Here is a 113,675-nt window from a genome sequence, read left to right on the forward strand (position 1 = left end):
ACATCGTGGGTCGAGCCGTCCCCGCGGTGCCGCGTCGCACGCGGAAAACACCCGCGCTGGCGCTCAAGCTCCGCAAAAACACGGTAGTTGCCTCCATCGTGCAAACCGGAGAGCGCCCTTTCAAAATGCTGCTCGAAATTGTCCATGACGGTTCCCCTTTCAACCCGTGGCCGGCGCTGCGCTTTTGGCAACGCGGCCGTCTTCTTGTGATGATTGCAATTGCTTGGCGGCGCCCTGGCCGCGGCGGATGAAGCCCGATCCGGTGCGCCCCGTCGCCCAGCTCCAGAGCGCGGCGTCGCGCACCGGAAGGACCAGGAACAGATGTTCGACCAGACCCAGAAACGCGAACGCCGCCATCAGCGACCATCCTGTGATCGCCGCCGGATCGGCGGAAGTGGCGGCCATATAGACGCTCGCCGTCAGCAGCCCCGTGACGATGACGACCGATACGATGAAGAATGCGTGCACCCGGTCGGTGCGGAAATAGCTGGTCAGATAGGNCCATGCGCGCCGGCAGGATCTCGCTGACCGCGTTCGGCGCGCCCAGAAAGACGTTCAGCTTGGTCAGAAGACGCATGACCCACATCAGCGCGAAGACCATCCAGCAAAACGGATTGGCAGCGCCCCACAGCACCGCCAAGAGCACCGCGCCGGTGGCGAACAGCGCCAGTTCGTGATCGCGCACCGCCGCCCAGGCCAGGCGGAAGCGATGTCGGCCACGCGTTCCGACGGGCAATCGCGTCTTGCGTGGCCCCGTCACATGGCCCGTCAGGAAACTGATTTCGTGAAACGCCCAGATCAACAGCGCGGCGAAAAAGGCGCCATAGACCGCCGCGACCGAAAGGCTGGATGCGGTCGCAAGCGCAATCGCGATCCCGGCAACGCCAAGCGCCGACGCCGGGATCAGCATGTAGAGCGGGTCGGGCACCGGCCGGCGCGCCGCCACGATGACCGCGCCGGTGGCGAGCCACCAGGCGGTCACGGCAACGGCGAATGCGGCAAGTGCCAGACCCATCGTCGCCCCCTACCAGACCGGCTGCAGCCGGCTGGTTGCCGGGATCTCGTTGGACAGCGTCGGGATCATGTAGAGCCGGGCGAAATTGACCCCGGCGCGCAGCCCGTGCCAGCCCTTCTTGATCCGGCCGGCCACCCCGCCCTGCGCATGCGCCCTTGCCATCGCATCGTTGATGGCAACCATGCGCTTGAAGCCGGCGACCAGAGCGGGATTGTCCAGATCGAGCATGACCGGGAAGACCTGCTTTGAAATCTCCGTCGTCAGGCGGAAGACCTTCCAGTCGTAATCGTCGATATCGACACCGAGCGCCTCGTGGAACGCCGGGCGCTGATAGTCGCGCACATGCATGGTCACGAAGACCGCCAGCAGGAAGAACTTGATCCACAGCTTGTTGCGGCCTTCCAGCAGCTTCGGATCGGCCCGCATCAGAAGCGAGAACGCCTCGCCATGGCGGAACTCGTCGTTGCACCATTCCTCGAACCATTTGAAGATCGGATGGAAGCGCTTGTCGGGGTGCTTTTCCAGATGCCGGAAGATGGTGATGTAACGCGCATAGCCGATCTTCTCGGACAGGTATGTCGCGTAATAGATGAACTTCGGCCGGAAATAGGTGTACTTCTTGGCCTTGGCCAGAAAGCCCATATTGACCCCGATATTGAACTCCTTGAGCGCGTCGTTGATGAAGCCGGCATGGCGGCTTTCGTCACGGCTCATATGGCCGAACAACTCGCAGATTTCCTTGTTCGTGCCGCGCCGCTTCATCTCCTTGTAGAGCACGCAGCCGGAAAACTCGGCGGTCAGCGAGGAGACGAGGAAGTCGATGAACTCCTTGCGCAGTTCATCGGGCAGCGCATCGATGTCGATGTCGTCCCAGTCCTCATTGCGCTTGAAATGGCCCTTGTTGGGGTCCGAGCGCAACTCGTCCATCAGCGCGTCCCATTCGGCGCGCACCGGCGTGACGTCGATCCTGTCCATCTCGTCGAAATCGGTGGTGTAGAAGCGCGGATTGAGCATGGTCGTCTCGTGCGCCATGCGGGTGGTCTCGTTCTGCGCCTCGAGCGGCGCGGCGGCCTTCTTGCCGGCGATCGGCGTATCGACATGGGTGTTCATAGCGCAGCCTCCTCGGAGAAGCTGAACTCGCACAGCTCCATGAATTCGAAATCGCCCGTCGCGCGGGTCCATGCCCGTTCAAGGGCGCTGGCGCGGGTAATGGTGGCGGTGCGTTCGAACGTGGCGGTCTCGCCATAGGGCACCGAGACCGGCGCGCCATGCACGAGCACCTCGTCGCCGGGTTCGACGCCCACGCCATTGTCGAAACGCAGATGCGCGCCCAACTGCTCGAACGTGTTGTTGATTTCGACCGTACACGGCACATCTTCCCGCGTCCGGGCGATCAGACCGATCAAACTCATTTCTGTCCTCCATTGTGCGCGGCGACACGCTCGGCCAAGGCCAGCGATTCCGCGCGGTTGAACGCATTCAGGCTGATGCGGTCGCCGGTCTTTGTGTCCTCCAGGAAGACCGAGCCGCTGCCGATGCGCAGCACCGCAAAGGTGCGGGTGCTTTCTTCACTCGCCGGGCCGCGCATCCGCTGAAGGGAGCGCAGCGCGCCGGCAAGAAACTGGTCGCGTGCCTTCGGGTAGGACGCGATGGTCGTGTCCGTCGCCGGGTCGACGACATGGATGGTGCCGGACACATCGCGCCGGACCATGACATGGCCCGTGTCGACGATCGCATTGGCGCCCGTGTGAACGACGCCATGCCCGGTCAGATTGGCGAAGGTGACCGAGATGAGCGTGAACGCAACCAGACCGGCACCCATCAACAGGGGAACCCACTTGACTGCCGTTCCGTGCTGGTGCCGATGGTCGCTGGCCGGGATACCGCTCATCTCAGTCTCCTATTCCGCCGCCTGCGGGAAGGCGGAAAGACCGCCCTCGACCGTTGCGACCGGAGCCTCGTCGACCGCATGCGTGCGCGCCAGATGGGCGTGGAGCTGCGTCGACAGCAGGTCCGTCACCTCGGACACATCGTCGAGGCCGATCATCTGCGGCTCGGGGCGGCCCATGCGCAGGCCGCGCACATGCGGCCAGAAGACAAGCCATGCCAGCCGCACATCGGGCTTGAAGCGCAGCGCGATGTCCCCGCTGCCGCCGGCCCGCTTGCGCACGTCGACGGCCTCGATCTCCGAGAAAGGCAGGTTGAACGCCGTCGGCAGGGCCACGCCGAACTTCATAACGATGCGCCGGGTCGTGATCGTGTAGATCGTCGTCCTGTGGACGCCCCAGGCGTACCATTCGAATAGCCCGACAACGATCGCGCCGGCCGCCGCCATGATCACGAGCGAGACGACGATATCGTCCGCGGCACGGCCGAAATAGAAGCCGGTGATCAGCAGCCATGCCAGCATCACGCCGAAATAGGCGGCGATCCAGCGCGTCTTCATCACATGGCGGCCCACTGCACGGGCGTTCGGACGGCCCTGCCAGATGATATGCTCGCCGGCGGGCAGCGGCCCCGGAAGGCCGTTATTGGCGCCTTCGTCGAACTCTGGAGCGATGAAGCCTGTCATATGTAGGCCTCCTGACGCTCCGGCGTCGCATAGAGCAGACCGGCGCCGAAATAGGCCATGATCTTCTCTTCCTCGAGCAGCGTGATCTCTTTCTTCTTTTTGGTGCCCGGCACCATGGCGAACTGTTCGCCGGTGATCGCATGCACGTAAAAGACCTTCTCGCGGTCGCGCGGGGTTTTGACGACGACGAAGTTCATCGGCACCAGCACGCGCCGCGGCGCGTCGCCGACTTCCGTCTCGATCTCAAGGAACCGGATCATGTGCTCCATCCGGTCGACCCAGACATCGGTGACCCGGCCGGCGACGATGCTGTCGCAGCCGACGACGCGCAGGCCGCGCGGATCCATGTCGCCCTCAGCGATGGTGATCGTCGCGTCCTCGCGCATCGGCACGATCTTCGGAGCGCCATTGTGCAGCATGTCGGGCACGTTCGCCCGCGCGGTCCAGGCGCCGGGGCCGATGCCGTCGAGCATCGGCATGTCGTTTTCAGGCTGCCACGGCGCGCCGGAGAACTGGCCGACCTGCGCGCCTTTCAGATTGGCCGGGTCCGCATTGGCATCGCCCCGGCCGTTGGGCGCGTGCACGACGCCATGGCCATGGGCAAGATGGAATGCCTTGGGCGCCGGGGTGAACAGCCAGGAATCGCCGTCCTTTTTGCCNCGCATCGTCTTCCAGCGGGAAGCCCTCGCGGCGGCTCTCACGCTGCAGGTAGAAGATGAGGCCGGCAAAGAACACCCAGAACACGTAGAGCGTCACTTGCGCGACATCGATGTACCCTGTGATTTCAACCATGGTTGTTCTCCTGGTTCATGGTTCATCCGGGCAGTTCGGCGATGCCGAACCGGCGGATTGGTTGATGGTCCGTGCTGCGGCGGCGTGCACGCCCGACCAGCGGGCCGAGCGCCACGAGGCTCGCAAACAACAGACCGATTTCGATGTGATAGACGACGCCGTAACCGGCGGCCGGTGCCGAAAGCGCCGATCCGGTCATGCCCGCCTCGACGGCGAAATTGACCGCGTCGCGGATGAAACCGCCAAGCGCCAGGCCGACCCCGATCGCGGTCGCCTGCACCGCGCCCCAGGCGCCGATGGCAATCCCGCTGTCGGTGGTGTCGGAAACCTCCATCGCCGCCAGCATGGTGCAGACGGCGAACAGGCCACCGCCCAGCCCGATCAGCGCGGTGCCGATGCGGAACAGCGTCGGCGATTGCAGCGGCTCGGCGAAAACGACGGCGGAAAAGGCGACGACCCCGATCATCGCGCCAAGCCCGGCCAGACGGTACATGTCGCGGCCCATGGCCAGCCAGCGGCCTGCCAACGCGAAGCCGACGAGTGTGCCGGCAGCCCATATCGCGGTCAAAAGCGTGGTCGCCGAGACCGAAAGGCCCAGCACCTCGCCGCCATAGGGCTCGAGCAGAACGTCCTGCATGGCAAAGCCGGCGGCGCCCAGCGCCACGGCCACCAGAAGGCGCACGGTGCGGTCGTCCTTGCAATAGCCGGTGAAGGCTTCGCGGAAGGTGGGAACGGCACGGTCGGCGCGGGTCAGCTCGGCGTTGCGCGGCTCCTGCTTCCACAGCGCGATGCCGTTGATGACAAGCGTTGCGACCGCCGCGCCCTGCACCACGCGGATCAGCGTGATCGCGTCGAAGTCGGCCAGCATCCAGCCGAACGCAACCGCGCTGACCATCATGCCGACCAGCAGCATCACATAGGCCAGCGCGACGACGCGCGGCCGGTTGTCGGGCGCGGCAAGATCGGTGGCGAGCGCAAGCCCCGCGGTCTGCGTCATGTGCATGCCGATGCCTGTCAGAAGGAAGGCGAGCGCGGCACCGGCGGGCCCGGCCCATTCGGGGCCGGTGGTCTGCGATTGCAGCAACAGCAGCGCGAACGGCATGATGGCGAGGCCGCCGAACTGCAGCATCGAACCCAGCCAGATATAGGGAACCCGGCGCCAGCCCAGCACCGACTTGAACGTGTCCGACCGGTAGCCGATCAGGACGCGGAACGGTGCGGCAAGGACCGGAATGGCGATCATCGCCGCCACAAGGCTGGTGGCGACGCCCAGTTCGACGATCATCACCCGGTTCAGAGTGCCTGTCAGCAGCACCGTGGCCATGCCGACGGAGATCTGGAACATGCAAAGACGCAGCAGCCGGCCGAGCGGCAGATCCTCGGTGGCGGCATCGGCGAACGGCAGCCATCGCGGGCCGACATTCTGCCACATCGACCAGGCCGAACGCTTCCTGCGCGGATAATGGATGCCGCCAAACGCCATCAGCGCCGCACCTCCATTGCCTGCGAAATGTAAAAGCCGCTTGAAATGCGCGTGGTGCGCCCCATGCGCCAGCCTGCCATGTCGTCGCGCGCCTCGAGCATGCCCGACAGCCGGTCGGGCCGCACCGGCTCGATGCCCGGCGAGCGGTCGCTGCGCGGAAACATCTGCCCGATGGCGTGCATGGCGGCCAGCATCGGCGTGCGCGGCGCGATCGTGAACACCATGGCCCGCTCTGTGCGCTGGCCGAGCGCGGCGATGGCCGCGACCGCGTCGTCGGTGCGGTAATGAATCAGCGAATCCATCGCGAACACCGCATCGAAGCGGCCATGGTCGGCCGACAGCATGTCGCCGGCCACAAATCGCGCTGTCCCGGCCACAGGCTCCTTGCGCTCGATCTCGGCAAGACGGTCGCGCGCAAATCCGACCATCTGTTCGGACAGATCGATGCCGAGCACATCGGCGCCGCGCCGCGCCAGTTCGAACGAGGCGACGCCCGAGCCGCATCCCGCATCGAGCACGCGCCAGCCGGAAAGATCGTCCGGCAGACAGGACAGAAGCGTTGCGCGCATCCGGTCCCGGCCCTCGCGCACCGTCTGGCGGATGCGGCTGACCTTTTCGTCGGTCACCAGCTTCTTCCAGCCATCGACCGCCGTCCGGTCGAAATAGACCTCCAGCTCGCCACGCCGCTTGGCGTATGTTCCGCTATGGACGTCCGCGGTCGTCATCTCAGTCGAACCCCAGAAAATCGAAAATGTCGCGGTCCTTCATCGGCTCGGCCTTCAATTCGTCCGTGCCGGCCCAGAGCTGTTCGGCCAGTTGCAGATATTCGTCCTGGATCGCCTTGATCTCCGGATGATCGCCCATCTCGAACAGGGTCGACTTCTTCAGGCGCGATTTGCGCACCTCGTCGCTGTCGGGGATGTGCGCCAGGCGCTTGAGGCCGATCGCGTCGTTGTAACGGTCGATCTGGTCGGTCTCGCGCGACCGGTTGGCGATCACGCCGCCGAGCCGGACATCGTAATTCTTCGACTTGGCCTTGATGGCGGCGACGATCCGGTTCATCGCGAAGATGGAATCGAAGTCGTTGGCGGCGACGACCAGCGCCCGCTCGGCATGCTGGAGCGGCGAGGCGAAGCCGCCGCAGACCACATCGCCAAGAACGTCGAAGATGACGACGTCGGTGTCTTCGAGCAGATGATGCTCCTTCAACAGCTTGACCGTCTGGCCGACCACATAGCCGCCGCAGCCGGTGCCGGCCGGCGGTCCGCCCGCCTCGACGCATTGCACGCCATTATAGCCCTCAAAGACGAAATCCTCCGGCCGCAGCTCCTCGGGGTGGAAGTCGACTTCTTCGAGAATGTCGATCACCGTCGGGATCAGGCTCTTGGTCAGCGTGAAGGTGGAATCGTGCTTGGGATCGCAGCCGATCTGAAGGACGCGCTTGCCGATCTTGGAGAACGCAACCGAAAGGTTCGACGATGTCGTCGACTTGCCGATGCCGCCCTTGCCGTAAATGGCGAACACCTTGGCGCCGTCGATCTCCATGGTCGGGTCCAGATGCACCTGGACGCTGCCCTCGCCGTCCTCGCCCTTTTCCGCCCTGCCGGCGGCCTTGGCCAGCGCGCGGGCATCCCGCTCGGCGGTCTTTGGATGGGTAAACACGTTCATGCGGCCACTCCCACGGTGTTGATTCCCTCGACGCGGTCTTCCAGCTCTTCGCTGGCCGCGCACAGGGCTTGCCAGGTTTCTTCGTCCGGCTGCCAATAGTCGCGCTCCGACGCCTCGATCAGCCGCCCGGCCAGCTTGGCGCTGGCCTTCGGGTTCAAATCGGCGAGCCGCTTGCGCATTTCCGCGTCGAGCACGAAGGTTTCGGCGATGTTCTTGTAGACCCAGGGTGCGACCTTGCCGGTCGTCGCCGACCACCCCAGCGTGTTGGTCACCTGGCTTTCGATCTGCCGGACGCCCTCATAGCCATGGTCGAGCAGCGCCTCGTAGAATTTCGGGTTCAGCGTGCGCGTGCGCGTTTCCAGCGAAACCTGTTCGTCGAGCGTGCGCACCTTGCCCTTGCCCGAGGTCTGGTCGCCCACATAGACCTGCGCGTCGCCGCCGCCGGCCTTCCTGATCGCCCGCGAAATGCCGCCGAGCGTATCGAAATAATGGTCGATCGAGGTGATGCCGAGCTCCACGGACTCGATGTTCTGGTAGGCCGCGTCGACATCCTTGAGGATCGTGCCCAGCATCTCGGCGCGCTGCACCGGCTTGCCGTCCTTGCCATATGCGAAGCTCTTGCGGCGCGTATAAGTGTCGGCGATCTCGTCCTCCTCATCCCAGGCACCCGAATCGATCAGCATGTTGACGTTCGAGCCATAGGCGCCGGCCGCATTGGAGAAGACCCGCAGCGCCGCGGTTTCCATGTCGCAGTCGTGCTGCTCGGCATAGGTCAGCGCATGCGCCCGGATCGGGTTGAGATCGAGCGGTTCGTCGGCCATCGCCGCCTGCAGGCTGGCATCGGCCAGAAGGCGCGTCTGCAGCGGCATCAGATCGCGGAAGATGCCCGAAAGCGTCATCACAACGTCGATGCGGGCGCGGCCCAATTCGTCGAGCGGCATCAGATCGGCGCCGGCCAGCCGGCCGAACCCGTCGAACCGCGGCACCGCGCCGATCAGCGCCAGCGCCTGTGCGATCGGTGCCCCCTCCGACTTGAGGTTGTCCGTGCCCCAAAGCACCATGGCGACCGATTTCGGCAGGTCGCCGCCATTGTCGGCGGCAAAGCGCGCGACCAGCAATTCGGCCTGCTTGCGCCCGTCCTGCACCGCATAGGCGCTCGGCAGGCGGAACGGGTCGAACCCGTGCACGTTGCGGCCCGTCGGCACGATCGCCGGCGAGCGGACGATATCGCCGCCTGACACGGGGTGGACGTAGCCGCCATCGAGCGCATGGACCAGCGCCGGCAGTTCATGGTCCGACCGCAGATCGTGATCGAGCCGCGCCAGGGTCTGCACCGCTTCGGATGCCCGTCCGCCCTGCTGCTGATAGGCTTCCAGCGCCCCGTCGATGCCCAGATCGCCGACGCCGTTTTCGCCCATCGCGACATTGACCGCTTCGAGCAGGTCGCGGCGTTCATCGTCGGAAACCGGCTCGCCGACGACATGAAGACCATGCGGAATCAAAGTCTCTTCGAACTCGGCCAAATCCTTTATCAGGCTTGGGATTTCGGCATGGCCTCCCTCGCCCCATTCGGCGTCTTCGGCCACCAGATCGAGCGCGGTGGCCTGCGCCTTGATGGCGATCGCAAGCTCGTTGCGCTCGGTGACCGCCTGCGGTTCGAGCCCGCGCCACCGATCGATGGTGGATTTGAGATCCGCCAGACCCTTGTAGAGCCCGGCATGGGCGACCGGCGGCGTCAGATGGCTGATCAGCGTCGCCGCCGACCGGCGCCGCGCGATCGCGCCCTCGGACGGGTTGTTGGCCGCATAAAGATAGAGATTGGGCAGATCGCCGATCAGCCGGTCCGGCCAGCAATCGCCGGACAGGCCCGCATGCTTGCCCGGCATGAATTCGAGCGCGCCATGGGTGCCGAAATGCAGCACCGCATCGGCGCAGAAATCATCTTTCAGATAGCGGTAGAAGGCGGCGAACGCGTGGGTCGGCGCAAAGCCCTTCTCGAACAGAAGGCGCATCGGGTCGCCCTCATAGCCAAAGGCCGGCTGGACCCCGACGAAGACATTGCCGAAATGGTGGCCCATCACGAAGATGTCGCGGCCATCGGTCTGCTGCCGGCCCGGCGCCGGGCCCCACTGCGCCTCGATCTCGGCGAGGAACGGCTCGCGCCGCACATGGGTGTCCGCATCGATCCGCGCGGCGACATTGGCCGGCGTGCCGTGGCTGTCGGCATTTCCGCCCAGGATCATGTCACGTAGCGCGTCGGCGCTTTCAGGCACCTCGACGCTGTAGCCCTCGGCCTTCAGCGTCTTGAGCGTGTTGTGCAGCGAGCGGAAGACCGACAGATAGGCAGCCGTGCCCGTCGCTCCGCCATTGGGCGGGAAATTGTAGATGATCGCGGCGATCTTGCGGTCGGCCCGCGCGCGCCGGCGCAGCGCGACGATCTTTGCGACCCGGTCGGCCAGCATCTCGGCCCGGTCGGGGCAGCACTGCATGTCGCGGCCATTGATCCGGTTGTCGAAGGTGCAGCGCCGCGAACAGCCGGCGCACGGGCCCGACCCGTCATTGCGCCCGCCATAAAGGATCGGTCCGGTGGCGCCGTCGATCTCGGGCAGCGAGACCATGATGGTCGCCTCGATCGGCGTCAGCCCCTGTTCGCCGCCGCCCCATTGCTGCAGGCTCTGGAACTCGCTGGCAAAGGCCGAGATGTAGGGCACGTCGAGCCTGCCCAGCAGCTCCTCGGCGGCCACCGCGTCATTGTAGGCCGGACCGCCGACCAACGAGAATCCGGTCAGGGAGATCACGCTGTCGACGGCGGCCCGGCCATCTCTCATGAAGTATTTTTCGATTGCCGGCCGCGCATCGAGCCCGGAGGCGAACGCGGTGACGACCTTCAGGCCCTTGGCCTGCAAGGCGTCGATGACGCCTTCATAATGCGCGGTGTTGTCGGCCAGGACATAGGAGCGCATCACCAGAAGGCCGACAGTGCCGGCCTTGCCCTTGCGGCCCGCGGCGCGCTCATAGGCGGCCAGATCGTCGGTCACGCGGCCTTTCAGCTTGGGGTGGTAGAGCCCGACATCGGGATAGATCGCCGGATCGGCGGGCTTGACGATCGTGCGCAGCACCTCGCGCGGACCCTTGGCGTAGCGCGATATCAGGAACCGGACCAAGTTTGCGATGTTGTCGTCGGAGCCGGCCAGCATGTACTGCATGGTCAGGAAGTAGGCCCGTACATCCTGCGCCTTGCCCGGAATGAAGCGCAGCAGCTTGGGGATCTGCCGCAGCATCTTCATCTGCCCGGCGCCGGCCGAACCGGATTTCGTCTTCTTGCCGCGCAGGCGCTTGAGCAGGCCCAGCATGCCGCCGGTCGGGTTGGCCATGTTGAACTCGCCGAGCCTGGTCAGCTTGACGATCTCGGCCGCCGACAGCGTGCCGACCATGACGTCGTTGGTCTCGCGGGCCTCTTCCAGCCATGGCTGGATCATCTTGATGTGGTCTTCGAGGAAAACCATGTTGGCGATGACGATGTCGGCGGCCGCGATGTCCTCGCGGGCTCGCGCCATCGCGTCCTCGTCGCCCGCCCATTCGGTCACCGCATGAAGGCTCAGCGAAAGCCCCGGCAGCTCGCGGCGCAGGATCGCCCGCGCGCGCTCGACGGTCGACGCCATGTGGCTGTCGAGGGTGACGATGGTGATCCGGATCGGTGTCGCCGCAGGTGATGCGGCGGCCCGACCGACCTCATCGGCCGAAATGGGCTTTTGCATCATAGAGCGTCTCGATCGTGATCGGGTTCACGCCTTTTTCGGTCGCGAACAGTTCGGTGTTCCTACGCGCTTTTCCGCGCACGAAGAACGGGATTTTCCTCAGCTCTTGTTCGGCATCGCTTGTCCAGGACAGGGACCCGAAGCTCGCCGCCATGCCTTCATTCGCCACAAGATCCTGCGTTTTATCATCAGGCGCGGTCCGGGCTTCGGGTATCTCGATGGTCTCATGGTTCGCCCCGGCATGCAATGCCGCCAGATGCGAGGCCTGCGCACCGTCGTTGAATTCGAAGTCCTCGCGGAACATGCCCAGCAGATGCTCTTCCAGCCCCATGACCAGCGGGTGCACGAAACTGTCGAACATCACGTTCGCACCCTCGAACCCCATGAAGGGCGAATAGCGCGCCGGGAAATCCTGGACATGGACGGGCGCCGAGATCACTGCGCAGCCGATCCTCAGGCGCTTGGCGATGTGCCGTTCCATCTGCGTGCCGAGCACCAGCTCGGGCTGGGCGGCAACGATCGCGTCCTCGACCTCCAGATGATCGTCGGTGATGAGCGCTTCGACACCGTACTGCTGAGCCGCAGCGCGAACGTCGCGCGCGAACTCGCGGCTGTAGGTGCCAAGGCCGCAGACCTTGAAGCCCAGCTCGTGTTCGGCAACCCGGGCGGCGGCAATCGCATGGGTGGCATCGCCGAAGATGAAGACCCGCTTGCCCGTCAGATAGTTGGAATCGATCGACCGCGAGTACCAGGAAAACCGTTCGTCCGCCTCGGCGATCACCGGCTCGGGATCGGTGTCGGTGAGCGCGGCCACCTCGCGGACGAATTCGCGAGTCGCGTTGACGCCCATCGGCACCGTCTCGACGACGGGCTGCCGATAGGTCCGCTTGAGCCATTGCGCCGCTGTTCCGGCGATTTCGGGATAGAGCACGACGTTGAAGTCGGCGTTCGGCAGCCGGGTCAGATCGTGCGGCGTCGCGCCCATCGGCGCGACCACATTGACCGCAACGCCCAGCGCACCCAAAAGCCGCGTGATCTCGGTGACATCGTCGCGATGGCGGAAGCCGAGCGCGGTCGGCCCCAAAATGTTGCACGACTTCGGCGCGCCTTCGGGCTTTGGTTCGGGCGTACGCCCGCCGGCCAGCCCGCGCACGAGCTGGAAGAAGGTTTCCGCCGCGCCCCAGTTTTCCTTCTTCTGGTAGGACGGCAGTTCGAGCGGGATCACCGGGACGTTCAGGTCGAGCGTCTTGGCGAGCCCGCCCGGATCGTCCTGGATCAGTTCGGCCGTGCACGATGCGCCGACGATGATCGCCTGCGGGTCGAACCGCTCGACGGCCTCCCTGCAGGCGGTCTTGAAAATCTCGGCGGTGTCGGCGCCCAGATCGCGCGCCTGGAAGGTCGTGTAGGTGACCGGCGGGCGTTCCTTGCGCCGCTCGATCATCGTGAACAGAAGATCGGCATAGGTGTCGCCCTGCGGCGCGTGCAGAACGTAATGCAGCCCCTTCATGCCGGTGGCGACGCGCATCGCCCCCACATGCGGCGGTCCCTCATAGGTCCAGACGGTCAGCTGCATGTCAGACCTCCACCTGAAGGAGATCGCGGCGGCGGATCGGCCGGGCAAACAGTTCGGCCAGATCGCCCGCCTGCTCGTAGCCCTGGATCGGCGTGAAGGCGAATTCGATCGACCATTTGGTGGTGCGGCCCTCGGCCTCGAACGGATTGCCAAGACCCATGCCGCAAATGATCAAATCGGGATCGTCGGCGCGGCAGCGGTCGATCTGCTTGTCGACATCCTGCCCCTCGGCAAGCCGCACCGTATCGGGCAGCAGCGCCAGATCGGGCGCCATGTGGCCCTTGTTCAGATAGGGCGTGCCCACTTCGAGGATGTCGGCGCCGGCCTCGCGCGACAGGAAACGCGCCAGCGACGGCTCCATCTGGCTGTCGGGGAAGAAGAAGACGCGCTTGCCTTCGAGCCGTTCACGATAGAGCGAGACCGCCTTGGCGGCGCGCTCACGGCCGGCACCGGTGATCGCATCGAACCGGTCGCCCGGCACGTCGAACGCGTCCGCCGCCGCCCTGAGCCAGGCGGTCGTGCCCTCTTCGCCCAGCGGAAACGGCGCGATCAAGACGTCGGCGCCCCTGCGGGCTAGCAGCTTGGCGGTCTCGGTCAGATAGGGCTGTGCCATCAGCACGGTCGTATTGGCGCCGATCGGCGGAACCTCGCCAGCCGCACGCGCCGGCAGGAAATGCACATTGTCGATGCCAAGACCGTTGAAGATGCGCGTGAACTGGTCCTCGACGACATCGGCGAGGCACCCGGCAACCAGCAACTGGCGCGGAGCGTCCGGCGCGGCCTTCGGCGTCGCCTCGACCAGAGCATGCAGGAAATTGTCCTCGCCCTGGGTGAAGGTCGTTTCGATGCCCGAACCCGAATAGGACAGGACCCGCACATGGGGCGCCATGCGCGCATTGAGCTTTTGCGCGGCGCGGCCCAGATCGAGCTTGATCACCTCGGACGGGCACGAGCCCACAAGCACGAGCATGCGGATATCGGGCCGCCGCGCGATCAGCCGATCGACGACCTTGTCGAGTTCCTCATACATGTCGGCCATGCCGGACAGGTCGCGATCGTCGATGATCGCGGTGCCGAATCGCGGCTCGGCGAAGATCATGACGCCCGCCGCCGACTGCATCAGATGGGCGCAGGTGCGCGAGCCGACGATCAGGAAGAAAGCGTCCTGCACCTTGCGGTGCAGCCAGATGATCGAGGTCAGCCCACAGAAGACTTCATGCTGGCCGCGCTGCTTGATCGGCGCAACGTCGGTGCAGCCGGCGGCGCCTTCCCCGTTCGCACGAGCTTCGGCGGCGGCGATGTGCGGGGGAACGTGCCGGTTCATGACGCCGCCCCCATCGGCAGGCCGCCGGTCTTGCCCGCCTGAATTCTCGGGTCGCCGAGCCGAGCCTGGCGCAGTTTCCACACAAATTGTGCCGCGTTGACCACATAGGCGGCATAGGCCGCCAGCGCGAGCGCCATCAGCGGCACCGGGGCCAGCAGACCGCCCAGCGTGGCAATCAGATAGGCGGTGTGCAGCGCCAGAACCGCCATGGAAAACACATCTTCCCAGAAGAAGGCCGGCGCGAACAGATAGCGGCCGAATACGACCTTCTCCCAGATCGCGCCGGTGATCATGATGGCGTAGAGCACCATCGTCTTGACGATGATCGATACATCGGCGGCCCAAAGCCCCTCGCCCGTCCAAAGATAGCGAAGGATGAGGATCAGGCTGACCGCGAAGACAGCGAACTGAACGGGCGCGAGTATGCCCTGCACCAGCGTCCAGCGCGAATTGTCGCGGCGCACGCGCTGTTCGGGCGTATACAATTGGAATGCAGCGCTGTTTCGGGTTCGGCGCGTCATCGTCGCAACGGCTTCAAGCCATCCTCCCTGACCTGGGAAGAAATCTAGACCGCCATTTTGCAAAGTGTCAACTTTAATTGACGTTTATTTTTGTTTACAATCGCGCATCGCTGTTCCATCCTTGATCCGTTGGGGTTGGTCGCACGAGCGCAAAGCCGGGTGCCGGCCAATAACCGGTCGCCGTCCCTGGCAGGAAAATCGGGGCCCGCGTAGCGTGGCCATCTTCATGCGCGATCGGGAACGCGGCACGCCGCGTAACAAGCCATGACGGAAGAACGAGACGACGTTTCGGGGTTCGACGAACACCCCATGCCCATCGATGCCGACCGGGTCGGCGCCCATGTGCATGCCGGCACGCGAATCGATCTTTACAGCGGTTCGCGCGGCTCGGCGCTGAACGGGACCGACCGGCACCGGTTCCACCGGATCATCGGCACCGCGATATTCGAACGGACCAGCCGCCGGTTCGGCAATCCGCAGCGCGCCGACGGCGCCGACGCGGAGACCGACGCAGCCCTCATCGACAGCATCAAGACCGCCCTCTACGAGCGTGGCGATGTCGCGGCCGATCCCGCCGTCCGGCGTCTTCTGCGCAAGGAAGCCGCGGCGCGGCCCAAGCTGATGCTCTTCGAGCGCGTTGCCCGGTCGCTCGGCGATGACTGGTGCGACGACACGCGCAGCTTTTGGGCGGTAACGATGGCGATGGGCCGTCTCCAGGTACTGCTGCGCACGACCCTGGCGACCGCGCCGCGCCCCACCGACGGCAACGAGACCGGCCATGCCCTTCTGACCTTTCCGGCGGGCGAGGACCACCATTTCGGCCATTGCGTGCTCGACGAGATGTTCCGGTCACGCGGTTGGGTGACCCGCATGCTCCAGCAGGAAACGCCGTCGGACCTGGCCGGCCACCTGACGCGCCATCGCTACGATCTGGTCTGCCTGTCCTGGTCGACCGGCGCACTCGACCGGATGGCCGCCGCGGCCATGTCGGCGATCGATGCCATGCCGGCCGCCGAGCGCCCGGCCGTCATCGCCGGCGGCGTTGCCAGCACCGCAAACCGGCGCTGGATGGTGCGTCTGGGAGTTGATCAAGTGTGCGACACGGCCTATGGCGCGATCGGCATTGCGGAATCCCTGCTGGCCGACCGGCGTGTCCGGACGGCATTACCGGACCGCGAAACGAAAAAAGAGCCTATCGAAAGGGCCGGATGAGCGCTGATGGAAAAGCAGGTCTCCCGTCACAATCATCGCATTTTCGGCCGGTCCGCCCGGCTTTTCGACCAAGCCGGTCCTGAAGCGAGTGCGTTTCTCGCCTCCGTCGGCGCCGACGTGTCATTGCTCCTGTCGGCCGAGGGCGACATTATCGATGTTGCCTATCGCGACCCATCGCTCGAACGTTACGGCATCGACGACTGGATCGGCCGCGCCTGGCGCGACACGGTGACCGTCGAATGCGTCGACAAGATCGACGCGCTGATCGAGGAAAACGCCAAGACCGGCACGACAAGGCGCCGTCAGGTCAACCATCCCGCATCCGGCATGCAGGATCTGCCCGTCGACTACACGCTTCTGACCGTCGAAGGCATGCCGTGGCGGCTGGCGCTGGGCGAGGACATGCGAAAGCTGTCCGAACTGCAGCAGCAGCTCGTGCGGACCCAGGCCGAACTGGAGACCGAGTATCGCAAGATCAGGGACGCCGAGAGCCGCTACCGGACCATCTTCCACAAGACCGCGCAGGCGATCATCGTCATCGACGGCGAAAGCCACGCGGTCATCGACATCAATCTGACCGGCGCCAACCTTCTGCACCAGCCTGCCGAACGCATCATCGACAAGCCGGTGCTGCAGCTGATCGAGCGTGAGGACCGCGCGAAACTGACCGATGCGCTGAATGCGGCGCGCCACGGCGGCACCCGGCAGAACCTGACGCTCCGAGCTGCCGGCCATCCCGAACCGCTGCTCGGCGTCATCGAACCCTATCGCGAAAGCGGCCGCGGCAACCTCATGCTGTCGCTGGTCCCCGCCGCCGCGGCCAGCGCCCATGCAGCCCCCGAGGGCGCCGACACCGCTCTGCTGGACAGCTTCCCGGAGGCGCTGGTGCTGATCGACCGCAAAGGCATGATCAGCATCGCCAACGACCCGTTCCTCGACCTCATCCACGTCCTCAACAAGTCGTTGGTGGTCGACCGCAATCTCAACAACTGGCTCGGCGCCTCCTCGGTCGATCTGCAGGTGCTCCTGTCGCGGGTCCGCGAGGAAGGCCAAGTCCGCCAGTTCTCCACCGTCATCCGCGACGAGCTGGGCACCACCCGAACCGTTGCCGTGTCCGCCGCGCGCATGAGCGGCGATGCCGACGATCAGCGCATCGGCGTCGTCATCACCGAAGCGAGCCGGCGCGACAGCCAGTTCGCCGTGCCCGCGCCCGGCGTCGAGAGCGGATCGTCCGACTTTGCAGAACTGGTCGGCCGCGTGCCGCTCAAGGACCTGATCCGCGAGGCGGTCGATGTCATCGAGAAGATGTGCATCGAGGCGGCCCTGCGCCAGACCGACAACAATCGGGCCTCGGCCGCCGACATGCTCGGCCTGTCGCGCCAGAGCCTTTACATCAAGCTTCGCCGCCACGGTCTCGAGGATTTCGGCAACGCATCCAGCTAGGCATTGCATCCGCGTCAACTGGCGCGCATTTTTGACAGTTCATACTGTCAATTCTGATTGACACTTTCGCCTGTCAGACTTAGCGTTCCGGCATGGACGCGACCACCGCACCCCAGACACGGCCCGCCTTTCCCGCGCCGAGCGCGGTGCTGGCGCTGCTCAAGCCCATCACATGGTTTCCCCCCATGTGGGCCTATGCCTGCGGCACGGTTTCGGTCGGCGCCGTCAGCCCCGAACGCTGGCCCTACATCATTGGCGGCATCATCCTGGCCGGCCCGCTGATCTGCGGCGGCAGCCAGGCGATCAACGACTGGTTCGACCGCCATGTCGACGCGATCAACGAGCCCGACCGGGTGATCCCGTCGGGCCGCATGCCCGGCCGCTGGGGGCTTTACATCGCGCTGATATGGACCGTCCTTTCATTTGCCGTGGCGGCGTTGCTCGGCCCGTGGGTCCTGGTCGCGGCGACGATCGGAATCGCGTTCGCCTGGGCCTATTCCATGCCGCCCTTCCGCCTGAAGCTGAATGGCTGGTGGGGCAACGGCGCGGTCGGCTTTTCCTATGAGAGCCTGCCCTGGATGACGGCAGCCGCCGCCGCGCTCGGAACGCTCCCGCCCGGCCCGGTGCTCGTGGTCGCGCTCCTCTATGGCCTTGGCGCGCACGGCATCATGACGATCAACGATTTCAAGGCGATCGAGGGCGACACGCAGATGGGCGTGCGCAGCCTGCCCGTACAGTTGGGCGCAAAGCGCGCCGCGCTTGTCGCAAGCCTCGTTATGGCGGTTCCACAAGCCATTGTGATCGCCATCCTTTTCGCGCTTGCCATGCCATGGCACGCCGCGGCGATTGCCGTGCTGCTGCTGGTCCAGGCCGGCGCCATGGTCCGCTTCGTGGGCAACCCGCTCAAATTCGATGTCTGGTTCAGCGCCATCGGCGTGGGCCTTTACGTCACCGGCATGATGATCGCCGCGTTCGCCTTGCGGGCGGCGACAGCTCCAACGGTCTGAGGAGGCACGACAAGATGTTCCAGACCCGCGCCCTGTTCCTGACACGCACGCCGGGCCTTTCCTGGGTTGCCATCGTCCGGCTCGGCCTCGTTCAGGCGGCGCTCGGCTCGATCGTCGTCCTGACCACCTCGACGCTCAACCGCGTGATGGTCGTCGAACTCTCGCTCGCCGCGGTCGTTCCCGGCATGCTGGTCGGCCTGCATTATGCGGTGCAGCTCGGACGGCCCCTGTGGGGTCATGCCTCCGACAGGGGCGGCAGCCGCACACGCTGGATTCTCGGCGGCCTCGCGCTGCTGGCGATTGCCGGCACGGGGGCGGCGGCAACGACGCTCCTGTTCGAACAGGGTTTCTGGCTCGGCATGACCGCCGCGCTCGTCGCCTTCACATTCATCGGCTTTGGCATCGGCGCGTCCGGCACGTCGCTTCTGGCGCTTCTGGCAAGCCGCACCGCGCCCGAGCGGCGGCCCGCGGCGGCGACGCTCGTCTGGATGATGATGATCGCCGGCATCGTGATCACCGCGATCGTCTCGTCGGTCTTCCTCGACCCCTATTCGCACATGCGGCTGGTCATCATCACCGCGATATCCGGCACAATCGCCTTGTCCATCGCCGCGCTTGCCGTCCTCGGCATCGAGCGGACCACCGCCGAGATCCGCGATCCCGGCGAAGCGGACCGGCACAGCGCGACCTTCGGCGAGGCGCTGCGCGAGATCTGGCACGATCCGGCCGCTCGGATCTTCACCGTTTTCGTCTTCGTCTCGATGCTCGCCTACCAGACGCAGGACCTCATACTGGAGCCGTTCGCGGGGCTCCTGTTCGGCCACACGCCCGGCGAATCCACCGCGCTTGGCGGCATGCACCACGCCGGCGTGTTCCTCGGCATGGCCTTTGTCGGCATCATCGGCAGCCTGTTTTCCGCGCGCCGGCCGGGTCTTTTGAAACTGTTCACCGTGGCCGGCTGCCTCGGCTCCGGCCTGGCGCTTGGCTTTCTGGCCGTTGCAGCGGGCGCCGCCCCCGCCTGGCCGCTTGAAGCCAACGTCTTCGCGCTCGGTTTTGCCAACGGCATGTTCGCCGTTGCCGCCATCGGCACGATGATGACGCTGGCCGGCCAGGGCCGCAAATCGCGCGAGGGCATCCGCATGGGGGTCTGGGGCGCCGCGCAGGCGATCGCCTTCGGCCTTGGCGGGTTCGTCGGCACCGTCGCCATCGACGTCACGCGCTGGCTGACGGGCGACGTCGCCCTGTCGTTTGCCGTCGTCTTCACCGGCGAGGCGGTGCTGTTCCTGATCTCGGCGATGATCGCCACATCCATCGGCGTCGCCACCGCCAACCGGCGGCAACCGGCCGGCCACGCGCCGCTCGCGCCGGCCGAATAGGAAGGAAAGACCCCATGTCCGACCATATCCACGATGTCATCGTCATTGGCGGCGGCCCCGGCGGGGCGACCGCAGCGCACGATCTTGCTGTTCAGGGTCACGACGTGGTGCTCGTCGACAAGGAAGGCCGCATCAAGCCGTGCGGCGGCGCGATCCCGACCAAGGCGATCAGCGAGTTCGCCATCCCGCAGGAGCAACTCGTCTCCAAGGCTCATGCCGCCCGCATCATCGCGCCCTCGGGCAAGTCTGTGGACATGACGATCGGCAATATCGGCTATGTCGGCATGGTCGATCGCGACAAGTTCGACCCCTGGCTGCGCGAGCGCGCCCGGCAGGCCGGCGCCGACTACATTGTCGGGTCGTTCAAGGGCCTCGACCAGAACGCCGACGGCACGGTCACCGCGCACATTGCCGACAAGGCGGACAAATCGAAGACCCACCGGATCACCGCGCGCATGCTGATCGGCGCCGATGGCGCCAACTCCGCCGTGCGTCGGACCGCGTTCGACAAGGCCAGGCAGCCGCCTTACGTCTTCGCCTACCACGAGATCGTCAAATCCCCGGCGACACCCGATCCGGCGAAGTTCCGCGCCGACCGCTGCGATGTCATTTATGACGGCCGCATCTCGCCGGATTTTTACGGCTGGGTGTTCCCGCATGGCGAACACACCTCGGTCGGCACCGGTTCGGCCGTGAAAGGCCATTCGCTCAAGGAAGCGACGCGCAAGCTGCGCGAGGATGCCGGGCTTGCCGACTGCGAGACGGTGCGCGAGGAAGGCGCGCCGCTGCCGCTCAAGCCGATGCGGTGCTGGGACAATGGCAAGAACATCGTCCTGGCGGGTGATGCGGCCGGTGTCGTCGCCCCCTCTTCCGGCGAAGGCATCTATTACGCGATGCTGACCGGGCGCCTGTGCGCCGACGCCGCCCTGGAGGCGATCGCAACGCAGCGGGCGACCGCGCTGAAGTCGGCCCGCAAGCGCTTCATGAAGGACCATGGCAAGGTCTTCTTCGTGCTCGGGATGATGCAGTATTTCTGGTATTCCTCCGACAAGCGCCGCGAGAAGTTCGTCACCATGTGCGCCGACCCGGACGTTCAGCGCCTGACCTGGGAAGGCTATCTGAACAAGAAGCTGGTGCGCCGCGACCCGCTCGCCCACCTCAAGATCATGGTCAAGGACACCGCCCAGCTTCTCGGCCTCGCCCGCACGACCTGAGCGCTCCGTGACCCTCGTCACCGATTGGCTGGCCGAAATTGCCGCGTCCGGCCGGCTGGCCGAGATCGCCATGGCGGTTCTGCTGTTGGAGCTGGCGGTTTTTCTGTTCGTCTACCGCACGCCCGCCGCGCGGCGCACGCTGATCTTCAACACGCTTTCGGGGCTGGCGCTGATGGCGGCGTTGCGCTCGGCCCTGATCGGCCATGGCGCTCTTGCGATCGCCGGCTTCCTGTCGCTGGGCTTTGTGATGCATCTGGCGGAACTGTGGTTCCGCCACCGCGCCTTCAGACGCGTGTCGGCACAGCGTCCGGATTGAGATCCAGCACCCGTTTGTTGAGCGCGAACGCGACGCTCACCCAGACCAGATACGGCACGAACAAAAGCGCCGCGGTGGTCGAGACCGGCCAAGCCAGAACGATGAAGGCGGCAATTGTCAGCCACATGGCCCCCGAATCGATCAGCGCCCAGTCCATGCGCCTGATGCCGAAGAAAAGGTAGGACCACAGCGCATTGAAGACGAGCTGCGCCAGCCAAAGCACCGTGACGATACCGAAGCCCTCGAGCCGCCACACGATCCAGCCGGCCGCCCCCATCATCAGGTACAGGATCGTCCAGACGACCGGGAACGCCCAGTTCGGCGGCGTCCAGCCGGGCTTGTCGAGCTTCTCGTACCATTCGCCGGGCTTGAAGATGCCGCCCGAGGCCGCGGCCACGGTGACCAGAAGGGCATAGACGATGGCGCTGATCATGGCGTTCTCCGGACGCTTGCTGCGCCGCACATAGTTTGCCACAGCCAGGCCGCAAGAGCGAGGCCGCTTACGCGCCGGTGTCCTTGACCGCCTCCATCGACACATAGGTCGAGGTGTTGGCGACATGCGGCAGCGCCGAGATCTTCTCGCCCAGCACCCGGCGATAGGAGGCAATATCGCGCGTGCGTACCTTCAAAAGATAGTCGAACGGCCCGGCGATCATGTGGCACTGCTCGATCTCGGTCAGCGCCGCCACCGCCTTGTTGAACGCCGTCAGCGCCGCCTCGGTCGTGTCGTTCAGCTTGACCTCGACAAAGGCGACATGCTCGCGCCCGATGCGGCGCGGATCGACCACCGCGCGGAAGCCGCGGATCACGCCGCTGTCGATCAGCCGCTTGAGCCGCGTCTGGCAGGGCGTCTTGGTCAGGCCGACCCGGCCGGCCAGCGTCGTCACCGGCATGCGCCCGTCCCGGCTCAGTTCCTCGACGATCCGGCGATCGAAACGGTCCAGATCGGCTTCAATCGCATGGTTCATCGGCAAAACTCCTGTTTGTCAGGCGATTTTCCATTCATATTGCCTTCCAGTTGCCGATCAAGGGGCAACATGCCTCGCTGCTGTGAGCTAGACTGGCGAAATGAACGACGCACCGCTCCCCCCATCCGATGCGTTGGCGTCCCATCGCCAACGCATCGCCCGCCTGCACCTGGCCGACGAGGCCGAGCCGCTGGCCGACATGGCATCCGCCGCGCCGATCGGTGACGAAGCGCGCAAGAACGCCCATCTCCGGGCCTCGGCGCTGGTGCGCGACATCCGCAAGATGGACACGCCCGGCCTGATGGAGGTGTTTCTGGCTGAATACGGGCTTTCGACCGACGAGGGCATCGCGCTGATGTGCCTTGCCGAGTCCCTGCTCAGGGTTCCCGACGCCGACACGATGGATGCGCTGATCGAGGACAAGATCGCCCCATCGGCCTGGGGCGAGCATCTGGGCCGGTCGGCTTCCTCGCTGGTCAACGCCTCGACCTGGGCGCTGATGCTGACGGGCAATGTGCTGCGCGATCCGCCCAAAGGCGGGTTCGCCTCGGTCATGCACGGCGCAGTGAAGCGGCTGGGCGAGCCGGTGATCCGCACCGCCGTCAAGCAGGCGATGCGCGAACTGGGCCGGCAATTCGTGCTCGGCCAGTCGATCGGCGAGGCCATGGAACGCGCGGCGGGGATGGAAGCCAGGGGCTTCACCTATTCCTACGACATGCTGGGCGAAGCGGCGCTGACCATGCGCGACGCCGACACCTATTACACGGCCTATATGGCGGCGATCAACGCCATCGGAAAGGCCGCAACGCATGGCGCGGTCAAGGACAATCCGGGCATATCCATCAAGCTCTCCGCCCTGCATCCGCGCTATGAGGAGCCGCAGCGCGGGCGTGTCCTCGCCGAACTCGTGCCGCGCGCGGCACAACTCGCGCGCCTTGCCGCCCGGGCCGGCATCGGACTGAACATCGATGCCGAAGAAGCGGCACGGCTCGAGCTGTCCCTCGATGTCATCGAACAGGTGATCGCCGATCCGGACCTTGCCGGCTGGGACGGGTTCGGCGTGGTCGTCCAGGCCTATGGCAAACGGGCGATGGCGGTGATCGACTGGCTTCATGCACTGGCCGAACGCCATGACCGGCGGATCATGGTGCGTCTGGTCAAGGGCGCCTATTGGGACAGCGAGATCAAATGGGCGCAGATGGCCGGGCTCGAAGGCTTTCCCGTCTTCACCCGCAAACCGGCGACCGATGCCGCCTGGCTGCACTGCGCGCGGCATCTGTTGAACCTGACGGACCGCATCTATCCTCAGTTCGCCACACACAACGCCCATTCGGTCGCGTCCGTCCTCGAAATGGGCGCGGACCCGAAGACATACGAGTTCCAGCGTCTGCACGGCATGGGCGAAAGCCTGCACACGCGCGTACTTCAAACTGAAGGAACGCGCTGCCGAATCTATGCGCCGGTCGGCGCGCACAAGGACCTTCTGGCCTATCTGGTTCGCCGGCTTCTGGAGAACGGCGCCAATTCCTCCTTCGTCAACCAGATCGTCGACAAGGCCGTCCCGCCCGAGACGGTTGCCGCCGACCCCTTCGACGCGCTCGCCAACGCCCCGGACCGGCAGGTGCGCCGGCCCGCCGACCTCTTCGCGCCCGAACGCGCCAACTCAAAGGGTTTCGACCTTTACGATCCGGCCGACATCGCCCGCATCGAAGACGCGCGGTCGCCATGGCGCGACCGCCAATGGGCCGCCGCGCCGTTGCTCGCAGAAGACCGCGACGACCCCGACCGCAAACCGGCGTCCGTCGTCAATCCGGCCAATGGCGACGATCATGTCGGCACGGTGCATGAAGCGACGCAAGCCGACATCGAGGCCGCACTTGGCGCGGCCCGACCATGGAATGCCGCGGTCGCCGACCGCGCCGCGGTCCTGAACGCCGCCGCCGGTCTTTACGAAGACAATTTCGGCGAACTGTTCGCCATCCTGACGCGCGAAGCGGGCAAGATCACCGAGGACGCCATCGCCGAACTGCGCGAGGCGGTCGATTTCCTCCGCTATTATGCGGCCGAGGCGCGGAAGGCGCCGGATGCCGAACCGGTCGGCACGTTTGCCTGCATCTCGCCCTGGAACTTCCCGCTTGCCATCTTCACGGGGCAAATTTCGGCGGCGCTGGCCGCAGGCAACGCCGTGATCGCCAAGCCCGCCGAAGCCACCGCGCTGATCGCGCACCGCGCCGTCGGACTTCTGCACCAGGCCGGCGTGCCGCGCACCGCGCTGCAATTGCTGCCGGGAAGGGGCGGCACCGTTGGCGCGGCGATCACCTCGGATCGGCGCGTCGGCGGCGTCTGCTTCACCGGCTCGACCGCGACGGCACAGACGATCAACCGCGCCATGGCCGGCAACCTCGCGCCGTCCGCGCCGCTGATCGCCGAGACCGGCGGCATCAATGCGATGATCGTCGATTCGACCGCCCTGCCCGAACAGGCGGTGCGCGACATCATCGTCTCAAGCTTCCGCTCGGCCGGTCAGCGCTGCTCGGCGCTGCGCGTTCTCTATCTGCAGGAAGATATCGCCGAGCCGTTCCTGAAAATGCTGTTCGGCGCCATGGACGAACTGGCCGTTGCCGACCCCTGGACCCTTTCGACCGACATCGGCCCGGTAATCGACGCCGCCGCACGCGACCAAATCCGCGCCTATATCGATGCCGCAGAAAAGACCGGCAACCTTCTGAAACGACTCGCCATTCCGGACCGCGGCACCTTCGTTTCGCCGTCGGTCATTCGCGTGTCCGGCATCGAGGAGGTCACGCGCGAGGTGTTCGGCCCGGTCCTGCATGTGGCGACCTTCGCCGCCGGCGATATCGACCATGGCGTGGCGGCGATCAATGCGACCGGCTACGGCCTGACCTTCGGCATGCACACGCGCATCGACGACCGCGTCGAGCAGATCGCTTCGGCGATCCATGCTGGCAACATCTACGTCAACCGCAACCAGATCGGCGCCATTGTCGGCTCGCAGCCATTCGGCGGCGAAGGGCTTTCAGGCACCGGCCCGAAGGCCGGCGGCCCGCATTATCTGCCGCGCTTTGGAAAACAGGCGGCCATTGCGGCCGAACCGGCGGCGGGACGGCCGGCAGCCGGATCGACCGTCCAGCAGCGGCTGGACCGCGTGCGCGGCGAGATCGCCACCGGGGCGCGCGAGACGCGCGACCTGCCCGGCCCCACAGGCGAGTCGAATCGCTGGTCGACCCATCCGCGCGGGCTGGTCCTGTGCCTGGGCCCGTCGCTCGACGACGCCCACGAACAGGCTCGCCAGGCGATGGCGGCAGGATGCGGGGCCCTGATGGTAGCGCCGGGCGCCTGCGGCGCCAATGTTGTCGATGGTGTGCTCGACCCCGACGACCTGGCCAGACTGGGCGGTTTCGACGCGGTCGCCTTCTGGGGCGATGAGGCGGCGGCCCGCGCCATGCGCCGGGCGCTGGCGGGCCGCGACGGGCCGATCGTGCCGCTGGCGACCGCGCGCGACATCACGCCCTGGTGCCTGATCGAACGGCATGTGTGCATCGACACCACCGCCGCCGGCGGCAATGCCTCGCTTCTCGCCGAGATGAGTTGAAACCGACGGTCAGCCCGCCGTCCAGCCGCCATCGACCAGAAGCGAGGTGCCGGTGACCAGCGCCGAGGCGTCCGACGCCAGGAACACCACCGCGCCCATAATGTCCTCGACCTCGCCGACCCGGCCGAGCTTGATCTTGTCGGCGATCCAGGCGACCCGGTCGGGATTGTCGAATGTTGCCTGCGTCAGCGGCGTGCGGATGAAGGTCGGACAGACCGTGTTGACGCGAATCCCGTGCGCGCCCCATTCGATCGCCATCGCCTTGGTCATGCCCTCGACCGCGTGCTTTGAAGCGCAATAGACCGCGCGGTCGATGCCGCCGACATGGCCCATCTGCGAGGACACGGTGATGATCGATCCGCCCTTCTCCGCCGCGGCCATGCCCCGCGCCACTTCGGTGGCAAGAAAATAGGCGCCCTTGAGATTGGCATCCATCACCGCGTCATAGTCGTCCTCGGTGGTCTCAAGCGCCGGCGCGTGCCGCGCCAGGCCCGCCGAATTGACCACCACGTCGAACGGTTTCTGTCCGGCAAGCGCCAGCCGCATGCCCCCGATATCGGCGACATCGAACGTCATGGCTTCTGCCGAAAAACCCGCCTCTCGGACCGCTTCGACGGCGGCGTCCAGCTTTTCGCGCCCGCGCGCGGCCATCACCACATGCGCTCCGGCTTCGGCCAGCGCGACCGCGCAGCCCAGCCCGATGCCGCTCGATGCGCCGGCGACCAGCGCGCGCCGTCCCTCCAGCCGGAATGAGGGCGTTTTGGGGAGATCGGTCATGATCGCGGCTCCTGTTGGGCGGCTCCGCGCTTAGCCCGATCCGCCAAGCCGATCAACGCGGCTCCAGACCGCAACAGCAGGTTAGACTTTCGTCTGCGACACTTGGCTTGGCGCGGGCCGATTGCATCGGAGAAAAAACGGGCGCCATATGCGATCGGTCGCTGCTGAACAAGGGCCGCGATACGGTTGAATCGAGGCAATAATTTCGGACCATTCAAACCCATGAAGACCCTTGCAGCTTGCCCGACGCAGAAAAAACACAAAAAAATCAGTTGTTTGCGGCATACACACTGATTTCACAAATAAAAACTAAAGCCGCGCGGTAAGTTTGCGCAATCCCAAGTGTCACGTTATGTTGACACTATTGGGACATCGGGAGAGCGAACGTGCAAAGCAACAAGGACGCAGCGCGCAAGACCCCTCGTCTCGACGTTCACAATTCCGACGTCCCGCTGGTCTGCCGTGCCTGCGAATCGCGGCACAAGGGCGTGTGTGGATCGCTGACGCCCGACCAGCTCGTGCAGCTGTCCAAGCACACGACCAAACATGTCTATCGCAGCCAGTCCGAACTGATCACTGTCGGCGACGATGTGCACACCTACTCCAACATCCTGTCGGGCGTGGTCAAACTGACCAAGCTGATGGCCGACGGCCGCCAGCAGATCGTCGGGCTGCAGTTCGCGCCCGATTTCCTGGGCCGCATCTTCTCGTCGCAATCGAGCTATTCGGCGGAGGCGGCGACCGATGTGCGCGTGTGTTCCTTCCCCAAATCCGTGATCGAGGATCTCGCGCGCTCGGCGCCGAACATGGAACATGCGCTGCACGAGCAGACGCTCAAGGAACTGGACGAAGCGCGCGAATGGATGCTGACGCTCGGCCGCAAGACCGCGACCGAAAAGGTTGCGAGCTTTCTCTACCTGATCGCCTCCAACATCGACCCCGAACTGGACGATGACGAGCACACGATCCGATTCGAACTGCCGCTCAAGCGTCTTGAGATCGCCGACTTCCTCGGCCTGACCATCGAGACGGTCAGCCGGCAGATCACCAAGCTGCGCAAGTCCGGCATTATCGAGCTGGAAAACAACCGCACGGTGATCGTGCCATCGCTGGCCCGCCTGCAGGGCGCTTGCGAGAACGAGCAGTAGCGGCGGCTAGACCGCCTTCGAATAGCGGAAATCTGAGCCCTTGAGATGCGCGTCGAACCGTGCGGCGACCAGCCGCGTGAACGGACGCGCCGTATCGGGCACGAAGAAGCCGTCCGGATCGGCGCCGCAGACAAAGTCGGCATCGGCCTCGGCCAGCGCCACAGCCTCGTTGACATAGGGCTCGGCCGCATCGCCGAACCGGGCCTCCAAATCGTCGAAAGATATCCGGAAGTCGCACATCAGGCGCTCGATCATGTGGGCGCGGATGCGGTCGTCCGCTGTCATGCGGTAGCCCTTGGCCGCAGCGCTCCGGCCCGACCGCACGGCCTCCTGGTACTGGCCCGTGGCGACGATGTTCTGCACATAGCCGCCTTCGAATGCGCCGATCGACGAGGCGCCGAACGGGATCAGCGCATGGCACCGGTCGGTCGTGTAACCCTGGAAGTTGCGCCGCAGATGCCCGCTGCGCGCCGCCACCGCAAGACCGTCGCCGGGTTTGGCGAAATGGTCGATGCCGATCGTGTCATAGCCGGCCTCGGCCAGTGCGGCACCCGCCGCCAGCGCCTGCTGGAAGCGCTCGTGCATGTCCGGCAGATGCTCGTCCTTGATCATCTTCTGGTGCTTCTTGACCCACGGCACATGGGCATAGCCGAACAGCGCAATCCGGTCGGGATCGAGCGAGACGACCTGATCAATCGTCCGCATCAGTCGCGGCCGGGTCTGCAGCGGCAGGCCGTAAAGCGCATCGATGTTGACCGAGCCGACCCCGGCGGCGCGCATCGCCGCGATGACATCGCGCGTCTGCTCGAATGTCTGCGGCCGGTTGATGGCGCGCTGCACCAGCGGATCGAAATCCTGAACGCCGACGCTGGCCCGCGTAACGCCCAGATCGCCCAGCCCGCGCAGTGTCTCTTCGGTGACATCGGACGGATCGATCTCGACGCTGATCTCGGTCTGCGGGCCGACGACAAACGCCTCGCGCAGGGCCGCGCCGATCCGCCCCATATCCCCGGCCGACAGGATCGACGGCGAGCCGCCTCCGAAATGCACCTGCCCCGCGCGCGGCCGGAACCCGAGCGACTTGCCGAAACCGGCAATCTCGTCGAGCAGCGCATCCACATAGGTGCGCACCGGTTCATATTTCAGCGTGTGCTTGGTGTTGCAGCCGCAAAACCAGCACAAACGGTCGCAGAACGGGACGTGCAGATAGACCGAGACCGGATCGGTCTCGTCGAGCGCCGCGCACAGTTCGGCCTGCATCGCCGGTCCCAGACCGGCCTCGAAATGCGGCGCGGTGGGATAGCTCGTATAGCGCGGCACGGCGCCGCCGCGCTGCGACAGAAGCGCCGTGACATCATGCTTGACGGCGAGATTCATCGACCATCCTCCAGCGCTTCGACCATCGGCAGCAAATGCTCGCGCTCGAAGGCCAGGTGGCGACGCAGGCCCACGAAGAAGCCCCGCAGCATGTAGCTGAGCTTTTCGACATTGATTTGGGAGCGGTCGGCGGCGAACGCCACCAGCTCGTGGTGCACCTCCTCGGCGAAGGCTTCGTCCTCCCAGTGCTCGCCATGCAGGCGATCCAGCGTATCGCCGAGATCGGGCACGTCGGCGCACTGTGCCTTCAGGAACGGAAACAGCGTCTGTTCCTCGAACACATGGCTGCGGTGCACGATCGGATAGACGCTGCGGGCCAGCGCCAGACAGTCGTCGTTGCGGACATCGGCGGGCAGCTTGTCGGCCAAGGCCTCCAGCGCGCTGCACAGATTGTGCTGCACATTCATGTGGTGCTTGAGCGTCCCTGCGATCGCGACGACGGAAGCACCATTGCCGTTCGCGGCTTGGTCGATGCCCTTCCGGCGCGCCTCTTCGTCCGCGCCCTTGCCGACGATGCGCAAAGCGGCGCCCCCATTGCCTGCATCGCTCGCGCCCGCACCGTTGTTGGTCGGCAAATTCATCCGGCATGCCCCGAGGTTGCGCTTTCCGATGCAGCCGAAAGTAGACGTGCTACCTCAGTCGGGTCCTTGATCAAGATCAAAGCACGCATACCGGCCCTCGGGCAGAGACGGTCATGACCCGGCATGGCCGGGCCGCAATTGCACGCCGACGTGCGGGGGCACGCCATCGTGTACATGCAAGTGCGAGAGGACAATCAATGAGAAACGCAAGCTGGGTCGTGCTGGTGGGAGCAGGCGCCTTTTTGGCGCTGCTCGGAGCGGCGCTCGGCCAGGATCAACTGTTCAGGGTGCACATGGGCATCCTGACCGTCGTGCTGCTCGGCTCGACCGCCGTGCTGCTGCGCACCGCCAAATTCGCACCCGCCGGCGGCGATGCCGCCAGCGAATCGCAATATTTCGACAGTGTCGTCCGCTACGGCGCCATCGCCACGGTGGCCTGGGGCATTGTCGGCTTCCTGGTCGGTGTCGTCGTCGCCGCCCAGCTTGCCTGGCCGCAGCTCAACATCGAGCCGTGGTTCAACTTCGGCCGCATGCGCCCGCTGCACACATCGGCGGTGATCTTCGCCTTTGGCGGCAACGCGCTGCTGGCAACCTCCTTCTATGTCGTTCAGCGCACCTGCCGCGCCCGCCTGTTCGGCGGCGACCTGGCCTGGTTCGTCTTCTGGGGCTACCAGCTGTTCATCGTCATGGCCGCAACCGGCTATCTGCTGGGCGGCAGCGCCGGCCGCGAATATGCCGAGCCGGAATGGTATGTCGACCTGTGGCTGACGATCGTCTGGGTCGCCTATCTGCTGGTCTTCATGGGCACGCTGATGAAGCGCAAGGAGCCGCACATCTATGTGGCCAACTGGTTCTACCTCGCCTTCATCATCACCATTGCGATGCTGCACGTGGTCAACAATCTGGCCATGCCGGTCTCGTTCCTGGGCGCGAAGAGCTATTCGCTGTTCTCCGGCGTTCAGGACGCGCTGACGCAGTGGTGGTACGGCCACAACGCCGTCGGCTTCTTCCTGACCGCGGGCTTCCTGGGCATGATGTACTATTTCGTTCCCAAGCAGGCCGGCCGGCCGGTCTATTCCTACCGGCTGTCGATCATCCACTTCTGGGCGCTGATCTTCCTGTACATCTGGGCCGGTCCGCACCACCTGCACTACACCGCCCTGCCCGACTGGGCGCAGACGCTGGGAATGGTCTTCTCGATCATGCTGTGGATGCCCTCCTGGGGCGGCATGATCAACGGCCTGATGACGCTCTCGGGCGCCTGGGACAAGCTGCGCACCGACCCGATCCTGCGCATGATGGTGATCGCCGTAGCCTTCTACGGCATGTCGACCTTCGAAGGCCCGATGATGTCGATCAAGGCGGTCAACTCGCTCAGCCACTACACCGACTGGACCATCGGCCACGTGCATTCGGGCGCGCTGGGATGGGTCGGCATGATCTCGTTCGGCGCGGTCTACTTCCTGGTGCCCAAGCTGTGGGGCCGCCAGCGGCTCTACTCGCTGCGCATGGTCAACTGGCACTTCTGGCTCGCAACGCTGGGCATCGTCGTCTACGCCGCCGTCATGTGGGTGGCCGGCATCCAGCAGGGCCTGATGTGGCGCGAGTACAACGATCAGGGCTTCCTGGTGTATTCGTTCGCCGAATCGGTGGCCGCCATGCACCCCTACTACGTGCTGCGCACGCTGGGCGGGCTGCTCTATCTGGTCGGCGGCCTGATCATGGGCTTCAACATCTACATGACGATCCGCGGCAAGCTGCGCGACGAGGTGCCCATGGGCGAAGAAGCCCCGCAACCCGTCGCCCAGCCGGCTGAATAAGGAGGCCCCGGGAAATGGCTCTTATCGACAAACACTCCATTCTGGAAAAGAACGCGACGCTGCTTCTGGTCAGTTCGCTGGTGGTCGTCTCCATCGGCGGCATCGTCGAGATCGCGCCGCTGTTCTATCTGGAAAACACCATCGAGGAAGTGGAAGGGATGCGTCCCTATTCGCCCCTCGAACTGGCCGGACGGAACATCTACATCCGCGAGGGCTGCTATGTCTGCCACTCGCAGATGATCCGCCCGTTCCGCGACGAGGTCGAGCGCTACGGCCATTATTCGCTGGCCGCCGAATCGATGTACGACCATCCGTTCCAGTGGGGATCGAAACGCACCGGGCCCGATCTGGCCCGGGTCGGCGGCCGCTACTCCAACGAGTGGCAGGTTCAGCACCTGATCGACCCGCAGTCGGTCGTGCCCGAATCGATCATGCCGTCCTATGCGTTCCTGGCCACCACGGATCTGACCATCGAGAACGTATCGGGTCATCTGATCGCCAACCGGCGTGTCGGCGTGCCCTACACCGACGAGATGGTCGAGAACGCCGAGGCCGATCTCGCCGCGCAGGCCGATCCCGACGCCGATTGGTCGGGCATCGAGGAACGCTATCCCAAGGCCGTCACCGGCGACTTCGATGGCGATCCCGCTCGGCTGACCGAGATGGATGCGCTCGTCGCCTACCTGCAAATGCTCGGAACCCTGGTCGACTTCACCGTCTACCAGCCCGAAGAGAACTTCCGCTAGGAGTTGGCACGATGGACTTTGACTACCAAGCCATGCGCACCTTCGCCGACAGTTGGGGACTGGTCTACCTGATGGCGATCTTCCTGTTCGTCGTCTTCTGGATCTTCCGGCCCGGCTCCCAGAAGCACGTCGACGACGCCGCACAAATCCCCTTCAAGGAGGACTGAACAAATGGCCGATGACAAGAAAGACATCGATGCAGTCTCGGGCGTCGAAACCACCGGCCATGAGTGGGACGGCATCAAGGAGTTGAACAACCCGCTGCCGCGCTGGTGGCTGTGGACCTTCTACGCCACGATCGTCTGGACGATCGGTTACACCATCGCCTACCCGGCATGGCCCGGCATCACCGGCGCCACCGCCGGCGTTCTGGGCTGGTCCTCGCGCGGCCAGTTGGCCGAGGAGATGGACGCGGCGCGGGCCGAACAGGCGGTCTATCTGAGCCGCATCGAACAGGCCGATGTCAACGCGATCGCGGCCGATCCGGAACTGGTCCAGTTCGCCGTGGCCGGCGGTTCGTCCGCCTTCAAGGTCTACTGCGTGCAGTGTCACGGTTCGGGTGCCGCCGGCGGCGAGGGCTATCCCAACCTCAACGACGATGACTGGATCTGGGGCGGTACGCTCGAGGACATCGCCTGGACCATCCGCCACGGCATCCGCCACGAGCCCGATCTCGACACGCGCTTCAACGACATGCCGGCCTATGGCCGCGACCAGATTCTCGATCGCGACCAGATCTCGGATGTCGCCTGGTATGTGCGCCAGATGTCCGGCCAGGAATATGACGAGGAGGCCGCCGCGCGCGGCGCCGAGACGTTCGAGATCGAATGCTCGGCCTGTCACGGCATCGACGGCGAAGGCGTGCCCGAACTGGGCGGACCGCGCCTCAACGACGCGATCTGGCTCTATGGCGGCAGCCATGCCGAGATCGTCGCCCAGATCAACAATCCGCAGCAGGGCGTCATGCCCGCCTGGGGCGACCGCCTGGGCGAGACGACGGTCAAGCAGCTCGCGGTCTACGTGCACCAACTCGGCGGCGGCCAGTAGGCCACCCATTCTCCCGCGAACTGGTCGACGAACGGCGCCTCCGGGCGCCGTTTTTCGTGGCCCCCGGTTCACCGGCAAAAATCGCCGCCCGCCCCTGACAAGCTGTCGCACCCACGGCACGGGCCCGGTTGACCCAAATCAACGACCGGTTGCGACCTTCCATTTACAGCTTTGGATATTGCCGGGGGACGCATGCGTTCCCCGGTTCCGTACAAGCCCGTTAAAGAGGCATAGTGTGTTGGATCAGACCGCCGTCGAAAAGCTTGACGTTGAAGCCGTCAACAAGGGCGCGAAACAAAACGCGCAACCGCTTTACGCAGCCCGCCAGAAAGTCCACCCCAAGCGCGCCGAAGGCACATATCGCCGCCTGAAATGGATCATCATGGCGGTCACGCTGGGCATCTATTACATCACGCCCTGGCTGCGCTGGGATCGCGGACCGCATGCGCCCGACCAGGCTGTCCTGATCGACATGGCCAACCGGCGCTTCTACTTCTTCTTCGTCGAGATCTGGCCGCAGGAGTTCATCTACATCGCCGGCCTTCTGGTGATGGCGGGCGTTGGCCTGTTCCTGATCACCTCGGTGGTCGGCCGCGCCTGGTGCGGCTACACCTGCCCGCAAACCGTCTGGACCGACCTGTTTCTGGTCATCGAGCGCTTTTTCGAGGGCGACCGCAACGCCCGTATCCGGCTCGACAAGGAACCCTGGACCGGTTCGAAAATCGCCAAGAAGCTGGCCAAGCACGCGACATGGCTGGTCATCGCGGTGGCCACCGGCGGCGCCTGGATCTTCTATTTCGCGGACGCACCCACCCTGGCCTACAATTTCGCCACCGGACAGGCGCCGTTCATCGCCTACGCCACGGTCGCCGTCCTGACGGCCACCACCTATGTTTTTGGTGGCATCATGCGCGAACAGGTCTGCATCTACATGTGCCCCTGGCCGCGCATCCAGGCGGCCATGCTCGACGAGAACTCGCTGGTCGTCACCTACAATGACTGGCGCGGCGAGCCGCGCATGCGCGGCCAGAAGAAGGCAAAGGCGCAAGGGCTGTTGCCCGGCGATTGCGTCGACTGCAACGCCTGCGTCGCCGTCTGCCCCACAGGCATCGACATTCGCGACGGCCAGCAGCTCGAATGCATCACCTGCGCGCTGTGCATCGACGCCTGCGACGCGGTGATGGACAAGGTCGGCCATGAGCGCGGCCTGATCTCCTACGCCACGCTTGCCGACTACAATCATAACATGCGGGTCGCCATGGGCGGCGAGAACTCCGGCGCCATCGATCCGTCCAACGTCCGCGACCAGAACGGCAATTTCGTCGATGCGATCCGCGGCTTCAAATGGCGCGAGATGCTGCGCCTGCGCACGATCATCTACACCGCCGCGTGGGCTGCTATTGGCATCGCGCTTCTCATCGCGCTCGGCACCCGCGACCGGCTCGAAGTCAACGTCCTGCACGACCGCAACCCGGTCTTCACCACCCTGTCGGACGGTTCGATCCGCAACGGTTACACGGTCAAGATCCTCAACATGGTCGCCGAACCGCGCACCATCACGCTGACGCTCGACGGCCTGCCCGGCGCTGTCATGGCCATCAACGGCATTGACGCCGAACCCGGCACGACATTTGACATCCCCGTCGAGCCCGACAAGCTGCGTCCGCTGCGCGTGTTCGTTTCCCAGCCGCGCGACATGGTCGCACCCGGTTCGACACCCTTCTCCTTCATCGTCGAGGAAGGCGAAGCCGGCGAGACCGACATCTACAACGCCAATTTCGAAGCGCCGGAGTGATCGCCATGCTGCAACGCATCTTCGCACCCAACCCGTTCACCGGCTGGCATTTTCTGGCCATCATACTCGCCTTCTTCTGCGTCATCATCTCGGTCAACCTGTTCATGGCATGGAACGCCACCAACAGCTGGACCGGGCTGGTGGTCAAGAACTCCTATGTCGCCAGCCAGCACTTCAACGAGGTGACCGCAGAAAAGCGCCGGCAACTGGCGATGGGCTGGAAGGCGGTGCCCGAATACAGCGAGGGCGTCCTGACGCTGATCATGCACGATGCCGCCCAGGAGCCGATCGAGGATGCGATCATCACCGCCAGGCTTGGCCGGCCCTCCTTTGAGGCACAGGACCACACGGTGCAGTTCGCCGAGGGCGAAGCCGGTACCTACGCGGGATCGACCGATCTGGCCAGCGGGGTCTGGAACGCCGACGTGACCGTGACCGGCGCCGGCGGCGATGTCTGGACGCGCACGCTGCGCTTCACCGTTCAATGACCTGCTGCGGTGGCAACATCGCCGCCGACGGTGCGGTGGGCGTCAGCGCATCGGCCGATTTCTCGCGCGCCGAGGAACTGCTCCACGCCGGGCGCGAGCGCAACGACGGCACGGTCGAGTACGTCTTTTCGGCACCCGACATCCACTGCGGCGCCTGCATCTCCTCGATCGAACGCGCCATCCGGCCGATGCATGGCGTCGCCTATGTGCGGGTCAATCTCTCGCTGCGCCGGGTCACGGTTCATCTCGATCCGGCCGTAACCGGGCCCATCGAGGTGGCCGGCGCTCTTGCCGCGCTCGGCTTTCCCGCCCGGCCGGTCGATCTGGGCGATCTCGACGAACTCGAGCGCAAGCGCCGCGATTCCGAACTGCTCAAATCGCTGGCCGTCGCCGGGTTCGCCTCGGCCAACATCATGCTTCTGTCGGTGTCGGTCTGGTCGGGCGCCGAGGGCGCGACACGCGACCTGTTCCACCTGATCTCGGCGCTGATCGCCATTCCCGCCGTCTTCTACGCCGGCCGGGTCTTCTTCCGTTCGGCCTGGGGCGCGCTCAGGAACGGCCGCGTCAACATGGACGTGCCGATCTCGCTGGCGATTTCGCTGGCCACCGGCATGAGCCTGTTCGAGGCGCTGACCGGCGGAGACAAGACCTACTTCGAAGCGGCGACCATGCTGCTCTTCTTCCTCCTGATCGGCCGCTATCTCGACCAGCGCATGCGCGAGCGCGTGCGCACCGCCGTCGTCCAGCTCAGCCGTCTTTCGGCCAAGGGCGCCAACGTGCTCACGGGCGATGGTGAGATGCGCTATCTGCCGCTCGACGAGATCGAGCCGGGCATGACGGTGCGCGTTTTTGCCGGCGAGCGCCTGCCGGTCGACGGCACGGTCGAGAACGGTCTTTCGGACGTCGACCGCTCGCTGGTCACCGGCGAGAGCCTGCCGGTCACCGCCGAAGCTGGAACCGCGCTCGAAGCGGGCGCCATGAACCTGACCGGCGTCCTTGATATCGAAGTCACAAACACCGCCGACAAATCGTTCCTTGCCGAGGTGCGGGCGATGATGGAAGCGGCCGAGAACGGACGCGGCGCCTATGTCCGCGCCGCCGACCGGGCCGCACGGCTTTACGCGCCCTTCGTCCACTCGCTGGCCGCCATTGCCTTTGTCGCCTGGATGGTCATCACCGGCGGCGACTGGCACACATCGCTCTATATCGCCATCGCGCTTCTGATCATCACCTGCCCCTGCGCGCTGGGCCTGGCCGTGCCCGTCGTCCACGTCATCGGCGCGACACGGCTTTTCGAGAACGGCATCCTTATGAAGGACGGCGCGGCGCTTGAACGGCTGGCCGAAGCCGACGAAGCGGTGTTCGACAAGACCGGCACACTGACAACCGGCACGCCGACGGTCATCGGCTGTGCCATCGAACGCCCGTCCGACATCGCGATTGCGCGCGCGCTCGCCGCCTCCTCCGGCCATCCCGCGTCACGCGCGCTGCTGACCCATCTGGACGCCGGCGCCACGGCGCGCGGCACCGATATCGCCGAGCATCCCGGCCTTGGCGTCGAGGGAGCCTTTTCCGGCGGGCGGGCGCGGCTTGGCCGCAGGGCGTGGGTCGCCGAGATCGCCGAAGACATGTCCGACAGCGATAGATCAGGCGGTCTGGCCTTTGCCGTCGAGGGCGGACCGCTTCTGGCAGTCGAACTGGGCGAACATGTCCGTGACGGCGCGGCGGCAGCCATAGAAGCCCTTCACAATGCGGGGATCGGCACGCGGATCGTTTCCGGCGATGCCGCCGCGCAGGTCGCCCGCCTCGCCGACCGGCTCGGCGTGACCGAATGGCACGCCGACCAGTCGCCGGCCGACAAGATCGCCCGCATCGAGGCGCTCCGCGCCGAAGGCAAGAAAGTGCTGTTCGTCGGCGATGGCATCAACGATGCGCCGGCGCTGGCCGCCGGACATGTCTCGATGGCGCCCGCCTCGGGCTCCGATGTCGGGCGCACCGCGGCCGACTTCGTCTTCACCCGCGACAGCCTCGAAGCGGTCACCGCCGCGCGCGGCATCGCGCTGCGCGCCCAGGCGCTGGTCAAGCAGAATTTCGGGCTCGCCTTCGCCTACAACGTGATCGCCGTGCCGATCGCCATGGCCGGCATGGTCACGCCGCTGGTCGCGGCGATTGCCATGTCCGCCTCCTCGATCGTCGTCGTGCTCAACTCGATGCGCCTGACGCGCGGCGATCCGGCGCCGGCGGCCAACCGCCCGGCGCGGTCCGCACTTGCGGTCGGCACCGGTTCCATGGAAGCTGCCGAATAATGACGCTTTTGACCGTTCTCATACCCATCGCGCTTTTTCTCGGACTTCTGGGCCTAGGCGCCTTCATCTGGAGCCTGAATTCGGGCCAGTACGAGGATCTGGACGGCGCGGCGGCGCGCATCCTCGAGGACGACGAGGACTAGGTCAGCCGGCAATTGCGGGTTGACCGCGCACGGGCGCAGGCATAGCGTCCCGGGCATGGATCAGGCGGCGTTCGTCAGCGCCGCCTTACCTCTTTGCAGGAGTGCCGGCCATGCTCGACAAACCCGTTTCGCGCCCCAACGACCTCTCCGCCTACTGGATGCCGTTCACGGCAAACCGGCAGTTCAAGCGCGCCCCGCGCATGATCACCGGCGCGGACGGCATGCATTATGTCACCGATGACGGCCGGCAGGTGCTCGACGGCATTGCCGGTCTGTGGTGCGTCAATGCGGGCCACAACCGGCCGAAGATCGTCGAGGCGATCCAGACCCAGGCCGCGACGCTCGACTATGCCCCCTCCTTTCAGATGGCGCACCCGCGCGCGTTCGAACTGGCGACGCGCCTTGCCGACCTGTCGCCGGACGGTCTCGACCATGTCTTCTTCACCAATTCCGGCTCGGAATCGGTCGAAACGGCGCTGAAGATGGCACTCGCCTATCACCGGGCGAAGGGCGATGGCGGCCGTTTCCGCCTGATCGGCCGCGAGCGCGGCTATCACGGCGTCAATTTCGGCGGCATCTCGGTCGGCGGCATCGTCGCCAACCGCAAGATGTTCGGCACGCTGCTGACCGGCGTCGATCACATGCGCCACACCCATGACCTGTCGCGCAACGCCTTCGCCCGCGGCGAGCCCGAGCACGGCATCGAACTGGCCGACGACCTGTTGCGCATCGCCCAGTTGCACGACCCGTCGACCATCGCCGCTGTCATCGTCGAACCCGTCGCCGGCTCGGCCGGTGTGCTGCTGCCGCCGAAGGGTTATCTCAAGCGCCTGCGCGAGATTTGCGACGAGCACGGCATCCTTCTGATCTTTGACGAGGTGATCACCGGCTACGGGCGCCTGGGCACGAATTTCGGCGCCGACTATTTTGGCGTCAAACCGGACCTGATGACGACCGCCAAGGGCCTGACCAACGGCACCGTGCCGATGGGCGCGGTCTTCGCGGCCAACCACATCCACGACGCCTTCATGTCCGGCCCCGACCACATGATCGAGTTCTTCCACGGCTACACCTATTCGGCCCATCCGCTCGCCTGCGCGGCGGCGCTCGGCACGCTGGACACCTATGCCGAAGAGGGCCTTCTGAGCCGCGGCGCGGAGATGGCGGACTATTGGGCCGACGCGATCCACTCGCTCAAGGGCCTGCCGCATGTCATCGACACCCGCAATCTGGGCCTGATCGGCGCGGTCGAACTCGAACCGATCGCCGGCGCGCCGACCAAGCGCGCCTTCTCGGCCTTCCTCGACGCCTATCACAATCATGACCTTCTGATCCGCACGACAGGCGACATCATCGCCTTCTCGCCGCCGCTGATCATCGAGAAGGAACATGTCGACCAGATCGTCGACCGTATGACCAAGGTCCTGACCGCGCTCGACTGACCCGCGCAGGCCGGCAGAACCGTCCATCTCGCGGCCGCCCGGGCGTTTGACCGGGCGGCTGATTTTTGACCGAAAGGTCAAAACGGTTTGATTTTTCGCTGGATTTGCATCACGCGCTCTGTCTAGACTTTGGGCTCATGTCCGCGCGTTTTGCGGACACGCTAATCGGGAGAAATTCATGCATATCAAAACCAAGATGATCGGCGCGGCGCTGACGGCTGCACTGCTTGCGGGCACCAGCGTCATGGCCAGCGCCGAAACGCTGCGCTGGGCGCGCGCCGGCGATTCGCTGACGCTCGATCCTCATTCGCAAAACGAAGGCCCGACCCATGCTCTTGCCCAGCAGATCTACGAACCGCTGATCTCGCCGGACATGGAAGCCAAGCCGATCCCCGCGCTGGCCACCGAATGGTCGGTCAAGGAAGGCAACCCCAACGTGTGGGTCTTCAAGCTGCGTGAGGGCGTCACCTTCCACGAGGGCCAGGACTTCACCGCCGAAGATGTCGTCTTCTCGTTCAACCGGGCCAAGCTGGAAAGCTCGGACATGAAGGAGCTGCTGGTCACCATCACGGAAGTTCGTGCGGTCGATGACTACACGGTCGAGATGGAGACCGAAGGCCCCAACCCGATCCTGCCCAACAACCTCACCAACCTGTTCATCATGGACAAGGGCTGGGCCGAGGAAAACAACGTGACCGAGCCGGCCGAGTTCGATGACGGCGAAGAGACCTACGCCGTGCGCAACGCCAACGGAACCGGCGCCTTCAAGCTTGTCAGCCGCGAGCCCGACACCAAGACCGTGCTGGCCCGCAACGACGACTATTGGGGCATCGACGAGTTCCCGATGGAAATCACCGAGATCATCTACACGCCGATCCAGAACGCTGCGACCCGCGTCGCCGCGCTCCTGTCGGGTGAAGTCGACCTGATCCAGGACGTACCGGTTGAGGATCTGCAGCGTGTCGCCGACACCGATGGGCTGAAGGTCGAAAACGCGCCGCAGAACCGGACGATCTTCTTCGGCATCAACTCCGGCGATGACGATCTCGAGAACGACACCGTCGAAGGCGCCAACCCGTTTGCCGACGTCCGTGTCCGGCAGGCCATGAACATGGCGATCAACCGCGAGGCGATCCAGCAGGTCGTCATGCGCGGCCAGTCGGCGCCGACCGGGGTGATCATTCCGCCCTTCGTCAATGGCTGGAACGAGGAACTCGACCGGTATCCGGCGGCAGATGTCGAAGGCGCCAAGGCGCTGATGGCGGAAGCCGGCTATGAGGACGGCTTCGAGGTCACCCTGCACTGCCCGAACGACCGCTACATCAACGACGAGGCAATCTGCCAGGCGGTCGTCGGCATGATGGGCCAGATCGGCATCACGGTGAACCTGGTCGCCCAGACCAAGGCGAACCACTTCCCGTTGATCTCGGGCAAGCAGACCGACTTCTACCTGCTTGGCTGGGGCGTTCCGACATTCGATTCGGAATATGTGTTCAACTTCCTGGTCCATTCGACCACCGAAGATCGCGGTTCGTGGAACGGTTCGCGCTTCTCCGATCCCGAAGTGGACGCGATGATCCAGTCGCTCGGCTCGGAGGTCGATCTGGAGGTCCGCAACCAGACCATCGCGGACATCTGGCAGAAGGTTCAGGACGAGGTCATCTACCTGCCGATCCACAACCAGGTGCTGAACTGGGGCATGAAGGAAAACATCGACTTTGCGGTGCAGCCTGAAGACCAGCCGCACTTCAAGTTCCTTCAGTTCAACTAAGCGTGACCGCGCTTTGACGCGACAGGGGTTGGGGGCATCGCGCCCCCGACCTACCCTGCCCGCCCGGCGGGCATCGTCACCGCCCCGCCACACAGGGGAGACGTCATGAACAAGCACACCATTCTGGTCGCGGCCGCGCTGGCGCTCGGCGCCGGAACGGCCCATGCCGAAACGTTCAAATGGGCGGCACAGACCGACCCGCAGACCATGGACCCGCATGCCGTCAACTCGGCGCCGGTCCTGGGTTTTCTCAACAATGTCTATGAGGGCCTTGTCCGGCGCGGCAAGGACATGAGCGTGGAGCCGGCGCTGGCCGAAAGCTGGGAGCCGCTCGGCGGCAATGGCTGGCGCTTCAACTTGCGCCGCGGCGTCACCTTCCACGATGGCGCGGCCTTCACCGCCGACGACGTCCTGTTCTCCTACGAGCGCGCCTCCTCGGAAGCCGCCGACACTGCATCGTGGTTCGCGCCCGTCTCCGACGTCACGGTCGTCGATGATTTCACCATCGACTTTCTGACCATTGCGCCCAATCCGATCTTCCCGGATTCGATCGCCAACTTCATGATCATGGACAAGGGCTGGGCCGAGGCCAACGGCGTCGAACTGCCCGCCAAGGACGCCGAGAACTTCGCAACGCTCAACGCCAACGGCACCGCCGCCTTCCGCCTTGCCGAGCGCCAGCCGGGCCTGACGACCGTGCTCGAACCGTTCGAGGGCTGGTGGGGCGAGGTCGAACACAACATCACCCGCGCCGAATTCACCCCGGTGCAGAACTCCGCGACCGCCGTTGCCGCGCTCCTGTCCGGCGAAGTGGACATGATCAATCCGGTTCCCGTGCAGGATGCCGGCCGCGTCGCCGAGCGCGACGGGGTTGGCGTGATCACCGGCATCGAGGCGCGCGTCATCATGTTCGGCTTCGCCCACCAGGCCGAAACGATCAAATATTCGGACGATGCCGGCGAACCCAACCCGTTCCGCGACGCCCGCGTGCGCAAGGCCGTCGCCCACGCGATCAATGTCGATGCGATCCTGCAGACCATCATGCGCGGTGCCGCCGAGCCGGCCTCGCAACTGGTCAGCCCGGCCATGCGCGGCTATACGCCGGCGCTCGCCGAACGGCCGGCCTACGATCCCGATGCGGCCCGGGCGCTGCTGGCCGAAGCCGGACATCCGGACGGTTTCTCGTTCGGTCTCAAATGCCCCAACGACCGTTATCTGAACGATGAATCGGTGTGTCAGGCCGCCGTCTCGATGCTGGCGCAGATCGGCCTGCGCGCCGAGCTCGACGCCATGCCGGTGCGCACCTACTGGCCCGAACTGCGCGAAGACAATTTCGACATGTACCTGCTCGGCTGGTCGCCGGGCACGTTCGACGCCGAACACCCGATCCGCTTCCTTGCCGCCACGCCCAACGAGGAAAAACGCCTTGGCAGCTGGAATTTCGGGGACTTTTCCAACGCGCGCGTTGACGAATTGCTGCCGATGATTCAATCGGAGATCGACGATGCCGCGCGGCAGACCATGCTCGATGAGGTGGCCGGGATCCTGCAGGACGAACAGGCCTATGTGCCGCTCTACGTCCAGCCGCTGATCTGGGGCGTGCGCGACGGCATCGAACTGACCCAGAGGCCCGACAATTTCTTCATCCTGCGCTGGGTGACAGTCAACGAATAGAAAGCACCTGAATGCTCGCATTCATCATCAGACGTGTCCTGCAATCGGTGGTCGTGCTGCTGGTTGTCGGGCTCGTCGCCTTCTCGCTGTTCCGCTTCGTCGGCGATCCGGTCGACAATCTGCTCGGCCAGGAACGCACCATCGAGGACATTGACCGGGTCCGCTCGGAACTGGGGCTCGACCAGCCCTTTCCGGTCCAGTATTTCCGCTTCCTGCAGGGCGTAACGCAGGGCAATTTCGGCGTCTCGTTCCGCCAGGGCCGGCCCGTCGCCGACATTCTGGCCGAACGCGCGCCCGCCACGCTGGAACTGGCCGCGGTCTCGGCGCTGTTTGCCATCGTTCTGGGCATCACGCTTGGGGTCTATACGGCGATCCGGCGCGATGGCTGGCTGTCCAACTTCATCATGACGTCATCGCTGATCGGGGTCTCGCTGCCAACCTTCCTCATAGGCATATTGCTGATCTATGTGTTTGCGGTCGAACTGGGCTGGCTGCCCAGTTTCGGCCGCGGCGAGACGGTGCAGATCGGCTGGTGGACCACGGGGCTTCTGACCGAGTCCGGCCTCAAGGCCATCATCCTGCCGGCGATCACGCTCGGCCTCTACCAGATGACGCTGATCATGCGGCTGGTGCGCGCCGAGATGCTCGAAGTGCTGCGCTCGGACTATGTCAAGTTCGCCCGCGCGCGCGGCCTCTCCCAGCGTTCGGTCTATTTCCGCCACGCGCTGAAGAACACGCTGGTGCCGGTCATCACGATCACCGGCCTGCAGCTCGGCTCGATCATCGCCTTCGCGATCATCACCGAGACGGTGTTCCAGTGGCCCGGCGTCGGGCTTTTGTTCATCAACTCGATCCAGTTCGTCGATATCCCGGTCATGGCCTCGTACCTGATGCTGATCTCGGTGATGTTCGTCGTCATCAATCTGATCGTTGATCTTCTGTACTTTGCGATCGATCCGCGCCTGTCGGCATCGCGCGGTGGAGGGCACTGAGATGGAAGCGATTGCCCGCGCCCTCGACTCCGATCTGGCCTACCGGTTCCGCCGCTCGCCCGTTGCGATGTTGGCCGCGCTCGTCGTCGTCCTTTTGATCGGCAGTTCGGTCTTTGCGCCGCTGATCACCTCGCAGAACCCGTTCGATCCCGGTTCGCTCAACCTGATGAACGGCTTCTCCGAGCCGATGCAGCCCAACCAGTTCACCGGCGAGACCTTCGTTCTGGGCACCGACGACCAGGGCCGCGACGTGTTCGCGACCATCCTTTACGGCATGCGGATTTCGCTGTTCGTCGGCTTTTCGGCGGTGATCTTCGCGATGGTCCTGGGCGTCACGCTCGGCCTGCTCTCGGGCTATGTCGGCGGGCGCACCGACACGATCATCATGCGCATTGCCGACATCCAGCTCACCTTCCCCGCCATTCTGGTCGCGCTTTTGATCTTCGGGGTCGCCAAGGGGATCACCCCGCCCGACCGGCGCGACGAGGTGGCGATCTGGGTGCTGATCATCGCCATCGGCCTGTCCGAATGGGTGCAGTTCGCCCGCGTCGTGCGCGGCGCGACATTGGTCGAAAAGAGCAAGGAATATGTGCAGGCCGCCCGGCTGATCGGCCGTTCGCCGGTCGCCATCATGGTGCGCCACATTTTGCCCAACACGCTGTCGCCTGTCCTCGTCATCGCCACCATCTCGCTGGCGCTGGCGATCATCGCCGAAGCGACCCTGTCGTTTCTGGGCGTCGGCGCGCCGCCCACCCAGCCCTCGCTCGGCACGCTGATCCGCATCGGTCAGGAATTCCTGTTCTCGGGCGAATGGTGGATCCTGTTCTTCCCCGCCATGACGCTTCTCGCGCTCGCTTTGTCGGTCAACCTTTTGGGCGACTGGCTGCGCGACGCGCTCAACCCGAAGCTGAGGTGACCGCCATGGATGACGTGCTTCTTTCCGTGCGCGATCTGGTCGTGCAGTTTCCCACCCGCGGCGGCATCCTGACCGCGCTCGACGGCATCTCGTTTGACATCAAGCGCGGCGAGGTGCTCGGCGTCGTCGGCGAATCGGGCGCCGGCAAGTCGATGACGGGCGCCGCCATCATCGGCCTGATCGAGCCGCCGGGACGCATCGCCGGCGGCCAGATCCATCTCGACGGCGAGCGCATCGACAATCTGTCGATGGACGATATGCGCGCCATCCGCGGCCGACGCATCGCCATGGTCTTCCAGGACCCGCTGACTTCGCTCAACCCGCTCTTCACCATCGCCGAGCAGCTCGTTGAGACGATCCAGACCCATATGGCCGTTTCGGCCAGGGAGGCACGCGAGCGGTCGATAGCACTTCTCGACGATGTCGGCATTCCCGCCGCCAGCCGCCGCATCGACGACTATCCGCACCAGTTCTCGGGCGGCATGCGCCAGCGCGTGGTGATCGCTCTCGCCCTTGCCGCCGAACCCGATCTCGTCATCGCGGACGAGCCGACCACCGCGCTCGACGTGTCGGTGCAGGCGCAGATCATCGACGTGCTCAAGCGCCTGTGCTCGGAGCGCGGCGCCTCGGTCATGCTGATCACCCATGACATGGGCGTCATCGCCGAGACGGCCGACCGCGTGGCCGTGCTCTATGCGGGCCGGCTCGCCGAGATCGGCCCGGTGCGCGACGTGATCAAGGACGCGCTGCATCCCTACACGCACGGGCTGATGGGCTCGATCCCGACGCTGGCGCAGGAGGACGACCGGCTGGTGCAGATCCCCGGCTCGATGCCGCGCCTGACCGATATCCCTCAGGGCTGCGCCTTCAACCCGCGCTGCGACCGCGTCTTCGACCGCTGCCGCATCGAGCGCCCCGAACCGATCCCGCACGGCACGCGGCAGGTCGCCTGCTGGCTCTACGACGAACAACAGATCAAGGCCGCCGAATGAGCGATGTCCTCCTCGAGGTAAAGAACCTCACCCGCACCTTCGATGTGTCCCTGCCCTGGCTCAACCGCGTCATCGAGCGACAGGAGCGCCAGTTCCTGCGCGCCGTCGACGATGTGAGCTTCGAGATCCGGCGCGGCGAGACTTTCGCACTCGTCGGCGAAAGCGGCTCGGGAAAATCGACCATCGCCAAGATGGTCGTCGGTCTGCTCAAGGCGTCCGACGGCGAAATACACTTCGATGGCACGCCCATGGACGTCAATTCGAGCGCGGCGATGACGCAACTGCGCTCGCGCTTCCAGATGATCTTCCAGAGCCCGTTTGCCAGCCTCAACCCGCGCTGGCGCGTGCGCGACGTGATCGCCGAGCCGATGAAGGCGTTCGGCACCGTCGACGGCAAGGCCGCCATCGACAAGCGTGTCGACGAACTGCTCGATCTGGTCGGGCTTGGCGCGTCCGATGCCGGCAAGTTTCCGCACGAATTCTCCGGAGGCCAGCGCCAGCGCATCGCCATCGCCCGCGCGCTGTCGTCAAACCCCGAATTCATCGTCTGCGACGAGCCCACTTCGGCGCTCGACGTGTCGGTGCAGGCACAGATCCTCAACCTGATGCGCGACCTTCAGGACGAGTTGGGCCTGACATATCTGTTCATCAGCCATGATCTGTCGGTGGTGCGCCACATGGCCAACCGGATCGGCGTTCTTTATCTCGGTGCGCTGGTCGAAACCGCAGACGGCAAGGAACTGTTCAACGCGCCGCGCCATCCCTATACGCGCATGCTGCTCGAGGCTGTGCCTGATCTCGACATGACCGGCAAGGAGCACACCGTCGTCAAGGGCGAGATTCCGAACCCGATCAGCCCGCCGCCGGGCTGCACCTTTCACCCGCGCTGCCAATATGTCGCCGATCGCTGCCGCAGCGAGATTCCGGTGCCGGTGCCCACGCCGACCGGCGAAGCCAAGTGCTTTGCGGTGGAAGAAGGACGGATCTGATATCTTCCTCGCCCCGCTTGCGGGGAAAGGGAACAGACGCCCTACGCCCTACCCCTTGCCCAGATCGGCCAGGCCCGCCACGCCGCGCTCGCGCGTGAAGCCAAGCCAGCGCCCGTCTGCCGAAAAGCTCAGCGCGTTCACCGCACCGGCCTCATGTTCGGTGGCGATGTCCATGAACTGCTGCGTCTTGCGGTCAAACAGCGCGACCGAACCGTCCACATAGCCGATGGCGATCTGCTGTGAATTGGGCCGTGCCGCGACGGTTCGCGACAGCAGATCCTGCTCGCGCGAAAAAACGCCCGCCTGCTGGCCGATCGGACCGTCGGCGCCGAAGAACGGCCACAGCACCAGCACCTCGGCACCCGCCGTCGCCAGATAGCGCCCGTCGGCGGTCCAGTCGTAAGAGACCGGTTTGGCCGGATAGCCGCCCATCTTGCCGTGCTTTTCCTCGGGCTTGTCGATCCGCCAGACATGCAGCGCATTCTCGAGCATCGACGTCACGCAAAAGCGCCCGTCCGGCGAAAAGCCGATCGCATTGTGTGCGCCCTGCCAAGAAAGCATCGCGGTCTCGGACGGTTTGGAAAGGCGGATGAGGAACGCACCGCCATAGACCGCCGCGCCCAGCCATTTGCCGTCGGGCGAAAAGGAAAGCGCACTGATCGAGGACGCAGCGCTCGCCTCGACGGGGTTATCCGCTCCCTTGGGCAGCAGATAGATCGTCTTGCCGGCCGACCAGGCGACATGCCCGCGCGGCGAAGCGGCCACCGTGTCGACCCATTTGCGCCCGTCATGCAGCGTTTCGGGCTCGCCATCGGGCCGGATGCGGATTGCCTTGCCGTCATCGCCCGCCGTGATGATGGCGCCCGATTTCTCGTCGGTCGCGACGGCAAGAATCGCGCCCTCATGCAGCTTGCGCGCGGCAACCGAACCGTCGAAGCCGCACACATGCACATGGCCGTCGCCATCGGCGACAGCATAGGCCCGGCCGGCAAACCCGCCGCCCGTCAGCGGCGCGCCCGCCTCCAATGTCTTCAGCGTCATGCTCATGCCGGAACGGGTTGCGCCGCCCGGCACTTCATGAAGCCGTCCTCGATGATGTCGCGCGGCAAATTGCGGCCGATGAAAACCATGCGGCTGACGCGTGGCTCGTCGTCGCGCCATTCGCGACTGTGGTCGCCTTCCAGCATCATGTGCACGGCCTGCGCCACATAGCGCTTGGGGTCGTCCTTGAAGGCGAGGATGCCCTTCATGCGCAACAGATCGATGCCGAATTCCTGGCTGATCATCTGCACCCAGGGGAAGAACTTTTCGGGGTCGAGCGGCGCCTCGGTGACCAGCGAGAACGAACCGACATGCGCGTCGTGCCGGCTCGCATCCTCATGGTGGTGGTCGTGGTCGTGATGATGATCGTGGCCATGGTCACGCCCGTGATCGTCATGTCCAAGGAAATCCGGCACGTTTTCGAGGATGCGCTCCAGATCGAAGGCATGCCGGCCCAAAATCGTCTCGAGCGGCACGTCGGCGCGCATCGTGCGCACGATCTGCGCGGTCGGATTGATGCGGCGGATGCGCGCTTCGACGCCGACGAGATCGTCCTCGGTGACGAGATCGGTCTTGTTGAGCAGCACGATGTCGCCGAAGGCGATCTGCTCCTGCGCCTCGGGCGCCCGGTCCAGTTCGCCCGTCAGGTGCATCGCGTCGGCGACGGTGACGATCGCATCGAGCCGTGTGCGGGCCGAAATGTCCTCGTCGACGAAAAATGTCTGCGCCACCGGCGCCGGATCGGCCAGTCCGGTCGTCTCCACCAGAATGCNTACAGCCATTGTTCATCTCGAAGATTTCTTCGTCGGCATCCACGACCAGATCGTTGTCGATGCCCACCTCGCCGAACTCGTTGACGATGACGGCGTATTTCTTGCCGTGATCCTCGGTCAGGATGCGGTTCAGAAGCGTCGTCTTGCCGGCGCCCAGATAGCCGGTCAGCACGGTGACGGGCGTCTTGTCGGTTGCCATGTCCATGGGGAAAGCCTTCCTGCCCTGCGGGCGAAACATCTGGCCGCAGATGTGCGACGAAGCCGGTCACAATTCAAGGGCGCCGCCGAGCCGCCTAAAAGGCCAGCATCTTGTCGCGCACACGCGCCAGAAACGCCGCGCGGCTTTGGGGCGTCGACACATCCATCAGATAGTGCGCCATGAAGACGGTCTTGCAGCGCTTGTGAAACAGCGCCCGCATGCCTCGGCTCAGTGTGCGTCTGCCCGGATGGCCGACCATGTGGGACCACCATTTCGGCGCGCCGCAGGTCGTCACGATGCCGAGTTTTCGGATGTGCGTCATTTTCGGGCTGATCCGGCCTGTATCCTTTGCGATGTCGAAGGTGATCTCCGGCGTCCAGACCCGGTCCAGCCAGCCTTTGAGCATCGCCGGCAGCCCGTACCACCAGGTCGGATAGACGAACACCATCGCATCGGCCCATTTGAGGTGTTCGGCATGGTCGGGCAGCGGATGCGGATTGCCGTCATCATTGTAGGTCCGCCGCTCATCGCACCCCATGACGGGATCGAACCCCATATCGTAGAGATCGAGCAGCCGCGTCTCATGGCCCGCCTCGCCGAGCGCCGCCATCACCGTGTCGCGCAGCGCCGCACAGAAGCTTTCCGGCACCGGGTGGCTGTAGATGACCAGAACGCGCATCAGAACCGGTCCATCGCCTGGCCGACCCGGTGCATGAACCGCCGGCGCGTTTCATCGGTCGAGCGGTTCATGTCGTAATGGGCAAGGTAGGAGAACGGCGCGCCGGGCTTGACGATCACCCGCAGCACCCGGTTGGCCAGCTTGCGCGGCGGATCGCCCATCAGGATGGCACGGGTGCGCGAGCCGCCATAGGTGGTGATCACCGCCACCTTGCCGATATTGTGCAGGCACGGTCGCACCTGGCCCTGATCCATCGTGAACGAGACGCCCGGCAGGAACACGCGGTCGAAATAGCCCTTGAGCATCGCCGGATAGCCGAAATTCCAGACCGGATAGCACAGCACCAATGCGTCGGCGGCGCGCAGCCGGTCGACATGGCCCTGGACCGGCGCCGTGTTTGCCCCGATGTCGTGATAACCGAGCCGCTCTTCACGCGTCAGCCGCGGATCGAAATCCTCGGCATAAAGGTTGCAATCGTCCACATCATGGCCCGCCGCCTCTAGTCGCTCGACGGCCCGCCTGTGCAGCGCGCCGTTGAAGCTCTCGGAGACCGGATGCGCATGCAGCACGAGGACGCGCATTCAACCGGCCTTCTGCAATCCCTTGAACAGCCAGACACCGCCTGAATCGAAATCATAATCCGGATCGTCCCAGGCGATCATCTTGCCCGGATTGAGCAGGCCCTTGGGGTCAGCCTCGCGCTTGAAGGCGAGTTGCACCGCATCGGTCTGCTTCATGCCGCCCTCTTCGAGCGTGTAGCGGTGCGGGTTGAAGATCGGCGCGCCGGTGGCGTTGAAGATGTCCATGATCTCCTCGAGCCGTTCTTCGGTCGAATAGCGCACCATGGGCAGGCCAAAGCAGGTCACATCGCCGTCGAACCGCACGAATTCGAGATGGTCGATCACCTCGCCTTCGAACCGGGTGTGCAACTCCTCGACCAACGCAAGCTGGTTGGGGAACGGATAGAGCACCTGCAGATAGGTGATCGCCGGATCGACTCGAAGTCCGCGCAGCGTGGTGTGGTTCCACGCCAGTTCATAGGCCGGCGGCAGGCCCTTCAGATCGTCGGCGCTCGTCTCCGACTGGTTGAAGGCGATGCGTCCGCCATGATCGCCGGCAAAGGCCAGAAACGCATCCAGCGACTGCGGCGCCACCATGACGAGCACGGTGTTCTCGCCTTGCTTCAGAAACTTCCGGTGCCGCTTGAAATAGTCGTACGGCGCGGGCGCGGCGACCACTGCATTGAGTTTGAGCAGGATGCCGTCCTGCCGGCCCAGTTCGTTGGCGAACCGCGCCGCCTCCATGAAATCGTCGAAGGCGACGATCACGTCGGCCCAATCATAGGCCGTTGTCAACGGCATCTCGACTTCGGTGATGATGCCGTTGGTGCCGTAGGCATGGGTAACCTTGTGCAGATCCGCGCCTGTCAGTTCGAGCACGCGCGGCTCGGCTTCCATCGTCACGACACGCAGCCGGATGACATTGCCCCAGTCGCGCAGGCCACCCCAGCGGATCGAGCCAACCCCGCCCGACCCGCCGGCAATGAAGCCGCCAATGGTCGCTGTGTGGGCGGTTGAAGGGTGCATCCGAAGCTCCTGATTGGATTCGGCTTTTGCCGCCTTGTCGAGGTCCGAGCAGATAACGCCCGGCCCGCACACCACCCGGCCCGGCGCGATCTCCTTGATTTCGTTCATGTCGGCAAGCGAGAGCACCACCCCGCCCGACAGCGGCATGGCCTGGCCGTAATTGCCGGTGCCCGTGCCGCGCGGCGTCACCGGCACGTCATGGGCAAAACAGGCCTTCAGGACGCGGATCAGTTCGTCCTCGTCCTTCGGCGAGACGATCAGATCGCCCGTCACATGGTCGAGCCGCTCCTTGAGCACGGGCGAATACCAGTAGAAGTCCCGGCTCTTCTGCTGGACGATCTTCTCATTGTCCTCGATCCTGATCCCGTCGATCGCAGCGCGCAGCGCATCCAGATTGCCCATGGTCTACTCCATCAGATGGTCGAGTTCGTCGTAGGCCGGAATGGTGCGGTCGATCAACGCGCCATTGCGAATGACCATGCGATTGGCCTCGGGCCGCGACAGGAGTTCGGTCCATGACCGCCCTTCATAGAGGATCAGGTCGGCGGGCTCGCCCACCGCGATCCGGCCATGGGCGGCGTCGAGCCCCATCGCTGCGGCGGGGTTGGCGAAAACCGTCTTCGGCCAGTCGCCGACCGGATGGTCGAAATGGCAGATGCGCGTCGCCATCCGGTAGACTTCGAGCATGTCGAGATCGCCATAGGCGTAGAACGGATCGCGCGTATTGTCCGAGGCGACGGCGACATTGATGCCGCGTGCGGCCATCTCGTGCAGCAGCGTGACCCCGCGCCAGCGCGGCGTCGTGCCGTCCGTGCGGCGGTCCTGCAGATAGAGATTGCACATGGGCAGCGAGACGACCGAGATGTTCTGCGCCGCCACCGCGTCGAGCGTCGCCAGAACCTCGGCGTCCGGCTGGCGCGCCAGCGAACAGCAATGGCCGACAAGGATCTGGCCGTCAAAACGGTGCCGCGCTGCTGCATCGGCAATGTGCCGCAGCGCGCGCGCATCCACATCGCCGGTCTCGTCGGCGTGAAAATCGAGGTCGAGGCCATGCTCTATGGCGGCAGCGAAGATGCGGTCGAGCAGCGCGTCCAGATCGGGCACCATATAGGCAACCGCGCCCAGCATGCCGCCGGCAGCCGCCACCCGGCTGGCGAGCGTTGCGAACCAGTCCGCATCGCGGACCCCCTCGATCCCCAGCAGGCACGCGCCCTGCAGCTCGATCCGCCCGGCCCAGCGCTCCCGCATCGCCTCGAACACCGGCCAGGAAATCGCATCCTGCGGCGAAATCGAATCGAGGTGCGTCCGAACCGCGCGCGTGCCATGGGCGTAAGCGCATCTGAGGCCGAACTCCATGCGCGCTTCGACATCGCCCGCCGACCAGTGGGCGACGCGATCCTCGCCGACGCTTTCAAGCGCGCCCATGAACGTGCCGTCCGGATTGGGACGGCGCGGCCAGATGTGACCCTTGTCCAGATGGGTGTGGCAATCGGTGAAGCACGGCGAAACGATCCGCCCGGCCATGTCGTTTTCGGCCCGGCGCACATCTGCCGCCGCCGGCACGATCGAGCCGATCCGGCCGTCGACGATCTCGATATCGTAAAGGCCGAACCCGTCCGTGTCGTGGCTGGCCGACGGCGCGGCAAGCCACGAAGCGTGCAGGCGCACGCGGCTCAGCGAGAAGCCGAAATTTCGCGTAACCAGTTCCTTGGCCACCTAATGCTCCTGGCTCAGCGCGCTCTCGTGCCAGCGCCGCAGGATGCGGTTGGACAGCCAGCTCAGCGCCAGGAAGATCACGATGCCGGTAAACGAGATCAGGATCAGCGCGGCGAACAGGCGCGGCGCGTTGAGCCGGTAGCCCGCCTCGATGATGCGGCTGGCGAGGCCGGACGACTGGCCGGCCGATCCCGCGACGAATTCGGCGACCACCGCGCCGATCAGGGCCAGCCCGCCGGCGATCTTCAGCCCGCCCAGGAAATAGGGCATCGCGGCAGGCAGCCGCAGATGCCAAAGCGTCTGCCAGCGCGTCGCGCCGTTCAGCTTGAACAGGTCGAGCAGGTTGCGGTCGACGGAATTGAGCCCGAGCGTGGTGTTCGACAGGATCGGGAAGAAGGCGACGATCCATGCGCACAGCAGGAGCTTGGCCGTCTGGTTCTCCACATAGATGTTGATCAGCGGGAAGATGGCGACGATCGGCGTGACCTGAAGGATCACCGCGAACGGAAAAAAGCTCATCTCCACCCATTTCGACTGGGTGAACAGCACCGACAGGCCGACCCCGCCGGCCACCGCCAGCAAGAGCGACAGGAAGGTGATCTTCAGCGTCACCCAGAGCGAGGAGAACAAAAGCCCCGCATCGGCGACCAGCGTTTCCAGCACGACGCCTGGCCGCGGCAGGATGAAATGCGGAATGTCGTTCCACACGCAGATGCGGTCCCAAAGCCAGATCGCGGTGACCATGATCATCAGGGGCAGCGCCCAACGGCCGATCTTCTCGAACCGCCTTTGACGCCGGCGGGCCAACTCCTCCGCATCGGCGCCGGCCAGCGCATCGGCCTGCATCGGCGCGGGCGCCTCAATGGTCGACATGGCCACCCTCCACCGGATCGAGCCCCATCGCCGCGCGCAGCATTGTCGATGCGCTGCGCATCACATGGGCATAGCCTTCGGACGTGCGGAAAGACTCGCTGCGCGGATAAGGCGCGTCGACCGCCATCTGGTCGAACACCCGGCCCGGATTGGCGGCCATCACCACGATCCGGCTCGCCAGATAGACGCTCTCGAACACCGAATGGGTGACGAAGATCACCGTGAAGCGCTCCTTTTCCCACAATGCCAGAAGGTCGTTGTTGAGCTGGTTGCGGGTGATCTCGTCGAGCGCCGCGAACGGTTCGTCCATCAACAGGACGCGCGGCCGCGTCACCAGCGCGCGGGCGATCGAGGTGCGCATCTTCATGCCGCCCGACAGTTCGCGCGGCACCGCCTCCTCAAAGCCCGTCAGATTGACCTGTTCGAGCACCGCCGCGACCCGGTCGCGCGCCGCATCGCGCGACACGCCCTGCAGGCGCAGCGGCAGCCAGACATTGTCGTAAACCGTCGCCCAGGGCATCAGCGTCGGCTCCTGAAAGACAAAGCCGACATCGGTCTTGCCCATGGGCGGGCCGAACCATTCGAGCCGGCCGGCGCTGGGCGCCGAAAGCCCGGCAATCAGCCTCAGGGCCGTCGACTTGCCGCAGCCCGACGGCCCCAGAAGCGACAGGAAATCGCCCTGGTTGATGGTCATGTCGACATCGCGCAGCGCGACGACATCGCCGAATGCCTTGCCGACGCCGCGCAACACCAGTTGCGTGTCGCCGGTTTCGGCCTCGATTGATGGCGCCGCGCTCACCGCGTGCTCGTCCGGTCAGGGCTTGAGATCAAGCCCGAGCCCCTGATTGACATAGTCGAGCGTATAGGCCGCCGAGATATCGATGCCTTCGGCCGCAACGCCCGCCGAAACCATCTTCTCGTAGAAGCTCTGCATGCGTTCGTCGGTCATCGCGCCGATGCCCATCGTTTCGGTGTCGCCCGAATCGACGATGCCATACTCTTTCAGCTTGTTGATCGAAAAGGCGATCTGCTCGTCGCTCATGTCGGGATTGTCGGCCTGGATCAGCGCGTTGGCGGCGGCGTTGTCGCCATAAAGGTAGTTGTACCAGCCCAGGATCGAGCCCTCGACGAAGCATTTGACCGCCTCGGGCTTCTCGTCGATCGACGCCTGCATCACCTCGATCGTCGTCGAATAGGTGTCGAAGCCGAAATCGGCGACCAGGAACAGGTTCGGCACGAACCCGCCTTCCCGCTCGACGGCGAACGGCTCCGATGTGATGTAGCCCTGCTGCACGGAGCGCGGATTGGCGATGAACGGAGCGGGATTGAACGTGTAGGGCACGCGCTTGGACGCATCGAACCCGAATTCGGTGATCATCCATTGATAGTAGCTCTGAAAGCCCTGATCGCCGAGGATGAACTCGTCCGCTTCCTTGAGGTCCTCGAAACTGTCGAAGCCCTGGTCCGGATGGGTCATCAGCACCTGCGGTTCCTTCTGGAACGAGGCCGCGACGACCACCACCGGAATGTCCTGTTCGACCGCCGAGAAGGCTTCGAGCATGTTGCCGCCCATATGCGCGTCGATCCGGCCGGCGAGCAGCAGCGCGCGATTGTTGACCTGCGGTCCGCCCTGCTGGATTTCGACATCGAGGCCGCACGCCTCGTAGGTGCCGTCGGCCACCGATTGGTAGAAGCCGCCATGTTCCGGCTGGGCCAGCCAGTTGGTGCCGAACACGAACTTGTCCGCGGCGTGCGCGCCCGATGCGGCAAAGGCCAGTGCGGTCGTGGCAAGAAGGATGCGTTTCATCGATGACACCTTTTTTGTTGGCATGGCGGCGCGGCGTGAGGCACCGGCCCGGCCATGCTTGTCCGATGCCGATGAGGATGCAAGCCCCGTGCCAGCGCGGCAGCGTTGAAGACCGCCACGCTTTTGCATCCCTGTCGAGGGGCCGGACGCGATGATCACAGGCAATCGGCGATGCTGGCGGCATGTGATGCCTTGTCATCGCGCCGCGCATTTGCATGATCGGCCCGATCCACCGGGGACCAGACCGAATGCTCATTCACCGCACGCCGGACACGATCCGCGCACCCTTCGCCAAATACAGCCATGCGGTCGAAGTCCCGCCGGGCACGCGTCTCCTGTTCTGCTCCGGCCAGCTCGGCATCGCGCCGGACGACGAGGTGCCGGCCGGCACCGAACCGCAGACCCGGCTTTGCTTTTCCAACATCGACGCGATCCTGCGCGATGCGGGCATGAGCCTTGAGAACATCGTGCGCATCAATGCGTTCGTCACGGGCCGCGAGCATCTGGCGCCCTATATGAAGGTGCGCGATGAACTGTTCGGCGACCCCGCGCCGGCTTCGACGCTGATGATCGTGTCGGGCTTTGCGCGGCCCGAATTCACCGTCGAGATCGAGGCGATCGCCGCCGCGCGCGCAGGAGACACTCCATGACCCGCAAGCTCTGGTGGGGCGATTTCACCGCCCGGCAGTTCGAGGGCCTCGACCCCGAGCGGACCATCGCCGTCCTGCCCGTCGCGGCAACCGAACAGCACGGCCCGCACCTGCCGGTCGCCACCGACCATGCGATCATGGAAGGCATGCTGGAGACCGTCTTCCCCCTGGTGCCCGACGATCTCGACGTGCGGTTCCTGCCGATCCAGTGCGCCGGCAAGTCCAACGAGCACATCCGCGTGCCGGGAACGCTGACCATCGGCGCGACGACGCTGATCGGCCATTGGAGCGATCTGGGCGATTCGATCGCCCGCGCCGGCATCAAAAAACTGGTGATCGTCAATTCGCACGGCGGAAACGAGGAGATCATGGGGATCGTCGCCCGCGAGATGCGCGTCCGCCACGACATGCTTGCCGTCAAGACGAGCTGGATGCGCTTTGGCTTTCCCGACGGGCTCTATTCGGACACCGAGCGCCAGTTCGGCATCCATGGCGGCGACGCCGAGACCTCCCTGATGCTGCATTTCCGGCCCGAAACCGTCGACATGGCCAAGGCGCGGGATTTTGCGTCCCGCACCGTCGAGGCCCGCGACACGTTCGACCATATCGCACCGCAGGGCACCCACGCCTGGGCATGGATCGCGTCGGACCTGCACCCCGAGGGCGTCGTCGGCGAAGCGACCCGCGCCACGGCCGAAAAGGGCGCGGCAACCGCAAGGCATCAGGCAGAGGGATTTGTCGGCTTGCTGGCCGATGTGGGCAAGGCGAAGCTGGCCGACTGGCTGCACGGCTGACCAGGGAACGGGCACTCGCCGCCCAAAATTTCAGCAGATTGCGCGGGTCTTGCAGCCTTTCCCGGCGCGCGTCGCCGGTCTAGCATCGGTTCAAAGACGATGCTCCGGGGACATGGCATGCAACTGACACCACGCGAAAAGGATAAGCTGCTCGTCGCCATGGCCGCCGAAGTGGCGCGCAAGCGGCTGGCGCGCGGCGTCAGGCTCAACCACCCCGAAGCGATCGCGCTGATCACCGACTTCGTGGTCGAGGGCGCGCGCGACGGCCGCACCGTCGCCGACCTGATGGCCGCCGGCGCCCATGTGATCACGCGCGACCAGTGCATGGAGGGCGTGCCCGAAATGATCCACGACATCCAGGTCGAGGCGACCTTTCCCGACGGCACCAAGCTGGTGACCGTCCACGAGCCGATCCGATGAACGAGCATGAGTACCCCTACAGCCTGATTATCCTTTGGGTTTCAATGCCACTCGGATTCTGGCTGAGCCGCTGGTTCCGTGACGACTGGCGGTTCTATCCAGTGAGTTTGGCACCGTTGGCCGTCGCCCTCATCAGTCGCTACAGCGGTCTTTTCGATTTCGCGCCGCTCAACCATCCCCTGCCCGATCTTGGCAATATGGGTAACTCGGTTGTTTATGTTGGCGTCGCGGTCGCGCTCTCGGTGTGGCTGGGGATGCGCGTTCGAGACAGCAGACAAAAGGACGAGCAATGATCCCCGGTGAAGTCACCACACCCGACACCGATATCGAGCTCAATGCCGGCGTGGAGACAATCACGCTGACCGTCGCCAACACCGGCGACCGGCCCGTGCAGGTGGGTTCGCACTATCATTTCTTCGAGACCAATCCGGCGCTCGAGTTCGACCGTGAGGCCGCACGCGGCTGCCGGCTGGACATTGCCGCCGGCACCGCCGTCCGCTTCGAGCCCGGCCAGACTCGCGACGTCACGCTGATCCATATCGGCGGCAATCACGAGGTCTATGGCTTCCGCAAGATGATCATGGGGAGCCTGTGATGCGCCTGCCGGTCGCCGTCGCGCTGTGCCTTGCCGCCCTGCCCGCCGCGGCGCAGGACTGGGACTGCGACAAACCGGCCGACCTGCCCCAACAAGGCATGAATTGGTGCGCATATCAGGACTGGCAGCGTGCGGACCGGGCGCTGAACGTCGCCTGGCCGCTGGTGGTCGAAAAGGCCAAGGCGCTGGACGAGATCAACCGCGAATATCATCCCGAACAGGCCAATTTTCACGACAATCTGCTCAAGGCCCAACGCGCATGGATCGACTATCGCGATGGCCATTGCGGCGCCGAGGGCGCGCAATATACCGGCGGCTCCATCCGCCCGCTGATCGAGAATTCCTGCAAGGCGCAGATGACGCGCATGCGGACCGAAGAACTGTTGCTGCTGCTGGAGGAGGGGTGACGGGTGTTCTTGACGCCACGCATCGGGTGCCTTACTTTTTATAAGAAATGTAAGGAGTTTGAATGACCGTATCTGCGAAGATCACATCCAAAGGCCAGGTCACGCTGCCGGTGGAATTGCGCCGGTCGCTGGGCTTGAAGCCCGGCGATCAGGTCGATTTCCGACGGACTTCAGAAGGCAACTACGAACTGGTTGCACGGACGAAGTCGTTCGAGGATCTGCATGGGATCATCGAGGTGGACGGCCGGCCACCAACAGCTGATGATATCGTCGACATCGTTCATCGGGCACGCATCGATCGTGCCGAGCACATTGTCTCGCGCCTGAAAGACGACCAGTGACCGGCCTTGATACGAACGTGCTGCTCGGCTGGCTGCTGAACCGCCGGTCGAAATTGCCAGGCGGCGGTCCCTTTCGGATCAGCCTGATCGTTCTTGTCGAGCTTGTCTGGGTTTTGCAGAGCCAGTTCCGCAACTCTCGTTCCGAGATTGCGTCGATCATTGAAACGCTCCTCCAGATTCCGGACGTTGACGTTGCCGGCCGCGACGCCGTCAAAGCCGCGCTGGACGATTTCCGCGACGGTGGCGCGGATTTTGCCGACTATTTGATCGGCCACGACAACGCACTGTCCGGCTGCGAGACGACGTGGACCTGTGACCGGAAAGCCGGCCGAAACCCTCGCTTCACCCTCCTCCAAATGGAAAACTGACATGCCCGCCCGCATTTCCCGCGCCGCCTATGCCGACATGTTCGGCCCCACCACAGGCGACAAGGTGCGCCTGGCCGACACCGAACTGTTCATCGAGGTGGAAAACGACTTCACCACCTATGGCGAAGAGGTGAAGTTCGGCGGCGGCAAGGTGATCCGCGACGGTATGGGGCAATCGCAGGTGACCCGTCATGACGGTGCGGTCGACACCGTCATCACCAACGCGCTGATCGTCGATGTCACCGGCATCTACAAGGCCGATGTCGGCCTGAAGGACGGGCGCATCGCCGCCATCGGCAAGGCCGGCAATCCCGACACCCAGTCGGGCGTCGACATCATCATCGGCCCGGGCACCGAGGCGATCGCCGGCGAAGGCAGAATATTGACCGCCGGCGGGTTCGACAGCCACATCCATTTCATCTGCCCGCAGCAGATCGACGATGCGCTGATGTCTGGCGTGACGACCATGCTCGGCGGTGGCACCGGCCCCGCGCACGGCTCGCTCGCCACCACCTGCACGCCCGGGCCCTGGCACATCGGCCGGATGATCCAGTCCGCCGATGCTTTCCCGATGAACCTTGCCTTTGCCGGCAAGGGCAACGCCTCCCTGCCAGCGGCCCTTGAGGAACAGGTGCTGGGCGGCGCCTGCGCGCTGAAGCTGCACGAGGATTGGGGCACGACGCCGGCCGCCATCGATTGCTGCCTGAAGGTGGCCGACGCGTTCGACGTGCAGGTCATGATCCACACCGACACGCTGAACGAGAGCGGATTTGTGGAATCCACCATCGAGGCGATCCATGGCCGCACCATCCATGCCTTCCACACCGAGGGCGCCGGCGGCGGGCACGCGCCGGACATCATCAAGATCTGCGGCCTGCCGAACGTGCTGCCGTCCTCGACCAACCCGACGCGGCCCTACACGGTCAACACGATCGATGAGCATCTCGACATGCTCATGGTCTGCCATCACCTCGACAACAACATTCCCGAAGATGTGGCGTTCGCCGAGAGCCGCATCCGCAAGGAGACCATCGCCGCCGAGGACATTCTGCATGATATGGGCGCGTTCTCCATCATCGCGTCCGACAGCCAGGCGATGGGCCGCGTCGGCGAAGTGGTCATCCGCACCTGGCAGACCGCCGACAAGATGAAGCGCCAGCGCGGCGCCCTGCCCGAGGAGCAGGGCGACAACGACAATTTCCGCGTCCGGCGCTACATCGCCAAATACACGATCAACCCGGCCATCGCGCATGGTATCTCGAACGAGATCGGCTCCATCGAAGTCGGCAAGCGCGCCGATCTGGTGCTGTGGGACACGGCATTCTTCGGCGTCAAGCCGGCGATGATCCTGCTCGGCGGCTCGATCGTCGCCGCCCCCATGGGCGATCCGAACGCCTCGATCCCGACGCCTCAGCCGGTCCATTACCGGCCGATGTTCGGCGCCTTCGGCAAGGCGCTGACCAATTCCTCGGTGACCTTCGTTTCCAAGGCGGCGATCGAGGACGGCCTTGCCCACAAGCTGGAAACGGCAAAGGAAATGGTCGCGGTCGATAATGTGCGCGGCGGCATTTCCAAGGCCGATCTCAGGCTCAACGATGCAACGCCGACGGTCGAAGTTGACCCGGAAACCTACGAGGTCCGCGCGGACGGCGAGTTGCTCACCTGCGAGCCGGCGGGCGTTTTGCCCATGGCGCAGCGATATTTCCTGTTCTGAGGGAGCGCGCGCTGACCAATTCCCAACCGACCCCGGTTGCGATAGAATGAGGCATGAACAAGCACGCCCGTCTCGAAAAGCCTCGCGCCTATGATGCGGACTATTACGGCTGGACCCTGGACCAGGCGGCGGCCGTGCGCGCCGGGCGTTTCGACCTGGTGGACCGCGAGAACCTTGCCGAGGAGATCGAAAGCTTGGGCAAGAGCGAAAAACGCGAAATCGAAAACCGGCTGGTATTGGTCCTCCTTCATCTTCTCAAATGGCAGTTCCAACCGGAGAAACGAAAAGGCGGATGGGAAGCGAGCATCCAGATTCAGCGCAAGAGCCTCAGCAAGCTTTTGCAAGAGAATCCGAGCCTCAGGCACTATCCGGGCGAGGAGCTGGATGACAGCTATGTAAAGGCCCGCCTTGCCGCCGAAAAGGAAACCGGAATCGCCTATGAAGCCTTCCCGGACGACTGCCCGTACACGGTCGAACAGGTCCTCGACGACGCGTTCCTGCCCGACGGGGCCTGAATCCTGAGAAAAACTCGGCGCCCACCGCCGCAACCTTCGCATCTACAAGGCGTTTAGAACCCGTTCGAAGGAGGCTTCCGATGACAGACAAGATCACGCTCAAGCACGACGGATGGCTGGTCGTCGCCGATGGCGAAAAGGCGCTGTTCCTGCGTAACGAAGGCGACGAGAAGTTCCCCAACCTCGAAGTCTTCCGCGAGAAGGAGCAGGACAATCCGCCCAATCGCGAGCAGGCGGCCAACAGGCGGGGACGGTTCAATGACGGCCCCAATGTCCACCGCAGCGCCGTCGACGACACGGACTGGCACCAGTTGGGCAAGGACCGGTTCGCCGCCGAACTGGCCGATATCCTCTACAAGCAGGCCCACAAGGGCCGGTTCGAGCAGCTTATCCTTGTCGCCGCGCCAGGCGTATTGGGCCAGATGCGCAAGGAACTGCATCAGGAGGTCACCGGCCGCATCGTCGGCGAAGTGGACAAGGATCTGACCAACCACCCGGTCGGCGAAATCGAGAAGCTGGTGCTGCACTCGGAAGGCTAGGAAAAGCGCGCCGGACCGCTTATGCCGGAACCATGTCCGTGCGCTTTGCCTCCCGCGATCATGCCTTCGACGGCTACCCTTGGCTGGCGCACCATGTCCACGCCTGGCAAAGCCAGGCCCTCGATCCCTCGGCCGACCGGTTCGAGCCGGGCGACGAGGTCTTCATGGAGCTGGACGACGAAGACGCGACCGTCCTCACCGAGGCCCTCGCCAGCCAGCTCAACCGGGAGCACGAAGCGCAACTGGCCGCACTGCGCGACGATTTTCGCGGCCCGCTGCGCGACGGCAAAAGCATCGCGTTCACCGTCGCCGAACCGCCCGGCGCAACGCCCGAACAAAGCGCTGCCATGGCCGGACCGGCGCTCAGCGACCTGTGCCGGGCGCTTGGGTGCGACGAAGTCGCGATCCTGCCCATGACGCGCAGGCCCATCCTCGTGCAGCGGAACAAAGCCAGCGAGACCGCCCACGAAACGCTGCAGGCATTGGGACTGAAGCCGGATTTCGATGGCGCCATGATCGGCGCCCCCGATGCCATCGCCCCGTTCGTCGGCCCGCTTTTCCGGATCGCGCGTTGCAATGCATCCGCGCCCTATATCGCCTTCGGCATGAAGGGATTGGCGGTCGCCGGCGCCTTCTGCAAACATGTCAATTTTCACTTCGACAGCTACGATCGGGGCGACGCGGACCGTCTGTCGCATGCGCTCGCCGGATGCGGCTTTGCCGTGCCCGATGACGGCATATGCGGCGAACGGTTCTCGGAAACCGGCGCCATCGAAGGCCGGCGGCTGGATCTGAACCCTTAGACAATCCGGCCACCGCCGCCGCCGCGCCGCAAGGATGTCTTCGACCATGCGTTTTGCGCATGGCAGACCTGCGCCGGCGATCCTTGCTGCGATGCAGCAACATGCCTATCTGTCTGGCATAGAAAGGAAAAGTCCATGCCGAGCCCAAATGCCCGTTCGTTCTTCCATCCCGTCGGACGCTTCATGCGCGGTGCCGCTGAGACCATCGAGTTCGCACGCAAGGCCCACGCCATCACACAGACCCCTGACGATGTTTTCGCCGCCCGCGGCACCACCCGGCAGGCTGCCCTGCGCGAGCTGATCGACCAGTAACGGCAATTGATCGTCTGGACGCCCGTGGCGATCTGGTGTTGTCTCGTGCCATGACCGAGGCCCCTTCTTCTTTGCCCACCTGCTGGTCCATCGCCCGAACCTTCGACAATCCCGCCGGCACCATCACGCTCGATGAGACCGCGCGCCACCGGCGGCGCGTGAAGATGGTGGCCGACAATGGCGTGGCGTTCCTGCTCGACCTGCCCGTAGCGCGGCTCCTGCGCCATGGCGACGGTCTGGTTCTGGACGATGGCCGCATCATCGAGGTGCGCGCCGAAGCCGAACCGCTGATCGAGGTGCGCGGCCGCGATCCGCGCCATCTTCTGGCGCTCGCCTGGCAGATCGGCAACCGGCATCTGGCCGCGCAGATCGAGCCTGACCGCATCCTGATCCGCCATGATCATGTGATCGCCGAGATGCTGGCAGGCCTTGGCGCAACGCTCACCGAGGTGAGCGAACCGTTCGATCCCGAAGGCGGCGCCTATGGCGATGCGCACGCATCGCACCATCACCATCATCACGGCGATCACGATCATGGCCACAGCCATGACTGACACCACCGCCCTGATCCGGCTGATGAGCTGGCTTTCACCGGTCTTTCCGACCGGTGGATTTGCCTATTCGGCCGGGCTCGAACAGGCCGTCGCCGACGGCGCGGTAACGAACGCCGCGTCGCTCCATGGCTGGATCGCCACCACGCTCGTCCACGGCGCGCCATGGAACGACGCGGTCCTTCTCGCCGAAGCCCATCGCGCGTCGGACAATCTCGACGACATCGCGGACCTCGCCGAACTGGGCCGCGCGCTCTGCGTCTCCGCCGAACGCCGCCGTGAAACCGTCGACCAGGGCGCCGCCTTCCTCGATGCCGCCGCGCACTGGTTCGGTCCCGGCGCCCTGCCGCCGCGCGAAACGCCCCTGCCCGTCGCCATTGGCGCAGCGGCCGGCCTTGCCGGCATCGATGCCGAAGCCGCCCTTGCCGCCTTTCTCAACACGCTGGTCACCAACCAGCTCCAATGCGCCATCCGGCTTTCGGTCACGGGCCAGACCGGCGCGGCCCAGATCCTTGCCGCGCTCGAGCCGTCAGTCGCCGACATGGCGCGCCGCGCCGCTGCTGCGACAACGGATGATCTTGGCGGCAGCGCGTTTGGCGCCGATATTGCATCCATGACCCACGAAACACTTCAACCGCGGCTGTTCCTGTCATGACATCCTCCCACGGCCCGTTGCGCGTCGGCATTGGCGGGCCGGTTGGCACCGGCAAGACAACGCTGACCGCGCGCCTGTGCGAGGCGATGCGCGACACCCATTCGGTCGCCGTCATCACCAACGACATCTATACGCGCGAGGATGCCGAGGCGCTGACACGCATGCAGGCGCTGCCCGCCGACCGGGTGCTGGGCGTCGAGACCGGCGGCTGCCCGCACACCGCCATCCGCGAAGACGCCTCGATCAATCTGCGCGCCATCGAGCAGATGACCGGCCGCCATCCCGATCTGGACGTGATCTTCATCGAATCGGGCGGCGACAATCTCGCCGCCACCTTCTCGCCCGATCTGGCGGACCTCTCCCTTTACGTCATCTCGGTCTGCCAAGGCGGCGACATTCCGCGCAAGGGCGGCCCGGCCATCACCCGCTCGGACCTGCTGATCATCAACAAGGCCGATCTGGCGCCCCATGTCGGCGTCGATCTCGACCGGATGGACGCCGACGCCCGCGCCAACCGACAGGGCCGGCCGCACCTGTTCACCGATCTCAGGGGCGGTGAGGGTGTCGAGGCGATCGTCGGCTTTTTGAGCGACCAGGGCGGGCTCGCCTAGGCAATTGCCCACAGATTATGCACAGTCGTTTTGCGCTTGATATTTGTGCAACCGCTGGTGCACTCTTCCGGCAAGGCGCTTGACGCGCCGCACAACAGGGAAGAACAAACATGCGCACATTTCTGGGAGCCACTCTGTCGGGGGCTTTGGCGGCGCTGGCGCTGACCGCCACGACCGCCTTTGCCGAAACCGACCTGAAATTCACCCTCGACTGGAAGTTCGAGGCGCCGTCGGCGCCCTTCTTCATCGCGCTGGACGAGGGCTATTTCGCCGAGGAAGGCCTGAACGTCACCATCGATTCGGGCGCGGGCAGCCGCGAGAGCATCCCGCGCGTCGCCACCGGCGCCTATGACATGGGCTTTGGCGACGTCAACGCGCTGATCAAGTTCATCGAGGAAAACCCCGAGCAGAAAGTGACAGCCGTGATGATGGCCTATGAACGGCCGCCCTTCGCGGTGATCGGCCTCAGAAGCCAGGGCATTACCGAAGATCCCGCTTCGCTCGAAGGCAAGACGCTCGGCGCCCCGCCGCCGGACGCCGCCTTCGGCCAGTGGCCGGCCTTCGTCGAGGCCGCCGGCATCGACACGTCGGACATCACCATCGAAAATGTCGGCTTTCCGGTGCGCGAGCCGATGCTGGCCCAGGGCCAGGTCGACGCGATCTTCGGCTTTTCCTTCTCGTCGGTGATCAATCTGAAGGCCCAAGGCGTCTCCGAGGATGACATCGTGCCGATCATGATGGGCGAAAACGGGCTCGACCTTTACGGCAATGTGGTCATGGTCAACCCCGGCTTTGCCGAGGAAAACCCCGACGCGGTCAAGGGCTTCCTGCGCGCGCTGATCAAGGGATATCGCGACACCATCGCCGATCCGGAAGGCGCGATGGACCATGTGCTCGAGCGCAACGGCGTCCTCAGCAAGGAAGTCGAAATCGACCGTATCAACATGGCGATCGAGCAATCCATCCTGACACCGGCCGTGCAGGAAAACGGCTTCGGCGATGTCGACATGGAAAAGCTTGCCAAGACCATGGAATGGCTCGCCATCTCCATGGATGTTCAGAACCCGCCCGCGCCGGAAGATGTGTTCGACCCGTCCTTCCTGCCGCCCAAGGAAGAGCGCATGCTGCAATAGGCAGCGCGTCCCGCAAACCAAAGCGGCGCCGGATGTGGACATTGACCGCATCCGGCGTTTGACTGGATGGACCGAACCGAAGGGCAGGACGTGACCAGCCATCTCGTCACCATCGACAATGTGGACATGCGCTATGGCGGCCCCGGCGGCACGCTTGCCGTCTCCGGCCTGACGCTGCATGTCGAAAAGGGCGAGTTCACCGCCGTCGTTGGCCCGTCCGGCTGCGGCAAGTCGACATTGATGAAGCTGGTGACCGGGCTCTACATCCCGCAGGTCGGTGCGATCACCGTCGCCGGCAAGGAGGTGACCGAGCCGGTCTCCATCGTCGGCATGGCGTTCCAGAACCCGACACTGCTGCCGTGGCGAACGACGCTCGACAACATTTTGCTGCCGCTCGAAATCGTCCAGAAACACCGCCGGCGCCTGCGCGCCAACAAGGCTGAATATGTCGAAAAGGCCGAGCATCTTCTCGAAACGGTCGGCCTCAAGGGCTTCGGCGACAAGTTCCCCTGGCAGCTTTCCGGCGGGATGCAGCAGCGGGCGAACCTCTGCCGCGCGCTGATCCACGAGCCCGACCTGTTGATGCTCGACGAGCCGTTCGGCGCGCTCGACGCCTTCACCCGCGAGGAACTGTGGTGCGTCATCCGCGACCTGCATCACGAGACCGACGTGACGATCCAGCTCGTCACCCACGATCTGCGCGAGGCGGTGTTCCTGGCCGACCGTATCTTCGTGATGAGCGCCCGCCCGGGCCGCATCATCGACACCCACGCCGTGCCGTTCGAGCGGCCCCGCGATCTTGAAATCATGTACACGCCCGAATTCACCGATCTTGTGCACGATCTGCGCGGCCAGATCGCCCAGGCGCGCACCGAGCAGCTGGAGGCCGCCCAATGAGCGCGCCGGCCGGCAGCAAGCCCGCCGAGCCACCGGCGGACACGGTTGCGGCCCCGCCCGCGCCAAGGCAGTTCCCGTGGATCAAGGCGGCGCCATGGCTCTACACGATCGCGCTGTTCGCGATCTGGGAAGCGAGCGTTCACCTGTTCGCGCTGCCGCAATACGTGCTGCCCGCGCCCTCGGTGATCCTCGGCGCCATCATCCAGTACTGGCCGACCATCTGGACCAACTCGGTCCAGACGCTCTACACGACGCTCGTCGGCTTTGCGATGGCGGTCGCCGGCGGGCTCGCTCTGGGTCTGCTCGTTGGCTGGTCGCGCTTCATCTATGCCGGGCTCTACCCGCTGATGATCGGCTTCAACGCCATCCCCAAGGTCGCGGTCGTGCCGATCCTCGTCATCTGGTTCGGCATTGGCGACGTGCCGGCGATCCTGACCGCCTTCCTGATCGCCTTCTTCCCGATCGTGGTGAATGTCGCCACCGGCCTTGCCACCATCGAGCCGGAGATGGAGGACGTGCTGCGCGCGCTCGGCGCCAAGAAGATGGACGTCATGCTCAAGGTCGGCATCCCGCGTTCGATGCCCTACTTTTTCGGCTCGCTGAAGATCGCGATCACGCTGGCTTTCGTCGGCTCGGTGATCTCCGAGACCATCGCCGCCAATTCGGGCCTCGGCCACATGATGCTGGCCGCCCAGAGCCAGTTCAACGTGCCGCTGGTCTTTGCCGGGCTGATCATGCTGGCGATCGAGGGCATCGCCATGTACGCGCTGATGGCCTGGATCGAAAAGCGCACCACCGGCTGGGCGCACCGCTCGGGCATGGCGCAGGGGGATTGAGTTCAGACCTCCGGCGGATATTTCAGACGACCGTGAAGAATGCGCTCCACGTCGATGAAATAGGCGTCGGGAACCGTGTAGACGATGATGAATGGCGTACGCGGCACGATCAGTTCTCGAGTGCCGTCAACACGGCCGTCCTTGCCCAGCAGAGGGAACAGCTCAAGTTGCCCGATTGTCGTGAATATGGCGGACAGCACGCGCTGGAGACCCTGCGGGCTCCGCGGTTCGAGATAGTCACGGATGGTATGGAGATCCGTCTCGGCGTCTTCACTGAGACGAGCGTGCATTGAAACCGAAGGACTGCATCACGTCGTCGAGCGTGCGGTAACCGAGCTTGCCTGACTTCTTTTTGGCAAGCGTCTTGTCGATCTCGGCCCTCAGCCAAGCATCGTGCTCGTCGGAAACGTCTCCGCCTTGCAAGGGTTCAAGCCAGTGATCGGCTGATTTGGTGTCCAACTCACGCATGGCGCCAGTCTACACCGATTTGACCCATCATCAAACGCCGATCGCCATCCCGTCGCGGCCGATATGCAGCGGGCCTTCATAGCCGCCTGCACGGACCGCTTTCTCCCAGACCGTATCGGTGATGGCCGGATCGTCGACCGGCAGCAGATGGTTGAGCGCCAGCGCCTTCACCCCCGCCTCCGCTGCCAGCCTTCCGACATCTTCGGCATCGGAATGGCTGGCCTCCAGATGCTGTTTCAGGCGCGCCCCATTGCCGACGCGCGCCGCCAGCCGGTCGACTCCTTCGGCGATCATCGCCTCATGCACGAGCAGATCGGCGCCGCGGGCAAAACCGGCGAACCCGTCGAACGGCGCCGTGTCGCCGGACACGACCACAGTCTTGCCGCCGGCCTCGAACTTCAGGGCATAGCTTTCATTGATCGGCGGATGCCGGTTGAGCAGCGCCGAGACCTGCACCGGGCCGATCCGCGCGAAACCGCCCTCGCCCATCGGCGCGATCCAGACGAGCGAATCGATATCCGGGCGCCCCTCGTCGGCGATCCGTGTTTCGATGTCGAACGCCATCGAGCGCTGGAAGGCGTGCCAATAGGCGCTCAGCCCCGCCGGCCCGTGGACGCTGACGGGCGTCTTCAAGCCCGCCGTCCAGGCAGTGTGGATCAGCGGTCCCAGTTCGAGATAATGGTCCGAATGCAGATGGGTGACGATGATCGACGACAGGTCCGGCAGGCGCATGCCGGCCTCGACCAGACCGCGCGTGACGCCGAGCCCGCAATCGACGACGATACGCTGCCCGGCCAGCTCGATTAGCGTTGCCGTCGGCATCCGCATGTCCGGACCCGGGTAGATCGCCGGCCCGCCCTTGGTGCCCAGCAGCGTGATCGTGTCGCCCAATCTCAGCGCTCCGACAGCGTGCGCGATACCGCATCGTCCCAGCCGGCGATCTTGCGGGCGCGCTCGTCCGCATCCATCTGCGGCTCGAACCGCCGGTCGCGCGCCCATGTCGCCGCAAATCCGTCGCGGTCGGGCCAGACGCCGGCCCGGCTGCCGGCCAGCCAGGCCGCGCCCAGGGCCGTGGTCTCAAGCACCGTCGGCCGGTCGACCGGCGCGTCCAGCAGGTCGGCCAGGCGCTGCATCGTCCAGTCCGAGGCGACCATGCCGCCATCGACGCGCAGCGTCGTCTCGGCGCCGGACGCCTCCGGCCAATCCTTGTGCATCGCTTCGAGCAGATCGCGCGTCTGGTAGCAGACCGCTTCCAGCGTCGCCTTGGCGATCTCGTTGGGGCCGGTCGCACGGGTCAGGCCGAACATGGCGCCGCGCGCCTCGGCATCCCAGTGCGGCGCGCCAAGGCCGACAAAGGCCGGCACCAGATAGACATCCTGTTCGGGATCGGCGGCGTCCGCCATCTCGCCGCTGCGCGCAGCCGTGTCGATGATCTTCAGCCCGTCGCGCAACCATTGCACGGTGGCGCCGGCCATGAAGATCGAGCCCTCCAGCGCATAAATCGTCTTGCCGTCCAGCCGGTAGGCGATGGTCGTCAGAAGCCGGTTCTGCGATGCCACCGCGTCTTCGCCCGTGTTCAAAAGCGCGAAACAGCCGGTGCCATAGGTCGATTTCAACATGCCCGGCTGAAAGCACGCATTGCCGATGGTGGCCGCCTGCTGGTCGCCGGCAACGCCGTAGATCGGGATCTCGGCGCCGAAAATGTCCGCCTTCGCCGTGCCGAAATCGGCGGCGCAGTCCAGCACCTCCGGCAGCATCGCCGCCGGCACATCGAGAATCGACAAAAGCTCATCGTCCCAGCGGTTCTCGCGGATGTTGTACATCAGCGTGCGCGCCGCATTGGTCGCGTCGGTCACGTGGCGGGCGCCGCCCGTCAGCCGCCAGATCACGAACGTGTCGATCGTGCCGAAGGCGATCTCGCCGGCCTTGGAGCGGGCGCGCAGCCCGTCCACCTCGTCGAGCATCCATTTGACCTTGGTGCCCGAAAAATAGGGATCGAGCAGCAGCCCGGTGCGCTCGGTGAACAGCGCCTCGTGCCCGTCCGCCTTCAGCGCGTCGCAGATCGCCGATGTGCGCCGGTCCTGCCAGACGATCGCCTTGCCGGCCGGCTCGCCCGTCGCCCGGTCCCACAGGGCCACCGTCTCGCGCTGGTTGGTGATGCCGATGGCGGCAATGTCGGATGCGGCGATGCCGGCATCGGCGATGGCGCCCTTGCAGGTCTCGACCACCGTGCGCCAGATGTCCTCGAGATTGTGCTCGACCCAGCCGGATTTCGGAAAATGCTGGGCGAACTCCTGCTGGTCTATGCCGGCAATCGTCTGGTCCTTGGCGAAGACGATCGCCCGCGTCGATGTCGTGCCCTGGTCGATGGCCAGAATGTAGTCGCCCATGATGTCCTCCCGTCCGGTCGTCGTTTCCGGCTGTTTAAACCGGTTCAGGATCGGATGGAAACGGGGCGCGACGCTTTTTCAGCCGGTCTTTTCGGCATCGGCCGAAAACAGCCAGCGCGCCACGATTACCGCGCAGGCGGCGCCGATCAGCTGCATGACGATGAACAGCGGCACGTCGGCTGGGCGGATGCCGGCAAACGTGTCGGACAAACCGCGCGCGATGGTCACCGCCGGGTTGGCGAACGAGGTCGAGGCGGTGAACCAGTAAGCCGAGGTGATGTAGAGGCCGACCGCCATCGGCACCGCCTCGGCGCGCACCTTCAGCGTCGCAAGGATGGTGAAGACAAGCCCGAAACAGGCCACCCATTCGGAAAACCACTGCGCCCCGCCTGTGCGCACCGTCGTGGAGAACTGCAACAGATCGTCGGCGAACATCAGATGCGCCGCCCAGACGCCGATCACGCCGCCGGCGATCTGCGCCAGGACGAACAGGCCCGCCTCGCCGGCCGCGATCTCGCGGCGCATCAGGAAGGCGAGCGTCACGGCGGGATTGAAATGGGCGCCCGAGACCGGCCCCAGCATGGTGATCAAAACGACGAGGATGGCGCCCGTGGCGATCGTGTTGGCCAGAAGAGCGACGGCAACGTTTCCGCCCGCCAGCGTGTCGCCCATGATGCCCGAGCCGACAACGGCGGCGAGCAGAAAGGCCGTGCCGACGAACTCGGCGCCCAGGCGCTGCGCGGGTGAGGACATGAGACGCTCCGGATCGCCATACATCAATACATCATGAATTATTGATGTTTTGGCCAGGCGTCAACGCCATCGGTTGCAGGCTGGCAGAGCGTGGGCTTGTCAGGCCGACCCCGGCCGGCTGCTTGTCGGGGGGCCGGCCTCGATCATCGAAAGAAGATTGATCACCGCCGCGCTCGGCTTGGCCAGATCGGCAACCGTGTATCTGTCGAGAACCGCCAGAAATGCCTCCAGCGCCTCGCGCAGGGCGCTGGTCAGCCGGCACGTTTCGATCAACGGACAGTCCGCATCATCGGGCTCGAAACATTCGGCCATCGTGAAATTGTCCTCGGTCAGCCGCACCACTTCGGCGAGCGTTATCTCGCTGGCCGGCCGCGCCAGCCGGATGCCGCCATTGCGCCCGCGCACGGTGTGCACCAGACCGCCCTCGACCAGCGGATGCAGGATCTTGAAGAGAAACGGCTCGGACGCGCCATAGACACGCGAAATGTCGGCCACGCGGCTCAGCCGGTCGCCGCCGGCGGCGCAGAACATCAGGATGCGGAACGCATAATCGGTCTGTTTGGTCAGTTTCATCGGGTCATCAATAGCATGGGCGCCCGGTTGCCGGAACGCATTTTGCGGCACCCACGCATTTCTCGATCAGTTTGGAATCGTTCCAGAAAAAACTTCCAAAAATCGTCAACTTTATGGCCGGCGACGGATTGACATGGTGGAAGCGCTTCTACAAAACATGATCGCCATTATCAAGTTAAGGAGTGCTCCCATGCCGCCCCTCAAGACAATGACGATTGCGCTGCTGGCGACGACCATGGCCGTGCCCGCCGGGACAGCCGCGTTCGCCGAAGGTGAACTGAACCTTTACTCCTCACGTCACTACGACACCGACGAACGGCTCTACTCCGATTTCGAGGAACTGACCGGCATCACCATCAACCGCATCGAGGGCAAGGCCGACGAGCTGATCGCCCGCATGGAAGCCGAAGGCGCCAACAGCCCCGCCGACGTGTTCCTGACGGTCGACACGGTGCGCCTGTCGCGCGCCAAGGATCTGGGACTGCTGCAATCGGTCGAAAGCGACGTGCTGGAACGGCAGATTCCCGCCTATCTGCAGGACGACGACAATCAGTGGTTCGGCTTCTCGCAGCGTTCGCGCATCCTGTTCTACGACAAGGAGGATGTCGCCAACCCGCCGCAGACCTATCAGGACCTCGCCAACGCCGAGTATGAGGGCATGGTCTGCATCCGCTCGTCGACCAACGTCTACACGCAGAACATCGTGGCGGCGCTGATCGCGCACATGGATCAGGACACCGTTCAGCAATGGGCAAACGGCGTGGTGGCCAACTTCGCCCGCGCCCCGCAGGGCGGCGATACCGACCAGCTGCGCGGCATCGTTTCGGGCGAGTGCGACATCGCCATGTCGAACACCTATTATTTCGCCCGCGCCATCCGCAAGCCGGTGGACGGCCTGTCTGACAGCCTCGATACGATCGGCTGGGTGTTCCCCAACCAGAACGATATCGGCGCCCACATGAACATTTCGGGCGGCGGCGTTGCCGTCAACGCGCCCAACCGCGACAACGCCGTCCGGTTCCTGGAATATCTGGCCTCCGAGCAGGCCCAGGAATATTTCTCCGCCGGCAATGACGAATATCCGGCCGTCCCCGGCGTCGGCCTGAGCCCGTCGGTGGCCGAACTCGGCATCTTCCGGCCCGACACGATCAACCTGGCCGACATCGCCGGCAATATCGACGCCGCCATCGACGTGCTCGTCGAGGCCGGCTGGGAGTAACCGTTCCTCCGGGTGGCCGGTTTCTCCCCGAGCCCGGCCAGTGGTCTTCAAGACCTTCCCGACTTGCCCGCACGCGCTCCGGCCGTGCGGGCTTTTTCGTTCTTTCGCCCCACAAACAACCGGTCGTCATTCCGGGGCCGCGCAGTGGAACCCGGAATCCGGAGCCTGTTGGAGGCAGGTGTTCGCTATGGTTAGGCGTTCGACACCCCCACCCTTCATCCCTCCCATGATTGCGAGGAAGGGATGAAGGGTGGGGGCACAGGCCGTCCGCTAAACCGCCCGCTGCGCTTCGGGTTCGGGCGCCGCATAGGGGTCGGCCAGCGCGGCAGGTACTTCCGAATGGTGCCTGGGCCGCTCCCTGGCGATGGCGCGCATCATGATGATGACCGGCAAGAGCCCGAAGGCGACGATGATCAGCGAGGGCACGCCGGCCTGGTCCAGCCGCTCGTCTGACGCGAGCCGATAGGCCTGCACGGCCAGCGTGTCGAAGTTGAACGGCCGCAGAATCATGGTTGCCGGCAATTCCTTCATCACATCGACGAAGACGATCAGGAAGCCTGTCAGAAGGCTCGCCTTCATCAGCGGCAGATGCACGCGGCCCAGCATCCGGCCGGTGGATGCGCCCAGCGTCCGAGACACCGCGTCCATGTTGGGCTTGATCTGGCTCATGCCGGTGTCGAACGAGGACAGCGCCACCGCCATGAAGCGGACCATGTAGGCAAAGACCAGCACGGCCATCGACCCGGTCACCAGAAGGCCGGTCGAGATGCCGAACCGCGCTTCCATGAACGCATCCAGCGCATTGTCGAACCCGGCCATCGGCACCAGAACGCCGACCGCGATCACGCCGCCGGGAATGGCGTATCCCATGCCGGCCACCGTCTTGATGAAGGTCGGACCCCGGCCGGGCTTCAGCCGCACCAGATAGCCGATGATCACCGCTCCGCCCATCGTCACCAGCGCGGCGACGAAAGAGACGGTCAGCGAATTGGTGATGAAGCCGACATAGCGGGCAGAGAACGGGTTCTGTTCGGACGACACCGCCATTTCGAACAGAACGGCAACCGGGACCGCAAAGCCGACCAGAACCGGCAGCGAACAGAAGGCGACGGCGCCTGCCGCCCGCCAGCCCTTCAGCGCGTGCGGCGCGATCGCCTCGATCCGCCGGCCCGCTTCATGGTGCCGGCGCGCTCCGCGCTCGATGCGTTCGATGAAGACCAGAAACAGCGCCACGATCATCAGGCAGAAGGCGAGTTGGGCCGCCGCCGCCCGGTCGCCCATCGCGAACCAGGCCTGATAGATACCGGTTGCGAATGTGTGCACGCCGAAATGGGACACCGTGCCGAAATCGGCGATCGTTTCCATCAGCGCCAGCACGACGCCGCCGGCAATCGCCGGCCGGGCCATCGGAATGGAGACGCGCAGAAACGCGCTCCATGGCGAGTGGCCCAGCGTGCGCGCCGCGAAATAGGCGGTCGGAGACTGGCGCAGGAACGCCGCGCGGGCGAGCAGATAGACGTAAGGGTAGAGCACGCAGATCAGCATGATCGCCGCGCCGCCCACCGAGCGGATTTCCGGAAACCAGTAGTCGCGCGGACCCCAGCCCATCACCGCGCGCAGCGTGGTCTGCACCGCCCCGGGATGATCGAGCAGATCCGTATAGGCATAGGCCAGCACATAGGCCGGAAAGGCCAGCGGCAGTGCCAGCAGAACCTCGAAGAGGCGCCGTCCGGGAAACTGGCAGACCGTGACAAGCCATGCCGCGCCCGTGCCGATGATCGCGGCGCCTGCCCCGACCATCACGACCAGCTGCACCGTCGTCCATGTGTAGCGCCAGAGAACGGTTTCGGCGAGCCGCGCCCAGGTCTCGAGGCTGCCGCCGAGCGCCGACACCGCCACCGCGGCGATCGGCAGGATGCACAGCGCCGCGACGACCCATGCGGCTGACAGCAGGAGACGGTGGGACAAGTGCCGGATCCGCATCGTGAACAATGAAAAGTGGAGTATGGCAACCGACTTTACCGGTCAACCATTGTCGTCTTGAACGCTTTTAGGAATGAGTTGCAAAAACCCTTGACTTACGCATGCGGGAGCGACATGTGTTGCAAATCGTTCCTAACAGCGTATGGAGAGACGCAATGCACCCTGCCCGACGATGGACGACCCTTGCGCGCACCGCGATCGCGACCGGCCTGGCCGCGACGATCGCTGCCGGCGCCACGACGGCCGCCTTCGCCGACGACAAGTTCAAGGCCGTCACCACCTTCACGGTGATCGCCGACATGGCCCGCAACGTGGCCGGCGACGCGGCGATCGTTGAATCGATCACCAAGCCCGGCGCCGAAATCCACGGCTACCAGCCGACGCCGCGCGATCTGGTCCGGGCGCAGGATGCCGATCTGATCATGTGGAACGGAATGAACCTCGAACTGTGGTTCGAGCAGTTCTTCGACAATCTCGACGATGTGCCGAGCGTCACCGTCAGCGACGGGATCGAGCCGATCGACATCCGTTCGGGCTCCTATGAGGGCATGCCGAACCCGCACGCCTGGATGGGCCTCGAAAGCGCGCTGATCTATGTCGAGAACATCCGCGACGCGTTCATCGCCCACGATCCGGACAATGCCGAGACCTATGCGGCCAACGCCGCCGCCTACAAGGACGAGATCCGCGCAGCGATCGAGCCGCTCAAGGCGATGGTCGAGGCTGTGCCCGAGGACAGGCGCTGGCTGGTCACCTGCGAGGGCGCGTTCTCCTATCTGGCGCGCGACTTCGGCATGAAGGAGCTCTATCTGTGGCCGATGAACGCCGACGCCACGGGTACGCCGCAGCAGGTCCGTTCGGTCATTGACGGCGTGCGCGAAAACGACATTCCGGTCGTCTTCTGCGAAAGCACGGTCAACACCGATCCGGCCGAGCAGGTCGCCCGCGAAACGGGCGCCAAATATGGCGGCGTGCTGTATGTCGATTCGCTGACCGATGCCGACGGTCCCGTGCCGACCTATCTCGACCTTCTGCGGGTGACCTCGGAGACGGTCGCGACCAACCTTTCGGCCGCGGTCAACTGATCGCAGCCGGCAGCCGCCCATTTCGGCGGAGTGCTGAAACCGGGGCATTCGCGGTCCGCCGCGAATGCCGTCATTTGTGAAGACGAGCCGCACCTTTCGCGGCGAAAGGGATATTGAACGTGCTCAATCCGCAACGCGTCGAAAGCGCGTCCGACGACGGTGCGCTGGCCGGCGAAGGCCTCGCTGCCCGCGACATCACGGTCACCTACCGCAACGGCCACACGGCCCTGCGCGATGCCAGCTTCGAAATCCCGCGCGGCACGATCACCGCCCTGGTCGGCGTCAACGGTTCGGGCAAGTCCACCCTGTTCAAGGCGATCATGGGCTTCGTGCCGACCGCGCGCGGCGAGATTTCCGTTCTCGGCATGAGCGTCGCCGACGCGCTGAAGCGCAACGTCGTCGCCTACGTGCCACAGGCCGAGGAGGTGGACTGGTCGTTTCCCGTGCTGGTCGAGGACGTCGTCATGATGGGCCGTTACGGCCATATGGGCTTCTTGCGCCGACCGTCGGCGACCGACCGCAAGATGGTCGACCAGGCGCTCGAACGCGTCAACATGACCGCCTTCCGCAAGCGCCAGATCGGCGAACTGTCGGGCGGGCAGAAAAAGCGTGTCTTCCTCGCCCGGGCACTCGCCCAGGACGGCCAGGTCATCCTGCTCGACGAACCCTTCACCGGCGTCGACGTCAAGACCGAGGACCAGATCATCGACCTTCTGCGCGACCTGCGCGCCGAGGGCCGCGTCATGCTGGTCTCGACGCACAATCTGGGTTCGGTGCCCGAATTCTGCGACCGCACCGTCCTGATCAAGGGCACGGTCCTGGCCCACGGCCCCACCGAAACGGTCTTCACGCCGCGCAATCTCGAAAGGGCGTTCGGCGGCGTGCTGCGCCACTTCGTGCTCGGCGGCAAGGACCTGCACGACGATGACGACGAACGCGCGCTGACCATCCTGACCGACGATGAGCGCCCGCTGGTCGTCTATGACGACGAGACCAAGAAGGCCCAGCCCGACGACGGACAGTCCGAAGCCGGAGACAAGGGCTGATGGCAGCGCTGCTCGAGCCGTTCCAGTACGGCTACATGGTCAACGCGATGTGGGTGTCCGCGCTGATCGGCGCGGTCTGCGCGTTCCTGTCGGCCTATCTGATGCTCAAGGGCTGGTCGCTGATCGGCAACGCGCTGAGCCACTCCATCGTGCCCGGCGTCGCCGGCGCCTACATGCTCGGCCTGCCCTTCTCGCTCGGCGCGTTTGTCGCCGGCGGCCTCGCGGCGGGGTCGATGCTGTTTCTCAACGAGCGCAGCGGCCTGAAGGAAGACACGATCATCGGCCTGGTCTTCACCTCCTTTTTCGGCCTCGGCCTGTTCATGATCTCGGTCTCGCCCACCTCGGTCGACGTGCAGACCATCGTGATGGGCAACATCCTCGCCATCACTCCGTCCGACACACTCCAGGTCGCGCTGATCGGACTCTTCTCTCTCGCCGTGCTGCTGCTCAAATGGAAGGATTTGATGGTCACCTTCTTCGACGAGAACCATGCGCGTTCGATCGGCATCAACACCTATGCGCTGAAAGTGGTCTTCTTCACGCTGCTGTCGGCCTGTTGCGTCGCCGCGCTGCAGACCGTCGGCGCGTTCCTCGTCATCGCTCTTGTCGTCACGCCAGGCGCCACGGCCTATCTTCTGACCGACCGCTTCCCGAGGCTGGTGGTCATCTCGGTCGTCATCGGCGCGGCAACCAGCTTCGCCGGCGCCTATATCAGCTATTTCCTGGACGGCGCGACCGGCGGCGTAATCGTCACGCTGCAGACGCTGGTCTTCCTGGTCGCATTTTTCTTCGCGCCAAAGCATGGCTGGCTCGCCGCCCGCCGCCGCGCGGCCGAAGCGATCGCGGGCCGCCCGGGCACGCCTGCGGAGGCCCGGCCATGACCGGGACGCTGCTCATGCCGTTCCAGTTCGCGTTCATGCAGAACGCCTTCTGGATCTCGCTGGTCATCGCAGTGCCATGCGCATTGCTGTCCTGCTATCTGGTGCTCAAGGGTTGGGCGCTGATGGGCGATGCGGTCGCTCACGCGGTCCTTCCCGGCATCGTCATCGCCTATGTGATCCAGTTGCCATTGGCGATCGGCGCCTTCGCCTCGGGCCTGTTCTGCGCGCTCGCAACCGGCTTTTTGAAGAACAACTCCCGCGTCAAGCACGACACGGTCATGGGCGTCGTCTTTTCGGGCATGTTCGGCCTCGGCATCGTCATGTACACCAAGGTCAATGCGTCGGTGCATCTCGACCACATCCTGTTCGGCAACATGCTCGGCGTCGGCACGCAGGATCTGGTCGTCTCCGGCCTGATCTCGGCACTGGTGACCGGCATCATCGCGGTCAAATGGCGCGATATCCTGCTGCACGCCTTCGATCCGCAACAGGCGCGCGCCGCCGGCCTGCCCGTCAACCTGATCCATTACGGTCTTCTGGCGATCCTGTCGGCGACCATCGTCGCAACGCTGACCGCCGTCGGCCTGATCCTCGCCGTCGGGCTTCTGATCGCGCCGGGCGCCATCGCCTTCCTGATCACCAAACGCTTCGGCGCCATGCTGCTGATCGCCGTCGGCGTGACGGTCGCATCCATGCTCGCCGGCGTCTATGCGAGCTTCTTCCTCGACAGCGCGCCGGCGCCGACCATCATCCTGATCCTGACAGCGGTGTTCTGCGGTGCCTTCGTCCACCGCCTGCTGGCCACCCGCGCCGCCTCGCGCGCCACGGCACCGGCCCAGTGACAGCGCGCCTGATCGCGCGCATGTCGCATTCAGGCATTCCCGTTGCGCGCGCCTTGACCGATCCTGACCGTCACAGCCGCATCGGGAGGGCCGGCCATGACGATCATGCCGCCGCAGCACGATCACGACATCGGCGCCGTGCTTCAGCCGGTCGACCGGGCGCGCGGCCTGCCCAACCGCTTCTACACATCGGCTGACACTTTCGAGCGCGAAAAGGATGCGGTCTTTGCACGCAACTGGGCCGGCATCGGCTTTGCCAAGGATTTGCCCGAACCGGGCCATGCCCGGCCGGTCGAGTTTGCCGGCCAGCCGCTCCTGATGGTGCGCGACCGCGCCGGCACGGTGCGTGTCTTCGACAATGTGTGCCGCCACCGCGGCATGATCCTGGTCGAACAGGCCGGGCCTATCCGTGGCGCCATCCGCTGTCCCTACCATTCCTGGTGCTACGATCTGGACGGCGCGCTCAAGGCGACGCCCCATGTCGGCGGGCCCGGCCACAACGCGCATGAAGGCATCGACCGCGCCACGCTCGGCCTGCGCGAGGTGCGGTCACACATCTGGCGCGACATCGTCTTCGTCAACCTGTCGGGCACCGCGCCCGATTTCGCCGACGCCCATGCGGCGCTGATCGCGCGATGGGCCGACTTCGACCATCCGCTGACCTTCGCCGGCCCCGACAGCGCTTTCTCGCTGGACATCGCGACCAACTGGAAGCTGGCCGTCGAGAACTATTGCGAGAGCTATCACCTGCCCTGGGTGCATCCCGGGCTGAACGCCTATTCGCGGCTCGAAGACCATTACAACATCGAGCAGCCGGGCGCCTTTTCCGGCCAGGGCACCCATGTCTACCGCCAGCTTGAGGGCGCTGGCGGCCAACGGTTCGGCGACGCGCCCGGCCTGCCCGGCAAATGGGATACGGCGGCTGAATATATCGCGCTCTATCCCAACGTGCTGCTGGGCGTGCACCGCGACCATTCGTTCGCGATCCTGCTCGAGCCGCACGGGCCCGAACGCACGGTCGAGCATGTCGCGCTCTACTATCACGATGCGGCCGATGCCGGTGAAGAGCGTGCCGAACTGCGCGAGAAGAACGCGGCGCAGTGGAAGACCGTCTTCGAGGAGGACATCTTCGTCGTCGAGGGCATGCAGCGGGGCCGGCGCGCCGCTGGTTTCGACGGCGGCCGATTCTCGCCCGTCATGGACAGCCCGACCCACCTGTTCCACCACTGGATCGCCAGCCAGTTCGCCGATGCGGCCGGTTGACCGAAGCGCGCTTGACGCATCGCTGATCGCCGCTCATGCGGATGGCGATTCCGCGCAACTCAGCGGCCTTTACGATCGGGTGGCCAGCGCGCTGATGCGGGCAGGCGACACCGATGCCGCCTGCTTCTTCCTCACCCAGGCCTATGTGTTTGCGCTGGAAGCCGGCGCGTCCGATGCCGAGCGCCTGAGGCGCCTTCTGGCCGCGCACGGCCGGATCTGACCGGGGCCGTCACGCGGTGGCGCGCACCGGTTGCGCGCCGAATTCATGCACCGAATGCACATCGAACGGCGCACCGGACTCGCGCTCGACGAACAGCGTCAGCCGGTCCACCGAAAGCTCCTGCTCGGGCAACGTGCCGAAATGGCGCCGCAGCGCGATCTCCACCCGGTCACGCTCATGCTCCTCCACATGGCCGGTGAGCGTCATGTGGAAGCGGAACGCGTCGAACACGTAAGGATAGCCCCAATTGTACAGATTGCGCAGTTCGGCGCGCGACAGCCGTTCGGGCCGGCGGCGTTCGAGCTCGGCATCGCTCAACGGCGCGCGAAACCTGTCGAAACCGGCGACCACACGGTTGGCCAGATCGTTCAGCCGGCCGTTTTCACGCGCCGGCACCAGCGCGAAGAACCCGCCCAGAAGGCCGATTGCCAGGTCGGGCAGCGGGACCGGCGCCATCGTGGCGCAGAATTCGCCCAACGCCCTCAGCAAATCGCCTTCGCGCGCATGCGATGCCAGCCGGAACGGCGCCTTGAGCGTGCCGTGAAACCCGTATCGGCGCGGCGCGGCGGTGTAATAGGCCTGCGCGCCGGCTCCCAGCGCGCCAAGCCCGGTCGCCGGGATCGGCAGGCCGGAAAAGGCGTCGCGGCCCAGCCACTGCGCGGCGGCGACCGTCAAATCATGGTCGCGCGGCGGACTGAAATAGATGGCATAACGCATGGTTTCGAATCACCCGAGCGTTTCGGTGCGCCCTTGCTAGTGTGCTCATGTGACAATTCGGCGAATCTCCGGTCGTTTTTTCCGCTCCGTCCGGCCGGCGCCAAACGCTTGAAAAATTCCGCCCGCGAACCGTTTGCGGCATACAACCAAAGCAGTACACAGGCCAGTAGCCGGGCCAGCCATTCCGCCTTTAAATAACTGTATTTTAACACTTTTTTCATTGCGGCCCGAACCCTCGCTCAATGGCTTAGCATTAAGTAGTGTTGAGAAAACCGCCCCACTGCCATGTTATGCCGCTCAGCCTCACCATGCCGTCGCGTAACGTTTTGGCATGTGGCACCGGCGGGCATGGCGCGAGGCCGACCCGCATTTCACGGAGGGGTCAGGGAGGATCCCGCACGGCTTATTCCGGCGCGTCCGCTTGCGGGCGGTCCAACGGTGTCGTGCGCGCTTCTCCCCGGTTCGTTTTTGACATGCACTCGAGGGAGGACAACTCAATGAGTGACAACCAAGGTTCAGCGGACAACTACTGGACCAAGAACCTGCGGCTGATCGGCCTCTGCCTGGTGATCTGGGCATTGGCATCGTTCGGTTTCGCAATTTTGCTGCGTCCGCTGGTGTCGGGCATTGCGGTCGGCGGCACCGATCTGGGCTTCTGGTTTGCCCAGCAGGGCTCGATCCTGGTGTTCCTGGTCCTGATCTTTTTCTACGCATGGCGCATGAACGCGATCGATCGCGAATTCGGCGTCGACGAAGAGTAGGGCGGGACAGACATCATGGATCAAACAACGCTCAATTTCATCGTCGTCGGCCTGTCGTTCGCGCTGTATTTCGGCATCGCGATCTGGGCCCGCGCCGGTTCCACCTCCGAGTTCTATGCCGCCGGCCGCGGCGTGAACCCGGTCCTCAACGGCATGGCCACCGCAGCGGACTGGATGTCCGCCGCATCGTTCATTTCGATGGCCGGCCTGATTGCCTTTGTCGGTTACAACAACTCCCTGTTCCTGATGGGCTGGACCGGCGGCTACGTGCTGATGGCCATGCTGCTTGCGCCCTATCTGCGCAAGTTCGGCAAGTTCACGGTGCCCGAGTTCGTCGGCGACCGTTACTATTCCAACGCCGCGCGCGTGGTGGCCGTCATCTGCCTCATCGTCATCTCCGTGACCTACGTGATCGGCCAGATGCGCGGCGCGGGCATCGCCTTCTCCCGCTTCCTGGAGATCGACATCTTCTGGGGTCTGATCACCGCGGGTGCGGTCGTCTTCGTCTACGCCGTTCTGGGCGGCATGAAGGGCATCACCTACACCCAGGTGGCGCAGTACTGCGTGCTCATCGTCGCCTACACCATCCCGGCGATCTTCATCTCGCTGAACCTGACCGGCAACCCGATCCCGGGCCTGGGCCTGTTCTCGACGATGTCGGAAGGCAATGCGGGCGAAGGTCAGTATTTGCTGGTCACGCTTGACCAGTTGCTGACCGATCTCGGCTTCAGGGAGTATACGGCGACGACCAATCCATGGCTGATGGCGCTCTACACGCTGTCGCTGATGATCGGTACCGCCGGTCTGCCGCACGTCATCATCCGCTTCTTCACCGTTCCGAAGGTGGCCGATGCGCGCTGGTCTGCCGGCTGGGCGCTGGTGTTCATCGCGCTTCTGTACCTGACGGCTCCCGCCGTTGGTGCGATGGCACGCCTGAACATCACCACCACCATGTGGCCTGCTGGTATCGAGGGCGAAGCGGTGGCGGTCGAAGAACTGCCCGACTGGTTCGAGACGTGGCAGGTCACCGGCCTGCTGGGCGTCGAGGACAAGAACGGCGACGGCCGCATCCAGTACTACAACGACGCCAACCCGGACATGCAGGCCATCGCGGCCGAACGCGGCTGGGAAGGCAACGAGCTGGTCACCTTCAACCGTGACATTCTCGTCCTCGCCAACCCCGAGATCGCGCAATTGCCCGGCTGGGTGATCGCACTGATCGCGGCGGGCGGTATCGCGGCGGCACTGTCCACGGCGGCGGGTCTGCTGTTGGCGATCTCGTCGGCGATCAGCCACGATCTGATCAAGTCGGTCTTCAATCCGAACATCTCGGAGAGAGGCGAACTGCTCGCGGCGCGCATATCGATGGCCGTGGCGATCGTCGTGGCGGTCTGGCTGGGTCTGAACCCGCCCGGATTTGCGGCGCAGGTCGTGGCGCTGGCCTTTGGTCTGGCGGCGGCAACGCTGTTCCCGACGCTGATGATGGGCATCTTCTCCAAGCGGATGAACTCCGCCGGCGCGACGGCAGGCATGCTGGCCGGTCTGATCACGACCTGTCTGTACCTGTTCCTGTATCTGGGCTGGTTCTTCATCCCGGGAACTGCGCTGCTGGACAGCTCCCAGTATCTGTTCGGCATCCCGCCAACCCACTTCGGCCCGATCGGCGCGGTGTTCAACTTCGCTGTGGCCTATGCGGTTGCCCAGGCTACCGCAGCTCCGCCCCAGCACATCCAGGATCTGGTCGAAAGCGTCCGGATTCCCCGGGGCGCCGGCGCTGCCGTCGACCACTGATCGAGCGCGGCGGGACATTCCGGTGTCCCGCCGCCCCCACCCGAACACGCAAGGCCCCGCCTTTTTTCACAAGGCGGGGCTTTTTGCATCGCACCAAACCTTCTATGACGCCGGACGAGACCGACCAGACCAATGACGGTTGAACCGATGACAGACAGAGCCCGGGCCTTTGCGGCCTTTGCCGAAGGGCGCGCGCCGTTCCGGGCGCTCAACCCCGACCATTTCTCCGCGCTGACGCGGAACGCGACCGAGCACAGCGCCGCCGCCGAAGAGCTGGTCTGCGCGATCGGCGATCCGATCGCCGGGCTGCATGTGATCACCGCCGGCACGATGCAGCTGATCTCCGCCGAGGGCGAAGTGCTCGCCGACATGCACGCCGGCGACGTGTTCGGCCACCGCGCCCTGTTGCGCGAAGGCAGGGCGATCCTGCGCGTCGAAGCGCGCACCGATGCCGACTATGTGGTCATAGCGGCCCCGACCTTTCTTTCGATCATGGACGCCGATCCGGTCTTCGCCTCCTTTTTCAGGCGCCGTGCCGATGCGCCGGCAACGGCCGCGCCGCGCGCGGCGCCAGCCGTCAACATGGTCGCCACGCGCCTCGGCGACCTGATGACCGAAAAGCCCATGGCGCTGCCTGAAACATCCAGCGTCCGGCAGGCCGCCGAAGCCATGTGGGAGCGGCACATTTCCTGCACGCTCGTTACCGGAGAGGGTGGAAAGCTGGTCGGCATCGTCACCGCCGGCGATCTGGTCGGAAACGTGATCGCCCGCGGCATGGACGCCGAAACCCCGCTGACCGAGGTTATGGCCCGCGATCCGGTCGCGCTCAGCCCCGATGCGACCATGCTCGACGCCGTCATGGTGATGACCGAAAAGCGTATCGGCCACCTGCCGGTCGTCGGCGCCGACGGCACGCCGCAGGGCATCGTCACGCAGACCGATCTGGTGCGCCGGAACTCCAATTCGCTGATCTACATGATCGCCGACATCAACCGCCGCGAGACCTATGATGGGCTCGCCGAGGTCGTTGCGCGCAACCCGCAAATGCTGGTCGAGCTGGTTGCGAGCGGCCTCGAGGGCCATCAGGTCGGCCGGATGATGACCGGCATCACCGATGCGGTGACCCGACGCCTCATCGCGCTTGCCGAGCAAAAGCTCGGCCCCGCGCCCGTGCCGTGGCTGTGGCTCGCCTGCGGCAGCCAGGGACGCATGGAACAGACCGGCGTCTCCGATCAGGACAACTGCCTGTTCCTGTCCGACGATTACGACGAAGACGCCCATGGCGGGTATTTCGCCGAGTTCGCCAGGTTCGTCTCCGACGGGCTGGACGCGGTGGGCTATTTCTACTGCCCCGGCGACATGATGGCGACCAATCCCAAATGGCGTCAGCCGGTGCGGGTCTGGCGCCGCTATTTCGACAACTGGATCGCCAAGCCCGACCCGATGGCGCAAATGCTGGCGAGCGTCATGTTCGACCTGCGGCCGATCGCGGGCGACGAAACGCTGTTCGGCGATCTCAATGTGCGCACGCTCGAAAAAGCGAGCAAGGATTCCATCTTCCGCGCCCACATGATCGCCAACTCGCTGACCCACACCCCGCCGCTCGGCCTGTTCGGCGGGCTCAGCTATGTACGCGGCGGCGAACACAAGAACGCGATCGACATGAAGCTCTCCGGCGTCGTGCCGATCACCGATCTTGGCCGCGCCTATGCGCTGGAAGGCCGCATCGAGGCCGTCAACACGCGCCAGCGGCTGATCACGGCCCGCGACATGGACGGCATCCTGTCCAAGACCGGCGGCAGCGACCTGATCGACGCCTACGACCTGATCGTCGAGCTGCGCCTCAAGCACCAGACCGCGCAGATCCGCGCCGGCGGCAAGCCCGACAACTTCATGGTGCCCGACACGCTGTCCGCGCTCGAACGCAACCATCTCAAGGACGCGTTTTCCGTGGTCAAGACGCTGCAATCGGCGATTGGCCAGGGCGGCGCGCGGCGCTAGTCTCGACAGGGGATCCAAGTCATGCTGCTCACATTCATTGGCGCCATTGTTCTGGCCATCGGCTGCGTCGGTATGGTGTCCCTGGCGTTCCGCGCCACCGGGCGCAAGACGCCCAAGGGCGTGCTGCCGCTGACCGCCGGCGTCGCGATGATCGCCTTCATCGCCTATATCGAGAACTCCTGGTACAGCCGGATCGTCGCCGACCTGCCCGAAAGCCATGTCGTCGTGGCCACCGGCGAACCCTTTTCCAACTTCATCCAGCCCTGGACGCTGATCTTCCCGCGCATCAATCGCTTCATGCTGGTCGATACCGCCACCGTCCGCGTCAACCAGGCCGATCCGTCGCTGCGCCTTGCCGAAGTGATCCTCGTCCAGCGCTATGCGCGCACCATCGTCACCCGTCAGGTGATCGATTGCGAAAACGCCCGCCGCGCAGACCTGACCGACGACATTGCACTGGATGAAGACGGCCTGCCGCAGATCGAGACCTGGATCGACGTGCCCGCCGACGGCGAATTGCTCGGCACGGTGTGCAACGCGCCGGTCACCGGCGTGGAAACCGGCGCTGGCACCAACCCCTCATAGGCCCAAAGACGGGCTGGTTTCCCGGTCCCCGACGGCTCAAACTCCACCCGTCAATCGGGCACTTGTCCGCGCGGTGTTTGCGTGCGGCCTGTGCTGCGCCGACATTCGGGATCGGGAGGTCCGCAACATGCACTGGGTGGAGCGCCTCAGCCTGCGCGCCCGCATTGCCCTGTTCTTTGCGCTGATCGGTGCGGTCAGCGTGGCGCTGCTGGTCGCCGCGATCGTCTGGCTGTCGATCCGCCTTGGCGCCGAGGCGGCCGACCATATCGTGCTGATCGTCGGCGGTTCCGCCTTTGCCATCGCCGGTCTGATCGCCTGGGTGGCGCTCAAGTTCGACGAGAACCTCGCCAAGCCGCTGATGGCCATCGCCGCCGATCTCAAGACCATAGCCCACAGCGACGGCAAGGCGATGAAGCTCGACAGCGAGGGCGAATATCTGGGCATGATCGCGCCCGCCGCGCGCGAAGTGTCGAGCGCGCTGATCGAGGCGCGCGAGCGCACCGATGCAGCCATCGAAACCGCGATGCGCGACGCCGCGCGCCAGAAGGCGGCGCTGGAGGCGCTGTTGCGCGACCTGCATCAGGGCCTTGTCGTGTGCACCATGACCGGCCGCGTCACGCTCTACAATCATCGCGCCGTCGAAATCCTCCATGTCGAGGAATTCCGGCGTGACGACCCCGCCTCGACCGACGTGATGATCGGGTCGCTCGGCCTTGGCCGCGATTTCTTCAACATTGTCGATGCGGCGCCATTCAGCGCAGCGCTCAGCGCCTTCGAGGCGCCGGCCGACCCGTCCAACCCGCTGCCGATCGAGGGGCTCGGATCGTTCCCGATCGTCTTTTCGACCTGCGACGGCGCCGTGACGATGCGCGGCCAGGTCGCGCTGCGCCTCAACGAGGCGGGCAACGCGCCGGCCGGCTTCATCACCGTCTTCGACGATATCACCACCGAACTGGCCGCAGGCCTCGAACGCGACCGGGTACTGCGCGAGGCGATCGACGGCATCCGCACGGCGATCGATGACAGCGGCGAAACGCCGGCATCTGCACCGTTGACCACAGCGCTCAAGCGCCTCGAACTGGCATCGAACAACATCATCGCCTCGGCCTGGCCGATGGCCGATGTGGCTGCAGGCCGGCTGTTCGGCGCCGTGCGCAAGACACTTTCAGGAAGCGCCGTCGCCGTCGAAACCGCCGGAAATGGCGAACTCATCCATGCCGACAGCGCCACGCTGATCGCCCTGCTGCGCAACCTCGCCGACGGGCTGGCCGAACGCGGCGATGTCGAAAAACTCGCTCTGAAGGCGAGCGGCTTGGGCCATGCGCGGCAGATCGCCATCACCGTGACCGGCGCGCCGCCCGGCGCGGCATGGCTGGAGGCGCGCCTGTCGGAAAACGCCGATGCCGGCACCGCCTTCCTGTCGGGCCGCTCGATCCTCGAACGCCATTGCGCGACGGCGACCGTGAAGGGCGATACCATCCTGATCGATTTCCCCGTCAACACCGGCGCACGCGGAACGACCGGCAAGGACACCGCGCCGGTGCTCGATGCGCGGCCCGAATTTTACGATTTCGACCTGTTCGAGCGCGACACGTCCAAAGACCTGCTCGACGTGCCCCTCAGCGAACTGCATGCCGTGGTCTTCGACTGCGAGATGACCGGGCTCGATCCGCGCCGCGGCGACGAGATCGTCTCGATCGCCGGCGCGCGCGTGGTCAACGGGCGGGTGTTGAGCGGCGAGATCTTCGATCTTTTCGTCAATCCCGGACGGACCATCCCGGCGGCCTCGACCAACATCCATCACATCACCGACGCCATGGTCGCCGATGCGCCCTTGATCCCCTCCGCGCTCAAGCGCTTTCACGCCTTTGCCAAGGACCAGGTGCTTGTGGCCCACAATGCCGCCTTCGACATGGCGTTCCTGGCCAAGGGCGAGAAGGCGGCCGGTGTCAAGTTCGACAATGTCGTGCTCGACACGGTTCTGCTCGCCGCGCACCTGCAGGGTGCCGAGAGCGAATTGTCGCTGGACGGGCTGGCCGAGCGGTTCAATGTCGAGATCGCGGAGCACGACCGCCACACGGCGCGCGGCGACGCGATCGCCACGGCTCATGTCTTCGTCAAGCTGATCCGGCTGCTCGAGGCGAGCGGCGTCGTCACGCTGGGCGACGCGCTGCGCGTTTCCGAGGACCAGACGGCAATCCGCCGCCGCCAGGCAGCCTACGGATAAGGATGGCCGTTGCGCTGTTGCGCACGGCGTATTAGCGTGCCGCCGAGGAGATATCAGATGACGAAAATGTCAATCGTACTGCAATCATACAGGTGCACGGGACCCTAGCGGGAACCCGATCGTTTGGTCATGCGCCCCCGAACACTGTTCGGGGGCTTTTTTGTTTATAAGGAACGGAAAAGCCATGCGGACTTCGCTCTCGCCGCCCGCCCCGACGACCTTGTTCATGCTGGCCGCCCTTCCGCCATTGACGTTGAACATGATCGTGCCGTCGCTGACCAACATCGCTGCGGACCTGAAGGCCGACTATGCTGCCGTCAGCCTTGCACTCGGCGGCTACCTGGCGGTGACGGCACTGGCCGAACTGGCCATAGGTCCGGTCGCCGATCGCATCGGCCGCCGTCCGGTCCTGCTNTTTCAGAATGCTTCAGGCCGGCGCAATTGCCGGCTTCGTCCTGTCGCTGGCCATCGTGCGTGACCTGGCAGACGGCCCGGACGTCGCGCGGCGGCTCGGCCGAATCAGCATGGTCATGGCAATCGCCCCAATGCTCGGTCCTATCCTCGGCAGCTTGCTCGATGTCGCGGTCGGCTGGCGGGCCGTGTTTGCGCTCTATGCTGTCTTGGGCGCTGGCCTCTTGCTGCGTGTCTGGACCGACCTTGGTGAGACCCTGCCCCACGCATCGGGCGTTGAAGACCCGCATGCCCGGAAGGCGTCGCGGCTCCTCGGCGAACCCCTCTTCTGGTGCTACGCGCTCTGCACCGCCTTTTCGACCGGTGCGTTTTTTGTTTTCATCGCCGGCGCGCCGCTGATCGCGGTCACCGCGTTCGGGATCACGACGGCGCAATTGGGTGCCATCGTCGGCTCGATCACTGCCGGCTTTTTGATCGGCAGCTTTCTCACCACCCGTTTGGTTCTGCGCTTCGCCCCCGACATGGTGATGCTTGCAGGACGCATCGTCGCATGCGTGGGAATGCTGTCGGGTCTTGCCATCCTGGGAGCCGGTATCGCCACACCCTTCACCTTTTTCGGCTGCACCGTTTTCGTTGGATTGGGCAACGGGCTGACGATGCCCAACGCCAACGCGGGCGCCATGTCAGTCCGGCCGCATCTGGCCGGCAGCGCGGCGGGCGTCACCGGCGCGCTGACACTGGCCGGCGGCGCAGCGCTAACCAGCCTGACCGGTTTTGTGCTGACACCCGACGCGGCGGCCGCGTTGCTAGCCCTGATGTTGCTGACATCCTTAGCCGGGCTCGTCGCCGCAACCGGCGTGCTGGTCCTGAAAAAGCGGCAGCGTCGGCTTGCCGCGGCCCGCGCGGCGTGAGGCAACCGGCCCCGCCCTACTCGGCGGCTTCGGTCGGATAGTTGCGGCGGCGTTCGCGCTCGTCGAGCAGGTCGAGCAGGTTCTCGGCCGCTTTCAGAATGTCGGTTCCGGGCCCGAAGATCGCCGCCACGCCCGCCTGCCGGAGAAAATCGTAATCCTGCGCCGGGATCACGCCTCCCACGATCACCGCCTTGTCGGCCGCATCGCGCGCCGCCAGTTCCTTGACGAGAATCGGCGCCAGCGTCTTGTGGCCCGCCGCATGCGAACTCATGCCGACAAGCTCCACATCATGGTCGACAGCCATCTGCGCCGCCTCGTCCGGCGTCTGGAACAGCGGGCCGACATGGACGTCGAACCCCATGTCGCCAAACGCCGTGGCGATCACCTTGGCGCCCCGGTCGTGCCCGTCCTGCCCCATCTTGGCGATGAAGATCGACGGCGGCTTGCCGGCGCGATCCTTGCGCGCCTCGATCCGCGCCCGCACGCCGGCGAACCGCTCGTCGCCCGCATAGGCTTCGCCATAGACGCCCTTGATGGTGATCACATCGGCCACGTGCCGGCCGAACGCCGTTTCCATCGCCGATGATATCTCGCCGACGGTGGCGCGCTTGCGGGCTGCGTCCACGGCGAGTTCGAGCAGATTGCCCTCACCCGATTTCGCGGCCTCGGTCATCGCGGAAAGCGCGGCCTGGCATGCCGTCTCGTCGCGGCTCGCCCGGATGCGCTTGAGCCGCGCCACCTGGCTGGCCCGCACCGCCGTGTTGTCGATGTCCAGAATGTCGATCTCGTCTTCTTTTTCGAGCCGGAACCTGTTGACGCCGACAATCACCTCCTCGCCCCGGTCGACGGCGGCCTGACGCCGGGCGGCGGCCTCCTCGATCAGCCGCTTGGGCAGCCCATCCTGCACCGCCCGGGTCATGCCGCCGAGCGCTTCGACTTCCTCGATCAGCGCCCAGGCCTTGTCGGCCATCTCTTTCGTCAGGCTCTCGACATAGTAGGAGCCGGCCAGCGGATCGACGGTCCTGGTCACGCCGGTCTCGTTCTGCAGGATGAGCTGCGTGTTCCGCGCGATGCGCGCGGAGAATTCCGTTGGCAAGGCAATGGCTTCGTCAAAGGAGTTCGTGTGCAGCGATTGCGTGCCGCCGAGCGCCGCCGCCATCGCCTCATATGCCGTGCGCACTATGTTGTTGTAGGGGTCCTGCTCCTGCAGCGACACGCCGGACGTCTGGCAGTGCGTGCGCAGCATCGACGATTGCGGCTTTTTCGGCTCGAACTCGTCCATGATCTTCGCCCACAAGAGGCGTGCGGCGCGCAGCTTGGCCGCCTCCATGAAAAAATTCATGCCAATGCAGAAGAAGAAGGACAGCCGCCCGGCGAACGCGTCGACATCCATGCCTTTCTTGAGCGCCGCGCGGACATATTCGCGCCCGTCGGCCAGCGTGAAGGCCAGTTCCTGCACCAGCGTCGCGCCCGCCTCCTGCATGTGATAGCCGGAGATCGAGATGGAATTGTACTTCGGCATCTCCGCCGCCGTGTATTCGATGATGTCGGCGACGATCCGCATCGAGGCTTCGGGCGGGTAGATGTAGGTGTTGCGGACCATGAACTCCTTCAAAATGTCGTTCTGGATGGTTCCGGACAGTTTCGCCCGGTCGACGCCCTGCTCCTCGCCGGCGACGATGAACATCGCCAGCACCGGGATGACGGCGCCGTTCATCGTCATCGACACGCTCATTTCCTCAAGCGGAATGCCGTCGAACAGGATCTTCATGTCCTCGACCGAATCGATCGCGACACCCGCCTTGCCGACATCGCCGACGACACGGTCATGGTCGGAATCATAGCCCCGGTGGGTGGCCAGATCGAAGGCGACCGACAGGCCCTTCTGGCCGGCGGCCAGCGCCTTGCGGTAGAACGCGTTGGAATCCTCGGCCGTCGAAAAGCCGGCATATTGCCGGATCGTCCAGGGCCGGCCGGCATACATCGTCGCGCGCGGACCGCGTGTGAAGGGCGCCATGCCCGGCAGGCCGCCCAGATGGTCCGCGCCCTCCAGATCGGCCTCGGTATAGAGAGGCTTGACGGCGATGCCCTCGGGTGTCTTCCAGACCAGATCGTCCGGCGACATGCCCTTCAACTCGCGCTCGGCAAGCGCGCGCCAATCGTCCAGTGTCGGCTTTTCCCTGTCTGCCATGGCGCGTCTCCATCCCGTGATCGATGCCCGTTCATAATGCGCCCGCCAGCGCCCGCAATGCAACGAATGTATGGACGTCCCCGGCGCGCGCCGCTATCAGCCGCCCATGCGCGTGGTCTCCATCGGCGAATGCATGATCGAACTGTCCGGCCGCTCCGGTGCGAGCTGGCAGCAGGGCTTTGCCGGCGACACGCTGAACACGCTGTGGTATCTGCGTGCGCTTTTGCCCGATGAGGCGGTCACCGACTATGTCACCGCTTTTGGCGACGACCCGTTCTCGGCCGAGCAGATCGCTTTTCTGGCGGACAACCGCATCGGCATCGCCGAAAGCCCGACGGTCGCCGGCAAGGCGCCGGGGCTTTACGCGATCGCGCTGGACGCAGCCGGCGAACGCTCCTTCACCTATTGGCGCAGCGAGGCCGCCGCCCGTCACCTGGCCGACGATGCGGCCGCGCTGGGGCAAAGCCTTGCCGGCGCCGATCTCGTCTATGTCTCCGGTATCACGCTCGCCATTCTCGATGCCGACGCCCGCCAACGCCTGACGGACGCGCTGGAGGTCGCGCGCGACGCCGGCGCCATGATCGCCTTCGACCCCAATTACCGCCCCCGCCTTTGGCCCGATGAACAACAGGCGCAAACCGCCATCGAAGCCGGCTATCGGACGAGCACGATCGTGCTGCCGACCTTCGACGACGAAGCCATGCTTTTCGGCGACGCATCGCCCGAAGCAACCGCCGGGCGGATCGCCGCCCACGGCCCCGAGACGATCATCGTCAAATGCGGCGCCGCCGCCGCGCTTGTCCATCATGACGGCACACCCGAAACGGTCGCCCCAGAAGCAGGAATTGTTCCCGTCGATACGACCGGCGCCGGCGACAGCTTCAACGGCGGCTGGCTCGCCGCTCATCTTGCCGGTCGCGGCCCGGCCGATGCGACGCGTTTCGCCCATCGCGTTGCCGGCCGCGTCATCGGCCATCACGGCGCGCTTTTGCCGATGGGTGACCTTGACGATCTGCGGCGGGCGAACACCGGCGCCGGCTGACCAAAACGGCCTTTTCCTTCGCGCCCAAACCGGATAGACACGCGCTCGAACAAAGGCCGGGCGAAAGGCCCGCGCGCCGCAACGCGCAAGAACAAAGGACACCGAAAGTGGCCACCACGTTTGACAAAGTCGCCGACATCATCGCCGAGACCAGCGAGATCGACCGCGAAACCATCACGCCCGAAAGCCACACGATCGACGATCTGGGCATCGACAGCCTCGATTTCCTCGACATCGTTTTTGCGATCGACAAGGAGTTCGGCATCAAGATTCCGCTCGAGCAGTGGACCCAGGATGTCAATGACGGCAAGGTTCCCACCGAGGAATATTTCGTCATCAGCAATCTGTGCGGCAAGATCGACGGGCTGGTCGCCGCCAAGGCCGCCTGACATCCCCCACACCGGAGGCAACCGGACATAGTGGCCCATTCCGCCGTCATCACCGGCATCGGCATCGTCACCGCCATGGGCGTCGGCCTAGAGGCCAACTGGCAGGCGCTGACCGATGGTTCCGCTCCGGTGGTCGATGCCGACCGCTTTGCGCCCTATCCGGTGCATCCGGCGCCAGAGATCGACTGGTCCGAACAGATCCCCAAGCGCGGCGACCAGCGCCAGATGGAGGCCTGGCAGCGCCTTGGCACCTATGCGGCGGGCCTCGCGCTCGACGATGCCGGCATCAAGGGCGACGAAGCCCTGACCGGCACGATGGACATGATCGTTGCCGCTGCCGGCGGCGAGCGCGATGTGGCTGTCGACGCCATGATCCTCGCCGAGGCCGCTGCGGGCCGCAACGACATCGGTGTCCTGATCAATGAAAAGCTGACCACCGAACTGCGCCCGACGCTGTTCCTGGCGCAATTGTCCAACCTTCTGGCCGGCAACATTTCGATCGTCCACAAGGTCACCGGCTCGTCGCGCACCTTCATGGGCGAGGAAGGCGCGGCCATGTCGGCGGTGCAAACCGCCGTCGCGCGCATCCGCGCCGGCCAGTCCACCCACGCGCTGGTCGGTGCCGCCTTCAACGCCGAACATCCCGACATGCTGCTCGGCTACGAGATGAACCGGCATCTGGCGCGCGGGCCGTGGAAACCGGTCGCCGAACGCGCATCCGGTGAAGGCGGCGGTCTCGTCGCCGGCTCCGGCGGTGTCTTTCTGGTCATCGAGGAGGCCCGCCACGCGGCCGCGCGCGGCGCGGCGGTCCATGCCGCCATCGGCCCGGTCACCGTCGATGCGGGCGATGCCGACGGCACGCCATCGCGCCTCGAACGGCTCGCCAACGAGACCGGCCTCGACGACGCCGACATGATCGTCTCGGCCAATTCCGGCGCCCTTGCCCGCAATGCCGCCGAGGCCGCACTTGCCGCCGCGCGCTGGCCCGAAAGGCCCGTGCGCGCCATTGCCAACAAGACCGGCCATCTGCGCGAGGCGCAGTTTCCGCTCGCCATCGCCGTTGCGGCCCTGTCGATCGCCAAGGGCCGGCCGGTGGCGCCGCTCGAAGCCGCCGAAGCGTCCGCCGGCGGCCCGCCCGGCACCATCGGCGTGGTCGCGCTCGGCCATCAGGTTGCCGAGGCGATGGTCCGCATATCCACACCGGAGCAGGCAAGATGAGCGCCGTCACCGACAAGGCCGGCCGGCCGCTGATCGCCATCACCGGCGCGGGCATCGTCTCGCCGCTCGGACGCGGCAAGACCGACAATTGGGCGGCACTGACCGCTGGCCGCTCGGGCATTCACCGCATCGCCCGCTTTCCCACCGACCATTTGCGCACGACCATCGCCGGCACCGTCGATTTCATGACCGCGCCCGAGGATGGCTCCACTGCCCTCACCTACGCACTGGCCGAAGCCGCCGCGCTCGAAGCACTTGAGGAAGCTGGCTTTTCGAGTGATTTCGGCGGACCCTTGTTCGTCGCCGCCCCTCCGGTCGAACTGGAATGGCACCAGCGGCTGTCGCTCGATGCGGAAGGAGCGGCGCTGGGCGAAGGCGATGCGGGCTATGACCGGATCCTGGCCGCGGCCCGCGCAACGCCCCACCCGCAGCATTCCGGCAATGTCTATTTCGGCTCGACGGCATTGCGGCTGAAGGAAAAGACCGGCGCGCGCGGCCTTCCGGTGACGCTGTCGACCGCCTGCGCGTCGGGCGCGACCGCCATCCAGCTTGGCGCCGAGGCGATCCGGCGCGGCGAGGCCGAGCGCGCTCTCAGCGTCGGCACCGACGGGTCGGTCACCGCCGAGGCGCTGATCCGCTTCTCGCTCCTGTCCGCCCTTTCGACCCAGAACGACGTGCCGGAACAGGCCTCCAAGCCCTTTTCCAAGGACCGAGACGGCTTCGTGATGGCCGAGGGCGCCGGCGCGTTCGTCATGGAAACGCTGGAGAGCGCCCGCGCCCGTGGCGCGACCGTTCTGGGCATCCTGGAAGGCTGCGGCGAAAAGGCCGACGATTTCCACCGCACCCGCTCCAAGCCTGACGGTTCGCCCGCCATCGCCGCCGTCAACGCCGCGCTTGGCGATGCCGGCGTTGCCCCTTCCGATATCGGCTACATCAACGCGCACGGCACCTCGACGCCGGAAAACGACAAGATGGAATGCCTGTCGCTGACAGAAGTCTTCGGCGAGGGGCTGGGCGGCGTGCCGATCTCGTCCAACAAGTCGATGATCGGCCACACGCTGACCGCCGCCGGTGCCATCGAGGCCGTTTTTTCGCTGATGACGATCCGGACCGGAACGCTGCCGCCGACGATCAACCACGCCAACCCCGATCCGGCGCTGGCGCTTGACTGCGTGCCCAACGAGAAACGCGATGCGGCGGTGACGCGTGTCCTGTCCAATTCGTTCGGTTTCGGCGGCCAGAACACCTGCCTTGTCATCGCGGCCGAACCCGCTTAGAGCGGGCGCACTCGCAATCCGTCCGGCAAGGATCCTGCATGCGCGCGCTTCAGCTCGTTGAAGACCGGAAAGTCGAACGTGTCACCATCGGCCCGCCGCCGCCCCCCGGCCAGGGCGAGGTCCGCCTGCGCGTGCAGGCCGTCGCGCTGAACCATATCGATGTGTGGGGCTGGCGCGGCATGGCGTTCGCCAAGCGCAAACTGCCGCTGACGATCGGCGCGGAGGCGAGCGCGGTCGTCGATGCGGTCGGCGCCGGCGTCTCCAACCTTCTGCCCGGTCAACTCGTCTCCATCTTCGGCGCGCGGACCTGCGGCCTTTGCCGCGCCTGCCGGCAGGGCCGGGACAATCTGTGCGAGCATGTCGGCGGCGTGCACGGCTTTCATCTGGACGGCTTTGCCGCCGAGATCGTCACCATGCCGGCGCGCAACTGCGTGCCCGCCCCGCCCGGCGTCGATGCCGTCGGTGCGGCGCTCGCGCCGATCACCTTCGGCACGGTCGAACACATGCTGTTCGACAACGCAAAGCTGGAACCGGGCGAGACGATCCTCGTCCATGCCGGCGGCTCGGGCATCGGCTCCGCCGCCATCCAGCTTGCCAAAAGCCATGGCTGCACGGTCATCACCACCGTCGGCTCGGACGCCAAGATCGAACCGGCCAAGGCGCTCGGCGCCGACCATGTGATCAACTATCGCGAGGACCGGTTCGAGGGCGCCGTCCGCAAGCTGACCAAGAAGCGCGGCGTCGATGTCGTCTTCGAGCATGTTGGCGCCGACACCTGGGCCGGCTCCATGCTGTCGCTCAAACGCGGCGGGCGGCTCGTCACCTGCGGCTCGACCTCCGGCGTTTCAGCGCCGACCAATCTGATGATGCTGTTCCAGCAGCAATTGCGGCTGATCGGCTCGTTCGGCTGCACGATGGCCAACATGGCCGACGCCATGGAGAAGATGGCGCGCGGGCTGGCCGCGCCCGTGATCGACACCGAGGTCGGCTTCGACGGCATCGACGCGGCGCTGGCGCGCATGGAGACGCGCGACGTCTTCGGCAAGATCGTTCTGCGGATGGATGGCTGAGCGACGGCCATGACGCCCGCCCAGGTCCGACTGCTGAAGCTGACCCAGCGGGCCAAGCGCGCGCGCTACTGGCTCGAAGCCCATCTGACCTTTGCCATTCTGGCCGTCCTGAAACTGCTGCCGGCCGATGCCGCGATAAACGCGCTGGCGGCCCTGCTTTCGCGGGTCGGTCCGCTGCTGCCGCGCCAGCGGGTGGTCCTCGACAATCTGGACAAGGCGATGCCGGAACTGTCCGGCGACGAGCGCCGCGCCATCGCCCGGCGCATGTGGGGCAATATGGGCCGCCAGGTGGCCGAATATGTCGTATTGGACAAGCTTTTCGATTTCGACCCCGATGCCGACCAGGACGGCCGCATCGAGGTGCGCGGCAAGGACATCTTCATTCGCCTTCACGAGGCCGGAAAGCCGGTGATCTTCTTCACCGGCCATACCGGCAATTTCGAACTGCTGCCCATCTGCGCGGCGACCTTCGATCTCGAGGTGACCGCCCTGTTCCGCCCGCCCAACAATCCCTACGTGGCAAAGCGCGTGCTGGCGGCGCGCAAGACGACGATGGGCCAGCTCGTACCGTCCAAGACAGGCGCCGCCGCCGGTCTCGCCCGCGCACTGTCGGACGGCAGGTCGGTCGGCGTGCTGGTCGACCAGAAGTTCCACCGCGGCCGGCTCGGCACATTTTTCGGACAGCCCGTGCGCACCAATCCGCTGCTGCCCAAGCTGGTGCGCCAGTTCGACTGTCCGGTCCATCCGGCGCGCTGTGTGCGCCTGCCCGGCAACCGCTTCCGGCTGGAACTGGAAGAAGCGATCGAACTGCCGCGCGACGGCGACGGCAAGATCGATCTGGATGGATCGACGCAGGTGCTCAACGATGTGGTCGAGCGCTGGGTGCGGGAGTACCCCGACCAGTGGATGTGGATGCACCGGCGCTGGGATCCCAAGACGCTGGCCGATCCCCGATCCCGCAACTGAAAACGGCGCCCGGAAGGCGCCGCCGTCGACCCATCGCTCAGTGGCGGATGCGCACCCGCATGTTGCTCGGCCCGACCTGGCGTGTCAGGTCGTAAAGACGCTTGGCATTGGCTGTGTGCAGCCGCACGCAACCGGCCGAGGCCGGACGGCCAAGCCGCGACACCGCGCCGGTGCCATGGATTGCGTAGGGCCCGCGGAAGAAGATCGAATACGGCATGTTCGACCCGTAAATGGTCGAACGCCATTTGCGGTGCATGCGCTGCGGCCGGAACGTGCCGATCGGCGTCACCTTGCCCGGGCGGGCGGTGGAAACCGGCCATCGGTAGAGTACGCGGCCATCCTTGCGCACCGTCATGGTCTGACTGGAAATATCGACATCGGCGACCAGCCGTGCGGCAACCGCATCGCCCGCCGTCGGAAACGCGATGGCGACCGCCAGCGCAAAGATCAGAAGAAACTGTTTCATCGGCCTCGCCCCCGAATGAACGCAAAACTAAAAGAACCGGCCTCAGCGTACTGCCAACGCCGGCAGGCGTCAAAGTCCGCCCGCCATCCTTCTGCCGTTAGTCTTAATGGCGGTCTGTGCGCGGGCGCACAGACGGCACCGCCGCGCACAGGGGCCAAACCCCGAAAATCGCTTGCAAAACAGCCGGGCGCGCGCACTATGCCGGCCATGTCCGAGCATCTGCGCAAGGCCGTCGAGGACCGGCGCGACGAGGTCGTCGCGCTGACGCAGGCACTTGTCCGCTTCCCCACCGTCAACCCGCCGGGCGATGCCTACGGGCCATGCGCCGAGTTCATCGCAAAGCGCCTGCATCGGTCCGGCTATGAGACACGGCTGATCGTCGCCGAGGGCGAGCCGGGCCACACCGACCGCTTTCCGCGCGTCAATGTCATCGCCCGGCGCGAAGGCCGCGCGCCCGGCAAGACCGTCCATTTCAACTCCCATATCGATGTCGTCGAGGCCGGCCATGGCTGGTCCGTCGATCCGTTCGAAGGCGTGATCCGGGACGGCAAGGTGTTCGGGCGCGGCACCTGCGACATGAAGGGCGGTCTCGCCACCTCCATCATCGCCGCCGACGCCTTCATCGAAACCTTTCCGGACTATTCCGGCGCCATCGAGATTTCCGGCACGGTGGACGAGGAATCGGGCGGCTATGCCGGCGTCGGCCATCTGGCCAAACAGGGCCTGTTCTCGCGCCCGCGCGTCGACCACGTCATCATCCCCGAGCCGCTCAACAAGGACCGTATCTGCCTGGGCCATCGCGGCGTCTGGTGGGCCGAGATCGAAACCCATGGCCGCATCGCGCACGGTTCCATGCCCTTTCTGGGCGATTGCGCCGTGCGCCACATGGGCGCGGTGCTCGCCGCCTTCGAGCACGACCTGTTTCCGGCGCTCGCCGCCCGGCGCACCGACATGCGCGTCGTGCCCGATGGCGCCCGCGCCTCCACCCTCAACATCAATGCCATCCATGGCGGGCAGACCGACGACCATACCGGTCTGCCCTCTCCCAACGTGCCCGACCGCTGCGCCATGACCATCGACCGCCGCTTCCTGCTCGAGGAAAGCCTCGACGATGTGAAGGCGGAAGTGGTCGCCATCCTCGACCGGCTCAGGCGTGAGCGGCCCGGCTTCGCCTATGCCATCCGCGATGTGATGGAGGTGCTGCCGACCATGACCGAACGCGACGCGCCGGTCGTCACAGCCGTCGCCGCAGCCATCGAGGCCGAATTCGGCCGCGCGCCCGATTACGTCATCTCACCGGGCACATACGACCAGAAGCACATTGCCCGCATCGGCCATCTGCATGACTGCATCGCCTATGGCCCCGGCATTTTGGACCTCGCCCACCAGCCCGACGAATGGATCGGCATCGACGACATGGTGCAAAGCGCCCATGTGATGGCCGCCGCAATCCATGGTTTGCTGACAGGGGCCGCCGAACCTGCTTAACTGACGACGGATTTCACGGGAGGCATTCCGCCATGATCGCACGTTTCGCCCTGGCCGCCACGGCCGCCTTCGCCATGACCGTTTCGGCCCATGCCGAGCGCACGGACCTGACCATCGGCGTGGTGCTCGAGCCGCCCCATCTCGACCCGACCGCCGGCGCAGCCGCGGCGATCGACGAGGTGGTCTATGCCAACGTCTTCGAGGGACTGACACGCATCGGCCGCGACGGCGCCGTGCAACCTGGCCTTGCGGAAAACTGGATCATCTCCGACGACGGGCTAACCTACACGTTCGAGCTGCGCGAAGGCGTCACCTTCCATGACGGCACCGCGCTCGACGCCGGAGACGTGGTCTTCTCGCTCGACAGGGCGCGTGGCGAGGACTCCGTCAACGCCCAGAAGGGCCTGTTCGACGCCATCGAAAGCGTCGCCCAGATGGACGAGCTGACGGTCGAAGTGACGCTGTCGCGGCCCGCCGGCGATTTTCTCTACAATATGGGCTGGGGCGATGCGGTGATCGTCGCGCCCGAAAGCGCCGAGACCAACAAGGAAAACCCCGTCGGCACCGGCCCGTTCACCTTCGTCGAATGGCAAAAGGGCGCCGCCGTCACGCTCCAGCGCAACGACGCCTATTGGGGCGATGCGCCCGCGCTGACCGAAGTGACCTTCCGTTTCATCCCCGACCCGGCCGCCGCCACAGCCGCGCTTCTGGCCGGCGACGTGCAGGCCTATCCGAACCTGCCGGCGCCCGAATCGATCCCCGTGTTCGAGGCCGATCCGCGCTTCACCGTCGCCATCGGCTCGACCGAGGGCGAAACCATCCTGTCGACCAACAACGCCAAGCCGCCCTTCGACGATGTCCGCGTGCGCCAGGCGATCGCCCACGCGATCGACCGGCAGGCGATCATCGACGGCGCCATGTTCGGCCTTGGCACCCCGATCGGCTCGCATTTCGCCCCGCACCACCCCGCCTATGTCGAACTGTCGGAAACCTATCCCTACGATCCCGACCGCGCCCGCGAACTTCTCGCCGAAGCAGGCCATGGCGACGGCATCACCGGCACGCTGAAACTGCCGCCGCCCTCCTATGCGCGCCGCGGCGGCGAGATCATCGCCGCGCAACTGCGCGAAGTGGGCATCGACCTGGAAATCGAGCCGGTCGAATGGGCGCAGTGGCTCGAACAGGTCTTCACCAACAAGGATTACGACCTGACCATCGTCTCGCACACCGAGCCCAACGATATCGGCATCTACGCGCGCGACGATTACTACTTCCAGTACGAAAACCCCGACTTCAACGCCGTGATCGAAGAGCTGTCGGTGACCGCCGGCGAAGACGCCCGCTATGAGCTCTTCCGCCAGGCCCAGCAGATTTTGGCCGAAGACGCGGTCAACGGCTTCCTCTTCCAACTCGCCAAGAACGGCATCTGGGACGCAAAGCTGGAAGGCATGTGGGAGAATTCGCCGGTCCAGGCCAACGATGTGACCGGGGTCAGGTGGACGGAGTGAGGGGGCTTGTCGTCACTGACGCCTGACCCCGTTGGTCGACCGACCGCTCTGCGGACGGAGCTGACGTGGATGGAACGCATCTCAATGGCCGCTTCTGAGAAGTTATCCATCGACGCGAGGGTGGGGCAAGCGTCGTGACGGTGTGGAGCGTAGGGCTCACCGAAAAGATGCGGTTCGATGCGCTGGATCCCTGCCTTCCACGGGGCACCACGAACCCAATCCCGCGTACGCGATCGTTCAAGACCGGGAAGCCTGGTTCGTGCACGACTTACTTCTATGCGTCCCAGGGGTGATATCGGATTTCTCCCGATGAGACGGACGTAATCCAGGCGAGATGGAGATGGACATCGAGGGAGAAGCACCGCGCACTGTGTAAGCGGGCGAGCTTTTCATTGTTCCGAAGGGTGTTGTACATCGACCGAGAGCAAACGAGGAAGTCGAGGTTCTTCTGATTGAGCCGAAAGGCGAGCCGAACTCCGGCGATTCCGAACGCGAACCAGCGCCGAAGCCACGCATCTAATCGAGGCACATATCCAGCTAAGAGTCCGAAGGTCCGTTTTCGTCGGCCATAATCGGCGGGACGTGCAGTGAGAAGTCGAGCGAGATGGGCGGTTGGGGATGGACATGAAAAGATCGAGCGGGACGACAAGGCGCGGTTCGTCAGCAGAGATCAAGGTTCGGAACTTGGAGACCGCCGATCGCCGGCGATGGGAAGATCTGTGGGCCGACTACAACGCCTTCTACGGCCGTAAGGGCGAGACAGCATTGGAGCCCGCAATTGTCGACGCCACTTGGACGCGCCTGCTCGACGATACCGAGCCCGTCCATGGACTGCTCGCCCTGAAAGATAACATCCCAGTCGGGCTGGCTCACGTCGTGCTCCATCCCAATCTGATCCAACGCGAGCTCACCTGCTACATGCAGGATCTATACACCTGTACGGAGGCGCGGGGCACCGGGGTTGCACGTCGCCTCATCGAAGCGGTATGCGATCACTGCCGCGCCGAGGGTGTCGCCGACGTGTATTGGCATACCCACGAAAGCAACGAGATCGCACGCCGGCTCTACGACCGGGTCGCGCGGAACACCGGCTTCCTCGTCTATCGGATCAAACCGCTATCGAGCGAGGATGGGGCATGAGCGGAGTATGAAAACCATGGCGTTGGCCAGCCGCTTCCGAGATTCGGAACAGATGTGGCGAGCGTTCCATCGGCACCTGCGCACCTCGCCCGCCAGCGATGTTCCGCGAAAGCTGATGTTCATGCGATATGCAGCATTTGGCAGGTGCGGGTTCTAAGCGGACATTCGAACCGCAGAAACTTATCCAACCGCCTCGCCCCTCCCCCATACTCCCTCCACCGCGCCCATCGGAACGCCGGATAGCGACTACCTTCGGCGCGCGCGGCGGAACCAGCCAATCCGCATGTCACGACAGGGCGCGACGCCGACGGCGGTTTGGCGGCCGCGTATGAATTTATTGCAGGACGAAGCGGGCGCGATGATGCGACGTCAGGAACTCGCGCATCTCGCGATAGGCCAGCGCTTCCAGTTCCCGGTGCAGGCGAATGCGGCCGGAAGCCTGCAGGCGGTCGTAATCGGCCTCGAGCGCGTCGATGGCGGCAAGATACCAGGCCATGCGCAACGCATCGTCGCCATACCGAAGACCTTCTTCGAGCGTGCGAAATGCCGCAACGCCAGCCGCGCAGGAAGCTGCCAATGCGATCAACGCGCGGTCCCAGCCTTCAAGGCCGAACAGCAGCGACAGCGCAAGCAGAAGCGAGGCGATCAGCATCGCTACGGTCAACGCGTCCGCGCCGCGATGCAGCCAGGTCGAGCGCACACCGGGCGCGTTGAAATGCTCCTGGACCGCAATGATCGCATAGTGCCGCTGAACGCCGAAACGCAGGCGCCGCAGGGCGTCAAGAAGTTCGCCGATCTCCGATGCGGGAAGGGCCTTGCCGGAGGGCGGAGCAGCCGACCAGCGCGCATCCTGCCAGACATGCTGTGCGGTGCTGTCGCGCAGCACATCGAAAAGCGCGGCCGGGGATTTGGGGTTCAGCCGATCGGCGAAACTCTTCAGCGCTTCGGCGCGCTTGGCGTGCAGTTCCTCAAGCGCGGCCGGATCGGTCATGGCACGGACNGAGCCAATCGCTGCGGTCTCGGCCAAAAAGCAGAGGCAGAAGGCCGAGGCACACTCCACCGACCAGCAACAGGGTGGACACGATACCAAAAAGGACAGCCGCAGCGCTGCCCGGCGCCGCGAGCCAGGTGGCAAACGCTGCGAGCACAAGGCCGGACGTGGCGATCCAGACAGCGAGAACCCCCTGGCTGCGGACCTTTCTCTTGGCTGCGATCGCGTCTTGATCGATCTCCTTGAAGAGCGTCCGCATCTCGGGCCAATCGACAATCGGGAAGGCACGCGGACGGTCCTTCCTGACCTGGTTGCGCGTCTCCTCATCGAGCAGCAGGTCGTCATTCTTCCATTGCGCCAGCGGATTGCGCACGAAGCCGGTTTCGTCGGGCTGGGTCTCGGCCATGTCAACTCGAAGCGCGCAAAGGATCGCCTGCTCGGGACAGCCAAGCGCAACAGGTTCCGCCGCCGATTCCGCAACGGAAGAGTTGCGAACCTGGCAAGTCCCTGCGAGGATGGCAAAAAATCAAGCGGCGCGCCCCGTCAGCCATTCCTCGAAGTCCCGTTCCGACTGCTCGACATTGTTTCTGACCAGACGGTCGATCTCCTGGCTGACCAGCTGATAGACCGGTATGTCGTAATCGTCCTCCGCGCTCCTGGCAGGGGCATCGATGCAGTGGTGGGAGTCCAGAGGTTCCTGACTGAACCGCATCGTGAGCAGCAGCCGCCTTTCTGTCAGCGTCGCGCGAAAGGGGAGCTGGCGCTGCTCGGAGCGGATCAGGCGGAACGACCCCGAGGGTTCAACGCCCCGCTGCTCCGCTATACGCTGCTGCGCTTCGATGCCCTCGCGGAGCGTGTTCCAGGCCCGGAACGAGCGGGCGAGTTCATCGCGAAAANGTAACGTCAACGCCGTCCCCGAGAACTTTCTCGGTGATGATTTCATCGATATGGGCCGGAGCGCCGTGCCGGTCGGAGAACTTCCGCGTTCTGATCTTCATCCCTTTCGGCAAAACCAGGACAAGGTGTTTTTCGGCCTCGTTCATCATGTGCGACCAGTCCGACATCTCGATCGCTTTCGAGAAGCGGTCATAGGTCCTGATCGATCCGTAGGAGGTGGTGGTCTCGGGCAGGAAATCGGGCTTGCTGCGCCGGCCACGCCGATTGATGCCGACGATCCGTTCGGCGATCTCTTTCGACTTGGGCGTCGGATCCGCCCCGTCCTCGCGCAGGGCTTCGGCGCGGCTCACCGCGACATGTTCGATGTCTTTCAGATCGGAGGGCTTTTCGGCGCCGTCGAGCACGATCAAAATGGGGCTCATCCACAGCCCGTAGGCAAGGCCCAGTTCCAGATAGGCGTTCGGGCTGGATGTATAGATCACCGCGATCACGGTCTCGGCGGATTCGATATCGCTGCCGATCTTGTTCCAGATACCCTTTTCCTGCTTCCGGTCGCGGCCCTCGACGATCTGGATGGCAAGCCCCGCTTCCAGGCAGACCCGCTCGACCGGCCGCAGAACGTTCTCGATGAGCCCATCGATGACCTTGGCGTGTTCCTTCTGCTCGTCGGTGCCCTCGGGATCGCCATAAGGCGTGATGACGAAACAAGTCTTCTTACGGCTCGCCCCCGGTGCCATAACACGTCTCCGCGCGAAATCGTCTTCAGTAAAATTATAGTTAACTTTTCATTAATTGTTGTCAACGCATCCTTTCTTCATCTGCAGGGGATGAAGAATGGCCGATATCTTGGAGTTCCGGATCGGGGATAGCTGTGAGCGGGATCGATCGACCGGGCCCGGCGAAGTCATACCCATGAAGCATGTCGATCTAGACGTCGTGTTGCGCATGGTCGTCATGCTGAGGCGCATGGACAATCCGGCATATCTCGACGACTTCAACCGTCGCACCGAGATCAATGAGCCTGTCGCGCCCGGGCGCACAAATCGTTGCTCGGCGATCTGATCGGGAACGCCGCGGCGCCCGATGCGGCGCGGAACCGGCCGCCGACAGTACCGGCCATCGCCCGAACGCCACCCCGTCAGCCGAGAAGTCCCCTGGCATAGGCCGCCGAGATCATGGCGGACGCGGCGACAGCCGTATTAAGGCTCGGCATGCCCTGCCGCGCAATTCGCGCGGCTCGTTCGGAATCGATTGGATCGAAGGACTCCGGCTTCGGGAAATGGCCCGGCGGCATCGGAATTGTGACGCTTGCATGGCTGGCCGCCGCCAAATCCTGCGGGACCCCGTCATACTCGTTGCCGATCAGAAGACTGTCACCGGCCTGCCATTCGAACGCCAGATGGCTCTGCGCGCCAGCGACGGTGTCGGAACGGACAAGACGGCCGCGCAGGTCTGAAACGCTGAGGGTCTTCACGATGCTTGGCGGGTGACGCTGCAGCGCACCGCAACCGAAGTCGCTTATCGTCCTCACCTTTCCCTTGTCCGAAAACACGCCGTAAGCGTCGTGGATCAGCACTGCCACCCTGTAGATCTCGGCAGAGCGCAAGATCATGCCGATATTGATGGGCGACTGGACACCGCAGAGAACAAGACGCATATTTGATTAAACCTTGATCTATCTGTCCCGTCGATGACGGCAACGCGCGATTGGAGTTTCGTCACAATGGTGGTTCTGCCATTTGGACTCAAGTCATCGGCCCAGCAGGACACAAGCGCCGAAATTGGTGCCGACCGACGCAACGAACTGATCTTCAGCTCCGATCCGTTTTCGGCGAAGGCCACACTTCCCGGAGATCCGCGTTTTTATGTCCGGACGGAGACGAAGTCCGACGGCACCGTCATGTTCACCGACTTCAATGGCGGCGCCGAACCTCCGTCAGTGCTTGGCGCCGCCATTGCGCGTCTGCTGGACAGCGTGGACACATCCGGACGCCTGCTGTTCCGGGACATCTACCCCGACTGGCAAAGCGATCCGACCGGCAGGATCGAAGTCGAGCGACGCATCCGGTTCCTGAAAGAGGCCGTCAACGATTTGCCGCACGACGTGACGCGCGGTCGGACGCTGCAGATCTGGGAAGAGGCTGGAAAGATCTGTGCTTCGTTGGAGCCATGCGGCCAGAAATCCTGATTTCGGTCCGGTCCGGTTCATCGGCACCCCGGTTTGGGTATTGGAATCGGAGCTCCGGCACCAGCACCCGCAATTGACAATCGCCGCCTGCGCACGGGACGAGCGGTTGGGCCGCCGCGACGGGCGAAACGTCGGACCCCGGCATTCCGGGCCGTTCCTGCTTCTGGGTTTCGTTGCATGCGCCGGGCCGTGATCCGGGGTGCGGTGTATCGGGCGCACCGCACCCTTCATCCCTGCCTGCAAGCGTCGAAGCGACGACCGTTCTCCGAGATTTTGGAAATGGAATGAAGGATGTGGGCGGAACTGCGGCTGCCCGGCCGATCCGGGGCCGGCGGCCCGCCGCATAGCGCTGAATTCCTTGACAAAACGGTCTTTTCATGTGTCCGGTCGATCCACCGGGGGACACACTGAAAAGGCGGCCTGACATGCGATCGACCATCTGGACCATCGGCGAGGGGTTTGCCGCGCTTGGGCGCGTTGCGGCGCTTGGCATCCTGCTTGGCTTTGTCTCGGCGTGTCAGACCGCGGACGTGACGGCCCAGCCGGACTATTTCACGCAAATCCGGCTCGCCCAGGTGGATGTCGATTTCTCCGGCGCCCAGCGGCCGCTTCTGGTCGCCGACATCGACGGTCAGGTCAGCGCGCAGGCCGCCGGCGGAACCGGCGCCGGCGCGCTCGGCACTCGCCTTGGTCTGGTCAACCAGCAGGGCCGCCAATCCGCCCTTGAAGCTGCGATTGCCGAAACCGTGCGGGCCCATGTCGACGATGCGCTGCGGCCCATGTTCACCGGGACCCGCCCGGTGCGCGCCGTCGTCTCGGTCAGGTCGGTGTTCATCAGGAGCCGCGCGAGCCTGCAGCAGCTGACCGGAGCCGCGGTGACCGTCAATGGTCAAAGGCGGCCGGACCATGCCCAGTTCGTCGCCGAACTGACCCTTTATGATCTCGAAACGGGCATTCCCGTCCAGAACGTCCAGCCGATCACCCGCACCGACGATGGCACGATCGCGCTTGCCGGCGGCGGTCCGCGCGGGCCGGTCTACGGCCGCTCGCCGCGCCTCAGCCAGCTGGTCTTCGAATATGCCCAGGCGGCGGCCAATGCACTCAGACGCGGCGGCTCCGGCTCGGACTTCAGCATCCCCGCCGACCAGGCCGACATGACGACCATCTTCGATCGCCGGACCGTCACGACGTTCTGAGCCACCGGCTCACGCCCCGCCCGCTTCCCCATTCCGGCGATCCGGGCTAACCCTTGCCCATGCTCGCCTACACCGCGCGTCGCCTGCTGATCGTCCTCGTCACGCTGCTCGTGGCCAGCGCTATCGTGTTTTTCGTCCTGGAGATCGTGCCCGGCGACCCGGCGCGGCTGATGCTCGGCCTCAACGCCACCGAGGATGCGGTGCGGGCGCTGCGCGAGCAGATGGGCCTCAACGAGCCGGTGCTGACCCGCTATCTGTCTTGGCTTTCCGGCATGGCGCGCGGCGATTTCGGCGAAAGCCTGACCTATTCGGTGCCGGTGACCGAGCTGATCGCCGACCGCATCGTCGTCTCGCTGCCGCTGGCGCTGCTCGCGCTTGGCCTGTCGACGGCGATTGCCATTCCGGTCGGCATCTTCACCGCCGCCCGCCGCGGCACCCGCGCCGACACCGCCGCCATGGCCGGCACGCAACTGGGCATCGCGATCCCCAATTTCTGGTTCGCGCTGCTGCTTGTCTATGTCTTCGCCGTGACGCTGCAATGGGTGCCCGCCGGCGGCTTTCCGGGCTGGGACGAGGGCCTCTGGCCGGGCCTGAGGGCGCTGATCCTGCCGGCCATCGCGCTGGCGCTGCCGCAGGCGGCGATCCTCGCCCGCGTCGCCCGTTCGGCGCTGCTCGAGACGCTGGCCGAGGATTACATCCGCACCGCCCGCGCCAAGGGCCTGCCCGCGAACATCGTCCTGTGGCGCCATGCGCTGCGCAACGCGATGATACCGGTCTTGACCATCCTCGGCCTGCAGTTCGCCTTCCTGCTCGCCGGCACGATCATCATCGAGAACGTCTTCTTCCTGCCCGGCCTCGGCCAGCTTGTCTTCCAGGCGATCAACCAGCGCGACCTGATCGTCGTCGAGGGGGTCGTCGTCTTGTTGGTGGGCACCGTGGTGATCGTCAACTTCCTTGTCGATCTCGCCTATGCCTGGGCCGACCCGAGGCTTCGCCGCCGATGACCGATCATCTCGTCGCCGCCGAACATGAGGACTGGCGCCTGTTCCTGAAAAAGGCGCGGGCCAACCGCTCGTTTCAGGCGGGCGCGGCGATCACACTTCTCATCGTCTTCATCGCCGCGGTCTCGCTCATCTGGACGCCCTATGACGTCGCCAAGCTGTCGATCCCCGACCGGCTGCAGGGGCCGTCATGGAGCCACTGGTTCGGCACCGACCATTTCGGCCGCGACATCTTCTCCATGATCATGGAAGGCAGCCGGAACTCCATCGCCGTTGCGCTGATTGCGGTCGGCATCGGCATCGGCATCGGCGTGCCGCTGGGCTGTTGGGCGGCGGCCAGGCGCGGCTGGATCGACGAAGTCTTCATGCGGACCTCCGACATCATCTTCGCCTTCCCCGCGCTTTTGTCCGCCGTCATGATCACGGCGATCTTCGGCCCCGGCGCTGTCAACGCGATCATCGCCATCGGCATCTTCAACATTCCGGTGTTCGCGCGCGTCGCGCGTGGCGCGGCGCTGTCGCTCTGGCCGCGCGAATTCATCCTCGCAGCCCGCGCGTCGGGCAAAGGCCCGGCCCGCATCACCGCCGAACACATACTGCCGAACATCGCCAATCTCTTGCTGGTGCAAGGCACGATCCAGTTTTCGCTCGGCATCCTGGCCGAAGCCGGGCTCTCCTATGTCGGCCTTGGCGCCCAGCCGCCGGCGACGAGCTGGGGCCGGATGCTGGCCGAAGCGCAGACCATGATGGCCATCGCGCCGCAAATGGCCATCGCGCCGGGCATCGCGATCATCGTCACCGTGCTCGGCCTCAACCTTCTGGGCGACGGTCTGCGCGACGTGCTCGACCCAAAGCTGCGGCGCGAACGATGACGGCGCCTATCCTGACCATCGACAAGCTCGATCTGGCGATCGGCGGCGTGCCGATCCTCAGGAGCATCGACATGGTGGTCGAGGCAGGCAAGGTGCATGCGCTGGTCGGCGAAAGCGGCTCCGGCAAGTCGATGACCGCGCTGACGGCGATGCGGCTTCTGCCCCATGGCGCGGACGCCGCAGGCACGCTGCGCTTTGGCGACGAGGATCTGCTGACGGCGACCGAGGAGCGCATGTGCGCGCTGCGCGGCGACGATATCGGCATGGTGTTCCAGGAGCCGATGACGGCGCTCAACCCGGTCAAGACGATCGGCGAGCAGGTCGCCGAGGGCATCCGGTGGCACACCGGCGCCAACCGGCCGGACGCGGAGGCTCGCGCCGCGCATATGCTCGAGCGGGTCGGCTTGCCGCGCGCGCGTTTTCCGCTCGACCGCTATCCGCACGAACTGTCGGGCGGACAGAGACAGCGCGTCGTCATCGCCATCGCCTGTGCGCTGCGGCCCAAGCTGCTGATCGCCGACGAGCCGACCACCGCTCTGGACGTGGTGCTGCAGGCGCAGATCCTCGACCTTTTGCGCGAACTGGTCGCCGAGGACGGCATGGGTCTTGTGCTGATAAGCCACGATCTGGGCGTCGTTGCCGGCATGGCCGACGACATCACCATATTGCGCCGTGGCGAGGTGCAGGAGGCCGGCCACGCGGTCGGCGTGCTGCGTCAGCAAAAACACCCTTATACGCAACAACTGGCCGAAGCATCGGCGCATGTGCCGCAATGGGCCGGCCGCACGAAACCGGCGGACCATTGGGGCCTTCTCGAGGTGCAGAGCCTCGTCAGGGATTATCCCGGCCCGCGCACGGGACTGTTCTCGCGCGGCGAGCCGTTCCGTGCCGTCGACAATGTCTCCTTTTCGGTCCCGCCCGGGCGCTCTGTCGGGCTTGTCGGCCAGTCAGGATGCGGCAAATCCACCCTCGCGCGCATCGTGCTGGCGCTCGACAAGCCGACCGCAGGCATCGTTTCGTTTGACGGCATGGAGACGTCCAGGCTCAACGACCATGATGCGCAGATGGCGCTGGCGCGGCGCGAGATGCAGGTGGTCTTTCAGGACCCTTACGGCTCCTTCAACCCGCGCCAGACCGTCGAGCGGCTGGTTGCCGAGCCGCTGCATCTGGAAGAAAAGCCCTTGAGCCGTACGGAGCGGCGCGAGCGCATCGCATTCGCGCTGGAAGAGGTGGGCATGCCGGCCGATGCCATGCGCCGCTATCCGCATGAATTTTCCGGCGGGCAGAGGCAAAGGCTGGCCATTGCCCGCGCCATCATCACGCGGCCCAAGCTGGTCGTCTGCGACGAGCCTGTCTCGGCACTCGATGTGTCGATCCGCGCGCAGATCCTCGACCTGTTCGCCAAGCTCAACGATGAACTCGGTCTCGCCTACCTCTTCATCACCCACGATCTGACCGTCGCCCGCGCCATCACCCATGAGGTGATGGTGATGGACCATGGCCGGATCGTCGAACGCGGCCCGACAGGCGAATTGCTCGACAATCCGCAGACCGAAGCGGCGCAAAGGCTGGTCGCCGCGGCGCCGGATCTGAACAGGGCGATCGAGGCGCGGATTGGAAACACAATGCTTCACCTCCCCCTTGAGGGGAGGTCGGCGACTGCTGAGCCCCGCAAGGCAAAGCCGGGTGCGGGGTAACGGTGGTGGGCATCGATAACCCCCACCCGGATCAGCTTCGCTTCGCTCGCCTCTCCGACCTCCCCTCAAGGGGGAGGTGGAACGCCTCTCACCCCGCCAAGACCGCCAACGCACCGACCAACGCCGTCAGCGCGGTCATCGCCCGCCAGAAGACACCGAGCGCCGCGTCGATGTCATCCGGCCCGGTGTCCTTGCGCCCCTCGTCATTCATGAAAGGCTCATCGGCCATATCGCCGCGGTAAACGCGCGGTCCGCCAAGCGCGAGGCCGCTCACGGCTGCCATGGCACTTTCAGGCCACCCGGCATTGGGCGAACGGTGCAGCCGCGCATCGCGCATGACGGTGCGGATGCGGTCCCGCCACCGGTCCAATCCGCCGGCTGCGACGATCAGCAGCGCCGTCAGCCGTGCCGGCAGCCAGTTGGCGAAATCGTCCAACCGCGCCGACGCGCGGCCGAAGGCGCGATGACGATCGGTTTTGTGGCCGATCATCGAGTCGGCGGTGTTCAGCATCTTGTACGCCAGAAGGCCGGGCAGGCCGAACACGGCATACCAGAAGGCCGGCGCGACGACCCCGTCGGATGCGTTTTCGGCGAGGCTCTCGACCGCGGCGCGGCAAATGCCCGCTTCGTCCAGCGTGTGGGGATCGCGCCCGACGATCATCGACACCGCGCGCCGCCCGCCATCGATGCCGCCGGCGCGCAGACCTTGCGCCACCGCACCCACATGATCGGCCAGCGACTTCTGCGCTAAGAAAACCGCCACCAGCACCGCTTCGAGCACAAAACCAGCGCCGCCCAGCGCGTCGAACAGATCGCCGAGAAACGTTCCGGCAACGATCGCGCCGATCATCAGCACGGCGATCGTCGCAAACCCGTTTTTCTCACGCCGTGTTTCCGATGCGCCATTATCGTTGAAGCGGGTATCGGCCCACCCGATCAGCTTTCCGAAAAAGACCACGGGATGCGGCACGCGGCGCCACAGCCAGTCCGGATCGCCGATGAGGCGATCGAGGATCAGCGCGGCAAACAGGATGACGAGCGTTTCGGCCATTCCCGCGTGATGGGCCGATCAGACCGCCTGCGCAAGCGCCTTTTCGAGCCGCGCGAACGCCGCATCGTCTCCCGGCAGGCCGAAGCGCAGCCAGGCGGCATCCTTGTCGAAAGATCGCACCCAGATGCGTGCCCGGGCGAGTGCCGCGGCAATGCCCGGCGCGCGGTCATGAACGGCGAGCACGAACAGGTCGGTATGGCCTGCAATCGCAAAACCGTGCCGTTCGAGCAGCCCGGTCAGCCGCTGCCGGTCGCGCATCAGCCGCGTGCGGGTCTCGGCGATCCAGGCGATGTCGCGCAGCGCGCGGCCGCCAACAAAAAGCGCCGGTCCGGGCACCGCCCATGGGCCGAGCAGGCGGCGCAGCCGCGCCATGTCGCCCGGCGGGCCGATGGCGAAGCCGAGCCTGATGCCGGCAAGGCCAAAGAACTTGCCGAACGAGCGCAGCACGATCAGCCCATCGTTTCCCGTATCGGGCACATAGGACGCTTCAGGCGCCACATCGGCGAACGCCTCGTCGACGATCACCGTGCCGCTGTGGGCCAGAAGAGCGGCCACCGCCGTGCGGTCGGTCTCGCCGGCGTGTCGTGCGCCGTCGGGATTGTTCGGATTGCCGAAGACGACCCCGTCATAGCCGTCCTCATAGGCCGGGATCGCGCGGACCGTCCCGACCACCCGGTCGGGCGTTGCGAGGCACCAGTCATACTCGCCGTAGGTTGGCGTGACGATACCGATGCGCCGGTTGGTCCCGATGAGATCGCCAAGCCGCTGGATGATCGCCTGCGTGCCCGGCGCTGCAACGATCGCGGCGCCCTCGGGCACGCTGTAATAGGCGCGCGCCGCATCGAGGCAATAATCCTCGAGACTGTGCTCGGGCAGCCGTTCCCATATTTCGGCCGGAATGGGCGGCACCGGCCATGGAACGGGATTGATGCCGGTCGACAGATCGAGCCAGTCGGCATGCGCGCCGCCAAATTCGGCGACGGCACGATCGAGCGACCCGCCATGACGCGGAGGACGTGACATCACTCAACCCTGTCGATCACGTGGCACCAGGACCCGGACACGGTGCCGACTCGGCGCCCATAATGCCCCAGATCGGCGCCCTGCGCATCGCGCACCGCAAAAAGCGCTTCGGCGTCGCCCTCGCGCGTGACGGTTGCGTAGTGGAACTCGTGCGCGGTCAGCGGCATCGGCCAGGGCGCCCCGGCCATCGGATCGAGCCGGCG

109 protein-coding genes and 5 pseudogenes (1 of these 114 running past the window's edge) are annotated in these 113,675 nt (G+C 65.2%); 71 read left to right on the forward strand and 43 right to left on the reverse strand.

Annotated features, from left to right (window positions below; all coding sequences use genetic code 11):
* Positions 1-159 precede the first annotated feature (159 nt).
* The 14 genes and pseudogenes from DEM25_RS18450 to bchF all read right to left on the reverse strand — a co-directional run bounded on the left by DEM25_RS18450 (position 160) and on the right by bchF (position 14,706).
* Positions 160-468: a DUF3623 family protein gene (locus DEM25_RS18450; protein WP_369406361.1), complete on the reverse strand. Its 309-nt coding sequence runs from the start codon at positions 466-468 to the stop codon at positions 160-162.
* A 64-nt stretch (positions 469-532) separates the two neighbouring features.
* Positions 533-1,015: pseudogene (locus DEM25_RS18215) on the reverse strand (DUF3623 family protein); the annotation flags it as partial.
* 9 nt (positions 1,016-1,024) lie between these two features.
* Entirely contained in the window at positions 1,025-2,125 is a 1,101-nt protein-coding gene (acsF, locus tag DEM25_RS13190; protein ID WP_109766212.1) for a magnesium-protoporphyrin IX monomethyl ester (oxidative) cyclase, read from the reverse strand.
* Positions 2,122-2,427, reverse strand: coding sequence for an O2-dependent cyclase accessory protein (locus tag DEM25_RS13195; protein WP_109766213.1), 306 nt, complete (start codon positions 2,425-2,427; stop codon positions 2,122-2,124). Before DEM25_RS13195 ends, acsF begins: the two co-directional genes overlap by 4 nt.
* Entirely contained in the window at positions 2,424-2,906 is a 483-nt protein-coding gene (gene puhC / locus DEM25_RS13200; RefSeq protein ID WP_109766214.1) for a photosynthetic complex assembly protein PuhC, read from the reverse strand. Before puhC ends, DEM25_RS13195 begins: the two co-directional genes overlap by 4 nt.
* Positions 2,907-2,915: 9 nt before the next feature.
* Positions 2,916-3,587 carry a photosynthetic complex putative assembly protein PuhB gene (puhB, locus tag DEM25_RS13205; RefSeq protein WP_109766215.1) on the reverse strand — a complete coding sequence of 224 codons (672 nt, stop codon included), beginning with the start codon at positions 3,585-3,587 and terminating at the stop codon, positions 2,916-2,918.
* A pseudogene (puhA, locus tag DEM25_RS13210) lies at positions 3,584-4,379 on the reverse strand (photosynthetic reaction center subunit H). The gene puhB and the pseudogene puhA overlap by 4 nt, the downstream one beginning before the upstream one ends.
* A 22-nt stretch (positions 4,380-4,401) precedes the next feature.
* Positions 4,402-5,862 (reverse strand): BCD family MFS transporter, encoded by a 1,461-nt coding sequence (locus DEM25_RS13215; RefSeq protein ID WP_420578836.1) that lies wholly within the window; start codon positions 5,860-5,862, stop codon positions 4,402-4,404.
* Positions 5,862-6,587 (reverse strand): magnesium protoporphyrin IX methyltransferase, encoded by a 726-nt coding sequence (gene bchM / locus DEM25_RS13220; RefSeq protein ID WP_109766217.1) that lies wholly within the window; start codon positions 6,585-6,587, stop codon positions 5,862-5,864. The genes DEM25_RS13215 and bchM overlap by 1 nt, the downstream gene beginning before the upstream one ends.
* Position 6,588: 1 nt before the next feature.
* Positions 6,589-7,530, reverse strand: coding sequence for a ferredoxin:protochlorophyllide reductase (ATP-dependent) iron-sulfur ATP-binding protein (gene bchL / locus DEM25_RS13225; protein ID WP_109766218.1), 942 nt, complete (start codon positions 7,528-7,530; stop codon positions 6,589-6,591).
* Positions 7,527-11,288 carry a magnesium chelatase subunit H gene (locus tag DEM25_RS13230; RefSeq protein WP_109766446.1) on the reverse strand — a complete coding sequence of 1,254 codons (3,762 nt, stop codon included), beginning with the start codon at positions 11,286-11,288 and terminating at the stop codon, positions 7,527-7,529. Before DEM25_RS13230 ends, bchL begins: the two co-directional genes overlap by 4 nt.
* The gene (bchB, locus tag DEM25_RS13235; protein WP_109766219.1) at positions 11,263-12,861 is read right to left on the reverse strand and encodes a ferredoxin:protochlorophyllide reductase (ATP-dependent) subunit B; all 1,599 of its coding nucleotides are present in this window, start codon (positions 12,859-12,861) and stop codon (positions 11,263-11,265) included. Before bchB ends, DEM25_RS13230 begins: the two co-directional genes overlap by 26 nt.
* A 1-nt stretch (position 12,862) precedes the next feature.
* Positions 12,863-14,185 (reverse strand): ferredoxin:protochlorophyllide reductase (ATP-dependent) subunit N, encoded by a 1,323-nt coding sequence (locus tag DEM25_RS13240; RefSeq protein WP_109766220.1) that lies wholly within the window; start codon positions 14,183-14,185, stop codon positions 12,863-12,865.
* The gene (gene bchF, locus DEM25_RS13245) at positions 14,182-14,706 is read right to left on the reverse strand and encodes a 2-vinyl bacteriochlorophyllide hydratase (RefSeq protein WP_109766221.1); all 525 of its coding nucleotides are present in this window, start codon (positions 14,704-14,706) and stop codon (positions 14,182-14,184) included. The genes DEM25_RS13240 and bchF overlap by 4 nt, the downstream gene beginning before the upstream one ends.
* A gap of 264 nt (positions 14,707-14,970) precedes the next feature.
* On the opposite strand from bchF, the gene DEM25_RS13250 reads away from it, so the two are divergent.
* The 6 genes from DEM25_RS13250 (at position 14,971) to DEM25_RS13275 (ending at position 21,274) form a co-directional block, all read left to right on the forward strand.
* A complete protein-coding gene (locus tag DEM25_RS13250) occupies positions 14,971-15,918 on the forward strand; it encodes a hypothetical protein (RefSeq protein WP_109766222.1) in 948 nt (315 codons plus the stop codon).
* Positions 15,919-15,924: 6 nt separating this feature from the next.
* Complete coding sequence (ppsR, locus tag DEM25_RS13255) at positions 15,925-17,361, forward strand: transcriptional regulator PpsR (protein ID WP_109766223.1); 1,437 nt, start codon at positions 15,925-15,927, stop codon at positions 17,359-17,361.
* Between the two features lie 92 nt (positions 17,362-17,453).
* Positions 17,454-18,368, forward strand: coding sequence for a chlorophyll synthase ChlG (gene chlG / locus DEM25_RS13260; protein WP_109766224.1), 915 nt, complete (start codon positions 17,454-17,456; stop codon positions 18,366-18,368).
* 14 nt (positions 18,369-18,382) lie between these two features.
* Complete coding sequence (locus DEM25_RS13265; RefSeq protein WP_109766225.1) at positions 18,383-19,744, forward strand: BCD family MFS transporter; 1,362 nt, start codon at positions 18,383-18,385, stop codon at positions 19,742-19,744.
* 14 nt (positions 19,745-19,758) lie between these two features.
* Positions 19,759-20,958, forward strand: a complete 1,200-nt coding sequence (locus tag DEM25_RS13270) for a geranylgeranyl diphosphate reductase (RefSeq protein ID WP_109766226.1) — start codon at positions 19,759-19,761, stop codon at positions 20,956-20,958.
* Between the two features lie 7 nt (positions 20,959-20,965).
* Positions 20,966-21,274 carry a hypothetical protein gene (locus tag DEM25_RS13275; protein WP_109766227.1) on the forward strand — a complete coding sequence of 103 codons (309 nt, stop codon included), beginning with the start codon at positions 20,966-20,968 and terminating at the stop codon, positions 21,272-21,274.
* On the opposite strand, the gene DEM25_RS13280 is transcribed toward DEM25_RS13275, so the two are convergent.
* Both DEM25_RS13280 and DEM25_RS13285 read right to left on the reverse strand, forming a co-directional pair.
* On the reverse strand, positions 21,243-21,707 hold the full coding sequence (locus DEM25_RS13280; RefSeq protein WP_109766447.1) for a TspO/MBR family protein: 465 nt from the start codon (positions 21,705-21,707) through the stop codon (positions 21,243-21,245). The two genes, DEM25_RS13275 and DEM25_RS13280, sit on opposite strands and share 32 nt — an antisense overlap.
* A 67-nt stretch (positions 21,708-21,774) precedes the next feature.
* Positions 21,775-22,242, reverse strand: coding sequence for an Lrp/AsnC family transcriptional regulator (locus tag DEM25_RS13285; protein ID WP_109766228.1), 468 nt, complete (start codon positions 22,240-22,242; stop codon positions 21,775-21,777).
* A 100-nt stretch (positions 22,243-22,342) separates the two neighbouring features.
* Between DEM25_RS13285 and putA the strand changes: the two genes are divergently transcribed.
* Positions 22,343-25,855, forward strand: a complete 3,513-nt coding sequence (gene putA, locus DEM25_RS13290) for a bifunctional proline dehydrogenase/L-glutamate gamma-semialdehyde dehydrogenase PutA (protein ID WP_109766229.1) — start codon at positions 22,343-22,345, stop codon at positions 25,853-25,855.
* Between the two features lie 9 nt (positions 25,856-25,864).
* On the opposite strand, the gene DEM25_RS13295 is transcribed toward putA, so the two are convergent.
* Positions 25,865-26,632 (reverse strand): SDR family NAD(P)-dependent oxidoreductase, encoded by a 768-nt coding sequence (locus DEM25_RS13295; protein ID WP_109766230.1) that lies wholly within the window; start codon positions 26,630-26,632, stop codon positions 25,865-25,867.
* 386 nt (positions 26,633-27,018) lie between these two features.
* Here DEM25_RS13295 and DEM25_RS13300 point away from each other — a divergent pair, with 386 nt between their 5' ends.
* Complete coding sequence (locus DEM25_RS13300) at positions 27,019-27,780, forward strand: Crp/Fnr family transcriptional regulator (protein ID WP_109766231.1); 762 nt, start codon at positions 27,019-27,021, stop codon at positions 27,778-27,780.
* A gap of 6 nt (positions 27,781-27,786) precedes the next feature.
* Here DEM25_RS13300 and hemN read toward each other — a convergent pair whose 3' ends face one another.
* Together hemN and DEM25_RS13310 are read right to left on the reverse strand one after the other, a co-directional pair.
* The gene (gene hemN / locus DEM25_RS13305) at positions 27,787-29,157 is read right to left on the reverse strand and encodes an oxygen-independent coproporphyrinogen III oxidase (protein ID WP_109766232.1); all 1,371 of its coding nucleotides are present in this window, start codon (positions 29,155-29,157) and stop codon (positions 27,787-27,789) included.
* Complete coding sequence (locus DEM25_RS13310) at positions 29,154-29,738, reverse strand: hemerythrin domain-containing protein (RefSeq protein WP_109766233.1); 585 nt, start codon at positions 29,736-29,738, stop codon at positions 29,154-29,156. The genes hemN and DEM25_RS13310 overlap by 4 nt, the downstream gene beginning before the upstream one ends.
* Before the next feature lie 197 nt (positions 29,739-29,935).
* On the opposite strand from DEM25_RS13310, the gene ccoN reads away from it, so the two are divergent.
* The 15 genes from ccoN to DEM25_RS13385 all read left to right on the forward strand — a co-directional run bounded on the left by ccoN (position 29,936) and on the right by DEM25_RS13385 (position 46,859).
* Positions 29,936-31,558, forward strand: a complete 1,623-nt coding sequence (ccoN, locus tag DEM25_RS13315) for a cytochrome-c oxidase, cbb3-type subunit I (protein ID WP_109766234.1) — start codon at positions 29,936-29,938, stop codon at positions 31,556-31,558.
* 14 nt (positions 31,559-31,572) lie between these two features.
* Entirely contained in the window at positions 31,573-32,304 is a 732-nt protein-coding gene (gene ccoO / locus DEM25_RS13320) for a cytochrome-c oxidase, cbb3-type subunit II (RefSeq protein ID WP_109766235.1), read from the forward strand.
* A gap of 11 nt (positions 32,305-32,315) precedes the next feature.
* Positions 32,316-32,471, forward strand: coding sequence for a cbb3-type cytochrome oxidase subunit 3 (locus DEM25_RS13325; RefSeq protein ID WP_109766236.1), 156 nt, complete (start codon positions 32,316-32,318; stop codon positions 32,469-32,471).
* 4 nt (positions 32,472-32,475) lie between these two features.
* A complete protein-coding gene (ccoP, locus tag DEM25_RS13330) occupies positions 32,476-33,351 on the forward strand; it encodes a cytochrome-c oxidase, cbb3-type subunit III (protein WP_109766237.1) in 876 nt (291 codons plus the stop codon).
* 235 nt (positions 33,352-33,586) lie between these two features.
* Positions 33,587-35,146, forward strand: coding sequence for a cytochrome c oxidase accessory protein CcoG (ccoG, locus tag DEM25_RS13335; RefSeq protein ID WP_109766238.1), 1,560 nt, complete (start codon positions 33,587-33,589; stop codon positions 35,144-35,146).
* 5 nt (positions 35,147-35,151) lie between these two features.
* Positions 35,152-35,634, forward strand: a complete 483-nt coding sequence (locus tag DEM25_RS13340; RefSeq protein ID WP_147393325.1) for a FixH family protein — start codon at positions 35,152-35,154, stop codon at positions 35,632-35,634.
* Complete coding sequence (locus tag DEM25_RS13345; RefSeq protein WP_109766240.1) at positions 35,631-37,940, forward strand: heavy metal translocating P-type ATPase; 2,310 nt, start codon at positions 35,631-35,633, stop codon at positions 37,938-37,940. The genes DEM25_RS13340 and DEM25_RS13345 overlap by 4 nt, the downstream gene beginning before the upstream one ends.
* The gene (ccoS, locus tag DEM25_RS13350; RefSeq protein ID WP_109766241.1) at positions 37,940-38,083 is read left to right on the forward strand and encodes a cbb3-type cytochrome oxidase assembly protein CcoS; all 144 of its coding nucleotides are present in this window, start codon (positions 37,940-37,942) and stop codon (positions 38,081-38,083) included. The genes DEM25_RS13345 and ccoS overlap by 1 nt, the downstream gene beginning before the upstream one ends.
* Before the next feature lie 110 nt (positions 38,084-38,193).
* Complete coding sequence (gene aptA, locus DEM25_RS13355; RefSeq protein ID WP_109766448.1) at positions 38,194-39,525, forward strand: omega-aminotransferase AptA; 1,332 nt, start codon at positions 38,194-38,196, stop codon at positions 39,523-39,525.
* 178 nt (positions 39,526-39,703) lie between these two features.
* Positions 39,704-41,296, forward strand: coding sequence for an ABC transporter substrate-binding protein (locus DEM25_RS13360; RefSeq protein ID WP_109766242.1), 1,593 nt, complete (start codon positions 39,704-39,706; stop codon positions 41,294-41,296).
* 105 nt (positions 41,297-41,401) lie between these two features.
* The gene (locus tag DEM25_RS13365) at positions 41,402-42,970 is read left to right on the forward strand and encodes an ABC transporter substrate-binding protein (protein WP_109766243.1); all 1,569 of its coding nucleotides are present in this window, start codon (positions 41,402-41,404) and stop codon (positions 42,968-42,970) included.
* Between the two features lie 11 nt (positions 42,971-42,981).
* On the forward strand, positions 42,982-43,962 hold the full coding sequence (locus DEM25_RS13370) for an ABC transporter permease (protein WP_109766244.1): 981 nt from the start codon (positions 42,982-42,984) through the stop codon (positions 43,960-43,962).
* 1 nt (position 43,963) lies between these two features.
* The gene (locus DEM25_RS13375) at positions 43,964-44,878 is read left to right on the forward strand and encodes an ABC transporter permease (RefSeq protein ID WP_109766245.1); all 915 of its coding nucleotides are present in this window, start codon (positions 43,964-43,966) and stop codon (positions 44,876-44,878) included.
* Positions 44,879-44,883: 5 nt separating this feature from the next.
* Positions 44,884-45,870: an ABC transporter ATP-binding protein gene (locus DEM25_RS13380; protein ID WP_109766449.1), complete on the forward strand. Its 987-nt coding sequence runs from the start codon at positions 44,884-44,886 to the stop codon at positions 45,868-45,870.
* Positions 45,867-46,859 carry an ABC transporter ATP-binding protein gene (locus tag DEM25_RS13385; protein WP_109766246.1) on the forward strand — a complete coding sequence of 331 codons (993 nt, stop codon included), beginning with the start codon at positions 45,867-45,869 and terminating at the stop codon, positions 46,857-46,859. The genes DEM25_RS13380 and DEM25_RS13385 overlap by 4 nt, the downstream gene beginning before the upstream one ends.
* A 48-nt stretch (positions 46,860-46,907) precedes the next feature.
* On the opposite strand, the gene DEM25_RS13390 is transcribed toward DEM25_RS13385, so the two are convergent.
* From DEM25_RS13390 to DEM25_RS13430, 9 genes and pseudogenes are all read right to left on the reverse strand, one after another.
* On the reverse strand, positions 46,908-47,906 hold the full coding sequence (locus tag DEM25_RS13390) for a WD40 repeat domain-containing protein (RefSeq protein WP_158585266.1): 999 nt from the start codon (positions 47,904-47,906) through the stop codon (positions 46,908-46,910).
* Positions 47,903-48,878: pseudogene (locus DEM25_RS13395) on the reverse strand (CobW family GTP-binding protein). Before DEM25_RS13395 ends, DEM25_RS13390 begins: the two are co-directional and overlap by 4 nt.
* A gap of 88 nt (positions 48,879-48,966) precedes the next feature.
* Positions 48,967-49,551 (reverse strand): NAD(P)H-dependent oxidoreductase, encoded by a 585-nt coding sequence (locus tag DEM25_RS13400; RefSeq protein WP_109766248.1) that lies wholly within the window; start codon positions 49,549-49,551, stop codon positions 48,967-48,969.
* On the reverse strand, positions 49,551-50,132 hold the full coding sequence (locus DEM25_RS13405; RefSeq protein WP_109766249.1) for an NAD(P)H-dependent oxidoreductase: 582 nt from the start codon (positions 50,130-50,132) through the stop codon (positions 49,551-49,553). Before DEM25_RS13405 ends, DEM25_RS13400 begins: the two co-directional genes overlap by 1 nt.
* Positions 50,133-51,539, reverse strand: a complete 1,407-nt coding sequence (locus tag DEM25_RS13410) for an FAD-binding oxidoreductase (protein WP_109766250.1) — start codon at positions 51,537-51,539, stop codon at positions 50,133-50,135.
* Between the two features lie 3 nt (positions 51,540-51,542).
* A complete protein-coding gene (locus tag DEM25_RS13415; protein WP_109766451.1) occupies positions 51,543-52,841 on the reverse strand; it encodes a cytosine deaminase in 1,299 nt (432 codons plus the stop codon).
* Between the two features lie 12 nt (positions 52,842-52,853).
* Positions 52,854-53,726, reverse strand: a complete 873-nt coding sequence (locus DEM25_RS13420; RefSeq protein ID WP_439650686.1) for an ABC transporter permease — start codon at positions 53,724-53,726, stop codon at positions 52,854-52,856.
* Positions 53,713-54,525 carry an ABC transporter ATP-binding protein gene (locus tag DEM25_RS13425; RefSeq protein WP_245412911.1) on the reverse strand — a complete coding sequence of 271 codons (813 nt, stop codon included), beginning with the start codon at positions 54,523-54,525 and terminating at the stop codon, positions 53,713-53,715. The genes DEM25_RS13420 and DEM25_RS13425 overlap by 14 nt, the downstream gene beginning before the upstream one ends.
* A 15-nt stretch (positions 54,526-54,540) precedes the next feature.
* Complete coding sequence (locus DEM25_RS13430; protein ID WP_109766454.1) at positions 54,541-55,533, reverse strand: ABC transporter substrate-binding protein; 993 nt, start codon at positions 55,531-55,533, stop codon at positions 54,541-54,543.
* A gap of 248 nt (positions 55,534-55,781) precedes the next feature.
* On the opposite strand from DEM25_RS13430, the gene DEM25_RS13435 reads away from it, so the two are divergent.
* The 19 genes from DEM25_RS13435 (at position 55,782) to DEM25_RS13520 (ending at position 67,674) form a co-directional block, all read left to right on the forward strand.
* Positions 55,782-56,183, forward strand: a complete 402-nt coding sequence (locus tag DEM25_RS13435) for a RidA family protein (RefSeq protein ID WP_109766455.1) — start codon at positions 55,782-55,784, stop codon at positions 56,181-56,183.
* Positions 56,180-56,977 (forward strand): creatininase family protein, encoded by a 798-nt coding sequence (locus DEM25_RS13440; protein ID WP_109766251.1) that lies wholly within the window; start codon positions 56,180-56,182, stop codon positions 56,975-56,977. Before DEM25_RS13435 ends, DEM25_RS13440 begins: the two co-directional genes overlap by 4 nt.
* Positions 56,978-57,094: 117 nt before the next feature.
* Entirely contained in the window at positions 57,095-57,397 is a 303-nt protein-coding gene (locus tag DEM25_RS13445; RefSeq protein WP_109766456.1) for an urease subunit gamma, read from the forward strand.
* On the forward strand, positions 57,394-57,690 hold the full coding sequence (locus DEM25_RS13450) for a hypothetical protein (RefSeq protein WP_109766252.1): 297 nt from the start codon (positions 57,394-57,396) through the stop codon (positions 57,688-57,690). Before DEM25_RS13445 ends, DEM25_RS13450 begins: the two co-directional genes overlap by 4 nt.
* Entirely contained in the window at positions 57,687-57,992 is a 306-nt protein-coding gene (locus tag DEM25_RS13455) for an urease subunit beta (RefSeq protein ID WP_109766253.1), read from the forward strand. The genes DEM25_RS13450 and DEM25_RS13455 overlap by 4 nt, the downstream gene beginning before the upstream one ends.
* A complete protein-coding gene (locus DEM25_RS13460; RefSeq protein ID WP_109766254.1) occupies positions 57,992-58,399 on the forward strand; it encodes a lysozyme inhibitor LprI family protein in 408 nt (135 codons plus the stop codon). Before DEM25_RS13455 ends, DEM25_RS13460 begins: the two co-directional genes overlap by 1 nt.
* 62 nt (positions 58,400-58,461) lie before the next feature.
* Positions 58,462-58,740, forward strand: coding sequence for an AbrB/MazE/SpoVT family DNA-binding domain-containing protein (locus DEM25_RS13465; RefSeq protein ID WP_109766255.1), 279 nt, complete (start codon positions 58,462-58,464; stop codon positions 58,738-58,740).
* Positions 58,737-59,108, forward strand: coding sequence for a type II toxin-antitoxin system VapC family toxin (locus DEM25_RS13470; protein ID WP_109766256.1), 372 nt, complete (start codon positions 58,737-58,739; stop codon positions 59,106-59,108). The genes DEM25_RS13465 and DEM25_RS13470 overlap by 4 nt, the downstream gene beginning before the upstream one ends.
* 1 nt (position 59,109) lies before the next feature.
* Complete coding sequence (gene ureC / locus DEM25_RS13475; protein WP_109766257.1) at positions 59,110-60,822, forward strand: urease subunit alpha; 1,713 nt, start codon at positions 59,110-59,112, stop codon at positions 60,820-60,822.
* Positions 60,823-60,875: 53 nt separating this feature from the next.
* Positions 60,876-61,337: a DUF29 domain-containing protein gene (locus tag DEM25_RS13480; RefSeq protein ID WP_109766258.1), complete on the forward strand. Its 462-nt coding sequence runs from the start codon at positions 60,876-60,878 to the stop codon at positions 61,335-61,337.
* Positions 61,338-61,417: 80 nt separating this feature from the next.
* A complete protein-coding gene (locus DEM25_RS13485) occupies positions 61,418-61,876 on the forward strand; it encodes a host attachment family protein (protein WP_109766259.1) in 459 nt (152 codons plus the stop codon).
* 38 nt (positions 61,877-61,914) lie between these two features.
* On the forward strand, positions 61,915-62,679 hold the full coding sequence (locus DEM25_RS13490; RefSeq protein WP_158585267.1) for a hypothetical protein: 765 nt from the start codon (positions 61,915-61,917) through the stop codon (positions 62,677-62,679).
* 135 nt (positions 62,680-62,814) lie between these two features.
* Positions 62,815-62,991 (forward strand): hypothetical protein, encoded by a 177-nt coding sequence (locus DEM25_RS17810; protein ID WP_158585268.1) that lies wholly within the window; start codon positions 62,815-62,817, stop codon positions 62,989-62,991.
* A 50-nt stretch (positions 62,992-63,041) separates the two neighbouring features.
* On the forward strand, positions 63,042-63,545 hold the full coding sequence (locus DEM25_RS13495; protein ID WP_109766262.1) for an urease accessory protein UreE: 504 nt from the start codon (positions 63,042-63,044) through the stop codon (positions 63,543-63,545).
* Positions 63,538-64,197: an urease accessory protein UreF gene (locus tag DEM25_RS13500; protein ID WP_245412912.1), complete on the forward strand. Its 660-nt coding sequence runs from the start codon at positions 63,538-63,540 to the stop codon at positions 64,195-64,197. The genes DEM25_RS13495 and DEM25_RS13500 overlap by 8 nt, the downstream gene beginning before the upstream one ends.
* Positions 64,194-64,808, forward strand: a complete 615-nt coding sequence (ureG, locus tag DEM25_RS13505; RefSeq protein ID WP_109766263.1) for an urease accessory protein UreG — start codon at positions 64,194-64,196, stop codon at positions 64,806-64,808. Before DEM25_RS13500 ends, ureG begins: the two co-directional genes overlap by 4 nt.
* Positions 64,809-64,918: 110 nt before the next feature.
* Positions 64,919-65,941, forward strand: coding sequence for an ABC transporter substrate-binding protein (locus tag DEM25_RS13510; protein ID WP_109766264.1), 1,023 nt, complete (start codon positions 64,919-64,921; stop codon positions 65,939-65,941).
* Between the two features lie 126 nt (positions 65,942-66,067).
* Complete coding sequence (locus DEM25_RS13515; protein ID WP_109766458.1) at positions 66,068-66,838, forward strand: ABC transporter ATP-binding protein; 771 nt, start codon at positions 66,068-66,070, stop codon at positions 66,836-66,838.
* Entirely contained in the window at positions 66,835-67,674 is an 840-nt protein-coding gene (locus DEM25_RS13520) for an ABC transporter permease (RefSeq protein WP_109766265.1), read from the forward strand. Before DEM25_RS13515 ends, DEM25_RS13520 begins: the two co-directional genes overlap by 4 nt.
* A 2-nt stretch (positions 67,675-67,676) precedes the next feature.
* Here the strand turns inward: DEM25_RS13520 and DEM25_RS13525 are convergent, their stop codons facing one another.
* From DEM25_RS13525 to rirA, 6 genes are all read right to left on the reverse strand, one after another.
* On the reverse strand, positions 67,677-67,964 hold the full coding sequence (locus DEM25_RS13525) for a type II toxin-antitoxin system RelE/ParE family toxin (protein ID WP_109766266.1): 288 nt from the start codon (positions 67,962-67,964) through the stop codon (positions 67,677-67,679).
* Positions 67,945-68,142, reverse strand: a complete 198-nt coding sequence (locus DEM25_RS13530; RefSeq protein WP_120222756.1) for a hypothetical protein — start codon at positions 68,140-68,142, stop codon at positions 67,945-67,947. The genes DEM25_RS13525 and DEM25_RS13530 overlap by 20 nt, the downstream gene beginning before the upstream one ends.
* A 30-nt stretch (positions 68,143-68,172) precedes the next feature.
* Positions 68,173-69,033, reverse strand: coding sequence for an MBL fold metallo-hydrolase (locus tag DEM25_RS13535; RefSeq protein ID WP_245412913.1), 861 nt, complete (start codon positions 69,031-69,033; stop codon positions 68,173-68,175).
* Positions 69,034-69,035: 2 nt separating this feature from the next.
* Positions 69,036-70,532 carry a glycerol kinase GlpK gene (gene glpK / locus DEM25_RS13540; RefSeq protein ID WP_109766269.1) on the reverse strand — a complete coding sequence of 499 codons (1,497 nt, stop codon included), beginning with the start codon at positions 70,530-70,532 and terminating at the stop codon, positions 69,036-69,038.
* Positions 70,533-70,610: 78 nt separating this feature from the next.
* Positions 70,611-71,285: an aquaporin gene (locus DEM25_RS13545; protein WP_109766459.1), complete on the reverse strand. Its 675-nt coding sequence runs from the start codon at positions 71,283-71,285 to the stop codon at positions 70,611-70,613.
* Between the two features lie 99 nt (positions 71,286-71,384).
* A complete protein-coding gene (gene rirA / locus DEM25_RS13550; RefSeq protein ID WP_109766270.1) occupies positions 71,385-71,858 on the reverse strand; it encodes an iron-responsive transcriptional regulator RirA in 474 nt (157 codons plus the stop codon).
* A 190-nt stretch (positions 71,859-72,048) separates the two neighbouring features.
* On the opposite strand from rirA, the gene DEM25_RS13555 reads away from it, so the two are divergent.
* Entirely contained in the window at positions 72,049-73,077 is a 1,029-nt protein-coding gene (locus DEM25_RS13555) for an extracellular solute-binding protein (protein WP_245412914.1), read from the forward strand.
* 270 nt (positions 73,078-73,347) lie between these two features.
* Here DEM25_RS13555 and DEM25_RS13560 read toward each other — a convergent pair whose 3' ends face one another.
* Complete coding sequence (locus DEM25_RS13560; RefSeq protein ID WP_245412915.1) at positions 73,348-75,045, reverse strand: ABC transporter permease; 1,698 nt, start codon at positions 75,043-75,045, stop codon at positions 73,348-73,350.
* 170 nt (positions 75,046-75,215) lie between these two features.
* Between DEM25_RS13560 and DEM25_RS13565 the strand changes: the two genes are divergently transcribed.
* The 6 genes from DEM25_RS13565 to DEM25_RS13590 all read left to right on the forward strand — a co-directional run bounded on the left by DEM25_RS13565 (position 75,216) and on the right by DEM25_RS13590 (position 80,397).
* Positions 75,216-76,145 carry a metal ABC transporter substrate-binding protein gene (locus DEM25_RS13565; protein WP_109766272.1) on the forward strand — a complete coding sequence of 310 codons (930 nt, stop codon included), beginning with the start codon at positions 75,216-75,218 and terminating at the stop codon, positions 76,143-76,145.
* A gap of 119 nt (positions 76,146-76,264) precedes the next feature.
* Positions 76,265-77,191, forward strand: a complete 927-nt coding sequence (locus tag DEM25_RS13570) for a manganese/iron ABC transporter ATP-binding protein (RefSeq protein ID WP_281004547.1) — start codon at positions 76,265-76,267, stop codon at positions 77,189-77,191.
* Positions 77,188-78,072 carry a metal ABC transporter permease gene (locus tag DEM25_RS13575; protein WP_109766274.1) on the forward strand — a complete coding sequence of 295 codons (885 nt, stop codon included), beginning with the start codon at positions 77,188-77,190 and terminating at the stop codon, positions 78,070-78,072. The genes DEM25_RS13570 and DEM25_RS13575 overlap by 4 nt, the downstream gene beginning before the upstream one ends.
* Positions 78,069-78,914, forward strand: coding sequence for a metal ABC transporter permease (locus tag DEM25_RS13580; protein ID WP_109766275.1), 846 nt, complete (start codon positions 78,069-78,071; stop codon positions 78,912-78,914). The genes DEM25_RS13575 and DEM25_RS13580 overlap by 4 nt, the downstream gene beginning before the upstream one ends.
* 96 nt (positions 78,915-79,010) lie before the next feature.
* A complete protein-coding gene (locus DEM25_RS13585) occupies positions 79,011-80,177 on the forward strand; it encodes an aromatic ring-hydroxylating oxygenase subunit alpha (protein ID WP_196780385.1) in 1,167 nt (388 codons plus the stop codon).
* Positions 80,164-80,397 carry a hypothetical protein gene (locus tag DEM25_RS13590; RefSeq protein WP_109766276.1) on the forward strand — a complete coding sequence of 78 codons (234 nt, stop codon included), beginning with the start codon at positions 80,164-80,166 and terminating at the stop codon, positions 80,395-80,397. Before DEM25_RS13585 ends, DEM25_RS13590 begins: the two co-directional genes overlap by 14 nt.
* A gap of 9 nt (positions 80,398-80,406) precedes the next feature.
* Here the strand turns inward: DEM25_RS13590 and DEM25_RS13595 are convergent, their stop codons facing one another.
* Positions 80,407-81,114, reverse strand: a complete 708-nt coding sequence (locus DEM25_RS13595) for a DUF1045 domain-containing protein (RefSeq protein ID WP_109766277.1) — start codon at positions 81,112-81,114, stop codon at positions 80,407-80,409.
* Between the two features lie 497 nt (positions 81,115-81,611).
* On the opposite strand from DEM25_RS13595, the gene DEM25_RS13600 reads away from it, so the two are divergent.
* The 6 genes and pseudogenes from DEM25_RS13600 (at position 81,612) to DEM25_RS13620 (ending at position 89,801) form a co-directional block, all read left to right on the forward strand.
* Positions 81,612-81,875 (forward strand): DUF4212 domain-containing protein, encoded by a 264-nt coding sequence (locus DEM25_RS13600; RefSeq protein WP_109766278.1) that lies wholly within the window; start codon positions 81,612-81,614, stop codon positions 81,873-81,875.
* A gap of 15 nt (positions 81,876-81,890) precedes the next feature.
* Positions 81,891-83,666, forward strand: a complete 1,776-nt coding sequence (locus tag DEM25_RS13605) for a sodium:solute symporter family protein (RefSeq protein ID WP_109766279.1) — start codon at positions 81,891-81,893, stop codon at positions 83,664-83,666.
* Positions 83,667-83,813: 147 nt separating this feature from the next.
* Positions 83,814-85,667 carry a DUF294 nucleotidyltransferase-like domain-containing protein gene (locus tag DEM25_RS13610; protein WP_158585269.1) on the forward strand — a complete coding sequence of 618 codons (1,854 nt, stop codon included), beginning with the start codon at positions 83,814-83,816 and terminating at the stop codon, positions 85,665-85,667.
* A 21-nt stretch (positions 85,668-85,688) separates the two neighbouring features.
* Positions 85,689-86,252, forward strand: coding sequence for a hypothetical protein (locus tag DEM25_RS17815; protein WP_158585270.1), 564 nt, complete (start codon positions 85,689-85,691; stop codon positions 86,250-86,252).
* Positions 86,253-86,379: 127 nt separating this feature from the next.
* Entirely contained in the window at positions 86,380-88,479 is a 2,100-nt protein-coding gene (locus DEM25_RS13615) for a 3'-5' exonuclease (protein ID WP_158585271.1), read from the forward strand.
* A 259-nt stretch (positions 88,480-88,738) separates the two neighbouring features.
* A pseudogene (locus tag DEM25_RS13620) lies at positions 88,739-89,801 on the forward strand (MFS transporter).
* Positions 89,802-89,817: 16 nt separating this feature from the next.
* Here DEM25_RS13620 and scpA read toward each other — a convergent pair.
* Positions 89,818-91,992 carry a methylmalonyl-CoA mutase gene (gene scpA, locus DEM25_RS13625; RefSeq protein ID WP_109766462.1) on the reverse strand — a complete coding sequence of 725 codons (2,175 nt, stop codon included), beginning with the start codon at positions 91,990-91,992 and terminating at the stop codon, positions 89,818-89,820.
* Between the two features lie 70 nt (positions 91,993-92,062).
* Here scpA and DEM25_RS13630 point away from each other — a divergent pair, with 70 nt between their 5' ends.
* The 6 genes from DEM25_RS13630 (at position 92,063) to DEM25_RS13655 (ending at position 97,954) form a co-directional block, all read left to right on the forward strand.
* A complete protein-coding gene (locus DEM25_RS13630; protein WP_245412916.1) occupies positions 92,063-93,034 on the forward strand; it encodes a sugar kinase in 972 nt (323 codons plus the stop codon).
* A 107-nt stretch (positions 93,035-93,141) separates the two neighbouring features.
* Entirely contained in the window at positions 93,142-93,423 is a 282-nt protein-coding gene (locus DEM25_RS13635) for an acyl carrier protein (protein ID WP_109766283.1), read from the forward strand.
* Positions 93,424-93,450: 27 nt separating this feature from the next.
* Positions 93,451-94,641 carry a beta-ketoacyl-ACP synthase gene (locus DEM25_RS13640; RefSeq protein ID WP_109766284.1) on the forward strand — a complete coding sequence of 397 codons (1,191 nt, stop codon included), beginning with the start codon at positions 93,451-93,453 and terminating at the stop codon, positions 94,639-94,641.
* Complete coding sequence (locus DEM25_RS13645) at positions 94,638-95,918, forward strand: beta-ketoacyl-ACP synthase (protein WP_109766285.1); 1,281 nt, start codon at positions 94,638-94,640, stop codon at positions 95,916-95,918. The genes DEM25_RS13640 and DEM25_RS13645 overlap by 4 nt, the downstream gene beginning before the upstream one ends.
* 38 nt (positions 95,919-95,956) lie before the next feature.
* Positions 95,957-96,988, forward strand: coding sequence for a zinc-binding dehydrogenase (locus tag DEM25_RS13650; protein ID WP_109766286.1), 1,032 nt, complete (start codon positions 95,957-95,959; stop codon positions 96,986-96,988).
* 9 nt (positions 96,989-96,997) lie between these two features.
* Positions 96,998-97,954 (forward strand): lipid A biosynthesis lauroyl acyltransferase, encoded by a 957-nt coding sequence (locus DEM25_RS13655; RefSeq protein WP_109766287.1) that lies wholly within the window; start codon positions 96,998-97,000, stop codon positions 97,952-97,954.
* Between the two features lie 37 nt (positions 97,955-97,991).
* Here the strand turns inward: DEM25_RS13655 and DEM25_RS13660 are convergent, their stop codons facing one another.
* Positions 97,992-98,420: a L,D-transpeptidase gene (locus DEM25_RS13660; RefSeq protein WP_109766288.1), complete on the reverse strand. Its 429-nt coding sequence runs from the start codon at positions 98,418-98,420 to the stop codon at positions 97,992-97,994.
* 207 nt (positions 98,421-98,627) lie between these two features.
* On the opposite strand from DEM25_RS13660, the gene DEM25_RS13665 reads away from it, so the two are divergent.
* The 4 genes and pseudogenes from DEM25_RS13665 (at position 98,628) to DEM25_RS13680 (ending at position 102,556) form a co-directional block, all read left to right on the forward strand.
* Positions 98,628-99,908: an acetylornithine deacetylase/succinyl-diaminopimelate desuccinylase family protein gene (locus tag DEM25_RS13665; RefSeq protein ID WP_109766464.1), complete on the forward strand. Its 1,281-nt coding sequence runs from the start codon at positions 98,628-98,630 to the stop codon at positions 99,906-99,908.
* A 32-nt stretch (positions 99,909-99,940) separates the two neighbouring features.
* A complete protein-coding gene (locus DEM25_RS13670) occupies positions 99,941-101,416 on the forward strand; it encodes an ABC transporter substrate-binding protein (RefSeq protein WP_109766289.1) in 1,476 nt (491 codons plus the stop codon).
* Positions 101,417-101,744: 328 nt separating this feature from the next.
* Positions 101,745-101,936, forward strand: a pseudogene (locus tag DEM25_RS18390) (cupin domain-containing protein); the annotation flags it as partial.
* 164 nt (positions 101,937-102,100) lie between these two features.
* Positions 102,101-102,556: a GNAT family N-acetyltransferase gene (locus DEM25_RS13680; RefSeq protein WP_245412917.1), complete on the forward strand. Its 456-nt coding sequence runs from the start codon at positions 102,101-102,103 to the stop codon at positions 102,554-102,556.
* A 334-nt stretch (positions 102,557-102,890) separates the two neighbouring features.
* Here DEM25_RS13680 and DEM25_RS13685 read toward each other — a convergent pair whose 3' ends face one another.
* A complete protein-coding gene (locus tag DEM25_RS13685) occupies positions 102,891-103,547 on the reverse strand; it encodes a hypothetical protein (RefSeq protein WP_120222757.1) in 657 nt (218 codons plus the stop codon).
* 1,731 nt (positions 103,548-105,278) lie between these two features.
* Here DEM25_RS13685 and DEM25_RS17640 point away from each other — a divergent pair.
* Positions 105,279-105,506, forward strand: coding sequence for a hypothetical protein (locus DEM25_RS17640; protein WP_109766292.1), 228 nt, complete (start codon positions 105,279-105,281; stop codon positions 105,504-105,506).
* Positions 105,507-105,582: 76 nt separating this feature from the next.
* On the opposite strand, the gene DEM25_RS13705 is transcribed toward DEM25_RS17640, so the two are convergent.
* On the reverse strand, positions 105,583-106,101 hold the full coding sequence (locus DEM25_RS13705; protein ID WP_109766293.1) for a TrmH family RNA methyltransferase: 519 nt from the start codon (positions 106,099-106,101) through the stop codon (positions 105,583-105,585).
* A gap of 33 nt (positions 106,102-106,134) precedes the next feature.
* Between DEM25_RS13705 and DEM25_RS13710 the strand changes: the two genes are divergently transcribed.
* The 5 genes from DEM25_RS13710 (at position 106,135) to DEM25_RS13730 (ending at position 111,398) form a co-directional block, all read left to right on the forward strand.
* Positions 106,135-106,632, forward strand: a complete 498-nt coding sequence (locus DEM25_RS13710; protein WP_147393327.1) for a hypothetical protein — start codon at positions 106,135-106,137, stop codon at positions 106,630-106,632.
* 425 nt (positions 106,633-107,057) lie between these two features.
* Positions 107,058-107,828 carry a hypothetical protein gene (locus tag DEM25_RS13715; RefSeq protein WP_109766295.1) on the forward strand — a complete coding sequence of 257 codons (771 nt, stop codon included), beginning with the start codon at positions 107,058-107,060 and terminating at the stop codon, positions 107,826-107,828.
* 59 nt (positions 107,829-107,887) lie between these two features.
* Positions 107,888-108,832 carry an ABC transporter permease gene (locus DEM25_RS13720; protein WP_109766296.1) on the forward strand — a complete coding sequence of 315 codons (945 nt, stop codon included), beginning with the start codon at positions 107,888-107,890 and terminating at the stop codon, positions 108,830-108,832.
* Entirely contained in the window at positions 108,829-109,701 is an 873-nt protein-coding gene (locus tag DEM25_RS13725; RefSeq protein ID WP_109766297.1) for an ABC transporter permease, read from the forward strand. The genes DEM25_RS13720 and DEM25_RS13725 overlap by 4 nt, the downstream gene beginning before the upstream one ends.
* Complete coding sequence (locus tag DEM25_RS13730) at positions 109,698-111,398, forward strand: ABC transporter ATP-binding protein (protein ID WP_109766298.1); 1,701 nt, start codon at positions 109,698-109,700, stop codon at positions 111,396-111,398. Before DEM25_RS13725 ends, DEM25_RS13730 begins: the two co-directional genes overlap by 4 nt.
* 88 nt (positions 111,399-111,486) lie before the next feature.
* On the opposite strand, the gene cbiB is transcribed toward DEM25_RS13730, so the two are convergent.
* The 3 genes in view from cbiB to DEM25_RS13745 are tightly spaced (at most 18 nt apart) and all read right to left on the reverse strand, a layout consistent with a single transcriptional unit that may run on beyond the window.
* Complete coding sequence (gene cbiB, locus DEM25_RS13735; RefSeq protein WP_109766299.1) at positions 111,487-112,449, reverse strand: adenosylcobinamide-phosphate synthase CbiB; 963 nt, start codon at positions 112,447-112,449, stop codon at positions 111,487-111,489.
* 18 nt (positions 112,450-112,467) lie between these two features.
* Positions 112,468-113,472, reverse strand: a complete 1,005-nt coding sequence (gene cobD / locus DEM25_RS13740; RefSeq protein WP_109766300.1) for a threonine-phosphate decarboxylase CobD — start codon at positions 113,470-113,472, stop codon at positions 112,468-112,470.
* Positions 113,472-113,675 carry the 3' end of a cobyrinic acid a,c-diamide synthase CobB gene (locus DEM25_RS13745; protein ID WP_109766301.1) on the reverse strand. The gene runs 1,086 nt beyond the window's last position, so only the last 204 of its 1,290 coding nucleotides appear in the window; the start codon falls outside the window, past its right edge; it ends in the stop codon at positions 113,472-113,474. Before DEM25_RS13745 ends, cobD begins: the two co-directional genes overlap by 1 nt.

The sequence above is a fragment of the Oceaniradius stylonematis genome, assembly GCF_003149475.2.
Lineage (GTDB): Bacteria > Pseudomonadota > Alphaproteobacteria > Rhizobiales > Rhizobiaceae > Roseitalea > Roseitalea stylonematis.

Excerpts from the sequence above, each read along its gene's own strand:
- acsF (WP_109766212.1), bottom strand. The coding sequence starts at position 2,125 with ATGAACACCCATGTCGATACGCCGATCGCCGGCAAGAAGGCCGCCGCG.
- DEM25_RS13195 (WP_109766213.1), bottom strand. The coding sequence starts at position 2,427 with ATGAGTTTGATCGGTCTGATCGCCCGGACGCGGGAAGATGTGCCGTGT.
- puhC (WP_109766214.1), bottom strand. The coding sequence starts at position 2,906 with ATGAGCGGTATCCCGGCCAGCGACCATCGGCACCAGCACGGAACGGCA.
- puhB (WP_109766215.1), bottom strand. The coding sequence starts at position 3,587 with ATGACAGGCTTCATCGCTCCAGAGTTCGACGAAGGCGCCAATAACGGC.
- DEM25_RS13215 (WP_420578836.1), bottom strand. The coding sequence starts at position 5,862 with ATGGCGTTTGGCGGCATCCATTATCCGCGCAGGAAGCGTTCGGCCTGG.
- bchM (WP_109766217.1), bottom strand. The coding sequence starts at position 6,587 with ATGACGACCGCGGACGTCCATAGCGGAACATACGCCAAGCGGCGTGGC.
- bchL (WP_109766218.1), bottom strand. The coding sequence starts at position 7,530 with ATGAACGTGTTTACCCATCCAAAGACCGCCGAGCGGGATGCCCGCGCG.
- DEM25_RS13230 (WP_109766446.1), bottom strand. The coding sequence starts at position 11,288 with ATGCAAAAGCCCATTTCGGCCGATGAGGTCGGTCGGGCCGCCGCATCA.
- bchB (WP_109766219.1), bottom strand. The coding sequence starts at position 12,861 with ATGCAGCTGACCGTCTGGACCTATGAGGGACCGCCGCATGTGGGGGCG.
- DEM25_RS13240 (WP_109766220.1), bottom strand. The coding sequence starts at position 14,185 with ATGAACCGGCACGTTCCCCCGCACATCGCCGCCGCCGAAGCTCGTGCG.
- bchF (WP_109766221.1), bottom strand. The coding sequence starts at position 14,706 with ATGACGCGCCGAACCCGAAACAGCGCTGCATTCCAATTGTATACGCCC.
- DEM25_RS13250 (WP_109766222.1), top strand. The coding sequence starts at position 14,971 with ATGACGGAAGAACGAGACGACGTTTCGGGGTTCGACGAACACCCCATG.
- ppsR (WP_109766223.1), top strand. The coding sequence starts at position 15,925 with ATGGAAAAGCAGGTCTCCCGTCACAATCATCGCATTTTCGGCCGGTCC.
- chlG (WP_109766224.1), top strand. The coding sequence starts at position 17,454 with ATGGACGCGACCACCGCACCCCAGACACGGCCCGCCTTTCCCGCGCCG.
- DEM25_RS13265 (WP_109766225.1), top strand. The coding sequence starts at position 18,383 with ATGTTCCAGACCCGCGCCCTGTTCCTGACACGCACGCCGGGCCTTTCC.
- DEM25_RS13270 (WP_109766226.1), top strand. The coding sequence starts at position 19,759 with ATGTCCGACCATATCCACGATGTCATCGTCATTGGCGGCGGCCCCGGC.
- DEM25_RS13280 (WP_109766447.1), bottom strand. The coding sequence starts at position 21,707 with ATGATCAGCGCCATCGTCTATGCCCTTCTGGTCACCGTGGCCGCGGCC.
- DEM25_RS13285 (WP_109766228.1), bottom strand. The coding sequence starts at position 22,242 with ATGAACCATGCGATTGAAGCCGATCTGGACCGTTTCGATCGCCGGATC.
- putA (WP_109766229.1), top strand. The coding sequence starts at position 22,343 with ATGAACGACGCACCGCTCCCCCCATCCGATGCGTTGGCGTCCCATCGC.
- DEM25_RS13295 (WP_109766230.1), bottom strand. The coding sequence starts at position 26,632 with ATGACCGATCTCCCCAAAACGCCCTCATTCCGGCTGGAGGGACGGCGC.
- hemN (WP_109766232.1), bottom strand. The coding sequence starts at position 29,157 with ATGAATCTCGCCGTCAAGCATGATGTCACGGCGCTTCTGTCGCAGCGC.
- DEM25_RS13310 (WP_109766233.1), bottom strand. The coding sequence starts at position 29,738 with ATGAATTTGCCGACCAACAACGGTGCGGGCGCGAGCGATGCAGGCAAT.
- ccoN (WP_109766234.1), top strand. The coding sequence starts at position 29,936 with ATGAGAAACGCAAGCTGGGTCGTGCTGGTGGGAGCAGGCGCCTTTTTG.
- ccoO (WP_109766235.1), top strand. The coding sequence starts at position 31,573 with ATGGCTCTTATCGACAAACACTCCATTCTGGAAAAGAACGCGACGCTG.
- DEM25_RS13325 (WP_109766236.1), top strand. The coding sequence starts at position 32,316 with ATGGACTTTGACTACCAAGCCATGCGCACCTTCGCCGACAGTTGGGGA.
- ccoP (WP_109766237.1), top strand. The coding sequence starts at position 32,476 with ATGGCCGATGACAAGAAAGACATCGATGCAGTCTCGGGCGTCGAAACC.
- DEM25_RS13340 (WP_147393325.1), top strand. The coding sequence starts at position 35,152 with ATGCTGCAACGCATCTTCGCACCCAACCCGTTCACCGGCTGGCATTTT.
- DEM25_RS13345 (WP_109766240.1), top strand. The coding sequence starts at position 35,631 with ATGACCTGCTGCGGTGGCAACATCGCCGCCGACGGTGCGGTGGGCGTC.
- ccoS (WP_109766241.1), top strand. The coding sequence starts at position 37,940 with ATGACGCTTTTGACCGTTCTCATACCCATCGCGCTTTTTCTCGGACTT.
- aptA (WP_109766448.1), top strand. The coding sequence starts at position 38,194 with ATGCTCGACAAACCCGTTTCGCGCCCCAACGACCTCTCCGCCTACTGG.
- DEM25_RS13360 (WP_109766242.1), top strand. The coding sequence starts at position 39,704 with ATGCATATCAAAACCAAGATGATCGGCGCGGCGCTGACGGCTGCACTG.
- DEM25_RS13365 (WP_109766243.1), top strand. The coding sequence starts at position 41,402 with ATGAACAAGCACACCATTCTGGTCGCGGCCGCGCTGGCGCTCGGCGCC.
- DEM25_RS13370 (WP_109766244.1), top strand. The coding sequence starts at position 42,982 with ATGCTCGCATTCATCATCAGACGTGTCCTGCAATCGGTGGTCGTGCTG.
- DEM25_RS13375 (WP_109766245.1), top strand. The coding sequence starts at position 43,964 with ATGGAAGCGATTGCCCGCGCCCTCGACTCCGATCTGGCCTACCGGTTC.
- DEM25_RS13380 (WP_109766449.1), top strand. The coding sequence starts at position 44,884 with ATGGATGACGTGCTTCTTTCCGTGCGCGATCTGGTCGTGCAGTTTCCC.
- DEM25_RS13385 (WP_109766246.1), top strand. The coding sequence starts at position 45,867 with ATGAGCGATGTCCTCCTCGAGGTAAAGAACCTCACCCGCACCTTCGAT.
- DEM25_RS13390 (WP_158585266.1), bottom strand. The coding sequence starts at position 47,906 with ATGAGCATGACGCTGAAGACATTGGAGGCGGGCGCGCCGCTGACGGGC.
- DEM25_RS13400 (WP_109766248.1), bottom strand. The coding sequence starts at position 49,551 with ATGCGCGTTCTGGTCATCTACAGCCACCCGGTGCCGGAAAGCTTCTGT.
- DEM25_RS13405 (WP_109766249.1), bottom strand. The coding sequence starts at position 50,132 with ATGCGCGTCCTCGTGCTGCATGCGCATCCGGTCTCCGAGAGCTTCAAC.
- DEM25_RS13410 (WP_109766250.1), bottom strand. The coding sequence starts at position 51,539 with ATGGGCAATCTGGATGCGCTGCGCGCTGCGATCGACGGGATCAGGATC.
- DEM25_RS13420 (WP_439650686.1), bottom strand. The coding sequence starts at position 53,726 with ATGTCGACCATTGAGGCGCCCGCGCCGATGCAGGCCGATGCGCTGGCC.
- DEM25_RS13430 (WP_109766454.1), bottom strand. The coding sequence starts at position 55,533 with ATGAAACGCATCCTTCTTGCCACGACCGCACTGGCCTTTGCCGCATCG.
- DEM25_RS13435 (WP_109766455.1), top strand. The coding sequence starts at position 55,782 with ATGCTCATTCACCGCACGCCGGACACGATCCGCGCACCCTTCGCCAAA.
- DEM25_RS13440 (WP_109766251.1), top strand. The coding sequence starts at position 56,180 with ATGACCCGCAAGCTCTGGTGGGGCGATTTCACCGCCCGGCAGTTCGAG.
- DEM25_RS13445 (WP_109766456.1), top strand. The coding sequence starts at position 57,095 with ATGCAACTGACACCACGCGAAAAGGATAAGCTGCTCGTCGCCATGGCC.
- DEM25_RS13450 (WP_109766252.1), top strand. The coding sequence starts at position 57,394 with ATGAACGAGCATGAGTACCCCTACAGCCTGATTATCCTTTGGGTTTCA.
- DEM25_RS13455 (WP_109766253.1), top strand. The coding sequence starts at position 57,687 with ATGATCCCCGGTGAAGTCACCACACCCGACACCGATATCGAGCTCAAT.
- DEM25_RS13460 (WP_109766254.1), top strand. The coding sequence starts at position 57,992 with ATGCGCCTGCCGGTCGCCGTCGCGCTGTGCCTTGCCGCCCTGCCCGCC.
- DEM25_RS13465 (WP_109766255.1), top strand. The coding sequence starts at position 58,462 with ATGACCGTATCTGCGAAGATCACATCCAAAGGCCAGGTCACGCTGCCG.
- ureC (WP_109766257.1), top strand. The coding sequence starts at position 59,110 with ATGCCCGCCCGCATTTCCCGCGCCGCCTATGCCGACATGTTCGGCCCC.
- DEM25_RS13480 (WP_109766258.1), top strand. The coding sequence starts at position 60,876 with ATGAACAAGCACGCCCGTCTCGAAAAGCCTCGCGCCTATGATGCGGAC.
- DEM25_RS13485 (WP_109766259.1), top strand. The coding sequence starts at position 61,418 with ATGACAGACAAGATCACGCTCAAGCACGACGGATGGCTGGTCGTCGCC.
- DEM25_RS17810 (WP_158585268.1), top strand. The coding sequence starts at position 62,815 with ATGCCGAGCCCAAATGCCCGTTCGTTCTTCCATCCCGTCGGACGCTTC.
- DEM25_RS13495 (WP_109766262.1), top strand. The coding sequence starts at position 63,042 with ATGACCGAGGCCCCTTCTTCTTTGCCCACCTGCTGGTCCATCGCCCGA.
- DEM25_RS13500 (WP_245412912.1), top strand. The coding sequence starts at position 63,538 with ATGACTGACACCACCGCCCTGATCCGGCTGATGAGCTGGCTTTCACCG.
- ureG (WP_109766263.1), top strand. The coding sequence starts at position 64,194 with ATGACATCCTCCCACGGCCCGTTGCGCGTCGGCATTGGCGGGCCGGTT.
- DEM25_RS13510 (WP_109766264.1), top strand. The coding sequence starts at position 64,919 with ATGCGCACATTTCTGGGAGCCACTCTGTCGGGGGCTTTGGCGGCGCTG.
- DEM25_RS13515 (WP_109766458.1), top strand. The coding sequence starts at position 66,068 with ATGCGCTATGGCGGCCCCGGCGGCACGCTTGCCGTCTCCGGCCTGACG.
- DEM25_RS13520 (WP_109766265.1), top strand. The coding sequence starts at position 66,835 with ATGAGCGCGCCGGCCGGCAGCAAGCCCGCCGAGCCACCGGCGGACACG.
- DEM25_RS13525 (WP_109766266.1), bottom strand. The coding sequence starts at position 67,964 with ATGCACGCTCGTCTCAGTGAAGACGCCGAGACGGATCTCCATACCATC.
- DEM25_RS13530 (WP_120222756.1), bottom strand. The coding sequence starts at position 68,142 with ATGCGTGAGTTGGACACCAAATCAGCCGATCACTGGCTTGAACCCTTG.
- glpK (WP_109766269.1), bottom strand. The coding sequence starts at position 70,532 with ATGGGCGACTACATTCTGGCCATCGACCAGGGCACGACATCGACGCGG.
- DEM25_RS13545 (WP_109766459.1), bottom strand. The coding sequence starts at position 71,285 with ATGTCCTCACCCGCGCAGCGCCTGGGCGCCGAGTTCGTCGGCACGGCC.
- rirA (WP_109766270.1), bottom strand. The coding sequence starts at position 71,858 with ATGAAACTGACCAAACAGACCGATTATGCGTTCCGCATCCTGATGTTC.
- DEM25_RS13555 (WP_245412914.1), top strand. The coding sequence starts at position 72,049 with ATGCCGCCCCTCAAGACAATGACGATTGCGCTGCTGGCGACGACCATG.
- DEM25_RS13565 (WP_109766272.1), top strand. The coding sequence starts at position 75,216 with ATGCACCCTGCCCGACGATGGACGACCCTTGCGCGCACCGCGATCGCG.
- DEM25_RS13580 (WP_109766275.1), top strand. The coding sequence starts at position 78,069 with ATGACCGGGACGCTGCTCATGCCGTTCCAGTTCGCGTTCATGCAGAAC.
- DEM25_RS13585 (WP_196780385.1), top strand. The coding sequence starts at position 79,011 with ATGACGATCATGCCGCCGCAGCACGATCACGACATCGGCGCCGTGCTT.
- DEM25_RS13590 (WP_109766276.1), top strand. The coding sequence starts at position 80,164 with ATGCGGCCGGTTGACCGAAGCGCGCTTGACGCATCGCTGATCGCCGCT.
- DEM25_RS13595 (WP_109766277.1), bottom strand. The coding sequence starts at position 81,114 with ATGCGTTATGCCATCTATTTCAGTCCGCCGCGCGACCATGATTTGACG.
- DEM25_RS13600 (WP_109766278.1), top strand. The coding sequence starts at position 81,612 with ATGAGTGACAACCAAGGTTCAGCGGACAACTACTGGACCAAGAACCTG.
- DEM25_RS13605 (WP_109766279.1), top strand. The coding sequence starts at position 81,891 with ATGGATCAAACAACGCTCAATTTCATCGTCGTCGGCCTGTCGTTCGCG.
- DEM25_RS13610 (WP_158585269.1), top strand. The coding sequence starts at position 83,814 with ATGACAGACAGAGCCCGGGCCTTTGCGGCCTTTGCCGAAGGGCGCGCG.
- DEM25_RS17815 (WP_158585270.1), top strand. The coding sequence starts at position 85,689 with ATGCTGCTCACATTCATTGGCGCCATTGTTCTGGCCATCGGCTGCGTC.
- DEM25_RS13615 (WP_158585271.1), top strand. The coding sequence starts at position 86,380 with ATGCACTGGGTGGAGCGCCTCAGCCTGCGCGCCCGCATTGCCCTGTTC.
- scpA (WP_109766462.1), bottom strand. The coding sequence starts at position 91,992 with ATGGCAGACAGGGAAAAGCCGACACTGGACGATTGGCGCGCGCTTGCC.
- DEM25_RS13630 (WP_245412916.1), top strand. The coding sequence starts at position 92,063 with ATGGACGTCCCCGGCGCGCGCCGCTATCAGCCGCCCATGCGCGTGGTC.
- DEM25_RS13645 (WP_109766285.1), top strand. The coding sequence starts at position 94,638 with ATGAGCGCCGTCACCGACAAGGCCGGCCGGCCGCTGATCGCCATCACC.
- DEM25_RS13650 (WP_109766286.1), top strand. The coding sequence starts at position 95,957 with ATGCGCGCGCTTCAGCTCGTTGAAGACCGGAAAGTCGAACGTGTCACC.
- DEM25_RS13655 (WP_109766287.1), top strand. The coding sequence starts at position 96,998 with ATGACGCCCGCCCAGGTCCGACTGCTGAAGCTGACCCAGCGGGCCAAG.
- DEM25_RS13660 (WP_109766288.1), bottom strand. The coding sequence starts at position 98,420 with ATGAAACAGTTTCTTCTGATCTTTGCGCTGGCGGTCGCCATCGCGTTT.
- DEM25_RS13665 (WP_109766464.1), top strand. The coding sequence starts at position 98,628 with ATGTCCGAGCATCTGCGCAAGGCCGTCGAGGACCGGCGCGACGAGGTC.
- DEM25_RS13670 (WP_109766289.1), top strand. The coding sequence starts at position 99,941 with ATGATCGCACGTTTCGCCCTGGCCGCCACGGCCGCCTTCGCCATGACC.
- DEM25_RS13685 (WP_120222757.1), bottom strand. The coding sequence starts at position 103,547 with ATGACCGATCCGGCCGCGCTTGAGGAACTGCACGCCAAGCGCGCCGAA.
- DEM25_RS17640 (WP_109766292.1), top strand. The coding sequence starts at position 105,279 with ATGGCCGATATCTTGGAGTTCCGGATCGGGGATAGCTGTGAGCGGGAT.
- DEM25_RS13705 (WP_109766293.1), bottom strand. The coding sequence starts at position 106,101 with ATGCGTCTTGTTCTCTGCGGTGTCCAGTCGCCCATCAATATCGGCATG.
- DEM25_RS13710 (WP_147393327.1), top strand. The coding sequence starts at position 106,135 with ATGACGGCAACGCGCGATTGGAGTTTCGTCACAATGGTGGTTCTGCCA.
- DEM25_RS13715 (WP_109766295.1), top strand. The coding sequence starts at position 107,058 with ATGCGATCGACCATCTGGACCATCGGCGAGGGGTTTGCCGCGCTTGGG.
- DEM25_RS13720 (WP_109766296.1), top strand. The coding sequence starts at position 107,888 with ATGCTCGCCTACACCGCGCGTCGCCTGCTGATCGTCCTCGTCACGCTG.
- DEM25_RS13725 (WP_109766297.1), top strand. The coding sequence starts at position 108,829 with ATGACCGATCATCTCGTCGCCGCCGAACATGAGGACTGGCGCCTGTTC.
- DEM25_RS13730 (WP_109766298.1), top strand. The coding sequence starts at position 109,698 with ATGACGGCGCCTATCCTGACCATCGACAAGCTCGATCTGGCGATCGGC.
- cbiB (WP_109766299.1), bottom strand. The coding sequence starts at position 112,449 with ATGGCCGAAACGCTCGTCATCCTGTTTGCCGCGCTGATCCTCGATCGC.
- cobD (WP_109766300.1), bottom strand. The coding sequence starts at position 113,472 with ATGTCACGTCCTCCGCGTCATGGCGGGTCGCTCGATCGTGCCGTCGCC.